Below are 115,343 nucleotides of genomic sequence, written 5' to 3'. Positions count from 1 at the left end.
TGGATCAGTTTAAAAGTGAAGGAAGCTTTGAGGGCTGGGTAAGGCGGATCATTGTAAATGATTGCCTGATGTACATCCGAAAAAACAGGAATATGTCTCTTGAATCGGATATTGAATCGGTCTCTGATCATCCGGATTTGAGTGTGATGGAAGATTCACTCAGTCAGGAAGACCTTTTAAAATTGATTGGAGAACTGCCTGTTGGATACAGGACAGTATTTAACCTCTATGCGATAGAGGGATATAGTCATGCTGAGATTGCGAAGCAGCTGAACATCAGCGAAAATACTTCAAAATCTCAGCTGAGCAGGGCCAGGAAATGGTTGCAAACCAAGCTGGCAGACATTGAAAAAGAACTTGAAAATAAGATTACCAATGGATCAACAAAACATTGATCGGTTATTTAGGGAAAAACTAGACCAACTGGAGGTGAAACCATCTTCCAACGCATGGTCTCAGGTTGAAAAACAAATTCGACCCAATAGAACACCTGTAATATACTGGGTGGCCGCATCCGTTTCCCTGCTGCTTGTTTCATGGATAGTTTGGCCAGAAGCTACTCCTGAGCAGCAATTAACACCTATCGCCTCAGAGGTAGACGCACCAAGCCCGGTGAATATGTCGGATTTTGTAATGCCGGTGATCAAAGAGGCTGAAGAAAAGCAGCAGATCAAAAAACCATTGAGAAAACCTCAAGCCCGGCCACAGTTCGCTGTAAATAATCAAGAGGTTCCTAAAGTAGAAGAGCAGGAGCAACTACCTATAATGGAGGTAGAAAACAAAACGATGGTTGCGATGGAAGAGATCGAGGAGCCTCAAATCATTGAGGAGGTGACCGAAGAGCCAGCAAAAGCAGAATTTAGAGCGGTAAAAATTACATATATCGCGTCATCCGAAGCAACGTCGAAAGAGAACGTTCAAAAAACGGATACGACTGGAATGCTGAAAAAATTCATCGCATTTACTGAAAAAATTGACCCGGGAGATATGTTGGCGGACATCAAAACCGCCAAAGACAATCTGCTTAATGGTGGATTAAAGAAAAAGGACAGAAGCTCATTATAAAAACGAAGGACAATGAAAAGACTAAAGATAAATACTCTGATGAAATCATTTTTAATGCTATTGCTGATGGCGTTGTTTATTCCAACTATGGCATTCGATTCCGATGGATTAAAAGACCCAAAGCAGGATACAGTGATTATCGAACTAAATAACAATAGCAAAATCGTAATTGTGACTAAAAGCAGAGAAGATTTAGCTACGTTGGAAAACTATGACATCAATCAGATGATCAAAGATCTAAATGCTCAACTTTCCGACAGTGTAGAGTATCTGGAAATAAGTGAAGGAAAAGCCTATGTCAATGATGACGATGAAGTAGAAATGAAAGACTGGAAGATCAATGATGATGAGGTAAGGATAAAGCTTGGAGGTGTAGAAGTAGATGTTGATCCTGATGAAATGGATGATTGGGATGAAGATGACTGGGACACCAGCAAAAAAGTAACCTACGAAGCTGAACGGGTTGACAGAACATCGCACCATTTCAATATAGATATTGGACTTAACAACTGGCTGGAAGATGGTTCATTTCCTGATGCGAACAATGCACCATATTCAGTTAAACCATTCGGCTCCTGGTATGTGGCCTTGAATAGCGTCAACAGAACCTGGGTGACCGGGCCGGTTTTTCTTGAGTGGGGGCTGGGTATAAGCTGGTATAACTGGAAACTAGAAGATGCAGATTATATCATTCAGGAGGGATCAGAAAGGATAGAATTTAACCCTACTCCACCAGAGATCAGCGGCCAAAAAAGTAAACTCACAGCATCTTACATCAATGCCACTGTGGTTCCTATGTTTGATTTTTCGCGCGGTAGAAGAAAAATCACCAGCTATGAATCCGGAGGGCTGAGAATAAAGAAATATTCGAGAAAAGGATTTCGTTTTGGCGTAGGTGGATATGCAGGCTACAGAATTGGCAGTCATACCAAGTTTAAGTTCAAGGAGGATGGCAGCAAGGAGAAAGATAAGGAACGTGATAATTTCTTCCTGGAAAATTTCCGCTACGGACTGAGAGCACAAGTAGGCTGGAAAGGTGTTGAGCTTTTTGCAACCTATGACCTGAATGAAGTGTTCTCTGCAGGCAGAGGTCCACTCAACGATGAAGGTAATAATGCAGCATTGAACGCCATTACTTTTGGAATTACATTGTAAGGAACATTAAGAATCAACTGAGAGCACCGCGAATTGTGGTGCTTTTTTTATGCACTTTCATGCATTTTCCTTCGATCATCCTTTGTTAACTGCATATCTCTCACAATTTTATCTTCAGATGGTCTCAGAAAGGAATATTGCACCAATACTCCCAGATACGCAATGACAAAAATGAAAGATGGCTGTAACCACATAGCAAGAGCTGCAAGACACCCAGCAAACGCCAGCAAAAGGTATTTGTAGAGATTAATTCTTTTAAACTCTTTCAACTTTTCTTCCAAAACCACATCATCTGATGTTTTTCGTTGAACCCTCTCCCCTTTCCATACATACCAACAAGCAAATCCAATGGGCCACAACAACTGCAAGGTTAAAATGAAAAAAGTGCTGCTATAAGAAATATCGATCTGTGCACTCCCGGAATCCCATTCGAGAAAAAGTAAAGCAAATGGCACAAGCGTCAAGGCAATCATACCATGATAAATCTGGTAGATCTGATGATGATAATCCTTCCAATTGAAGTTCTGATTCTTCATTATGCAAATGAATGAAATAATTGAATGATAACCATTCTAAAATTTTAAACGTATATTACTTTGATATCATTTTAATATCATTAATGAAATCAATATTTACACTCACCTGTCTATTCATCATTCTTTCTGTCACTGGTCAGCAATTCACAGAGAAAGAGGTGCAAATGGATAAACTAAAAGGGACGCTTAGCATTCCTGACTCCAAAACAAATACTGCAATTCTCCTTATCGCTGGCTCAGGGCCGACCGACCGAAATGGAAACAATGCACTCGGCTTTACGAACAATTCATTGAAAATGGTCGCTTATGAGCTTTCAAATGCTGGTTATGCCGTTTTAAGAACAGACAAAAGAGGTATTGCCGCCAGTAAAGAAGCAGTTGAAGATCAAACCAACTTGCGTTTTGAGCATTTTGTAGAGGATGCGAAGAGCTGGCTCAATTTTTTAACCAAGGAAGGTTATAAAAAACTCATTATTGCTGGTCATAGCCAGGGATCGTTGGTAGGTATGATGGCTGCTCAAGACAATGAGAACGTCGTTGGCTTTATTTCTCTCGCTGGACTAGCTGAAGATGCCGGAGAAGCAATCATTCGTCAGTTAGGCGCTCAATCTCCTGTTTTAGCTGAAGACGCCCGTATTAATATCGACTCAATGAAAGCAGGATACACCGTTAATAAATTCAATCCATACCTAATATCACTATTCGGACCTGCAATCCAGCCATTCTTAAAATCTTACATTTCCTACTCTCCAGCAGAGGAAATCAAAAAGCTTAACATCCCTGTACTGATCATTAATGGTACAACGGATATTCAAATTGAGGTAAGTCAAGCCGACAGCCTTAAGATAGCATACCCTAAAGCAGATTTATTAATCATAGAGGGAATGAACCATGTGTTAAAGAATGCACCGGCAGATCCGGCAGTTAATATGGCTACCTACAATAATCCTGAGCTTCCGCTTAGTGATGGCCTGATGACAGGTATGATCACATTCATTAAAAAACTTTAATTATTACCACTATGCAATCACAAGAAAAAACCACAACACCCACCTCCGGCTACTTAGGCCTGTTTATCAATTTCGCAATTCTGGCGAGCTTTATTGCTTTAATTAGCACCACACATAACCCGATCTGGCTTTTACTATTGATACCATGGCTCCTAATGATCCCTGGCTTTTTCTATGTCAACCCAAATGGATCTCGTGTGCTTGTTCTTTTTGGGAAATATATTGGTACAGTACGTACAAACGGATTTTACTGGGTTAATCCTTTTTACGCTAAGAAGAGAATCAGCCTCCGAGCGAGAAATTTTGACAGTGAGCGCATCAAAGTGAATGACAGCATTGGTAACCCAATCATGATTTCAGTAATCCTGGTATGGCGAGTTAAAGACACGTTTGCTGCGGCTTTTGAAGTAGATGATTATGAAAACTTCGTACGGGTACAAACAGATGCTGCTGTAAGAAAACTCGCTGGTACGTACCCATACGATAATTTTGACGATGAGCAGGCTGAAGTCACTTTGCGATCAGGGATCAAGGAAGTGAACGAAGATTTAGAAAAAGAACTCGATGAGCGATTGGCTATTGCCGGTATCGAGATCCTGGAAGCACGAATCGGCTATTTGGCGTACGCCCAGGAAATCGCCAGTGCAATGCTAAGAAGACAGCAAGCAACAGCCATAGTTGCAGCTCGGCATAAAATCGTGGAAGGAGCTGTCAGTATGGTAGAAATGGCGCTGGATCAACTCAATGAAAAAGAAGTCATTGATCTTGATGAAGAAAAAAAAGCTGCGATGGTCAGCAATCTAATGGTGGTACTATGTGCAGACAAGGATGTAGCTCCGGTCGTTAACTCAGGAACGCTAAATCACTAAAAAATGAACAACTACAAGTTCGTAAAACAAAAAGCTTTTGAAAAAGTGGAACGCTTTGAAAGACGACTACAAGAAGCCGTAAGTCAAGGGTGGAAAATTAACAGTTTTACCTCTGATCACGGTTCACTGATTGTGATGCTGGAAAGAGACAAATAAAGTTTTACAAGATGAAAGGAAAGATTTTATTCAAAGAAGAGCAGAGTTTTGTTGGCACCTGGCTATTCTATCTTGTAATCGGAGTGTCCGCTCTTGCCACTCTTGGTGCTGCTATTCCTATTTGGCTGGATAAAGAATCGAATGAAGGTATCATTGGCGTAGTTATCGCTGCGGTGGTTTGCTTCGGGGTAGTCATGCTTTTCATTTATTCAAAACTCTATGTCACTATCGATGAAGGAGCCATTTATTATAGATACCCTCCCTTTGTAAATAGTGAGAAAAGGCTAACCCAAACTGACATAAAAGAGGCATATGTTCGAAAATACGAACCTATTTGGGAATATGGAGGTTGGGGCTATCGCATACGGCCAGGAAAGGGACGAGCTATGAATGTGGTAGGAAATCAAGGATTACAATTGATTTTATCCAATGGAAAGCAGTTGTTAATAGGCACACAAAAACCAGAAGCAATGAAACAGGCGGTGAAGCGATTGAAAGAAAACTGGGGAATAGATGGCTAAGAAGAAACCATTTGCATTAAGACTTAACGAAGACACCATGAAAGCCCTTGAAAAATGGGCTGCTGATGAATTTCGCTCTACTAACGGACAGATTGAATGGATTATCCATAAAGCATTAATGGAAAACGGTAGGCTGAAGAAAAAACAGTAACTCAGAGGGTATGTTAATTATAACATAATACATAATGTTAAGACCATGATGATTAAAAAGTGTTGAGCGGTTCATTTCATTACAGATGTTCAAAAGTTTATATTTGAAAGACCGGCTTTACAAATTATGATTCATTACAAGCACCTCACTGTTTTTTTTTGTTTTATTTTTTCGGGGCTATCCGCTCAGAAGACTACAATAGACAGTTTAAAGGCTGAAATTGAAGCTGCTGAATACGATACGACCAAGATTAGTTTATTGATTGATCTTGCGTATGAAATACAAGGTAGTTCAAGTTTAGAGGCTGCCCGGAAAGCATACCAGCTAAGCAAATCAATTTCCTACCCAAAGTATATTGCCCGATCAGAAGCTGTCTATGGACTCTTTTTGGCAGATTACGACCTGGATTCCGGAATCACCCTGATTAACAGAGGGGCAAACAGGTATCTTGAAAACGATTTCACTAAGCATGCAACCAACGCTTTGTATATCAAGGGAATCGTAAATGAAGTATATGGTACAACTGACTCTGCGACAAGTGCCTATGAGCAATCCATTGCATTGGCAGAAGAATATGAACACTTTTTAGAGTTAGGCAATTCAGCATATTCGCTAGCAAATATTTACAACATTAGGGGACAAAATGTAAAAGCCCTGAAATGGGCCCATAAAGCAAAAAACGCATACGAAAGTGGTAGTCATAAAAAGAAAATAGGTCAATTACTCAATCTAATCGGGATTATATATGATCAAAGCGGGATGTACTCTGAGGCCCTTGATAGTTACCTTAAGGCAAGGGAAATAGCTATCCAAACAGACGATATTGATAATGAAATCCTGATTAGCAATAACATGGGTGTGATCTATGATGAGATGAACAACACCCAAAAATCCATGGAATACTACGGGGATGCTTTGGAAAAAGCAAGAATCAACAACATGGATGAAAATGAGGCTACTCTGCTTAATAATCTTTCTTACATACACCTTAAAAATGGCGATACTGCTCGCGCAATCAATTTCCTTAAGCGGTCGCTTGAAATTGACTTGTCAGAAATCTATCCATGTTTCGAAAGCTATCCATTAGAGGGATTAGGCGCTGTATATATCGCACTTGATAAATTAGATACGGCAGAAATCGTGCTGAATCAAGCCCTCTCCACAGGAGAAATGTGCGAAGATGCTGCCATACTTACCTCAGTTTATAAAGACCTTGGTATGCTACACTCCGCAAAAGGGAACGCCCCAAAAGCGGAAGAGGCCTTTTCGAAATCTCTAAGTATCAGCAAAGCTTCAAACATGAAAAACGAAACTAAGGGAATACTCTTCGAGCTCTACAAATTTCATAAGAAGTATAATAATACTTCACAAGCGATGAATTACCTGGAGGCTTATCAATCACTTGTCGATTCTCTCTATGAAGCTAAAAACGTAGAAAAAGCTATGCAGCTTGCTTCGGAATACGAATTCAGAAAACAAGTAGCTAAAATGGAGCAAGAGCGAATGGAGTCTGAGAAAAAATTTGCTAATGAAATACAAGCTAAAACTTACCAGAACAGACTCATCACGTTGGCATTGGTATTATTTTTTCTTTTAGCTGCCACGCTAGGAAGATCCTATTACATCATTCAAAAAAGGAACAAAAAGCTGAGATGGCTCAATGATGAAAAAAACAAACTCATGGGAATTGTGGCTCATGATCTCAGGAATCCTCTAAATATGATCGTTGGATTGATGCCGCTTTTCCAGGATGTGGTTGCTAAAAGTAAAGACAAGAATCTCGAAAAATATGTGGAGCTATTGGAGACGTCTTCTGAGCGAATGCGAGATATGATTGATCGTGTATTGGATATCAGTGCGATTGAGAATATGAAAGTGAATTTGAAGCTGGAAAAGACGAATCTCACGGATCTTACCTATTCATCCATTCATAATTTTGATGTGATTGCCTCTCAAAAGCAGATTGCAATCATTGATAACATTGATAAATCTGATGAACGATTTGCGAATGTAGACCCTAACTATCTGGTGCAGGTGATTGATAACTTACTCTCAAACGCAATCAAATTCTCTGACCGTGGAAAACAGATTGAAGTTTCCCTGCTTTCTGAAAATAATCATCACGAAATTGTGGTGAAAGATCAGGGACCAGGTATTTCTGAAGAGGAACAAAAAAATCTTTTCAAAGCGTATACTACACTTAGTTCCAAACCGACTGAACAAGAAAGATCAACCGGTTTGGGGCTATCCATTGCCTATAAATTTGTAATAGCGATGGGTGGTGAAATCAAGTGCCAAAGCAAACTGGGGGAGGGCACCACATTTAACCTTAAATTCGAGAAGGCTTAACCAATCTCAACCCTTACAGTATCCGTTAAAGGCTTGCCAACACAGGTAAGTACATACCCTTCATCCAACTCCTCCTGAGAAAGTCCTTCCGCTTCATCAATGCTGATCTTACCTTCCACACATTTCCCTCTACAAGCAGTACAAAGTCCACTCTGACACGAATATGGCATATCCAGATCATTGTCAAGCGCAGTATCAAGCACTGAAGCATTTTTTTTCACCGTAATAGAATACTCTTCTCCATCCAATAAAATGGTTACTTCACTCTCAGAGGATCCTTCCTTATCTATAATTTCTGTCGGAGAAGTTTTACCAGCTTCAAAACTCTCCATTCGGATTTTGTTTTGATCAACATTCGTTTTTCTTAGGCCATCCGCTACCACATCCATCATAGGTTGCGGTCCACATATATAGAATTCTGTGTCTTTATCAACATCAGCTCCCTTACAGATTTCTCCAATCATATCTGGAGTGGGCCTTCCATTATAATCCGCCTCCCCTTCTTCCAGAATATGAATGATCTTAAATCTATCCGGGTATTTATTTTCCAACTCAGCAATCAATTCTTTAAATATGACAAACTCCTTTCTTCTGTTTCCATATATCAAAGTGGTTTTGCTGTTAGGTTCTTTTAAAAGAATCGAGCGTATGATCGACATTAAAGGTGTAATTCCACTTCCTCCACCAAAAAATACGGCATGACGCTGATTGGTTTCGCTGTAATCCGTAGTGAACATTCCCATTGGCTCCATGATTTGTATTTGATCACCCACTTTGGCGTGATCATTTAAATCATTCGACATGGCCCCACCTTCTACGCGTTTTACCGTTACAGCAGGGAATTCGTCTTCAAATGGAGTCGTACATAGCGAATAAGCCCTTCGGATTTTTTTCCCATTTACCTCCTTGATCAAGGTAATGAACTGCCCGGGCTCATAATTAAAAGACTCTGGCTTTTCAAAAACTAGGTTCACAGCATCCTGCGCCACATTTACTACCTCCCTGATTGTTAAGGTCTGGTATCTATCGTCTTTCTTGTTCTTTTTCTTCTTGAATAATGAAAATGCCATTTCGTCAATTTTTAAGGCCGCAAAGATAATTCGCCTGTAGAGGTCAGGCAAGTAAACATGATGCGGTACTTTTGTGTTCGTTTTTTTAGCAGTTAGTTACATGAAATGAGCATTATTTATGAAACTCATATTTGGATATGATTTTGAATTATGCGAATTCCGTGTGCCGATAAGAGCAAACCAACTTAACACATGAATTTTAATCCACTAGAGGGTATATCTCCCATCGATGGCCGATATAGAAACAAAGTTTCTCAACTTGCTGATTTCTTTTCCGAGAAAGCGCTCATTCAATATCGGGTAAAAGTTGAAATACTTTACTTCATCGCATTATGTGAAAGTGGAATTCCTCAACTAAAAAACTACGACACTAAAAAAAATGATCAGCTCATTAACGTGTTTGAATCATTTTCACTGGAAGATGCCGAAGCAATTAAAGAGATTGAAAAGACAACCAATCATGATGTGAAGGCGGTTGAATATTTCATCAAAGAAAAGCTTGACCAACTAGGCCTCTCTGACTTTAAAGAATTCATTCACTTCGGGTTAACCTCACAGGATATCAACAACACATCCATCCCTCTTTCATTGAAAGATGCGTTGGAGCAGGTTTTTATTCCAAAACTGGAAGCCTTAGTGGCAGAACTGGAAGCAAAATCAAACCAGTGGAGCGATATCCCTATGCTGGCTAAAACACACGGTCAGCCCGCATCTCCCACCCGGCTAGGAAAAGAAATTAACGTATTTGCGGTCCGGCTAAAAGAGCAGATACAATTATTCAAGCAAGTTCCTTATGCTGCTAAATTTGGTGGTGCCACGGGAAATTTCAATGCACATAATGTCGCATACCCGGACTATAACTGGCATGCATTTGGCGATAAGTTTGTGAGTGAGAAACTGGGACTAAAGCGTAGCTACCCTACCACGCAAATTGAACACTATGATCACCTCGCAGCGCTTTTTGACGGCCTGAAGCGTATTAATACCATTCTCATTGACTTTAGTCGAGACGTGTGGCAATACATTTCCATGAATTACTTCTCTCAAACAATCGCAAAGAATGAAGTTGGTTCATCAGCCATGCCACATAAAGTGAATCCGATCGATTTTGAAAATGCAGAAGGCAATTTTGGTATCGCAAATGCACTATATGAACACCTTAGTGCGAAACTCCCTATTTCAAGACTTCAACGTGATCTGACTGATTCTACTGTATTAAGAAATATCGGAGTTCCAATTGCACATAGTCTCATTGGATTACTTTCTTTGGAAAAGGGACTCTCTAAAATCAATGCAAACGAGCCTGCAATCCGTGCAGATCTGGAGGACAACTGGGCTGTGGTGGCTGAGGCAATACAAACGATTCTAAGGAGGGAAGGATATCCAAAACCTTACGAAGCATTGAAAGCGCTTACCAGAACGAATGAAGCAATAACAGAGCGTTCAATTCAATCCTTTATCGACACGCTGGATGTGTCTGATGAAATTAAAAAAGAGTTGAAGGCTATTACTCCATTTAATTACGTAGGAAAGTAATCAAGCCACTCCTGCGAGAAGGTAAAGCACTGCCATTCGCACAGCAACACCATTTTCTACTTGCTGGAGAATAATGGAATGTTCTGAGTCAGCCACATCACTGGTGATTTCCACACCTCGATTGATTGGACCCGGGTGCATGATGGTTATTTCTTTTTTGAGTGAGTCAAGGAGCTGCTTATTCACACCAAAAAACCGTGAATACTCTCTCAGTGATGGGAAGTATTTCATTTGCTGCCGCTCCAGCTGGATTCGAAGGATATTTGCAATATCACACCACTCCAATGCCTTTCGGATGTTTGTCTCTACTTTTACACCAAGCTCACCAATGTGTTTTGGTAGTAGCGTTGCAGGTCCACAAACCATTACTTCAGCTCCTAATGCTTGAAGAGCAAAAATATTGGAGAGCGCTACCCTGGAGTGGAGTATATCTCCAATGATTACCACTTTCTTTCCTTCTACTCCACCGCACTTTTCATGAATGGAAAACGTATCCAAAAGCGCCTGAGTGGGATGTTCATGGGTACCATCTCCTGCATTAATGATATTTGCATCAATGTGTTTGGCAAGAAAATGAGGAGCTCCTGGGCTGGAGTGCCTCATCACAACCATATCCACCTTCATAGCGAGGATATTATTCACTGTATCTAGAAGCGTCTCACCTTTTTTTACAGAGCTTCCTGAGGCAGAAAAATTGATCACATCAGCAGAAAGTCGTTTTTCAGCCAGTTCAAAAGAAAGCTTCGTACGGGTGGAGTTCTCGAAGAAAACATTGGCCACTGTCACATCTCTTAGCGATGGCACTTTCTTGATAGGTCGGTTAATAACTTCTTTGAAATTAGTAGCTGTCTGAAAAATGAGTTCTATATCCTCTCTATCGAGGTTTTTAATACCTAAGAGATGTTTGGTTTTTAGTTGACTCATTCTTCTTTCGTAATTAACCAAATGTGATCTTCTTTTTGTTTCTCATCCAGCTCAACCAGCACCTTTTGTGACTGAATGGTATTCACCTTTCTACCCACATAGTTAGCTTCTACTGGAATGTCTCTGCTGTACAGCCTATCAATCAACACGAGCAATTCCACTTTGGCAGGCCTACCAAACGTGTTCATTGCATCCAATGCGGCACGAACGGTTCTTCCTGTAAAAAGGACATCATCCACTAGGATGACATTTTTGTTTTCTATTAAGAAAGGTATTTTGGTTTGACTGGCTGTGATAGGCTCATCTCGTCTTCTAAAATCATCTCGATGAAATGTGGTATCAAGATAGCCAAGGTGAACATCCTTATTGATCAGCTTTGTAAGCTCCGTTTTTATTCGCTCAGCCACATAGATTCCACGTGGCTGCATGCCAATAATAACTGACTGGGAAAAATCTTCATGAACCTCAATGAGTTGCTGACACAACCGGCTGATTGTGACCTTCAGTAGTGGGCTATCGAAAAGCAGGCGCTTTTGCATGAGTAATTATTCGTGCAAAAGTAATGGTAATCATTCAATTGAACTCTCTATTGAGGTCGTATTGAATTTTGTTTATGTAAAAAACTCTTCGATGCGTTTTACCTGCAACACCATTCGGATTCTTAATCTTTTGTTCGCCAAATGCGAAGAGTGTCTCATCGTACCAGTTTTTCAGTCCTTCTACACTTGGGTCTCTATTTTTTACCTCGTCAGACTCAAATGCCAGTTTTACAGGATTAAATGTCCTGCCTTCCACAATATCGTTCCCTTCTACCACCTTCGAACGTATTTCATTTTCTTCAAGATACATTAAGATTACTCGATCACCAGAAGCACTCACAACAACATTTTCTTCAAGCGAATAGGTTTGAATATCTTCAATTTTGAAAGTTTGATCCCAAATAATATTACAGTTTGGATCGAAGGCCAAGACAACTGCATGGGTGTATTTATAACCTAAAAAGTACGGGTTATTTCTAAATCCTGGAGAGTTCCCAAAAGTGCCATAAGGGCTATAGCTGTTGGAGCTTGACGAATAATTGTACCTCGGATAATAAGCTTCGGCAATCATGATGTACTCACCTTCCCTTTCCAGAATTTTGTGTACCAGCAGTCGGTAATTGAATTTCTTCACTTTCCCTTTCGCGCGTTTTCTCTCAATTCTATTCTTTATTCTCTTTTCCCTCTTAGGATTGAGATGCCCGAAAAAGTTATTTAAGTCGGCAAAAGGAAAATACTTATTAAACTGTTGCTGTCCATTGATGAATTTGCTTAGATAAAAACCCTGGCTGTATTGCAAGGATTTCTTCGAATGTGTCCCTGCCAGATATTGCAAACCTCCCGCAAAAGTGGTGCTGGCAGCATCCAGTAAACTCCGGCGATCTCCCGGATTAACAAGGTTATCCTGAATAATATCCCCCTTATCTGTAAAGGTTTTCACTCTCACCGTATACTTTTTATTCCTCATTTTTTCAGATAAAATAACGGTGAATAATCGAGACTCATTATCTACCACCAAATCCAGGATGTCATTCTTGTTATCATAAAACCCAGGAACAACACGTGGTATTCGGTCATTGATATTGTATGTAATAACAACCGGTCTGAAGTTGGCATATCCGGCAAGTAAGATCGTCTCCCCAACAGACTCAAAATGAGTTATTTCAATAGGAAATACGGTGGTAATTTCATACATGATATAGTCCACAGATTCTGCACTAAGCTGATAAACTAATAAATCCTCGCTCCGATATCTACTTTTATTGAAGAGTAAATAGAATTTTCCATCAAAATATTCATAGCCCAGAAGTGAACCATCTGAAGGAATAACTAATATTTGAGACCAAACCACTTGAAGAGCGGTATCCACCATGTGAAGCTTCCACTGATAGCCACCGCCTTTGGCTGTCTCTGTGGTTTCTTCCACGACCAAAATACCATCCAGTTCTCCGGGCACAACATAAAACTCTGAAGCTTCACGCTCCATTTCAAACTCGATTCTGTTGGGCTGAAGAATCACAGCGCTTGTATCTCTGTCCTTTTTCCGCTGACCAAAAGAAAGAATTGGTAAGACTATCAGTATAATGAGAAATCTCTTCATAGATGTATAAAACAATTACGTTATTATCTCCCCTATCGTTCGCTCATCTCTATGATGATATCGAATTCTTCTTTTTTTACGGCTTGAACTGAAAGTCTTGAGTACTTTACCAGCTGCATTTCACTCAGCCTTTCATCCGCCTTAACCTCTGCCAATGTCACCGGACGTTTAAGCTTTTCCTTTGGCACCACGTCCATCACATACCAGCGATGATCATCAGTGGTCGGATCCTGATAATATTCTTTAACCACCTCTGCGATCCCAACTATGGCTTTTTCATTCACACTGTGATAAAACAGACACAAGTCTCCAACCTTCATTTGCTTGATGTTGTTTCGAGCTTTGAAATTCCTGACACCATCCCAGTGATCACGTCCAAGCTTCACCAGGTCATCCCATGAAAAGGTGTTGGGTTCAGATTTAATCAACCAGTAGTTCATCGATTCAGTTTTAAATTAAATCTAAACAAAAGCGCGGGTGGTTGTTATTTATTAACACCAATAGTTTTTAAACCATCAGCATTTAAGTCATTTTTACCTCTGATGAAAGTATTAATCATCCATTCTGGCACCATTGGGGAGACGCTCTTAACGACCCCCATCATTCGAATTCTGAAGACAGAATTAGATGCTCAAATTCACCTGCTCGTGCCCCAGGAACGTATGCCGATCCTGAATGAAAATCCCTACTGCGACAAAACCTTTGATTTGGATGCGGGTATATTATTCCAAAGAAATCGGACTAAAAGCGAAGAATATGATTGGATCGTAGATCTTAAAAATGATCTAAAATCCTCCCTTATTAGCCGCGCCAATAGTCAAAACCGATTGGCCTTTAAGAATAAAAGATTCAAAAGATGGCTATACACCAAAACTAGAATCAACCTATTGCCGAAAAAACATCTTGTTGACCAATACATAGATTTACTTCAGCCACTAAGCATCAAGGGAGATAACCTGGGACTGGATTTTTACATTCCTGAAAAGTATGAGGTGGAAAATAGCTGGCTACCTGAGACACATCAAAATGGATTCGCAGCGGTAGCTATAAATGCTAAATATGCAACGAGAAAACTTCCGGTTAATCGGCTAATCGAGCTTTGTGACCGGATCAACAAACCAATCGTGCTTATTGGCGGTGAAAAGGAAAAAGGTGCAGCCATGGAAATTGAAACTTTTTTTGAACAAGGTACGCCTGAGGAAGAGGAAGCGATAGAAGGGCTGAATAAGAAGGCAATCATTTTCAATGCATGTGGAAAGTTTAATTTCAACCAGCAGGCTTCACTAATTAAAAATGCTAGCTGGGTATTCACATACGATAATGATCATATGCATATTGCCGCAGCATTTAAGAGGCAGATTTTTTCTATCTGGGGTAGCACTACTCCTCACTTTGGTATGTATCCATACCGCACTCAGTTTTCCGTTTTTGAAAATAATAAGCTAAACTGCAGGCCATGCGCATTGGGTGGGTATTCAAACTGTCCAAAAGGACATTTTAAATGCATGAATGATGTAACTTTTGACTTCTATTTACCCGACTGATGAAAACCCTCTACCTGATCCGTCACGCCAAATCCTCCTGGTCATTTGATCTAAGTGATCATGACCGTCCTCTTGGAAAACGAGGAAGGAAAGATGTTATAAAAATGGGAAATCACTTTGCTTCCCAGCAACCAGCACCTGAAGTATATATTTCCAGCACTGCCAGCAGGGCATTTTACACCGCATTGCACATTTGCGATCAGTTGGGGGTGGATGAGGGCAACATCCGTCTGGATAAAAACCTGTACCATGCAGGATCCGGTGAAATCTTAGAAATTGTGAAAAACTCACCTAGCTGCGAGCGTCTAGCCATTTTTGGTCACAACCCCGGATTTACAAGTGCCGCGAATGCATTTGCCAACCTGACATTTGATAACGTCCCAACCTGTGGAATAATTGGCATCAACTTCAACGTCAGGTACTGGAAAGATGTAAAATTTGGTGATGGTATACTCGCCTTCTTCTATTTCCCGAAAGAGATTTAAAGAATATACCTACTCAAGTCTTTATCCTTAACCAACCCTTCCAGCTTTTCCTGCACAAGTGCCTTATCAATAACAATTTGTGCATTCGGACCGATTGTATCCGGAATATCAAATAAAATCTCATTGAGAAGTTTACTCATTACCGTATGAAGTCTTCTCGCACCAATGTTTTCCACTTCCTCATTAATCTGAAAAGCCATTTCTGCAATTTCTTCTAGGGCTTCATCCTGAAAGGTGAGCTTTACTTCTTCAGCTGCCACTAATGCCTCATATTGCTTAGTAAGCGCATTCTTTGGTTCTGTTAAAATTCTCAGAAAATCTGCTTTGGTCAAATTATCCAGCTCTACACGAATTGGGAAACGTCCCTGAAGCTCAGGAATTAGGTCGGAAGGTTTGCTAAAATGAAATGCTCCTGCTGCCACAAATAATATGTGATCCGTATTGATGATCCCATATTTTGTGTTTACTGCACTTCCTTCCACAATTGGAAGTAAATCTCTTTGTACACCTTCCCTACTCACATCCGGACCGCCTTTTCCGGCTTCTCCTCCTTTTGCGATTTTGTCTACCTCATCTATAAAAATGATTCCGGTATTCTCTGCTTTATAAATTGCTTCCTCCTTTACCTCATCCATGTCAATCATTTTAGAGGCCTCTTCCTCAAGTAAAATCTTACGAGCTTCGGCAATCGTCACTTTTCGTTTCTTCTTCTTCTTTGGCATCATGTTGCCAATCATCTCCTGGATATTGATCATAGATGCTTCATCCATACCTCCTCCAATCATTCCCACATTTCCAGAAGGATTAGCTGTCACATCAATCTCAATCTTCCTGTTGTCGAGCTCTCCTTTACGAATCTTTTCTCTAAAGCGAGCCCTTGTTTGCTCGTTTAATTCCACTTCGTTTTCAGGTTCGTCACTCCCTACTTTAGTAGAGAAAGCGTTCGGATTTCCCTTAAGTGGTGGAATTAAAGCATCCAGGATAAGTCCTTCTACCACCTCTGCTGCTTTCTCCTTCACTTCTTCCTTTTTCGACACTTTCACCATGTTCACGGCCTGCTCCACCAGGTCTCTAACCATGCTTTCCACGTCACGTCCTACATAGCCCACCTCTGTAAACTTGGAAGCTTCCACCTTTGTAAATGGTGCATCCGCAATTTTTGCAAGCCTACGAGCTATCTCTGTCTTACCGACACCCGTTGATCCAATTAGCAAGATATTATTAGGTACAATTTCTCCCTGAATTTCCTCTTTCACATTCATTCTCCTCCATCGGTTACGCAAGGCTATCGCCACATTGCGCTTAGCATCTTTTTGTCCGATAATGTACTTATCTAACTCCTCAACTATTTGTTTAGGGGTCAAGTCGTTTTTTATTTCACTCATAAAATTTTCTTAAAATCATTTAAATCAGTGCGAAGGCTGATAAAGCTACTGCCTCCAGCTGCATGAAAAGTTGCTCGTGAAAATCGAAACTCTATTCGTTTCACTTTAACCATTAGTCCATAGGACAATCCTGCTCCGCCACCAATATCATCCAACCTTAATTCCTGCTTACGCTTATGGCTATACCCTATCAGAAGCTGGATATTCTTACTTAACAAGACCTCAGCACCGAGGTTCATTCTTTTCCATACTTTATCGATGGTTTTAGTGCTCCTACCCGCAAACTCTTCTTCCTGCGTTGCATTTTCATTCACCAAATTTGTCGTAGTTATCGAAAATCGCAATGGCATATATTCCGGCTTGAAAGAAGTACCAAGCTTTACATCAAAAGGAATAGAAGGTGAAGAAAAAGATGTGTATTCTGACACCCTTCCTCCAATGTTTTCCAACACCATGGCAATCGTCCAATTTTTAGAAGGACGGAAGATGCCTCCCAAATCCATGAGGATAGCAGTAGATCCGTACCTCTCAATAGATGAATGTGTAAGCTTGAGGTTAGCACCAAGTGTAAATGGACCAAGCTGGTGTGCTTTGCCAATCTGTATGGTGTAATCCTGCGCCTGAAATGTACCTATCTGATTTCCGGTTTCATCTGTCATCTCAAAAGAGCCAAAGTTGACATAATTAATGCCGGCTGCAAATGTTCCTGCATTCAATATATCGAATGTATATGCTCCTGAATAGACGAATACATCAGTAAAATATGGATTGAAATGAAAAAAAAGATTCTTACTTCCCACAGAATCCAGTGTAGCCGGGTTTTCAAAAAATTGAGAAATATCTCCATCGGCAAGAGAAATAGCTGTGCCTCCAAGTGCAGCAGCACGTGGATTTGAAGTCAGGTTCAGGGATTGATACCCTGCCTGACCACCTATCTGTGACCAGCTTAAAAGCGGCACTAAGCATGCTATTGCTATTATAAATCTCAACCTTTCTTTTCTTCGGGCAGGATAAACTCGATTGGATTACTTGCTATTTGCTTGGTTAACGCAATATCAAGCACCTCAGGTACATATTCAACAAAATGAATTTGTAGTCCCTTCAGATACTTTTCATTAATCTCTTCGAGATCCTTTTGGTTACGCTTACACATAATGATCTCCTTGATGCCTGCCCTTCTTGCCGCTAAAATTTTTTCTTTGATACCACCCACAGGCAGAACTTTACCCCTTAAGGTAATTTCGCCTGTCATTGCTAGCTGCTTTTTCACCTTACGTTGAGTAAAAACAGATGCCAGCGAGGTTAGCATCGTTATTCCGGCAGACGGACCATCTTTTGGAATGGCTCCTGCCGGCACGTGTACATGGAGATCGTAATTGTCAAAAATACGATGATCAATGCCTATAGACTCTGAATGAGAACGCAAATAAGAAAGAGCAGCAACCGCTGATTCCTTCATCACATCACCCAGCTGACCAGAAAGCGTGAGTTTCCCTTTCCCTCTGCTTAAAGAAGACTCAATGAATAAGATATCTCCCCCGGATGGTGTCCAGGCAAGCCCTGTCACAACACCAGGAATCGAGTTGTCCTCATAATTGTCCTTATCAAATATTTCAGGTCCTAAAATTTCTCTGACTCTCTCAGCATTAATTTTGGATTCATATTCTTCCTCCATCGCAACTGATTTAGCTATAGAACGAATAACCGCTGCAATTTTACGTTCCAGGCTTCTCACCCCAGACTCTCGAGTATAATCATTGATCAGCTTGGTGATTCCTGACTTATCAAAAACCACATCTTTCGCCTTCAAGCCATGTTCCTTACGCTGTTTTGGAATCAAATGCTTCTTGGCGATTTCCAATTTCTCCTCTTGCGTATAACCACTGATATCAATGATCTCCATCCGATCTCTCAGCGCTGGCTGGATCGTGTCCAAAGAGTTTGCCGTCGCGATAAATAAGACCTTTGAAAGGTCGTAATCCACTTCCAGATAATTATCCTTGAAAGTAGAATTCTGTTCGGGATCCAATACCTCAAGCAAGGCAGAAGATGGATCACCTCTGAAATCTGAACTTACTTTATCAATTTCATCCAGAATAAATACCGGATTCGAAGATTTAGCTCGATTCAGATTTTGAATAATCTTGCCGGGCATAGCCCCGATATATGTTTTTCTGTGTCCTCTCACCTCTGCTTCATCATGCACACCTCCCAGTGACATTCTTACGTATTTTCTATTCAATGCATCGGCAACAGATTTACCAAGAGATGTTTTACCAACGCCCGGAGGTCCATACAAGCACAAAATAGGTCCTTTTAAATCCTGCTTTAGCTTGCGCACCGCTAGATATTCAATGATTCGATCTTTCACTTTTTCAAGCCCAAAATGATCTCTATCAAGCACTTTACGCGCATGCTTCAGATCAAAATTATCTTCGGTTACTTCATTCCAGGGAAGGTCAACAAGCAACTCTACGTAGCTCATTGCTACCGGAAACTCTGCCGCTGCTGGGTTCATTCGTGAGATTTTATCCAACTCTCTTTCAAAATGCTCCTTCACCTCATCCGGCCAGCTCTTTTTCTCTCCTCTCTTTCGAAGTGCGTTTACCTCCTGATCCGGCCCGTCCTGCCCCAGCTCATCCTGCAGGATTCGTATCTGCTGACGCAAGAAGTAATCTCTTTGCTGCTGATCAATGTCTGTATGTACTTTCTCCTGAATTTCCTGCTTAAGCTCAAGCATCTGAAGATCTTTGAGCATAAACTGAAGAAGCTTTTCCGCTCTGGCTTTTGGATCATCAATTTCAAGGAGTGCCTGCTTATCACTTACTTCAGCGTTTACATTAGACGACAAAAAGTGTGTGAGAAAATTGAAGCTATCAATGTTATCAACAGCAACACGAGCCTCTTTCGGTATTTCCGGACTAAGACCCATAATCTTGGTCGCCGTGTCCTTCATTGACTGAATGAGTGCTTTTTGCTCTTTCTTAGAAAGCTCATTCTTCTTGTCAGTAACCGTCTGGTATTTTACAATATGGTGAGGCTCTTCCTGAACCTGTTCGGTGATTTGGAAGCGGTTTTGACCCTGAATGATGATTGTGGTATTTCCGTCAGGAAGAACAATCATTTTAAGAATCTTAGCGATGGTTCCAACCTCGTATAAGTCCTTGAAGTTAGGCTCTTCCGTCTTCCCGTTTTTCTGAGCCACTACACCAATGATACGGTCTCCCCTATAAGCTTTTTTAACCAATCGGATAGATTTTGTCCTTCCTACTGTAATCGGCAGGACAACCCCGGGAAATAAGACTGTGTTTCTAATAGGAAGAATAGGTAAATCTTTCGGAAGATCTGATTCCTCCATTTGATTATCCTCAGGAGAAATAATCTGGATCAGCTCTTCTGAGTCCTCATTTACAAATTCAGGTATAAAAATTGATTTAAATCTTGAGTCGTTCATAAAAATGCCAATGTGTCAGATATTTCGTACACATCCCTTCGTTTTTGTGAAAGGTACATAAATGTCAATCGCTATGCCAAAGTGTTCGCACATGGCAAATAGTGCTAACTTTAAATTAATTTTAGTTTTTACTGACGAATCGACAGCATGCACCGTAATTTTCATCGCCATATTGGACTTTTCTTAGTTCTTATCAGCCTATGTGCATCGGCTCAGAGAGGAAGAAAAGAGGTACAAATCATCACTGATTCCATTCCTAAAGATGTGGTATTCAATGCGTATGAATTCAAAGGAATCAATAAGTATCCTGAATATTACAACAAACAAAAGCTGGAGCGCATCATCAAGCTCGACCAGGAAGAAAAGTGGGAGGAGCTTTATGATGCTTTGAAAGATTATGTTGGGCGCTTCGGCATTCGAAATTTTTATAAAGACACCAAATTGATCTGGCGTCTCGCTAAAATGACGGAGCTTTTCGGGGACAAAGAAGAGGCAATGACCCTCTATCGGATGGTGCTGCGGCATCATTATCAGGGTATCAATATCAAAGAAATTGAGCTTTATTATGATTCACTGAACAGACAAGCCGCTGAGCAATTTGTGCCCATTGACTACTATTATGAGTTGGTGGAACACCGAAAGTTGATTGACACATTACAACCGCCAAGAGGGGTGTTATTAAACATGGGGATGCTTGTAAACAGTGCCAGTGCAGATTATGGCCCCTCTCTCAACATTCACAATGACATTCTGGTGTTTACATCCAAGCGAAAGAAGGTAGATGAAACCATTCGGTTTAGAGAAGATGAAGACCTGTACTTTAGTCATAAAGATCCGTATGGAACCTGGTCGAAAGCCAAACCAATAAAAAAATTGAATTCTCACTACAATGAGGGTTCACCATGTCTCAGTGGGGATGGAAAAACACTGGTATTTTCCCGCTGCGATTCACCTGAGTCCTATGGTGATTGTGACTTATTCATTGCAACGCTCCAGCAGGACAGCACCTGGACAAGACCTGAAAACCTGGGAGTTAGTGTCAACAGCTTGGCATGGGATTCACATCCTGCCTTATCGCATTCGGGAGACACCTTGTTTTTTGCCTCTGATAGGCTGGGTGGCTTTGGTCTGGCCGATATTTACTACACCATCAAAGATGATAAGGGTCGTTGGTCAGCTGCAATGAATATGGGGCCTGTAATCAATACCCGTCAAAATGACGTTAGCCCATTCTATCACCCAGTCTATGATGTGCTTTATTTCAGCTCAAATGGTCAACTCTACAATTTCGGTGAGTTCGATATATATAAATCCTATTACGTAGATGGACATTGGACAGAACCTCAAAATATTGGTCCTTTGGTTAATGGCCGGGGGAGTGAGTTTTATTTCACCATCGACTCTGAATCGGAGTTACTGTTTTATGCGCGATCGTCTACGAGAGATTTGAATAAGCAGGATATATATTCCTTTCCACTTCCAATGGAAGCTCAACCTGAGGCTACCACGACTGTGACAGGAACACTCACCGACTCACTTACTGGAGTTCCATTTCAGGGGATTGTCTCCATCATAGACCTGGATAAAGGAAATGAGGTAGCACCAAAGTTTTTAAAGCCAGACGGTTCTTTTGAATTTGAGCTAATTAATCAGCGGAATTATTTGCTGGTGCTTCAGGGTGATGATTTCTTCAGGATTGAAGAAGTTTTCTATCTGGATGGGCCGATGGAGTTGAACACGGTAACGCAACCACTTGCGTCCAGGATGAAATTTGAATCCATCGAATTTGATGTGGGCAGAGCTGAACTGAAAACTGAAATGTATGCAGATCTCAACAAGGTGGTAAATTTTCTTTATGATAACCCCGAGTTCAAACTTCGGATATCGGGACACACGGATTCTGTAGGTGACCCTGAAAAAAACCTGCAGCTATCTAAAGAGCGTGCACAAAACATCCGTGATTACATCGTAATCTTCGCAGGTATTATTAAAGAGCGTGTAGAGGCAGAGGGATACGGAGATACCAGACCAATTGTGGAAAACGAGGTAACAGAGGCCGATCGTAAGCTAAACCGAAGAGTGGAATTTGAAATCTATAGAGAAGCTCCGCCAACAGAAGAGTCAGCGGAAACTACCAATGATTTTTAGAACAAGCTGATCGTATCGTTGATGATGACAAAGGCCATCAGTGACAGTAAGATCACCATTCCAACTTTCTGAGCGTTCTCAAGAAATCTATCAGATGGCTTTCTTCCTGTGACTATCTCCCAGGTAAGGAACATAACATGACCACCATCCAGTGCTGGAATTGGTAAGAAATTCATAAATGCCAGAACCATTGAAAGAAGACCTACGATCCTCCAGAAGTTGTTCCAGTCCCAGGTACCACCAAAGAATGTAGCTATTCGAATCGGGCCAGATAGAGATTTTCTAACGTCTACATCTCCTGCAATCATTTTCTGAAAGCCTTTGATATTTAACCATACAACAGCAAAAGCATTGTAGGTTCCTTCACTTATAGCTTCACCAAAAGTGAAATCCCTGGTTACATAGTCAATTTCTCGATATTGATAGAAACCTATAGTTCCATCATCTCCTACAGGTATATCTAAATTGATTAATTCATCGTTCCTCGATATTTCAAAAGTGGCTGTTTGTCCCTTTAGTTGATCAAGGGTAGAACTTAGCTCGTCAAAATATTTAATCTCTTTGCCATTTATGGCAGTGATTTTATCGCCAGCCTCTAACCCAGCTTTGTCAGCATTGCTCCCCGGCATGATTGACTCTACCGAAAATAGCCATCTCGGTGCAATTACAAATTCCCTATTCTTTTTATCGGCAAACTTGTCAATGAAGTCATTAGGCATTTCAACTCTAATCTCTTTTCCATCTCTTAGCACTGTATAATAGTTGTCAGTGCCAAGAAGCAAATCAGGACTCATTAAGTCAGAAAACCTCTCATAATCCTGCCCATTTATGGCTAAAATCTTATCACCAGTTTGAAATCCAAGCTGCTCACCCAGGTCATAAGCCACAATGCCATGCTTATTTAGTTCTTCTTTTGGAAGGTATGCTTCACCATTCGCTAAGGCTAAACCAATGAAAATGATGATTCCGGTAATTACGTTGACAATAATCCCTCCCATCATCACAATTAGTCTTTGCCATGCGGGCTTGGCTCGGAACTCGTAAGGTTCAGGTTCCGCACTGAGTGTTTTTGTGTCCAAGGATTCATCGATCATCCCTGTGATCTTTACAAATCCACCTAAAGGAATTGCTCCTATTGAGTACTCCGTCTCTCCGATCTGCTTTCCCCATATTTTCGGAGGAAATCCAATAGAAAATTTCTCCACACGCATACCGAATGACTTGGCAGCCACCATATGCCCCCACTCATGCACTCCTACTAAAATTGACAGCCCTAAAAGCAGCTGCCCTACCATTATTAACGTCTCCATCTATTTTATTAATTCGAGCGCTTTGGCTCTTGTTTCTTTGTCTGTTTGTATAAAGTCATCTAATTCAGGATTGCGAATATAGCTCACCTTTTTTAGGCAGTTTTCAATAACATCCGAAATCTCGAGGAAGCCTAGTTTATCTTCCAGGAATCCCTGAACAGCAATTTCGTTTGCAGCGTTCAATATACATGGCTGATTGCCCCCCTCTTTTGCCACTTCAAAAGCTAACTTAAGATTACGAAAAGTTTCGACATCCGGTTTTTCAAAGGTCAGCTCAGGGTAGTCTAAAAAGTCAAATCTTGGGTAGTCTGCCTTTAGTCTGCCGGGGTACGTCATCGCAAATTGAATTGGCACTCGCATATCCGGTAGCCCCATTTGAGCTTTCATCGATCCATCTTCAAATTGAACAATAGAGTGAATAATGGACTGAGGATGCACTATGACTTCAACCTGATCCAAGGACACGCCAAACAACCACTTCGCCTCAATCACTTCCAGGCCTTTATTCATCATGGTCGCTGAGTCAATCGTGATCTTCGCCCCCATGTCCCAATTAGGATGCTTCAGTGCCTGCTCTTTGGTAACCGATGCTAGAAGCTCACGGTTTTTACCCCGAAACGGGCCTCCGGACGCTGTGAGAATAAGTTTTTCTATGGGATTATGAAATTCACCTACAATGCATTGAAATATCGCGGAATGCTCAGAATCCACTGGCAAAATATTCACCCCTTTTTCCTGAGCCAGCTTCGTGATCATTTCTCCGGCCACAACTAATGTTTCCTTATTTGCCAAAGCGATTGGCTTCCCGGCATTAATTGCCCGAATGGTCGGAAGTAAACCGGAATAGCCAACAAGAGCCGTTAAGACCATATCGATGGAATCCATCTCAACCACAGAGGCAAGTGCGTTTTCTCCGGCAAAAACTTTGATATCATGCGGATCCAGTGCATCAAAAACCTGTTGATAAAGATCCTCATTGCCAATAACAACTGTATTAGGTTTATATCTTAGTGCCTGTTCAATCAGTAAGTTGGCGCTATTTTGTGCCGTCAAAACCTCTACTTCGAAGCTTTCTGGATGCCTTTCAATTACATCCAAAGCCTGTGTTCCAATCGACCCTGTAGAGCCAAGAATGGCTATATTTCGTTTCTTCATGTGTTTCGCTTCTCCCTGCCCTTGCAAAAGAACAGTCGGCAAAGGTAAGAGTTTGCAATTTTTAACAATCGCATGGAATAAATATCGATCAGGATCGGTTTATTTTCAGGAAAAATAACGCTAAAGTGATGAATACGATAAAAACGATTGCAATAGGTTTGATAGCAGGTACATGTGGAGCATTGGTGGTGAATCACTTCAATGAGCAAGCATATTCTCAACGAGAACAGGTTCCTCAGGTAAGGTTAGAGGAATCCAAGCCCCAGGTTCAACAAGTTTCCTATGGCTCCCTTATTCCTAATGAAAACTTCATTGAAGCATCAGAGAAAAGCACTGGAAGTGTCGTATTCATACAAACCCTGAGTGAAATTGAGTACCGTGCAGGAGGTTGGATGGACTGGTTTTTTGAGCCTCGATCCTCACAGCGTGTTGGAAGCGGTTCTGGCGTGGTTTTCTCTCAGGATGGATACATCGTCACTAACAATCATGTGATCATGGACGCTGACGAAATCACTGTAATTGCAGGGAAGCGTAGCTATGAAGCAGAACTAGTAGGTCGGGATCCAAGTACGGATTTGGCGGTGATTAAAATCAATTCCAATGATCTGCCGGTAATCGAAAAAGGTGACTCAGAACATGTGAAAGTCGGAGAATGGGTATTAGCTGTCGGTAACCCATTTAACCTCACTTCTACTGTCACAGCAGGCATTGTTAGTGCCAAAGGAAGAAACATCAACATCCTACGAGATAAGTTTCCAATTGAAAGTTTTATCCAAACGGATGCAGCAATTAATCCGGGTAATAGTGGTGGCGCGCTTGTCAATGCACAGGGTAAACTCATCGGAATTAACACTGCAATTCTTTCAAGAACGGGATCTTACACCGGCTATGGATTTGCCATTCCTGTCAACATAGTTAAGAAAGTTTTCAATGACCTGGTGAAGTATGGAGAAGTTCAAAAGGCCTTCACTGGCGCAGAATTTATAGATATAGATAGTGAATTAGCTTCCCGAATCGGCATTGAAGATTTGGATGGAGTAATCATTGCCGATGTAAAGGATGAAAGTGCCGCAGATAAGGCTGGTCTAAAAAAGAGAGATGTCATTCGGAAAATTAATGGCAAGCGTATCACCAATAAAGCAAGCCTGGAAGAGCTGGTTGCAAAAAGTTATCCGGGTGATAAGCTTAACGTGCTTGCTGAAAGAGATAGCGAGATGATCAATAAAGAATTGGTATTGACGAACCGTGAGGGCACTACAAGTATCATCAAACGAAATATTTACTACTCCGAAGACCTGGACGCGAACTTTGAAAGTGTCCCGAAAGTAGAAAGGGACTTACTTGGCATAAGTAGCGGGGTAAAGGTGGTGGATTACAAATCCAATGGGTTCTTTGCCAATCTGGGCATACCAAAAGGATTTATCATTACCCAGATCAACAACCGATCGATAGATACTCCCGAAGAGCTCACTAAAATATTGGCGAACATCAGAGGAAGATTCGATGTGATAGGAATTGATGAAAGAGGAAGGAAAGTGTACTATCCTTTCAGGCGTTAAGCCGTGCGCATCTTCAATTTCTTCTTCAATTCATCCACTGAGTAACGGAACTTTGAATCTGTATCCATCATATCGTTAACAGATTGAAGGGCATGAATCACTGTGCTGTGATCGCGACCCCCAAAGTGATATCCGATGGATTTTAAAGAATGATTGGTGTAATCTTTCGAAAAATACATGGCCACCTGTCGGGCGATAACAATTTCTTTCTTACGGGTCTTCGCTTTCAGATCATCCTGACCTACATGGAAGTATTCAGAAACTGTTTTTTGAATGTAATCGATTCCAACTTCAGAGTCAATCTCTTTAACGATGTTCTTGAGTACTTTCTTAGCTAACTCAAGATCCACATCTACGCGCATGAGCGATGCATGAGCAATCAATGAGACTACCACGCCTTCCAGTTCTCGGATATTTGTATCAACAGTATAGGCAATGTACTCGATTACTTCCTCAGGAATATGAATGCCATCTTCCTGAATTTTACGCTGAATGATCGCCATCCTTGTCTCAAAGGCGGGCTGTTGGAGATCCGCTGTTAAGCCCCACTTAAACCTCGAAACCAATCGTTCTTGTAATCCCTTCAAGTCTTTCGGAGCACAATCACTCGTCATTACGATCTGCTTGCCAGCCTGATGTAAATGATTGAAAATATGGAAAAATATCTCCTGAGTTTTCTCCTTATCTCTCAAGAACTGAACATCATCAAGAATAAGAATATCAACACCTCTGTAATAAGAGATGAAACTCTGTACATTATTATTCTTCAGTGAATCGATGAATTGATTAGTAAACTTCTCAGAAGCTACATATATAATCTTCTTGGAAGGATCTTCATTTTTAATATGGTTGCCTATCGCTTGTACAAGGTGTGTCTTTCCAAGACCTACACCTCCATAGATCATCAAAGGATTGAATGAAGTAATGCCAGGCTTTTTTGCCACCGCATATCCTGCAGAACGGCCAAGCCTGTTGCAGTCGCCCTCAATGAAATTAGAAAATGTATATGTTGGGTTTAAATTGTTTTCACTCTTAAGATCATCGATAAATGCAGTATTCAACCCCTTACTATTACTTCCATTACGATCAGCTAGGTTGTTGATTTTCAGGGAAGTGGGGTTGGATTTCTTGTTTTCTTCGTTTTCTACGACAACAGAATATTCCAATCTTGCATCATCCCCCATCTCTTTTGCAATCGCCTCTTTCAATATATGAACGTAATGCTCTTCTAACCACTCGTAGAAAAACTGACTCGGGACTTGAATAGTTAGAACGTTACCCTCTGTCTTTAAGGGGTTTATGGGCTCAAACCATGTACTGTAACTTTGGTTAGGAATACGTTCTTTTATGTACTCAAGGCAGTTTTTCCATATCAAATCGTGCATTTTCGATTAGCGTTAATAGTGGTTTATACTTTGGCTTAGGTGACCTTTTTTTTCCGAAAGGGCATCAAATATGTTTGATTTTTTCTTCATAAAAAAATGAATTTCATCCTTGACTTTTTGAAATGGTTTCATATGTTCTTGTAGGAGCATTTTCAATTGAAAATTCTTTGAAAAATACAATTTTTCTTAACATCCTATTTCTGGTCTAATTTCGTGAAATAATCATCAGAAAGACGAAATAGTTTGAAAGAATTAAACCTTGATATATTTCCCGAAATCAGCAAAGATCAATGGAAGAAATTAGCTGAAAATCAACTGAAAGGAGTTAACCCTGACGACAAACTGAAGTGGGAAAACAGCGCCGAAATTAGTCTTGAGGGATATTACGATCAGAGTGATTTACTGGAACTTGAGTATGTAAGCAACTATTTTTCACAAGTTAAATCACATCGGTGGAAGCTATACGAAGAGGTTATAGTTAAAGATGAGAAAGAATCCAACAGACAGATCCTTAACGCACTGATGGGTGGGTGTGATGGTGTGATTCTTTCGATTGAAAATCCAGACTTGCTCGATGGTGCACTAAAAGAGGTTGATAGTAGCATTTGTGATATTTCGATCCGAAGTAATGTATACATTAATCCAGAAGGGCTTTCAGGAATGATGATTATGCCAGAAGGTAATTGTCAGCTCGTTGAAGAGACTGAAAGCCCAATCAGTCAGCTATTAGAAGTTTTAAAAGGAGAAGATCAAAACTTTATTTACAGAAATGTCTTCCCTGATTTTTTCCTGGAAATCTCGACCGTCAGAGCTTTAAAGTTTCTCTTAGATGAAGCAGGTCGCGGAAACAACCAAATACACACCCATATACCGAAACATCAATCAGATGAGCATCAATGGTTTTTAAATACCACCTCAGGTTTAGCAAGCATCCTGGGTGGCTGCCATTCGATTGATTTCACCACAGCCATTGGTGATCAAAGAATAAGCAGGAACACCGGCAACCTTATTCGTGAAGAAAGTGGCATTGAAGAATACACCGACCAGTGTGGAGGTTCCTATTACATAGAGGTATTGACTGACAAAATCATAAAAGGCGTAAAAGAAAAGCTGAAATAATGGGAAAAGACAAGTTTATTCAGGAAGGATTTTCAGCGGGTGCACCCCCATTTTTGAGAGGTCCTTATGCGACCATGTACACATCACGGCAATGGACGATACGGCAATATGCCGGATTCAGCACGGCTGAGGAATCTAACGCCTTTTACAGAAGGAATCTTGCGGCAGGGCAAAAAGGACTCTCCGTGGCATTTGACCTGGCCACACATCGAGGATATGACAGTGACAATCCACGGGTAAAAGGTGATGTAGGGAAAGCCGGGGTTGCGATTGACTCAGTAGAGGATATGAAAATCCTCTTCGATCAAATCCCGCTTGATAAGATGTCAGTATCTATGACCATGAATGGAGCCGTGATCCCGGTAATGGCATTTTATATCGTTGCTGCAGAAGAACAAGGGGTTGCACCTGAATTGTTGACAGGTACCATTCAGAATGACATCCTGAAGGAATTTATGGTGCGAAACACCTACATATACCCTCCGGCACAATCGATGCGGATTATCGCCGATATTTTTAAATATACTTCTCAACGAATGCCGAAGTTTAACTCCATCAGCATCAGTGGGTACCACATGCATGAGGCTGGTGCTACGGCCGACCTGGAAATGGCCTTTACACTTGCAGATGGACTTGAGTATGTGCGTACAGGCATTGCAGCAGGAATAGATATTGATTCTTTTGCTCCACGACTATCTTTTTTCTGGGGGATTGGTATGAACTTCTTTACTGAAATCGCAAAGATGAGAGCCGCCAGGGTGCTTTGGGCTAAGCTGATCAAGGAATTTAATCCAAAAAATGAGAAGTCCATGGCACTGAGAACACATAGCCAAACGTCCGGTTATAGCCTCACAGCGCAAGACCCTTATAACAATGTGTCCCGTACCACTATCGAAGCGCTAGCGGCGGCATTAGGTCATACACAATCGCTACACACCAATGCATTGGACGAAGCTATCGCTTTGCCGACTGATTTTTCGGCTAAAATTGCTCGTAATACGCAGATTTATTTACAGGAAGAAACGAACATTACTAAGGTGGTGGATCCGATGGGTGGATCTAAGCATGTAGAAAAGCTTACAAATGATCTGATCGAAAAAAGCTGGGCAATTATCCAGGAAGTAGAGGAAATGGGTGGAATGTCTAAAGCAATCGAGGCGGGCTACCCGAAAATGAAAATTGAAGAGGCTGCTGCACAAAAGCAAGCCAGAATTGATTCGGGCGAAGAAGCTATCATTGGCGTGAATAAATTCATTACAGACGAGAAAACTGAGATTGAATTGTTGGTAGTGGACAACAATGAAGTTCGCAAGAAGCAAATTGAGCGGATAAACCAAATCAAATCCGCAAGGGATGAAGAAAAAGCTCAGGCATGTTTGAAAAAGCTTGAAGAAGGGGCTAAAAATGATGGAAACCTGTTAGAATTAGCGATTGATGCTGCTCGTGAGCGTGCAACGCTAGGTGAAATATCCCTGGCTATGGAAAAAGTTTTTGGTAGATTTCAGGCCACAAATCGAACAATTTCAGGCGTGTATTCATCAGCTATAAAAAATAACGAAGACTTCAAAAAGGCGCTTGAGCTATCTGATAAGTTTGAAGAATTTGATGGCAGACGTCCCAGAATCATGATTGCAAAAATGGGACAGGATGGCCATGATCGTGGAGCAAAAGTGATTGCCACCTCTTTTGCGGACCTTGGTTTTGATGTCGATATAGGGCCATTGTTCCAAACACCGGAAGAGGTTGCCAAACAAGCCATTGAAAACGACGTACACCTAGTCGGTGCATCTTCACTTGCGGGAGGACATAAAACGTTAATACCTGAATTAATAGAGGAGCTGAGGAAGCAAGGGCGAGAAGATATCCTGGTGGTTGCGGGGGGAATTATTCCCGAAAATGATCACCAGGAACTACTTGATAAGGGCGTTGCGGACATATTTGGGCCTGGAACGATCATTTCAAAAGCAGCAATAAAAATTCTTAACAAGTTGATGTCCTGATAGTTCTTGCTTTTTCGATAACTTTATTCACCTAAAAATCCTACAAAAAATGAAATACCTCCAATCCGCCGTGGTAGTGATGTTGATGCTGTGCGTCACCATCACGAATGCCCAGTATCAGAAATACATTGAGAAAGCCGATGAGGAGTACGAAGACGGGGACTACTCTTCAGCCAGGAAGCAGATCGAGAAGCTTAAAAAAACTGCAACCAAAAAACTTTCCTATAGCAATCCATACAATGCTATTGGCCTGGTTAAAGAAGCTAAAATCAATGTAGGACTGGGAGAGCTCGTAAGTGTGATGAAACCCCTAGAAGAGGCCATTGCCATGAGCGAACAAGTAAATGGGGCTGAAAGTGCAGAGCATGCATTTATTCTCATGGAGGCTTCTGAAGTACTTATTTCGTACGGAAATTTTCTCCTGGCAGGGGAGTTTATTGATAAAGCAACTGAAGCATTTGAAGCTTCCGGATCATTGATCGAGGATATTAAAGCATCACTTGATGTTAAGCGCGCTCAGGTGCTTTCCGGAAAAGGATTTTACAGTCAGGCGATAAAGCTGGTAAACAACCAAACGGATTATTACCTGACCAGAGCAATGTCATCCGAAGGAGACAAAGATCAAATTGAAGAGCGGAAGGAAGAATTTGCCAAGATGATGATTGTAAAAGCCAATTCATTTCGTATGATGGGAGATTACCAATCAGCAGATTCTGCTTTCATTACCAACCTCAATTGGGTGGAAGAAAACCTGAAAAAAACTCACCTGTTATGGGCAAGAAATGCATTTCTAAATGCAAAGTTGCTTGAGGAAAATGGGCTTGCAGTAGATGCGCAGGCCAAGCTCTATGAGGACGCGTATGTTCAGGCAATCAGAAAGTATCAATACTCTCACAACTCTGTGATGACCATGCAGGCAAGCCTCATGCGTGCGCTGTATCTGGGGGATAAAGGAGCGAAACTTAAAATCGTTTCAGCTGACTTTAAGAAATCACTAAGGGAGTTTGACAAAACAAGTATTTTCAATCTTGCGGAAGATAAAATGGATCTCACTTTCGATCTGGCAGACCAGGACATCAAGAAGATGGAAAACAAAATCAATGAAATGCTGGCCAGCCCAACTATTCCTGAATTCCACTCTGAGCGAATAGAATTGCTGGAGTTAGCTAAGAAGGTCGCACTTTACGCAGGACGTCATCAAAACACTGAATCTTACGATACAGAAATTCTCCGTATTAAGGAATTTTTGCTCGGGCCTGATGCACCTGAATATCACCTCACAAAAACAAAACTGGCCAATTACTATGTAGACTTTACAGACAAGTTTACTGAGGCAAAAGAAATTTACGACCAGAGCTTTCATTCAATCGTTGAGCCTGAAATAACAAAGGGTCACGTAGACTATCTAGACATCATGAACCACCTGGCTAAGTTTTATGAGGAAACGGATAACTACGAAAAAGCATCTGAAATTTTGGATGATGCCCTGCTTGCCGCCCGAGTAAAGTATGACAATCAGGATATTGAATATGGAAAGGAGTTGGAAAAGATTGCCGGGCTTCAGATAAACATTGGTGAATACGATAAAGCCACAATCAACCTGGAGGAAGCTATAAGAATCCTGGAAAACACAAAAACTGACGAAGCAAAAACGTATTTATCTTCGGCATTTATTACCAAGGCGAAGCTTCTTTCTATAAAAGGAGAATACGACGCAGCTGAAGATCATATATACGATTCAGAAGACCTAAGAGAAGAAGGTGCATTGACTACAGACGTTACCGGTCTAAGTTATCAGGACGATCTGGGAGCCCTTTACACGAATATTGGCCGGTACACAGATGCCACAGAGTTACTTACTGAGTCCTTAAAGGAAAAAACCAATCAATTTGGTGGTACCAGCCGACACCTCAATCAGACGCTGGTTGCAAATGCCCGGCTAAATCTTATTAAAGGGGATTATACTGAAGCTGAACAGCAAGCCAGAAAAGCCAATACCATTGCAATCTCCATTTTCGGTGAAAGCTCATCAAAGGTGGTACCCTCCATGCTTCAGCTAGCAGATGTTTACACCACCATAGGTGACTATGATAAAGCGGAAACACTGCTTAAAAACGCCATTCGAATTCAAAAAGACAAATTTGGTCCTGAACACGTAGATGTGGGAAAATCAACTTCAAAACTGGCACTTGTCTACTTTTATCAGGATAAGCCTCTTACTCAAATTCAATCGCTATTCCAGGAAGCAGAAAAAATCATTGGTAAGAAATTGGGATCCAATAATCCAACCTATGCTGAGATCTTAAAAAATATGGCAATTGCCAATATCGCAGCAGGGAATTACTCCCTTGCTTTTACATACCTGAATCAGGCAGAAAGCATCTGGAAAAATAAGCTTGGAAAGCGAAACAATATTAATGCGGCTACCGCACTAGTTCTTAAAGGAGATATCTTCTACAAACAGAAAAACTACTCTCAAGCAGAGGATTACTATGAGGATGCTCAAAGACAATACAAGCGAGTATTCAACGAAACACACCCGGAGTATGTGAAAGTACAATCCAAACTGAGCAAGACATACTTTATGCAAGCCAGATTCAAAGACGCTCAGGACGAGATGGAAGGTGTGTTGGCTAATTATAAAAACTTTATTCAGGAGTACTTTCCTGCACTCAGTGAGCGCGAAAAAGCTAAGTTTTGGAATACCATCAAGGGCGATTACGAGTACTACAATACTTTGATTGTAAGTAGAAACAGAAGTGCTAAATACATTGGAGAGCTATACAATAATGCTCTTCTTACCAAAGCTCTTCTTCTTAACTCATCCATCAAAATCCGTCAGCGAATCATGAATAGCAACGATGAAGAGCTGAAACAGATGTATTCTACCTGGGTGGAAGACAAAGAGCTACTGACCGCAGCACTCTCAATGAGCCAGGATGACCTGATCGAAAATGAAATCAATGTTGAAGCCCTCTCTCAGAAAGTTGAGTTGCTGGAAAAAAACATCAGTTTAAAGTCAGAACTTTTTGCACAAAGTGCGGATAGCCGAACAGTAACTTGGGAAAATGTTAAAAGTGCATTAAAAGAAAATGAGGTAGCTATCGAAATGGTGCGTTTCAGAGTCTTCAATCATGTCTTTACTGACTCAGTGATGTATGCACTGCTTTATGTAGATGGAAGCAAAAGATCAGAACCTAAAATGATCTTGCTTGATGATGGCGAAGAACTTGAAAACAGATATCTAAAATTCTACAGAAATAGTATCAAGTATAAAATCGAGGATAAATATTCTTATGAGCAGTTTTGGGCACCTATCGCAGAGGAAATTGGTGCTGTAGCTACCTTGTACCTATCACCAGATGGCGTTTATAATCAAATCAACCTGGAAGCTATACCAACACCAGATGGACGCTATGTGCTGGATAACTCTAACATATTGTTAATTAGTAACACCAAAGACTTATTCCTGAATAAGATTCAAACGAAGACCGTTGCTGAAAAGCAATATGCCATGATGTTTGGAAATCCTCAGTTCTATTTACAAACACAGCCTGGACAGCCGCTTCCAACGTCTGGCTTAACCCGTGCTACTGCGGAAGTTGTGACCCCCCTTCCGGGCACTAAAGCAGAAATTGAAGAACTGGATGATCTCCTCGATAGAAAAGGATGGAGCACAGATAAGTTTACGGAGATTCAAGCAAATGAGTCTTCAATCAAACAGGTATCAAACCCGAGAGTGTTCCATGTTGCCACTCACGGTTTCTTTAAAGAAACGGCAGCTGCCGAGGTAGCTGATCAGGAATACAATGAGAATGCTGCTTATGAAAATCCGCTTCTTAAAACGGGCTTACTGCTTGCAGGAGCGGGAGATATCCTGAATCAGACTCAATACAATTACAATGTGGATAATGGTATTCTTACGGCATATGAAGCCATGAACCTTAACCTTGATCAAACAGACCTGGTCGTGCTTTCAGCATGCGAAACAGGATTGGGTGAGCTGCAAGCCGGTGAGGGTGTTTATGGGTTGCAGCGTGCATTCCTGGTGGCAGGAGCACGAACCATCATCATGTCACTCTTTAAAGTAAGCGATGAAGCTACACAACAGCTAATGATCAAGTTTTATCGCAAATGGATTGAAACAGGAAATAAGAGACAAGCGTTTATCGATGCGAAAAAAGAAATCCGAAACGAGTATCGAGACCCCATCTACTGGGGGCCTTTCGTAATGATCGGGTTGGATTAAGAAATTAGAAAACGATTCATTAAAAGGGCACCTAGGGTGTCCTTTTTTGTTGTAGCTAGAAAGCTCCTGAATATCATTGAGGTAAATCAATTCTGTAGATCCGAGCAGTACCAGGGTTCAGGATGACATTCTAATTAAGAGCAGCTAGCAAAAAATGCTAAGTCATGCTGAATTTATTCAGCATCTACAAATTTCAATTCCCAACTTTTTGTCACGGATGTACTTCCGCTCCAGGGAGCGATGAAATATGCTCTCAGGAGCAAGGAGCACTCCATCTAGCGTTTAAGACTCTGTGCCTGACACAGTATGACGTGACATATTGGTACTGACTCCACGACATAAAGCAGCTTTAGATCACTGATTTACGATGTACAAATAAACAAAAAACCCTGATCCATCCGGATCAGGGTTTCTGAAAATTTGTTCTACGAGAGAAAATTGATTATTTCTCGCCTTCTTCTTTGTAGATTTTAATTCCGTTTCTTTCTATAATATCCTTTTTCAGGATTTTGAAATCTTCCACTTCAGGATTCATCTGGATCGCTTCTTCAATAGCTGTCAAAGCATCTACAATCAAGCCGTTTTCTTCATAGAAAGAAGCATAGATTACTTTGTTTAGTGGACTATCATCAGCCACTTCTGACTTAAGTGTTGAAAGACCTTCCTCATATTTGGCAGCTTCAGAACCTGACAGCTTCTTAATTCCAATGTCACTAGAAGTCACGTCCATGTTCTCCTTAGCCGCAACTTTGATGATATACAGCCCCTCTTCGTTTTTCATTTTCTCCTGCGCAAAATCCAGTTCAATTGAATTTCCTGTTACTTCTTCTTTCATGATTTCTTCATCAAAGATGTTTTTCACAGTCACAACGAAGGTATTTTCCTCCATTCCCTCAGGAGTATCCCAGTTAAGGATTGCATTGTTGCCCAGTACTTTTGCCTCTTGAGAAGGAATCAATACCTGAATTTGCTCATCTCCTGCAAGCGCTCTTGATACTGCTCCCGTAGCGTTAAGTCTGGCGCGATAGTTTGGCTTTTCCTTTTCATTCATCTTATTAGCTAAGAATGTCGCGTATCTGCTGGAAACACTCGCAGATTTGGTGTTGACCATTTTAGCTAAGTCAGAAACTTTTTTCGTACCAGGTGTTCTCACCTCTAGCGTCTTACCTGATTTGTGCATCAAACCAATGTAAGCACCCTGAGAAGCAATCAGCTCATCACCGTCGCTAAGTGTAGCTCCGGTCTTCAGAGAAACTGCAGTTGTGGCACCTTCTTTTTTTACTTTGTTTTGACCCTTGTTGGCCAAAACTCTAAATGTATATCCTTGTCCATTGGCAATACCAACAGCAAAAACAAGCATTGTAGTGATAGCGATAGAAACAAACTTTCTCATAATAGTTCCAATAAAATTTGGCGTTTTCTAAAAATTTATAATCGTGATACTTTAAATAATTCTTTTCTTCCTTCCTTAGAGAGTGAGTTTTTCACCACTCCGTAGAATACTTCCAGGCCATCGCCCGATAAGGCAACAGCAAACAATAAATATGTAAGATCCAATTTGAAACTAAATATATCCATGAAGTAAATCATGATATAAATAATCCCTACAAATTCTACCAATTGTATCAGTTTAGTAATTCCATCATACCATTTTGGTAGTTTTTTGTATATCCAGGAGAATGCCATTATGTTTAAAAACAGAATAATAAAAGCAACTGCTATTTTCTGCCATTCCTTCAAATAAAAGATGTAATCTTCATTCAAAATCATGGAAACAATGTTGGCATGGATCACGCCCCCATACATATCAGGAAAAGCACGTCCGATGTATTTATCATTGAGCGGAGTAAAAAATTTATCTTCAAAATTTTCTCTGTCACCGAGATATTCCCCTAAGAAACAAAATATTACGATCTTCCCTTCAATGATATCAGGGATATAGTTTGCCCCAAATACATCTCCAACATCCAGTGCATAGTATTTATTCCCGAATTTGGTTGCCCCATAATCAATTACATTTCCTCTGTAGTTAATCACCTCCACTTCATTTCCTCGATCAAGAAATTTTTGAGCTTTCTCAGTATCATAATATGATGCCAACTTAACTCCAAGCGCAATGTGATTCTTTCCGGAAACATCTTCTAATTGAGGAAAAAACTCACGGCACATCTTCAAATCTTCCTGAACATCTGCATCAGTAATTAGATTGGCAAAAGCCGAATCAGAGTTCCATGTAAACATTGGATGTGAAGTCCTTATGGAATCATCAATTTCTAGAGTTTCAGGATCTGGAAGTAGTTGGGTAACCATCACTAAATTTTCAACCCGTCCGAGTGCCTCCATCAACATCATATCCCCAAGTGTGTCCTCTTTAGGCAAATCAAAAAAGGAATCCACACCGATTACTGCCGGATTATGTTGATTGATTGAGTCAATCATCATCGCAATTCCAGCCCGGGATTCCAACCCCATATTCACAAGAATGACTCTTTCATCTGCAATGGGATCATCAAGCAATTGCGAAAAATAGATATCCGTAAATTCCATATCCGCAAAAGCGTCTCCAATTGGATCAAATATGTCAAAGACCTTAAATGCTGATACCAATGTAAAAGTGGCCATCAGCGCTATAATAAAAAACGTTCCCAGGATTACATCCCGCCAGAATCTTCTAAACATTGTCTATTCGTTGGTGAGTTAGTCAGTTAAGATTATATATGCAATTAAAGCATTTTACACTAACGATCACAATTGCCATATTAGAAGAGTTCAATTTATTCTTCAAATTACGCAATAAAAACTGACTTAATCGTCTTATGGATTCAACTTTTCGGCGAACACCTAATATTCATCTACAAGACTTAATAGATGGCCTATCGCGGGGAAACAGGGTTTTTCTGAGCAAGGCGATTACGTTGGTGGAAAGTAAGCGATCAGATGACCGAAAGTTGAGTGCTGAGCTAATTGATAAGATTACCAGCAATAACAATCAGAGCCTTAGGATAGGTATCACCGGAGTACCCGGAGTTGGAAAAAGTACTTTTATCGAGGCATTTGGAAAAATGCTGACAGAGAAAGGGAAAAAAGTGGCCGTTTTGTCTATTGATCCAAGTAGCAATCGCACCCGCGGTAGTATCCTGGGAGATAAAACACGAATGGATGAATTATCTCGTGACCCCAATGCATACATCCGGCCTTCTGCCTCAGGGTCCAGTTTGGGAGGAGTAGCATCCAGCACCCGTGAGGCAATCCTGATTTGTGAAGCAGCCGGATTTGATGTGATAATAGTTGAAACCGTAGGTGTAGGGCAAAGCGAAACGGTTGTGAAAGACATGGTAGATTATTTCTTGCTCCTCATGCTGGCCGGTGGTGGTGATGAACTTCAGGGTATTAAGCGTGGCATCATGGAAATGGCTGATCACATCCTAATCAACAAGGCGGATAATAAAAATAAGGAAGCAGCAAAAAGAGCCAAAAAAGAATATGCGAATGCAGTCCATCTGTTTCCTCCAAATGAAGCTGAATGGACTATTCCTGTAGGCTTATGCTCTGCTATGGAAAAAACAGGTATTGAAGATGCTTGGAATGAAATTGCGAAATATGAGAACCATACCAGATTAAGTGGATGGTTAGAAGAAAACAGAAAGCGACAGCTGATCAAATGGTTTCATGAACGCATTCATGCCAGACTTGAAGCAGATTTTTATGCTCAGCCGAACATCAAAGAAGAAATCAAAAAAAGGGAGGAGCTGATCTCCTCCCAAAAATTATCCGTGCGAAAAGCCGTAGATGAGCTTTTTAGTTAAACTGATATTTCAGTCCAATCATAAAATTTCGTCCCACACTACTAAATCCAGCCACAGCCTGATAATCTTCATCAATGAGATTATTTACAGACCCTGTGATGGTAAGATCTTCAACAGTATACGAAGCACTCAAATTGAATAAGTCAAACGCTTCCGCATTTACCTGAACCGTTTCAAAGGTGCTATTATCAAAATATTGCAACCTTCTTTCTCCGGTATATAGATAATTCAATGAAAGATTCAACTTTTGAAGAGGAGAATAATCGATCGAGAATCCATACTTATGGGCAGGGATTCTATAAGCTATATCATCACTCAACCTTCTTGTATAAGTATAATCTCCGGCTAAAGAGATTTTTTCAGATAGCATCACTGAGGAGGTGAACTCCAAACCATCAGTTTCAATCTCACCATCTACATTTTCATATTGAGAAGTATAGATGATCAGGTTGTTATCTTCTCTATAGAAGTAAACTCCACCTAACTCAAAGGCATTCCCATAAATGGTAAAACCACCCTCTGAAGATTTTGACTCTTCTGGTTCCAGCTCCGGGTTAGGACCAAACTGACCAAATAACTGAGTGAGTGAAGGGGTGATAAAAGCAGTGGCATAGGAGCTAAATACTTTTACGTCAAAGGAACCACCTTCGATCAAATATGAAGGATTGACATTGAAAACAAAGTTCTGACCATAATCACTGTGGATATTCAATCGTCCGCCAACCTGAAGATTGAAGTTTCTATTGTCATAAATCAAAGTAGAGTAAGGATCAATCATATTGAAATCGAACTTTTCAAAATCGGGTTGCTCTGAATACTGAAACCGCTGGAAGTTTAATCCTCCGATCAACTTCATTTGATCTGAAAGTTTTTGATTAATGACCACATCTGCCTGATGGTTTTTAGCATCATAATCTGAAATACCAAAGTCTGATTCAAAAAAACGATCCAGTTTGTTGATAAAAAATTTACCCTGAATATTTCCACCTTCCCAGCGAAAGGTTGGTCTGATCCCTCCTCTTAACTGGCTATATTCAGAGAGGTTTGTCTCAGAGTCTGTGAATGCTCCTGCGTCAAAATCTGTCTCAAAATCGTCATAAGAAATCGTGACCCCAAGCGAAAACCGATCATTGAATTCAATATCATACTTACCCATTAAATTAAAACCTTCAAATCCATCATCATCAAAGTTTCCATTTCCAGACTCATCTTTCGCAGCAGAAAATCCGTCAGACTTTTTATATCCGGCATTAAGCAAATAGAAAATCTTTTCATTTGCTCCAGAGACACTCGCATTTCCATTGAAGGTATTAAAGCTGCCATATTCAGCTTTGCCATATCCACCAATCTTCTGATTTTCAGGTTTTCTCAATTGAATATTGATCACGCCTGCTGCAGCTCCTGTGCCATACAGGGTACTTAGGCCCCCTTTGAGCACTTCAATAGACTCGACCTGATCCATATCCAATAACCTCAAGTCATACGTTTGGTCAATACCTGAAGCGTCATTGAAAGGTACTCCGTCAATTAAAATCAAGGTGCGCTTACTTGAAGCCCCACGAATGAAATAGCCAATATTCGTTCCCTGAGGACCGAAATTACCATCCATTTGAACCCCCGGAACCTGGTTCAGCACATCTGCGACTGATCGTGCTCCACTGGACTCGATATCTTTTCGTGTGATCTTAAAAATAGATTTACCTGACTTTTCAACAGGAATTTCACTTTTCGTTCCTGTGACGACAACATCGTCAAGTTGGACGGTTTTGAGGGTGTCCTGTGCCTTGACAGTCCAGCCCATGCATAATAATGCAGTAATTAGTAATGTACTTCTCATAGAAATTTTAGTCACTATGAGCCTCGTAAGAAAGAATGGAGTTAACCCCTTCCTCTGCTTTCACCCGAAGCTTAGAATTTTCATGTGATATGGCAGGTCTCCTGGCTTGTCCAGTTTTGGCTTCCTTCCCATAGTGACGTTACAATCACCACAGTGGACTTTGATTGGGCCAAACCCTTTGACGGACTTACAGTTGCGGGGACAGCTCTCGAATTTCCCGATGTATCGGGATCACGAGATTCCCATTTTAATCCAACACTGTTGTCAACAGTACCGGAACCAATATCACTACAATATTAACCAACTTCATTCTGATGGGCTACTTTTGAGTTTATGAAATCAAGCGGACTCGTTTTCATCCTATTTTTTGTGGCGTGCGGTTCTATCAAAGAAGAATCTGTTTATAAAAATACCAAGCAGACAAAATATGCTAAAGGCTTTCATTTTGAGCTGAAGGAAGGGGAAAAACGTTTGGTGGTAGACGAGCCTTGGCCAAAAGCACAGCAACCAATTTTCTACAACCTTAAAAACCCGATCGATCGCCTGGCAGTCACATCAACGTCTCACCTCCCATACATTGAAATGCTGGGAGCTGCAGATAGAGTGGTTGGTTTTCCAAACCTCAAATACATTAGTTCTGAAACGTTTATAAAACGTGGAGAAGAAGGTCTCCTCACCGATCTGGGGCCCGATGGGAAAATCAACATGGAATTACTACTTGGAGTAAACCCGGATGCAGTAATTGCTTTTGATATGGGTGGAGAATCGCAGGTATTAGACAAAATTGAAGAGGCTGGTATTCCTGTTTACTACAACTCTGATTTTCTCGAGCAGTCACCACTTGGTCGGGCCGAGTGGATCAAGTTTTTTGGCGCATTACTTGACAAAGAAAAAATAGCAGATTCCATTTTTACGGCTATTGAGGAGGAATATTTGAGACTGAATGAACTGGCAAGCTCAGCTGAAAACAAACCCACTATTCTGAGTGGTGTCGTTTATGGAGATACCTGGTTCCTGCCCGGTGGAAACAACTGGGCGGCCACTTTTTATGGTAATGCCGGTGGTCAATATGTTTGGAATACTGATACCACCTCCGGCTGGCTGGAATTAAGTTTTGAGGCGGTATACGAAAAGGCACATGATGCTGATATGTGGATTGGAACCTCCTCACTAAACAGCAGACAGGAGATGCTGAGTCAGGAAAACCGATATGCTTCCTTTAGAGCATTTGAAAATGATCAGGTGTATAATTATAGCAAAAAAATCGGGCCAAATGGCGGGTATGATTTCTTTGAGTCCGGTTACTCCAGACCTGACCTTGTGCTTGGCGATTTGATCAAAATTTTACATCCTGAACTACTGCCTGAATACGAAACAGTGTATTTCGAAAAGCTGCAATGATAGAATCACAAATTGATGAATCGAGGAAAAAATGGAGGGTGATCTTCTTACTCCTCCTGTTTTTACTTGCGTTAGGTTTTATTCTAAGTATCTCTATCGGATCAGTGAAGATTCCATTTTCTAATACTTTAGGATACTTTTTTGGTACCTCAGAAAATCATATCTGGAACAACATCATTATAAACTTCCGAATTCCAAAAGCTATAACTTCCATATTAGCGGGTAGCGCCTTAGCTATTAGCGGGTTACAAATGCAAACCCTGTTTCGCAATCCTTTGGCCGGGCCATTTATTTTGGGTATCAGCTCAGGTGCCGGATTGGGTGTGGCTCTTGTCATTTTTCTGGGGGTTTGGCTTGGAGGGTTTCTTGAAATGGCGGGAGTTGGAAGAAGTTGGTTGCTGGTGGGCGCCTCCGGACTTGGTTCATTTACCGTTTTGTCGGTGGTCTTAATTGCCTCCTTTCGAATCAGGTCAGGCATATCTTTGCTGATCATTGGACTCATGTTTGGCTCTGCTGTGAGTGCCATTGTGAGTATACTGCAGTACTTCAGTCAGGCTGAGAACATACAGGCTTATGTTATCTGGACCTTTGGGAGCCTGGGGAGTCTTTCATGGAGTGAGCTCTATGTGATGCTCCCGGTGATTTTGATCGCGCTCCTAATCTCTTTTCTTCTTTCAAAACCTTTGAATGCGCTGCTTCTGGGTGAAAACTATGCCGAATCACTTGGGCTAAATCTAAAGCAGGCACGCATGCTGATCATAATTAACACGAGTTTATTAGCAGGCACAGTTACTGCATTTTGTGGCCCTATCGCTTTCATCGGACTGGCCGTGCCACACATTGCCAGAATGCTGTTTAACACCGGGAATCACCTCCTCCTGACACCATTGGTTATTCTACTGGGTGGGATCCTGTTACTGTTTTTCGACGTTATTGCACAGCTACCTGGTATGGATGAAACGCTACCTATCAATGCCATTACCTCCCTTTTTGGGGCGCCTTTCGTGATCTGGTTGATTTTGAGAAAATCTAATTTAAACTATCGTTTCTGATGATGTTGTTGGACATATCAAATCTGAGCATTGGCTACCCACCAGATAAAAAGTTGATGGAAGGGATCAACTTGGTTTTAGATCACGGTCAATTGATTGGTTTAGTCGGGCAAAATGGCGTTGGTAAATCAACACTTATACGGACTCTGTGCGGCTTACAGCCAAAATTATCAGGAACTGTAAACCTCTCAGAAACTAACATTAAAGATCTTTCACCAAAAGAAATAGCCAGAAAAATAAGTGTTGTGCTTACCGGAAGGCCTGAATCTTTGAACCTGTCTGTGCTAGAGTTAGTCGCGCTGGGAAGGCACCCCTATTCCGGCTGGCTCGGAAACCTTAAGAAAGCCGACAGGGAAAAAATAGAAGAATCTATATCCCTAATGGAGATCAATTACCTGGCAAAAAAACGCCTGTTTGAGCTCAGCGATGGTCAGATGCAAAAGGTGATGATCGCACGGGCGTTGGCGCAGGAAACCGACCTGATAATTCTGGACGAACCTACCTCTCACCTGGATTTAAAGAACAAGATTGATGTTCTCCATCTACTTAAGAAAATCGCTAAATCCGGAAAGGGCGTTCTTATTTCCACCCATGAAATTCAATTATCCGCACAGGTTTGTGATCATTTCTGGTGCATGGATTTTGGTAAAGAAATTCTTACAGGAGAGCCTAAAAAGTTGATTGCTTCTGGAGATTTACAGGAATATTTACACATTCCTAAAGAAACATTGGTATAAAAAGTAAGGGGCCCTGGCGGGCCCCTTTGTATGGGTGAGAATAATCGTAACCTAACCTAACCGAATAGAAACGTGCCTTTGCACGCTAAACCCACCCATTTCACCTAATCACCAATATGTGGTACGTATATAACCAAAAAATGATTGAGAAGGTTTAAATATTTTTTTGTCAACCCTTTGACAAACGCCCGACTATCTGGTTAACTTCATTAATCGAGGATGAAATATCACCGTATTATTGATCTTACAAACTCACTCAATGCAGAAAATCATCATCATTGGAAATGGAATTGCCGGTATCACTGCCGCTCGGCATATCCGTAAAAATTCTAACGATCAGATCACGGTAATATCCGGTGAGACAGATCATTTCTTCTCTCGTACCGCCCTCATGTACATCTACATGGGTCACATGACTTACGAAAACACCAAGCCCTATGAGGATTGGTTTTGGGAGAAAAACCGCATTGACTTAAAAAGAGCATGGGTCACCTCGATTGATTTTAATCAAAAGCAAGTAAAGTTTGATGGAGGCGAGTTTATGGAGTATGACAAACTCATACTTGCAACAGGAAGTCAATCAAACAAATTTGGATGGCCAGGCCAGGATCTGAATGGTGTGCAGGGGCTTTATACCTATCAGGATTTGGAACTGATGGAAGAAAACACCAAGGATATAGATCGTGCAGTGATAATAGGCGGTGGCCTGATTGGAGTGGAAATGGCTGAAATGCTTCATTCCAGGCATATTCCTGTGACATATCTTATTCGTGAAAAACATTTCTGGGATAATATGCTCCCACAGGAAGAAGCAACATTGATCGACCGACATTTATATAAGCATGAGATTGACCTTCGTCAAGAAACCGAACTGGAAGAGATTTTGGATGATGGGAATGGAAAGGTAAAAGCAGTTAAAACGAAATCTGGAGAGGTAATCGAATGCCAGTTTGTCGGACTAACAGTTGGTGTTCACCCAAATATTGAGTTGGTAAAAGATTCAAAAATTGAAACGGATAGAGGCATTTTGGTCGATGCTTACCTACAGACTAATATTCAGGATGTTTATGCGATTGGAGATTGTGCACAATTAAAAAACCCTCCTCCCCACCGTAGAGCGATTGAAGCAGTCTGGTACGCCGGACGGATGATGGGAGAAACTGTAGCTCGGACAATAACAACAAATAAAACTGAATATAAACCAGGGGTATGGTTTAATTCAGCAAAATTCTTTGATATCGAATATCAGAACTATGGAATCGTTCTACCTCAATGCTCCGATGATTCCGCTTCATTTTACTGGGAATGTGATGATCATGAGAAATGCATCAAAATCATTTACAAAAAGGAAACGCTTGTGGTACAAGGTGTCAATCTTTTTGGCATCAGAAACCGACATGAGGTATGGGATAGATGGTTGAATGAAAAGCGGACGCTCGATTACATCATCAATCACCTACCTAAGGCCAACTTTGATCCGGAGTTTTATAAACATTGGGAGGGCGAGATTCAGGAGAAGTTCAATGAGGAATTTCCAGATAAGAAGATTGGTGTGAGAAGGAAAGGATTTTTAGAAAGGATTTTTAGCTAAAAAAGCCTTTCAGGTTTTAAAAACCTAAAAGGTCTAAATATCAAAATATGAAAGCAATCAGATATACCGGACTCTTATTATTCCTCTTTTCACTGGGGTTATTTCTAGGCAGCTTCTACATGTCCAGCTTCACTTTGAGTGAAGAGAGCTTCGAGATGATTGTCAAAGAAACTCATCAGGAGAAGTTAAAACCGGAACTGGAGCCGATGTTTGAAAAATCTTATAACCTCAGCGTTCCATTTGTGAAAGACATCAAAAGAGCTGTGGAAACGGTCAATGCAGAAGCAAGAGCCAATCAGGAGTGGGACAAGGTTATTTATGAAGATTATGCCGGATCATTGGCCAGAGCATCAGTATCAGGATTTGTTCCGAATAATAAACTTCTGATGTTTGTTCTAATTTATGTAAAGGGCGCGATTGGGGCCCTTATATTCATCATTCCACAGGTTAAATTGAATGGGCCTCCTGGCATCAAAAACAATCACATTTTCCGCAATGCTCTGAACAATCGTGGATGGATGGGGATACTAACAGGAGCATTGTTAATCGGCTTCTACATTTTGCTCTATTTCTTCCCAGCTTACATTACCAATTGGATCATCATCGTAGATCCACTTCAAAAGTGGATTAATCCGTCTGCCTCCTCAAGTCAATGGTTTTTGTATGGCTTCCTTTACACATTTGCTGTGCTTGTCATGGGCGTACGAATGATCATCAAATACCGCCACAGCAAGTACCAAATCTTCCGTACCTGTTCGGTCATGTTCTTCCAGCTAGCCTTTGCCTTCCTGATACCAGAAATTTTAGTCAGACTCAACCAGCCCTATTTCGATTTCAAAAACATGTGGCCGCTGGATTATGACTTCTTTGATGCGTGGCACATCAATACACTGACTTCAGCAGGCGGACTAGGCATCTTCATGTTGACTTGGGGCATTACATTATTCATAGTAGGTGTGCCTGTCTTTGTTTACTTCTTTGGAAAAAGATGGTACTGCAGCTGGGTATGTGGATGTGGTGGCTTAGCCGAAACCGCTGGAGACCCGTTCCGACAACTTTCTGATAAATCCACCGAAGCATGGCAGATCGAACGCTACCTGGTTCATGGTGTGCTCGTATTCGCCATTATCATGACAGGTCTTGTTCTTTACAACTACTTCGGAGGAGACTTCTATTTCTCATTCAATAAATGGATCGTTCTGGGAGCTGTTGCACTCGTTGGAACTGCATTATATGTGCTTCACAGAAAATATTACCCAGCCATGTCAGGCAAAAAAGTTCGAAATGTGGTCATTGGAATCGCTGGTTTTTTTGCAATCGGCATTATTCTGAGTGAGGTTTCTGTTTTTGCCAAATACATGCCTGTAGATGGCGATAACTTCGGGTTTTCAAGCGGAAATATTCGGACGGTTTACGGTTTTATGATCGGCTCCATCTTTTCTGGTGTAGTGGGTACTGGATTCTATCCACTAATGGGTAATCGGGTGTGGTGCCGGTTTGGATGTCCGCTTGCTGCATACCTGGGGCTAGTTCAGCGATTCAAATCAAAGTTTAGAATCACAACGAATGGTGGACAATGCATCTCATGTGGCAACTGTTCTACGTATTGTGAAATGGGTATTGATGTTCGATGGTATGCACAAAGAGGTCAAAATATTATTCGTTCCAGCTGTGTGGGATGTGGGGTTTGTTCTGCAGTATGCCCAAGAGGTGTGCTTAACCTGGAAAACCGCGATGAAGACGGACGTTTTAATCAACCAATCCTTCTTGGAAATGAAAGTATATCCATAAACAAATAAGCATATGAAAAGATCTTTCACACTCCTGATTTTAACCGCACTGATATCAAATCTGGCCCTGGCTGGTGGTGGATGGGTTAAGCAAAAAGGAACCGGATATTACAAAGTGTCACATTGGTGGGTCAGTGCTGCCAAAGTATACACGTTTGATGGAAATACTCAGACCTCTCCACAGGAGGGGATTTTCAACACATCTATTTATGCAGAGTATGGCCTCAATGACAAGCTAACAGTAATAATGAATCTTCCATTTAGCAAATCTGCTAACGACCAGGAATCCATTTCCGGAATTGGAGATACAGATATTGCATTCAAGTTTCGTATAAACAAACCGGGCAGCCAATTTGCGCTGGCCTATACATTTTTGCTGGGACTACCACTAGGTGATAATTCCGGAGGATCTGACGGTTCTCTGCAAACCGGGGATGGTGAGTTCAATCAGCTCATGCGATTTGATCTAAGTAGATCATTCCCTATCGGAAAGGTAAATGCCTACGCTAACATCTACGCAGGGTATAATAACAGAACAAAAGGATTTTCAGATGAAGCAAGATTTGGCTTTGAAGCTGGGGCAGGGTTTTTAGATAATAAGATCTGGACGATCGTTCGAATAGATGGTGTGGAATCCTTCAAAAATGGTGATCCCTCAGATGCTACCAGTGACGGAGCTACCGTATTTGCAAACAACACGGAATATATTTCCACAACTTATGAAATAGCCGGGTACATCACTGACAAAATTGGTGTCTCAGCAGCTTACGGATCAGTTTTAAGCGCTTCCCTGATTTTCGCCAGTCCTTCCTATTCATTAGGGGTATTTTTTGATATGAAGTAGTAATTTCCATCATGATTGAATAATCTTACTTTCCCGCTGGATTCATTCAGTGATTTTATCTTCTTAAACATTCATAGTGATGAAATACCTACGCCCTATTGTCCTCCTGATATTGCTGAATCACTGCACTCAGCCGGAGAAATACCCTCCGCTTATTGAAGAAACGTCACATTTAAGGGACAGCACCATGGCTCCTTTTTATCATGGAGTTGCTTCGGGTGATCCATTGTACGATCAGGTGATCATTTGGACGAGGGTAACACCGACAGATTCAATTCCCGATATCGATGTGGCTTGGGAAATGGCGAAAGATGAAAACTTTAAGGAGATCATAGGAACAGGAACAGTTTCCACCGATCCAGCTAAAGACTATACGGTAAAAGTTGATGTTGATGGGCTTGAATCGGGAACGTATTATTACTATCGTTTTCATGCCCTTGGCAAAAGCTCCATGATTGGAAGAACAAAAATCGCCTCTTCCAATCCCGATGAAGTTAGGTTTGGGGTGGTAAGCTGCAGCAATTACGAATGGGGGTACTTTAATTCATATGGAGCAATCGCCCGGGAAGAATTAGATGCAATCATCCATCTGGGTGATTACATCTATGAATATGCCCCGGGAGGATATGGTGATACCACACTCAATAGAAAGCATATCCCGGCTAAAGAAATTATAAGTTTGAAGGAGTATCGGTTGCGATACTCACAATATCGGTTGGATAAAGACTTGATTGCAGCCCATGCCAATCATCCGTTTATCAACATTTGGGATGATCATGAAATAGCCAACAACTCGTATAAAGATGGAGCACAAAATCATCAGGAAGGTGAAGGTAGCTACGCAAACCGTAAGGCAATAGCACGGCAGGTTTACTATGAATGGATTCCCATTCGTGAGGAAGACAAACACTATCGAAAGTTTGAATATGGAAATTTAGCAGATCTGATTATGCTGGATGAACGACTGGCCGGTAGAACCTATATCGCAGATAGTTTGAGTGATCCTTCGCTGGCAGACTCTTCCCGAACGATGCTCGGTGCAGAACAAAGAAACTGGCTGATTGCACAGCTACGTGGGTCTGATGGGCAATGGAAAGTTATCGGCAATCAGGTAATCTTTTCATACCTGAACTGGGGTCTGGAGACTTTCAGTATCAACCTTGACTCATGGGATGGGTATCCAATCGAGCAACAACTGATTGCAGACGTAATGAAGGAGCTGGATGATGTGATTATTGTAACTGGAGATACGCACACGGCATGGGCTTTTGAGGCTACCAATAAGCCATTTACTGAATATGATCAAGCTACTGGTAATGGAGCATTTGCGGTAGAGTTTGGCACTACGTCTATCAATTCCGCTAACTCAAACGAAAGCTTTTCCGATAGCCTGGTGCTTTTGCACGAGCAAAGAATTGTCAATTCAGCCATCAACCCACATCTGAAATGGAACAATATGCGCGATCATGGATACATGATTTTATCCCTGACAGATGAAAAAGCTACTGTAAGCTTCAAATTCATGGAAACCATCAAGGAGCCTAATCTGGAGATCAAAGAAGTGAAGTCAATCTGGGTGAGTAGCGGAGAGGTTAAGTTGAGGGAGGATTAGGTCACAACTCCCGCCACATCAGGTAGTGCATGATTCCGCACTCTTCAAACTGATCACCTTTGGTTTGGAAACCAAACTTTGTATAAAGAGGTACGGCAGGTAATTGTGCATGTAGATACAAATAGGTCCCTGATTTTGCCTTTGCAGAAATATCTTCCATTACAGTTTTTACGATGGCCGTTCCTAGACCCTTTCCACGCCATATTTTTTTTGCTGCGAATCGTTCCAGCTTAATTCCTTTATCTGTGTATCTCCAGCGAGCAGCCCCAACGGGATTTTCATTTTCATCGAGTGCCACAAAGTGATGCGATTCATCTTCATACTCATCAAACTCTTCATCAGCGGCTACGTGTTGTTCCACGACAAACACTTCTTCACGGATCGCGAACAATTTTTCTTTCAGCTCCTCACTTTTTGCCGGAATCACTCTGAACGTCATACTTATTGTAGGCTTTTATGATTGCTTTTACCAGTTTATGTCTCACCACATCCCTGTCGTCTAAGGTGACAAACCCGATCCCGTTCACATCTTTTAGCACCTTCATCGTTTCAATCAAACCTGAAATTTGCTTCTTCGGAAGATCTATCTGTGACTGATCGCCAGTTATTATCACTTTCGATTGAGGCCCCATTCGAGTCAAAAACATCTTGATCTGCATGGGTGTGGTATTCTGTGCTTCATCCAGCAAGACATATGCATCGTTGAGTGTACGCCCACGCATGTAGGCCAGCGGGGCGATTTCAACTACCCCATTCTCCTGGTAGTAACGAAGCTTTTCAGCAGGGATCATATCTCGCAATGCATCATAAATGGGCCGTAGATACGGGTCTATCTTTTCTTTCAGATCTCCGGGAAGAAACCCGAGATTTTCACCCGCCTCCACTGCCGGACGGGTTATGATGATTTTTTTTACCTCTTTGTTTTTTAACGCCCTAACAGCCAGTGCCACAGAAATATACGTTTTACCTGTACCTGCCGGCCCGATGGCAAAAACCAGGTCATTTTGCTCCACTTCAGCCACCAGCTTTTTCTGATTGACTGTCTTTGGTGCGATTCTAAACCCACTTGTCCCGTGCACCAAAACTGCAGAGTTTTTATCCGCCTCTATCGTATTTTCCTCATTGTCCACAAAATCTTTAACGTTTTCTGTGGTCACTTTGCCATATTCGTGATAATGAGCAAGCAGTGAATTCAGTATTTCGTTGATCTTTAAAATCTGTGGAGCAGACCCCTTGATGCGGATTTCATTCCCACGGCTCACAATCTTGCTATCAGGAAAAGCCGTTGCAATGGTTTTAATGTTTTGGTTTTCAACCCCCAGAAAGTCTACCAGGGAAACGTTTTCAAGTGTAATTATTTTTTCCAGCAATCGATATTCTGTTAATTATACAAAGGTAAATGACTATTGGAACACCATACTTTCATCACCTATCAAATAGCGTGTTTTTTGTAACAAACACACCCGTTTTTAAACCTCACTGTGTGAGTAAAATATATAGCTTTGTGACAACAAATGTAAGCTGAATTCCCTCAAATGGCGTTAATCACCTTCATGTCTGATTTCGGGACGGTAGACCACTACGTGGCTGCAGTGAAGGCCGCTATTGTGTCTGAATCGCCCAACCAACCTGTCACTGACATTACCCATGATATCCGTCCGTTTGACATCTCACATGCTGCCAATGTTCTCCGTAATGTATACAAGGATTTTCCGGAGAAAACGGTTCATATTGTGGCTGTAGACGCAATGAGGGGAAAATCAAAAGCATTGGCCGTGGAAATAGACGGGCATCTGTTTGTAGGGTTTGATTCCGGGATTTTCAGTCTTATTTCAGAAAAGAAACCTGACGCCATCGCTTTCCTGGAAAACGGGCAATCTACCTTCCCCGCGAAGGACGTTCTGGCTAAAGTTGCACTGAGGCTGGCAAACGGAAAGTCATTGAAAGATGTGGGAGAAATTGCGGATAGCATGACCGAGCTATATGCCCGACAGCTTAAGGTGACGAAACGAGAAATTGCTGGCCATATCGTTACGGTTGATCACTATGGCAACCTGATCACCAATATCAACAAATCAGCATTTGATAAAATACTGGAGATAAACGGGGCTGGAGTGAGATATGCTATTCGATTTGGGAGGGAACAATTTCAAGGCTTGCATAGCTATTTCAGCGATGTGGAGTCCGGCGATTGCTATGTGATGTTTAACTCATCAGGTCAACTTCAAATTGGAATAAATAAAGGCAATGCCTCTGAACTGTTGGGGTTGTCTGTTGATTCACCTGTACTCATTGAATTTGCAAACGCTTAATTATGCTGATACGAATTGTACGAATGGATTTCGATCCGGAGAAAGTGAATGACTTTTTGGATTTGTTTGAGACAGTCAAAGAGAAGATTTCTACGTTTCCCGGGTGTAATCACCTGGAACTTTGTAAGGATGCCAAACTAGATCATGTCTATTACACATTCAGCAAATGGGAAAGTGAGGATGACCTGGAAAAATACAGGCACTCTGAACTGTTTGAAGATACCTGGGCTAAAACAAAGGTTTTGTTCGGTGGAAAGCCGTTAGCTTATTCGCTTGACCCTCAATAAAAATCCCCTGCTCGACCAAAAGCAGGGGAACCAAAACCTAAATGAACAGAGCCAGTTAGTTGACTCGCGACCAGTTTAGATGTTCTTTAGTCTCTTTTTATTGAGCTGAGTCCGTTACTATCTGAAGAAACTCGTGCATTTCCACGGTATCGTACCTTGCTGGCGCCAGAAGCATCCGCCTCCAGTTCATTTTTCACATACACTTTAGCCGAAGATGCCCCTGAAGCGGTTATGTCCGCATCATCCACGATGAAATTAAACGCATCCAGTTCAGACGCTCCTACCAGGTCAGCTTTCAGATCTTCTCCATCCCCAATTAGGGTAAGCTCAGAAGCTCCGGTCAGATCCACTTGAAAGTAGTCAACATTCACATCAGCCCAAACGTCCGATGCTCCTTCAATATCAAATGTCATCTCTGAAGCAGAAAAGCCTCTTACTTCACCTACACACGCACCAGTGGCCCGAAGGTATTCGAGCTCAGGCATTCGGATGAATATTTTGATCTTATCCTTTCGTTTCCTGTTTTTCCACCAATCGGTATTTCTACCAAACCTGATTTCCAGTTCGTCACCACTTTGGCTAAGGTAGACCTCATCAAGATCGTCATCGTCACCTTCTAGTCTTACTGCATAGTCGTCCCCCTGGGTAATTTCAAAATCAAATAGTGAGATCAGTTCTACTTCGTCGAAATCAGTAAACTGATATTCTTGTGAATCAGAACCATACGCCCCTCGGTTATAAGATTTTCTACTTGTCTCAGAGCAGGTGAGACATTCCAATCCACTTTCATTAAACACCCACTCATTATCTCCCAGATCGCCGGCATCATAGCCATGAATCCAAAGGGTGTTTCTTAGGATATCCCGTAGATCATAGTCCATTTTAAACACCTTGCCATACGGAATGTAGAAGGTTGCGGAAACATCCTGAAATCTAAATGGTGCATCACCAAACGTGATTTCCGAATCAAAGTAAATCACGTTCCCTTCCTGAGTGACATTGTAATCAACAGCCTCGCCATTTTCTCGGGCATTCTCTCGTGAATATCCCCGGGCATCAAATTCCGTCTCCAGTAGATAAGCTGTTGTATCTTCATGCCCTCTGATTTTCAGATCTACGGTGTTGTATGTATCCCAATCAAGATCATTGAGTTTAAGCTCTGCCACACCATCATTAACAGCGAAAGTTTGTTCTTCTTTGAAAGTACTCTCCACGCTATAGTTTCTGATGATCGTTGGAACAGATATAGCCAAGCCAACCAAACCAAGCAGCCACAAGCCAAACATGCCCCAAGCCACAAACGCATTGGTCACTTTCTTCTTCAAGATGACCACCAGACCAACCAGCAACAGGGCAAGTGAAGGTACCATCGAAGTGATGTAGCATGAAACGATTGCTATCGTACTCACCGAACTAAAGAGCTCACGCGCCGGGAAATCTCCAAAGTGCACCCAGGATTCCATGGCTCCTCCAACACCTAAAAGCACTGCCAATGAAATAGTAAAGCAGACCATCAATACAAAGCCAAGAAATACCAGAAATACTCCAACCGCAATGCGAAGTGCCTCCACACTAAACTTCAGCAACGGTCCTAAAATTTCACCAAGCGCCTTGAAAATCATCGCAATCAATCGGAAAGGGAAAAGTAAAATTTTTACAAACACGTTCTCCTCCCCTTCTTTCACATTCAGACTTTTCTTCACATTCTCCTCAATGTTGGAAATGGTGACAGGTTCACCCTGCATCTGCATTTTTTCTGTGATGGATTTCGCCTCCGGGGTTATGATCCACATGATCAGATATACCAAGAGGCCTGCACCTCCAAGGAAAATCGAGACAACAAATATTACCCGAATCACAACTGGATCAGTACCAAAATATGATGCGATACCCCCAGCAACTCCACCGAGCACACGATCATCTGTACTTCTGAACAGCTTTTTAATCGCTTTATCATCTTCCAGTTTATCACTACCAGGCACGGCTATCCATAGGATGATGTAAGCCAGGAATGTAAATCCGCTAAGTCCCCAGAAAAAGATATTGAAAAGGAAGGCAAGCATAAGCAGACGAACCCAAATGGGATCAATGCCGAAATAATTGGCGATACCTGCAGCTACTCCACCAATCACCTTACGCTTATTGTCCCGATAAAGTCGCTTGGCCCTTTCATAAGCACTTTTAGGCTCCTCTTCCTGCTTTTCTTCTTTACCTTGCTCCTGCTTCTCTTCTGCCTTTTCAGCTTTTTCATCTGGATCTGGAGCAATTGATTCCTCAAAATCTTTCGTGGTTCCCATAGTGGCAATCAGGTCATTCACATCTTCTTTTGTGATGATTTGCTTGCCTTCGTCCAGTTTGGAAAGAAAAATTTCAGCGATTCTTCCCTCTATATCGTCAATGATTTCTTTGCTGTCTTCAAAAGAAGAAAAGTACTTATTGACTGAGTCGAGGTAGTTTTTCAGTTTATCATATCCATCTTCTTCGATGTGGAATATGATACCGCCAATGTTGATACTTATATTCTTTTTCATGATTTCTTCTTCGTGTTTTTGTTCGCGATGATTTTTTTGGTGGAGTTGACCAGTTCGTTCCAGGTTACATCCAGACCTTCAAGGAATTGCTCACCCTCTTTCGTCAGTGTGTAGTATTTCCGAGGAGGGCCAGATTTAGACTCTACCCATTTATAGTCTGCCAGTCCAGCTTTTCGCAAGCGGGTTAGCAGTGGATAGAGCGTCCCCTCTACCACCATGATCTTGGCGGAAGTCAATTCTTCCAGCAGATCGGAAGCATAAACCTCTCCCCTAGAGATGATGTGCAAAATGCAAAACTCCAGGATCCCTTTTCTCATCTGAACTTGTGTGTTTTCAATATTCATTTTTTACGCTTATTTCAAGTCAAACTTTTCATTATGCATGGATAGGTTTCAGTGCTATATACGTAAAGGTACTTTGTATGGCCAAGTACTAGACGAAAAATTCTACCAAAGGTTATATATTCTTTATATATCAATATTTATTATTCGATTTGTTATGTAAATGCAATTCATGCCTCTTTGTCGTTTATAAGCTAATATTCAACGAATGACGTTCACATCAATCGCTTAGCTATGGCTAAATTGCTGTTGATTCGAATCTTATGAGGTATCTGCTAGTCAGCATTTTGTGTTTAATAAGAAGTGTCGGTTTGGCCCAGACTGATGGCAGTACCCGAGATAATACCCCAAAGTACAGCAACGAATTTATGAATATTGGTGTGAGTGCCCGCTCTTTCGCCATGGGGTTTACCGGAATTTCTTTCATTGATGATGTTACCGCAGGTTATTGGAATCCTGCGGGGCTAAACAAAATGGAAAACTCTCATGAGCTGGCACTAATGCATTCATCTTACTTCGGGGGATTGGCAAATTACGACTATGCTGGCTTTGCTACGTCCGTTGACGATGAAAGCAAAATTGCTATTTCAATTATCCGCTTTGCCGTTGATGATATTCCAGATACCCGATTTCTGGTTGATGTAAATGGTTCGATCAATTATGACAATATTGAATTTTTTTCGTCAGCAGATTATGGATTCCTTGTCTCATATGCTCGGAAGTTGCCCTTTTTCGGAGGAATTGACGCAGGTGGTAATTTGAAAGTGATTCACAGAACTGTCGGCAACTTTTCCAAAGCATGGGGTTTTGGTTTTGATATAGGAGCGCAAAAACAAATTAAGCAGTGGAAACTGGGTTTTGTGGCCAGAGACATGTTAGGCACATTCAATGCCTGGTCTCACAATGCTGCTGAAGTCGAAGAAATTTATGCGCTTACAGGAAATGACGTGCCGGTAAATTCCGTTGAGATCACTTTGCCACGATTGATCATCGGCGGTTCAAGGGATTTTGTAATCACTGAAAAATTTGGTGTTATGGCATCTGTAGATTTAGATATGACCTTCGATGGAAAAAGGAATACACTTATCAAAACCAATCTTCTTTCTATTGATCCCAAGGCAGGTGTGGAATTTGATTATAAGAAATTGGCCTTTCTTCGATTTGGTATCAATCAATTTCAGCAGATCAAAGATTTTGATGGATCTACTTCATGGACCTTTCAGCCTAATTTAGGTGTAGGAGTAAATATCAAAGAGCTGACCATCGATTATGCATTGACAGATATTGGTGATTTGGCCCCTGGCCTTTTTTCACATGTTTTTTCAGTAAAAGTGGATTTCAATGTGGAGAAATAAACTCATAGCGATATTTATTCTCTGTGGATTCACCTCCCTCGGTCAGGTAGGAAATGAATGGATTGATTTCACTCAATCCTACTACAAACTAAAAATCGCTGAGGATGGATTTTACCGAGTCACTCAGGAGGAGCTTCAGGCCATCGGTTTTCCAATTGCAACTGTCCCATCTAATAGAATACAACTTTTTAGAAGAGGCGAAGAAGTAGCACTGAATGTAAATACAAATGGAGATGGAACCATAAACTATCTGGAATTCTATGGACAGAAGAATGATGGAACAAGCGATAGTCCACTTTATGAGGACGGTGATCAACCTCATATGCTTTATAACCTCTTCTCGGATACCGCGAGCTATTTTCTTACTTATAAGTTAGGCAGTGAAAATGGCAAACGGATGGCCTTTTCGTCAGACAAAAATACCACTGGGCTTTCTCCTGAACCTTATCACATCGAAGATACCATTCAGCTTTTTACTACGAATTACGCTCCAGGGGTCAGGTTCGGATCAGGCTCAGCATTCAGTCTTAGCAAGTACGACGATGGAGAAGGATGGACAGGGAATTTTCAATCTAAGAACGCATTCAAAGATTTTGATTTTAATCTGGTTAATTATGAATCGTCAGGAATAAACCCTGTGCTGGAAACAGTCATCATTGGTGGTAATAGTTTGAGTCATAATGTGGAAATCAGTATCGGGCCAAACACCAGCTCCCTGGGTGTTATGGATAATGTTGAATTCGATGGGTGGGGAAAAGAGTTTTACTCAGGTTCGGTAGCAAGTTCAAGCATTGGAGGCGGAGGTGAGTTTGTGGTACGAGCTACTGCGGTAGGCTATCCTGACATCTCAGAGCGAATCTCCATCGCCTACATGCGCCTGAAATACCCTCAAACGATTCAGGTAGGCTCAAACGAAAACAAGGTATTTACACTATCCAGTCCTGCAGGAGCAAAAGCCTGGATGCAAATTGCGACGACTAACGCATCAGGTACACGTGTATTTGATATTTCTGATCCTTATAACTCCATCCGAATTGCGACTACAAACTTTTCTGATCGAGTAGAGGCTGTAATTCCAGATGCTTCCGACGGACAGCAGGTATTAGCTGTCACCACCCCACTTTCAGTGCCAGTCATTGAGGCTGTCAATCTACCAAGCTACGATTTGTCTAATAAGGATTACTTAATTGTAACGCATCCTGATTTAAGAACCAATGGAGATCCGGTAGCCGACTATGAGAATTATCGGGAATCAATAGCCGGCGGTTCATTTAATGTTCAGATTGGTAATATTGATGATTTGTATAACCTGTACAGCTATGGTGATCCTTCGCCATTAGCCATTCGAAATTTCATCATTGACGCAAACAATCAAAACCCAATTGAAAATGTATTCATCATCGGGAAGGGGTTCACGCTGAATTATAACTATTACCGAGGCGCACAAACGGATGTAAACGTACCAACCTATGGGCTACCCGGCAGTGACCTCATGTTCACATTAGGAATCGATTCGAATCCTGATTTGCCAGGAATCCCAATCGGACGTATAAATGCCTTCACTACAGCAGACGTTACAGCCTATCTGAATAAAATAATGGAAATGGAAGCACTCCCTTTCGATGATCTATTCCGTAAGGACTTTCTCCAGCTGAGCGGAGGTATAAACCAACAAGAAATATCAAACTTCATCGGCATTGTACAGGAGTTTACAGATGTTCTTGAAAAAGACTTCATTGGTGGGCGAGCCTTTAATACAGGTAAGGAAACCAGTGAAGCAGTAGAGTATGTAGACGTAACAGATCGTGTAAACCAGGGGGTTGGGTACATCACGTTCTTTGGCCATTCCAGCGGTACTGTTACTGACATAGAAATTGGTCGTGTGAGTGATCCATCATTTGGGTTTTCCAATAAGGGCAAATACCCCATTTTCCTGGTTAATGGATGTAAGGCGGGGGAAATTTTTGGTACTAATTTCACTTTCGGAGAAGACTGGCTAAATACACCAGAATTAGGAGCAGTTGGATTTATTGCACATTCAGATGTTGCAATTGCTACCACACTTGAACGATGGAGCGATCTTTTTTACGAGCTTGGTTTTAGTGATGAAGTCTATATTGGTGAGTCGGTTGGAAACGTGATGTCAGAGGTATCTAAAAGATATCTGAGCCAGTATGGTGTGAGTGATATTAACCTCACGCAAATCCACCAAATGACTTTGCAGGGAGATCCAGCCTATCGAGTTTTTGGTGCCGACTACCCGGATTATCAAATTGATAATAATTCACTAAGCGCTTCAGCAATAGGAGCTCAAGAAATTTTATCAACTCAGGACTCTTTTAAAATTGACATGATAGTCAAAAACTTTGGACGTACAGTTCAGGACTCCCTGGTTGTGCAGGTAAATAGAACCTATGCCGACGGAGGTCAGGAGATTTATATTAAGGAATTCGAAAGACCACTGAGACAAGATACCTTATCATTTTATATTCCACTGGAGCCCATCCGAAACAATGATGGGCTGAACCTTTTCACTGTTCTGCTTGACCCTAAAGACTCTGTGCAAGAATTGAATGAAACCAATAATTCAGCTACTCTGGAGGTATCTATCTTCAGTGGGAATACGGTCAATCTCTACCCTATTGATAATGGAACCCAATCAAACTCGCAAGTTGAGTTCGTTTGGCAATCGAGCAACTTACTGGAAGATGAGCGGTCTTATAATTTGGAACTTGATACGCAACCAGATTTCAACGGACCTAACAATCGGCAATTCACAGTCTCTGGTGAGGTGCTTCTTTCTCAATCATTTGATTTCTCTGCTTTTTCCCTTCCTGATTCATCGACCATCTACTGGAGAACCCGGTTTTCAAACCCAGGTCCTGAGGAAACCAACGAGTGGGTGGTGTCTTCCTTTACGTTGATAAATAACATTGAGGAGGGCTGGGGGCAATATGATCCTGAACAGGTAGAGAAATCTGTGGTTACCGGCATTCAGTACAATCAATTGACAAACCGGTGGGAGTTTATTGAGACTACCACCCCTATAGACATTTTCACCTTTGGAGTGGATAATGCCACTTACACCTATGATGACATGGAGGCAATCATTGGTGGTTTAGACTTTTTTGTAACCTCTAATACCATTGACCCAACGTGCGAAACCAATACCTTCAACGCTATCGCTTTCGATAAAGAAAGTGGAGATCCTTATCGACCGATTGAAACAACTGAGATTGATGTTTTCAACCGTGAAGTGTGTGGACGCCTCCCTCAACGAATTTATCAATTTAGGGAGCAGGATATGTTAGGTGTAGAAAGAAGGCTTCAGGTCTTAGTGGATAACATGCGAGTTGGGGATCCAATCGTGTTGTTCAACATTGGAAATGTCGATTATTCCAATTGGGACATGGAAGTAAAGAACACGTTAAATTCTGTTGGCGTAGATTCTGATGCTTACGGTCTCGTTGACGGTCAGCCTGTAATCTTTTTTGGTAAAAAAGGTGATCCGCCTGGTTCAGCAATAGCAGTTACTAACAATGGCTCTGCCACTCCGGTTCGTGAGCAGAGTATTGACTTACAGGATGATGTAGAAGGAAAATTTGTAAGTGGCAAAATTAGAAGCAGACGAATCGGGCCTGCCAGAAACTGGGAGGAGTTTTCTTATAACGTCACGGAAGAAGTGAATGATAACATTACCATAGATGTATATGGTGTAGATCAGAATGGGAATTTAACCACGCTGGAATCCAGAGCGCGTGCGGAATCAATTGACATTGCCGCTACGGATCCTGTCTTGTATCCTCAGCTTGAGCTTTTATTTACTTTTAACGATGAGACCGATCAAACTCCATCGCAGTTGAATTTCTGGGAGGTTAATTATGAATATCCACCGGAAGGAATTCTCTTGCCAAACGGGAAAGAGCAGACCTCTGTATTGGAAGGAGCTGAAATCACACGAGATTTCTTCTTTTATAATCCGTCAAACATCAACTTCAATGACTCTCTCACCGTGATGGCTACACTGGTCAATCAACAAACAGGAAATATTGATGAATCAAATTTTAATATAGGCCCGCCAAATGTAGGAGATACCACTTCTTTCTCAGTTGCATTTCCTTCATTCAATATGGACGGTATGAATAGTATGGTTGTGGAAGTGATGCCAAATGAAAATGAGGCTTACTCATCTAACAACAGACTGACTTTAACCAACCTGATCGAGGTGCAGGCAGATGAAACCAACCCGATATTAGATGTCACTTTTGATGGGTATCACATTCTGGATGGTGATATCGTCTCACCGAATCCTAATATTGTAGTGAAAATGAGGGATGACAACCCGTTTGTGAATAAGTCTGACACGACCGGAATCAATATTTCCTTAAAACTTCCTGGGGAAAGTAGCCAGTTTCAACGGGTGAATTTTTCTGATCCCAGACTCACCTATACATTGGCTAATGAGACACAGGATTTTCAAATGGAATACCAGCCGGGCCCGCTGGACGATGGGATGCATGCGATTCGCATTCAGGCAGAAGATGAGTCAGGAAATGCCGCTGGTACAGAACCATATGAGATCAATTTTGAGGTTATCAATGAATCAACAGTTACGCATTTTTATCCGTATCCAAACCCGTTTTCAACGAGCTGTCGTTTTGTATTTACACTGACGGGTAGTGAAATTCCGGATCAGATTAGAATTCAAATCATGACCGTTTCAGGCAGAGTGGTCAGAGAAATCACTCAAGATGAAATTGGTCCCATTAGAATTGGAAATAACATTACCAGCTATGCATGGGATGGCAGGGATGAGTTTGGTGATCAATTAGCTAATGGAGTGTACTTCTACAAAGTATTTATTAACTCAAACGGAAATGCCCTGGAGCGCAGATCCACAAGTGCCGACCGGGCTTTTAAGCATGGATTCGGTAAACTGTATATCTTGCGTTAGCGCATGATTAATCGTTTAAGAAATACCAGATCGTTTTACATTTCCTACCTGTGTCTTTTTGGTCTTTCGGTCATTTTTTATTCCTACCAAAGTCACGGAGACTTTGTTATTTGGCTCAATAGTCTTCACAACCCTATTTGGGACTTTTTCTTTAAATACTGGACCTACACAGGAAGTGTCTACTTTTTTATAGCCGTTATATTGTTACTGGTCTTTCTTAAGAGACGGTATGGATTAATTCTATCCATGGTAGGAATTGGGGTTAGCCTTGTCTCGTCACTCTTCAAATTTGTTGTCTTCCCGGACACACCTAGACCATCTTTATTTTTTGAAGGACAGGAGATTTTATCGAAAGTAGAAGGTGTATATATGCTCGATTTAAATTCGTTTCCATCGGGGCATGCAATGGCAGCATTTGCATTAGCTACATTCATCGCACTCATACTCCAAAATAATAGCTACTCTTTGCTTTTGCTTACGTTGGCATGCCTAACAGCCCTTTCACGTGTTTACCTGGCTCAGCATTTCCTAATCGATATCATGGCCGGATCTCTCATAGGGATCATCATTGCTACCGCGTATTATATAGGATTTGAAAAATACCTTAACAATGAAGTTATCTCCAAAATAAATACACCTGATGAGGATCTGGACAAAATGAATCTAGATGAGGAGTAATCTATTTCAATCCAGCTCCTTCAATAATCTCTTCAACTACCTCAGGGTTTAGCAGTGTTGAAGTATCTCCCATATTGGAAATATCTTTACTAGCCACCTTTCTCAAGATTCGACGCATAATTTTACCAGATCTGGTTTTCGGTAAGCCTGGCACGATTTGAACCTCATCGGGGGTTGCAATGGGACCAATGATCTTTCGAACGGTTTCCTTGATTTCTTTCTTAAGGTTTTCCTCAGTTCTTCCTTTCATGTCGCAGATCACATATGCATAGATACCCTGACCTTTTACATCATGAGGAAAACCAACAACCGCTGACTCCACTACTTTAGGGTGTTCATTAATAGCGTTTTCCACTTCAGCAGTGCCCATTCTGTGCCCGGAAACATTGATCACATCATCCACTCTACCAAGGATTCTCAGATACCCATCATGATCTCTTTTCGCTCCATCTCCGGTAAAGTACATCCCTTTATATGTTGAGAAATAGGTTTGCCTGCATCGTTCATGATCACCATAAGTAGTTCGAAGCATGGAGGGCCATGGGAATTTGATGCATAAATTTCCTTCCACATTATTTCCATGCAATTCATTGCCTTCCGCATCTACAATAACAGGTTGAATCCCTGGAAGAGGAAGTGAGGCATGTGCAGGCTTATTGGGTGTAATTCCTGCCAACGCTGAAATCATGATCCCTCCTGTTTCTGTTTGCCACCAGGTATCTACCAGCGGACATTTACCTTTTCCAATGTGGTCATGGTACCAATGCCAGGCCTCCTCGTTAATGGGTTCCCCTACCGAACCAATTACCTTGAGCGATTCCAGAGAGTACGGCTCCAATGGTTCAAGGCCAAAAGCCTGTAATGCTCGAATAGCTGTAGGTGCAGTATAAAATTGATTGACCTTGTATTTGTCTACAATCTCCCAAAACCTTCCTGCATTTGGGTAGGTTGGTACCCCTTCAAACATCAGAGTAGTTGCTCCTGCGAGAAGTGGTCCATAAACAATATATGAATGGCCCGTGATCCAACCTACATCTGCCGTACACCAGTAAACATCACCTTGCGAGTACTGGAAGACATTGAGAAACGAATAATAAGAGTAGACCATGTACCCTCCACAGGTATGAACTACACCCTTTGGCTTACCAGTAGATCCAGAAGTGTATAGGATGAACAACATGTCTTCTGAGTCCATCTCCACAGCCTTAAACTCTTTATACTGACCTTCAATAGCATCGTGCCACCAAATGTCCCTCCCCTCTTTCATGTCTACTTTATCACCCGTTCGGTTTAGCACAATGACCTTCTCAATGGACGAGGTTTTTTCTAAAGCTTCGTCAACTACCGCTTTAACTGGGATTTGCTTAGCACCACGATAATTTCCATCTGAAGTCAAAACCACCTTTGCTTCACAGTCATTGATGCGATCGGCAAGAGATGTTGATGAAAAACCAGCAAAAACGACAGAATGAACAGCTCCCACCCGTGCACAAGCCAGCATTGCAATAGCAGCTTCGGGCACCATCGGCATGTAAATAATAACCCTGTCCCCTTTTTTTACTCCATTTGAAACCAGCGCATTTGAAAACTGGCATGTCATTTCATAAAGCTCCCTGTAGCTGATCACTTTATGTTCATCACCAGGTTCATTGGGTTCCCAAATGATTGCCGGGTCGTCCCCTTTGGTAAACAAGTGACGATCCAGAATATTTTCAGTGATATTTAGTTTGCCGTCAAGAAACCACTTTAGATCCGGGCCTTCAAAATCCCATTCCAGTGTTTTTGTCCACGGTTTCTTCCAATAAAAAGAATCAGCGATTCTTGACCAGAATTCCTCAGGTTGCAGAACGCTTTTTTGGTACTCATGAATATATCCAGAAAGTGTCTGTATCTTATTTCCCATCGTATCTTCAGTTTAAGCCTAAAAGGTAAAAAAGCTATTGTGTTTATTAAAACATAATCCAAGGAAGTAATAGCTGACGAGAAAAATGAAGCAGGTTATTTTCTATTATAACTTTTTAAGCTCGTATTCCAGATTTTCCTCCAGCTTATGCCTGTCGACGATAATAGGTGGTGCTACACGATGCTCGCAATCAGAAATGGAACATCTTTCACATGTAGTGTGCACGGTGCGTCTTCTCAGTTTGGGATCCTTGATAAAATTAAATGCTCCTCTCAGTGATTCATTCATTGAAAGTCCGATGGTCACACTGCTCCCATTTTGGTTATCAAAGCGACTGGGCTGTGCAATTGAAATACAGAAATAAGCATTGTCCGTTTGCCAATACTCAGAAATCTGAGCGTCAATGTAATATGGTTGCTTTTGTGTTTGGAGATTTTTTATACTGCTAATCGAAACCCATCTATGACATAAGTGCTCAGATAGTTGATTTTGATAGGGCTGATGCAATCCGGAAAGATGTAGCTCCTTGGTGATTTGATAATCAATCAGTCCTTCCCTCCCATCCAATCGAATGAAGAAAAGATTGTCAATGCCAAAATACTTTGGCAAAATGTTGGTCATCCGCTGGAGTAACGTCTCTGGTGTTACCTTATACTTGGAAATCAAGGACTGAATTAACTCCGGCTTCCATTTTGTGCTTACAGCAACTTTTTCTATCTCTTTTACAAAATCATCAGCCTCCATTAAAACAGCCGCACCGAAATAAGAAGCTTTGAAGTTGCTCAGGAGCTTCTCAAAGGAGGCTTCCTTATTGAGGTTGGTTTCGTAGGGACGTTCTGAAAGATTCAAATAGTGGAATCCAATCTCTTTGGCTAAAATGAATCGCTTTTGTTCATCGTTTAGATTCTCATTAAGGTAGAGCGTTTTTCTCTCAGAAGAATAATACGAACGGAACATCTTTAATTTATCATTCTTGACAAGGGTTTGGGCATCCAATTCTACAGAAAACTTCTTTTGAAGAATAGCTGTAAGCGATTCAATACTAGGCACTGCCGTCAACTTGGTCTCCTTATGAAATTCCTGAGCTGCAGATTCTAAGTCTTCAAAATAGTTTTCATGCATGTCCTGATAGCTCCGAAGCGCTACACGATAAAAATGTTCCTTTTCTATCTGATAGCTACGCACCATTTTAAGAATGGTGCTTATAAATGCACTAATCCGATCCGGAGCGTTACTGAATACATCAATGATTTTCTCAACATTGAAACCAAATTCTTCAGTCGGGAAGTATTTAAAAAAACCGGAGTTGAGAAGCTCAATGACTGGCAATAATTTTTTATCCGCCTTTGTGCTGATCAGGTCATCGTAATCCATACCAAACGCTGTGGCTAGAGCTCGAATCTTGTCGGGCTTGGGATATTTTTTTCCTTTTTCAATATCATTCAGATAGGAAACAGACAGCCCCGTTTGTTCAGAGAGCGCCTGATAGGATATCCCTTTTTTTAGTCTTAGATGCTTGATTTTGAAGCCCAAAATGAGCTTCACAATGTCATTATCTGAAATCATACCTGTGTTTGAAACGTCAAAGGTAATCAGCGAAGAGTAAAAAATATTATTAGCGGAATTTCCGCTATTAGATATATTTCATATATTTACGAAAAATTCATCTTATGTCATCTACACACATCACACCTGATTACCTGGCTGCATATTCAGATATTTATACTGACCGGGTTCTGAATACACTGGAAGCTCTCAGCCACCTGAATGCTGATCAAAAGGAACTCATGTCCGAGCGGAATGAGCGCAGAAAAAAGCGCATTGAAAATGGAACGCTTATTCAGTTTCCGGACGAGAAATCACAAATTGGTAACACTGGCTTATCTGTGGCGGATGCCAGAGCAGGTCGATTCAATGGCTCTGAAATACCGCATGATCTTCAACGACAATGGATACAGGGAACAGGACCGGCAGCAAAACCAAACGCCACACTTGAAAGTAGTATCAGGAATGTTGCCTATGCCCTGCTCTCGGGAGCAGATGGATGGATGTTTGATGGGGAAGATGCCTTGGGTCAAATCAAATCAATGTCTCTGGACAACCAACGAAACCTAAAGCTGGCAATTCATCAAGACCCTGTCTTCTTAAAAGCTGCCGAACAAGTAGCACAAGAGATGAACAACTGGTCAAAAGATTTTTTGGGTAAAACAATTGTCGATAATGTGCAGAAGCAATTGACTCTTACCACCATTATTTTCAGAGCCAGAGGACTTCATCTGGACGACCGTCACATTACCATGGAAAACGGCGACTCCTTTTCAGCTTCTATCACAGACCTCACATTGTATGTAGTAAATAATTATGAAGAGCTACAGCGGCAAGGCAGATCCATCGTGGTGTACTTGCCAAAGATTCAAACAGCAAAAGAGGCTGCCTTTTGGAACAAAATAATCACAGAGCTTGAAAATCATCTTGGTTTAGAGGTTGGAAGTATCAAGGCATATGTTCTGGTGGAGCAATTAGAAGCAACCTTCCAGCTAATGGAAATTAGGGCTGCATTAAGTCCGCATTTCGTCGGGTTTAATACCGGGCGCTGGGACTACATCAACAGTATGGCTGATGCCATGGCTGGTATTCCTGATTTTATCAACCCTAATATCGAAGCAATCAGCATGACCTACCCCTACATGGCTGCATACGAAGACCGGGTAAGGAAGGCTGTGAACACCCCTGATCAAAATGGAAATTTTGCACTCTGGCAGGGAGGCATGGAACCAAACATTCCTGTAGGCAGTGAAAAAGGAATTGAGTCAGGGATGGAAAAAGCACTTGCTGGTGCCAAAAGAGAACAAAGTGCCGGCGCATCCGGCAAATGGGTAGCTCACTGGAAGATGGTGCATATCATTCGGCCCGTTTGGGAAAAGGTTGGTGAGGATAATCAGCTAGGCAAGTCATTTGGGGAGCTTACATACACAGAAGAAGATCAGAAAAAACTAATCCAATTAGTGGATGCACCTCGTACGATCCGAGGAGCCAGAAATCTACTGAGTGTTGCACTGCAATACGGAAATGCCTTCTTACAGGGCTTTCAGGCAGCAGCACTCAAGCCGGCTGATTTCTTTATAGATGATGACATCCTGTACCTAATGGAGGATATGGCCACCGGAGAAATTCGTGTCAGCGTGCTATGGGAGTGGCTGCATAAGGAGGCCAAGCTTACAGAATCCGACCAATCTCCATGGTTATCAGCTGGTGATTCTTTTACTAAGAAAATATTCAATCAATTGCTAGATGAAGAGTATGAAAAACTCCTTCATGCCAATCATAAAGATGTTCATGAGGAGTCGAAAAAAACAACATTACCCATCTCTAAACTGATCGTTGAGAGGTTTGTCACTGACCCGGTGAAGGCCCCCTGGTTTATCGATTTGCTAAACCTGAACCTCAATAACGAAAACCTAAGTGTAGCTCGCGAACGAGTCGATACTTATTACAATGAATTTAAGGTGTCAGGTCAGCGCATTACTGCCAATCAGGACACGCTAGTAACTATTTAATTCTACAACTATGAAAAATGAAGCATCAACAATGAATGCGGCGGTATTGGAAGCAGAAGCTTTCTTCAACTCGCCCAGGTTTGAGGGGGTGAAAAGGCTGTATACTGCCAGGCAGGTAGCAGAGCAGCAAGGTACGATTTACAATGACTATTCGGTAGCCAAGGCAGCCGCCCATAATTTTTATGAACGATTGCGCGAACTATTCAACCAGAATAAGCCCATTACCACCTTTGGACCTTACTCGCCAAGCCAGGCAGTGATGATGAAACGCAGTGGAATTGAGGGCATCTATCTTGGTGGGTGGGCTACTTCAGCTAAAGGATCAGCCGACGAGGATCCAGGTGCTGATCTTGCAAGCTATCCCCTAAGTCAGGTTCCGAATGAGGCTGCTTCCATAGTACGTGCGTTGCTGGCTGCAGATAAGAATCAAACGTTCAGCAGATATAAATTAAATGAAGCAGAAAGGGAGGAAATCCCCATGATTGACTATTCCCCCTACATCATTGCAGATGCTGATACCGGGCATGGAGGTGATGCTCAGGTGAGAAATCTTATTCGAAGATTTGTGGAAGCCGGCGTTCCAGGCTATCACATCGAGGATCAAAAGCCCGGAACGAAAAAGTGCGGTCACCAGGGTGGTAAAGTGCTGGTTCCATGCGATGAGCAGATCAAGCGATTGAATGCTGCCCGATTTCAACTGGATGTAATGCGTGTTGAGGGGATCATCGTGGCACGGACTGACGCAGAAGCCGCTACTTTATTGGAGTCTATTAGCGATGAGCGCGACCAGCCTTTTGTTCTTGGGGCAACCAATCCAGACATTCCGTCCTACAAATCAGTGATCCTGGCATTACATGCAGCCTTAAGACAAAAGGGAGTGCCTGTGCATGGTCATGAACTGTATGCTGCCAGTCTTGTGAAAGAGGAGACAATACATTGGCTTGATCAGGTTGGAGTATTGGATTTCATTGACGAAAAATTGACCCAACTGCGTACGGATCATGCCTTTTTACTTGAGTCCCAGTTTGATGAAATACTGGCCAAAACTGTGGAAACATGGGAAAAAGAAGCAGCTGTGATGACTATGTCCGAGGCGGCACAGGAGGCAATCGAGCTTGGTTTAAAAGAAGGGTTAGAAGGTTCCATTCAGGAAGATTGGAAGGAATCCTTGAAAGGGATGTCATTTCAGGAGATCAAAGCCTTTTGTTCATCTCTCGGCATTTCATTCAACTGGGATTGTGAGGTAATGCGATCTCCTGAGGGCTACTATCAGGTACGAGGGGGCATCCCTTTTGCTATTGCAAAATCATTAGCAGTAGCACCTTTTGCTGATATTTTATGGATGGAAACCAAAACTGCTGACTTGGAGGATGCCAGACAATTCGCAGAAGCTATCCATGAGGTGTATCCTAATATGATGCTGGCATACAATCTTTCTCCTTCTTTCAATTGGGATTCCACCGGAATGACCGAGGAAGAAATGAAGGTCTTCCCTGAGGAACTGGGCAAAATGGGATTTGTATTCAATTTCATTACCTACGGAGGGCATCAAATAGATGGGCTGGCTGCCGATGAATTTTCAAACTCACTATTGTCTGAAGGCATGGTGGCTCTTGCCAAAGTGCAGCGAAAATTCAGGTTGCTCGACTCTCCATATAAAACCCCACAATCTCATGTGGGCGGTCCACGCATGGATGGAGCGCTAGCAGCCTCCTCTGGCAGAACAGCCACTACAAAGGCCATGGGCAAAGGATCAACGCAATTCCAGCATCTTGTAAATACTGAATTACCGGTTAAGGTTGTGAATGAATGGGTGCAAAGCTGGGCTAAAATCAATGAAGTACAGGGGGAATTTAAGGTAAAACTAAGACCTCAAAATCCAGGATCCAATGTACTGGAATTGCTTGTTTTGAAAGATGAAAAGGTGATCAGCAATGTCATTTTTAGCTCTTTGATGGATCGAAACAAACAAACCATTTTGTCTATTCGGGATCAAAATACGCTGGAGCCAAAGTATAGAAAGAAGCGCCTAATGACGCTGCTGCACATCTTCCTTTTGAACCGATTTAAATCCAATGTAGTGCACTACCTCACACCGACGGAGGATAACGTGAAACAATGTGAGGGAATGGCTCGCAGAGGAATCTATAAAAATGTCCATGAAGAGATCGGTCAACTAATCGTGGCGGAAGTGGATACCAAATCTGTCACTCAATATGTTGATGAGCCGGAACAGATCGATAAACTACTTGAAATCAAGCTTGAAAAGGTTGTCGATATTCCATAAAGCAAAAGCACCCGGAATATCCGGGTGCTTTTTTATTCTTTTCTTAAAAAAGTGCTGTCAGCTTCATAGCAGCACCTTTATCTCCTTCAATCTTCAGCTTTCCGGTCATAAATGCCATCATTACATTTAGCTCACCACTTAAAATCTTGTTGAAATTGTCAGCGGACATTTTGATGGCAAAGGGTGCCTCTCTTTCCTCATTGACCACCACTGTTGGTGAAACCGTATCATCCAGGTGGACCACCCCCTCGTCAAATTTAAAATTTGCCTTACCCTGAAACTGGCCACTGTGCTTATCAGCTAGCTTTTTAATTTTCCCGGTTATTTCTTCTAAAGTCATCTCTTATATTGGTTTAGGTTGAAAAGTCACTTCAAATAGTTTTGGCCACCACTTTCCGGTTACGAAAATACGGCCCGTTTCCGCATCATATGCAATACCGTTAAGGACATCCGCGCTTTGTGCTTCCTCTTCAGTGAGGAGTCCCGTAAAATCAATTTTTTGTAGCACTTCTCCTGTTGCCGGATCAATCACCACAATGTAATCTTGCTGATATACGTTGGCATAGATAAGTCCGTCGATTACCTCAAGTTCATTCAGCGCTTCAATTTTTCCTGTATTGTCAAAAACCTCTAATTCTCGCTGGATGGTAAAACTAGTTGGCTCCATAAAATAAAGCTTCTCAGTCTCATCAGTCATCACCAGTTCATCACCTAGAGTGGCCAAACCCCAACCCTCCATTTGGTAGGTAAAGGTTCGGACTTGATTCAATTCGCTATCGTAAACAAAACCTTTTCCAGAAGTCCAGGTGAGTTGATAAAATTCATCATTCAACACTGCCAGCCCCTCGCCAAAAAGGTCTGATGCAAGATTTACAGCTTTTTTGGTTGCTCCGGTTGTGATGTCCTTCTGTTTTAATGTTGATTTTCCGCGCTGACCTGTACTCTCATATAAAAAACCATCCTTTATGAGTAAACCTTGTGTGTAATCATCGGTATCATGCGGGTAGGTATTCTCAACCCTGTAGGTTAATTCTTCAGGAGCACTTTCCGGAAGTACAATTATTTTTCGGTAATGCGTTTCAGAACTCCCGCCACTGTAGGCTTTTATCAACAACCTCCACGTTCCAACCTTCCGGTCAGGTATTGTGATATTAAAAGAAGACGTTTTAAAAGTAGACAATAAGTCCCCTACAGTTACTACCACAGAATCAAGTGGAAATTCCTCATTTGTAGACAAGGATATACCGATTTCCGTTCCCCTTGTGAAGCTTTGATTTTGAGTTGGCTGTTCTACTGAAGTGTTTTTTCTTACTCTCGGAGAGGTCGTTTTTTCAGTTTCCCGCTTGCCTTCTTTGCATGCAACAAATACCAGCAAGACCAGAAACACATAGCTTAGTCTGATCATGCCATAAAATTAGCAAGATACTCCTATATGATCATGGAGTAGTGTCTGTACTTCTCTTCTCTGAGCGCATCAACATTGGAACGGTAAGCCCCTGATACAGCACAGAACAGACTACCACAATATATGTCATGGTCACAATGACATCCTTTCCATTAAAATCAGTGAGGGATAATGATAACGCAATGGGTAGACCGCCTCGCAGCGCGCCCCACGTGAGAACGGATATGGTATTTGGTGCAAAATGATTTTTGACCGACATCATTTTAATAGGAATGAACACACTAGTCCATCTTCCAAAGAGCACGATACAAATCGCAAAGAATCCGGCCGCTATAAAGTCCATACGGAGATCCAGTACGAGCATTTCCAATCCGATTAGTACAAAAAGCATCGCACTAAAGGTCTCTTCGAGTAATTTCCAAAATTTAAATACGTAATCACCCGCCGCACTGGCCACATGTGTGCTTTTTCCTTCATTACCCACAACCAATCCCATAACCACAGCGGCCTGTTTAGCAGAAACGTGAATAAAGTCAGCCAGCTGAGATCCAACCAGCACCAATGCAAGCGTAATGAGTACCTCCACCTCTACAGCATCATTGTCTACATATTTCAGCAGTCGATACCCAATATATCCCAGTAGCAATCCAATGAAAATACCACCACCGATATCTGCTATAACTATGTAAGTGGTTTCAATAAAGGTCAGTGTATGATCCTCCCCTGCATGTGCAATATCCAACAAGGTCAAAGCCAGTACTACTGCAATACCATCATTAAACAGTGATTCCCCTTCAATTTTTATTTCCAGCTCCTTAGATAGGTTGAAGCGCTTAATTGTGCGTGTTACTGCAATTGGATCCGTAGGGGAAATAAGTGCTCCAAAAACCAAACAATACAGGTAATCAAGATGAATACTCATGGCATCAAGCATGAAATAAACCCCTGTACCAATTACGAAGGTAGAGATCAAAACGCCGACGATTGCTAAAACAAGAACCGAGCTTCTTTGACTACTTAGCTTTCTGAAGTCTATATTCAGCGCTCCCGAAAAAAGCATGAAACTGAGCACTATCTGATACAAAACCTCTTCAAACTCATATTCTTTTACATGCTCTGCCAGGTGTAGCTCCGGAAAGAATGTGCCCACACAATATACGATCGCAGACAGCACTAGAGCCATTATCATCAATCCAATAGAAGATGGCAGTTTCAGATAAAAGGTGTTTATAAAAATAAACGCTCCCGATAGGAAGATAAACAAGGCGATGATGTCGAGAATACTCACTTCCGTGTAATTTAAAGGTGATTTAACGCAATATTAATTTTAAAAACTAACAGTACGAACTATAATACGAGCGTATGAGTACAGAAATACGAATTGCATGGCGCATGAATACATCATGCTAAGTAACAATTACTTTAATAAATTGGTACTTCTTTTAGTACCTACTCCTTATCTGGAGTACTTTTTCTGGTGGGTTATACCTTATAAAAGGCTTATAAACAGGAACGAAGATAACTTTTTTTATATTTTTTAGCAAAAATCAAACATTAGTGAAGGAAGTCATCAATAAGAAGCTAAAAAGACTCAATGCAAACACGGAGGCTATTTATAGCTTGCTGGAAGGTATTCCCGAAGAAAAATTACAAGATATAAGCTATGGTTGGAGTATTGTACAGGTGCTGTCCCACTTAAATGATGCGGAGAGTGCTTCTTTGCTATACATGCAGAAGAAAAGTAAAGCAGGAGATAAAATGCAAAAATCCGGTCCGAGCAATGCCTTTAGGATGTGGGTAACTAATCAAGCTTTGAAAAGCTCACTTAAATGGAAGGCTCCTTCCTATATATCCAACCCTCCATCCTATCCTATAGAGGAAATAAAATCAAAGTGGTCTGAAACCAGAAACGAAATTCAACGGTTTGTAGATGAGTATCCGGATAGGTGGCTAAACAAATTGGTCTACAAACATCCGATGGGAGGACGGCAAAATCTGGAAAAAGCTGTGGACTCATTCATATACCATCAAATCCATCATATTCATCAAATCAATCGTATCAAAAAACAATTAGGACTTTAAAATGCTGAACATTCAAGGGCTAAAACATTCCTATGATGGTAAAGCAGTGATCAGCTATCCTGACTGGGAAGTGAAAGAAGGAAATCACGCAATTATCTTAGGAAACTCAGGCTGTGGTAAAACCACCCTACTCCACCTAATAGGCGGATTGATGCCTCCAACCGAGGGTATTTTAGAGGTGTCCAGAGAAAATCTAGCTCAAAAGTCCAATGCCAAACTGGATCGATTTAGAGGTGAAAACATAGGAATTGTTTTTCAGAAGCCTCATTTGGTTAGATCATTGACTGTGAAGGAGAACCTCACATTATCTCAATATTTGGCTCATAAGAAAACTGATGGGAAGAGAGCACAAGAAGTACTTGATCATCTGGGTGTAGGCGTACTGGCCAACCGAAAAGTTCATCAGATTAGTCAAGGACAGGCTCAGCGGGTTGCGATTGGGAGAGCTGTCATCAATAAACCAAAACTGTTGCTGGCCGATGAGCCCACTGCCAGTCTGGACGATGAAAATTGCCAGAAAGTAATTGATCTGCTTAAATCGCAGGCGAAGCAAACGGGCGCAACCTTGATTGTTGCAACACATGATCATCGGGTAAAAAGTGAATTTCAAAACCAGCTTGCTCTATGAATCTGTTTTCACTAAGCATTAAAAACGTCTTCGCTAAGCCACTAAGCTCACTATTGAGTGTGTTGCTTTTTGGGTTTGGTGTGGCAATCATCGTCTCTATTCTGCTCACCAGCACCTTTCTTAAAAATGAAATTAACAAAAATGCCCAGGGTATTGATCTGGTAGTAGGAGCCAAGGGAAGTCCTTTGCAAATTATACTTGCCAGTATTTTTCACATTGATTTTCCCACAGGTAATATTTCTCTAAGTGATGCAAACAACCTCACTCGAAACAGACTGGTAGCATCTGCAATTCCTCTTTCACTTGGTGATAGCTATCAGGGCTATCGAATTGTTGGTGCCACTGAGGCTTACCCACAGCTTTATGAAGCCAGCCTTGCAACAGGTGATTGGTTTGGTCCTAAAATGACAGCAACTGTTGGGGCTGCAATTGCCAAAAATCTTGGGATCAAGGTAGGAGACAAGCTTGAAAGCGCACATGGCCTGTCTGAGGGAGCAGGCGGTCATGAAGAGCATCCTTTTAGGGTAGTAGGGATTATGGAGCCATCGGGATCGGTACTCGATCAATTGATTCTAGTATCAGTTCAAAGTGTTTGGGAGGTACATGGCAGCCATGAAGAACATGATCATGAGGAAGGGGGAGATCATCATGAATTAGTATCCCTCGATCAGCTGGGATTGGAAATCACTAAAGAGCAGCTGGAAAATGAAGACATTACATCTCTGCTGATTAAGTACCGCTCGCCTATGGCCGCCGTACAATTACCTCGTATTGTAAACGGAACCAGCAACCTGCAGGCTGCTTCTCCCCCATACGAGACAGCTCGATTATTCAACATTATAGGTGTTGGAGTGGATGTTGTGAACATGCTTGGGCTGGTGATTATCGTCCTCAGCGCAACCAGTGTTTTTATTGCTTTGATCAATTCACTGAAGGAGCGTAAATATGAATTAGCTATCATGCGATCTATGGGTGCCAGTCAGCTAAAAATATTTTTACTAATTCTAACCGAAGGAATTGTTTTAACCATCATTGGGAGTGCATTTGGATTTGCCCTTGCACATTTGGGTTTTGCTATTTTGGTAGATTCGATGGAACAAATTCAGAGCAGCGGTATGTTTTTTGTATTAGATGAGTACAAAGTGATGCTAGGCAGTCTGACCGTTGGTATTTTTGCCTCACTCATTCCGGCATTTCTTGCGTATAAGTCAGATATTTCGGAAACGCTTTCAAAAGCATAATTATGAAGCAACTAATTTTTTCTATAGCCATTTTACTTTCATTCGGGGTAGCAGCTCAGTTTGCTGATTCCAGCAAAAACTGGGAAACCCTGGCCGATGTAAAGTATGAAAAATCTCAGGATGAATACGGTGAAATCTACGTACCGAAGTTTGGTGATGATGTACAAAAAATGAATGGAAAGACGGTATCACTGAAAGGCTTCATCATTCCTTTTGAAGGCATGTTTGAACCCAAACATATTATTATCTCTTCACTTCCGATTGCTGCATGTTTTTTCTGCGGAGGTAGTGGCCCGGAGACTGTAGCAGAGGCTTATTTGAAAGAAGAAATAAAATATACCGCCAAGCCAGTTACAGTAACGGGGCGATTAGAGCTGAATGACACAGATTATGATCAGCTCATGTACATTCTAAAAGACGCAGAAGTTAAAGTTGACTAATTACATGTAACCTCAACAAGGAGGAATTCTATTTTATATGAAAACAATGAAAAATTTAATCATTCTAATAACTCTATTGTTATTCGCAGCTTGTGGAACCGGTAAAAAAGAAAATCAGGCTAACGGAGAAATTTCGGTTGATAGCCTTAAAAGTGAAGTGCTAAGCATCCATGATGAAGTGATGCCAAAAATGGGTGAACTCAGACGTGCACGAAAGGATTTGCTATTCCTCGCAGATTCGCTAATGGTAACCGATGCGGAACGGGCTGCTATGCTCACAACTGTAGCTAATGAAATAGACGCTGCGAACGAAAGCATGATGCAATGGATGCGGGATTATGAGCCTGATTTTGAGGGTACAGATGAGGAAATCAGGCAATACCTGGAAGATCAAAAAGTAACCATCAAGAAAGTGAAGGATGATATGCTTGGGTCCCTGAAAAAAGGGAAGGAAGTTTTGGAGAATTAATAGTCCTCCTCACATTCATTCAGCCATTTATCCACATCCTTCACCCCTACCAGACCAGCTTCATTGCCCCATGCGTTACCGATGAACGTTAGCACCTCAGCGATCTCCAGGTTAGTAATTGGATTGCCCGGCATCATTTGATTATAGGTGATACCATTCACAACAATCTCTTTGCTTTGGCCATGCTTGACGATGCAGGCAGCACGTGGTAAGTTCTCCAGCAGATAATCCGAACCAGCCAAAGGTGGATATAAAGAAGCCAGCCCTTTACCATCCTGTTGATGACAGTTTGCACAGTAGGTTGTGTATACTTTGGCGCCCTGCACCTGATACTGCTTTAGTCGTATCTCCTCCCGAGATGTCATTCCTGATTTTTCCTCTTCTTTCTTTTCCTTTCCACCACCGCATGCAAAAAGTATTATTGCTAAAAGACCAACCAGATATTTACTTTTCATTCGAATATTCTTTTAAGAGTTTATTAATGTCATTCATTAATACATCCACCTGCTCTGGAACAGTTCCATCATAAACACCGCGCACACGTCTTTCCTTATCTACAAGCAAAAATGCTCCTGAGTGGATATACCCACCCGGTGCGTCTGCATCCTCATCTGCAATTGACATATAGCTGCCCTCTGCCAGATCATAGATGTCATCCTGGTCACCAGTTACAAACTTCCACTTATCTGCACTTACTCCTAATCGCTCCGCATAGTCTTTTAGCAACGCAACCGTATCATATTCAGGATCGATCGTGTGTGACAATATTCCTACCCCCGGATTATCTTCAAACTTGTCATACACACGAAGCATCTGAGCCTTCATTTTGGGACATATGGTCGGGCAGGAAGTGAAGAAAAAATCCGCCACATACACTTTGTCCCCAAATGTCTCATTCGTCACTATGCTACTATCCTGATCTACCAGCCTAAAATCCTGAACGGTATGATAGATCGTATCATTTTCTTCATAAATGGTATTACCCATATATGGCAGTTTATCAGAACTTGCCTGTTGCTGGCAAGCCATTAGAACAATAAAAGGAACAAGCAATTTTTTCATCAGTTTTTACGAAATCGTTTATAGAGTTTGATTGCTATCATTAACACAACTGCGAAGCTAATAAGTCCCATCGTACCATAAATCCAACTGATCTCGTTTTTCAATACGATCAGGAACACAACTACAAATAAAATAAGGGTAGCTGCTTCGTTAAAAACACGCAACTGCGTTGACGTATATTTTGCATTTTGCTTTTGTAGTTGCCTGAATATTCCATGACAACCCAGATGATAAAGGATTAGTAGTGCCACAAATCCAAGCTTTACATGCATGAATGGCATCTTTAACCAGCTGGGCTGAACGACCAAAAGAGATGTACCCAAAATTACTGTGATTACGGCTGATGGCCAGGTAATAATGTACCACAGCTTCTTGCTCATTAAGGCCAGCTGATCAGAAAGAATGGTGCGATCCGGCTCTTCCTTTTCCAGTGCTTCTGTATGATAAATGAATAATCGAACAATATAGAACAGACCTGCAAACCAGGTGATAACAAATATGATATGAAGAGCTTTGAGATATAAATAGTCCATCAAGGGGAGCTTTTTATTTATAATTGTTGTTAATCGTGGTTGTTTGCAAATTTGCCTTAAATCCCACACATTCATGAGCGCCGAAAGAAATCTATGGTATTTTGAAGACACTGACCTGTTTGAGGTGTTGTGCCCTTCTAAAACTCCAAGCATGGAAAACAATCATGCACCCGGAGTGTACGATAAAGATGATTTTATCTATTTCAAAGATCAGTCTTCAGAAAATATTTACATGGTTTCTAATGGCCGTGTGAAAATAGGTACCTATGGACCGGACGGTAAAGAGATCGTAAAAGCCATACTTACGAAAGGTGAGATTTTTGGTGAGATGGCCCTGGCTGGGGAGGAAACACGACAAGACTTTGCTCAGGCGATGGATAATGATACGCGCGTCTGTGCCATGACCATCGAAGATCTACAAAACCTGATGGTAGACAATAAAGACCTGAGCTTTAAAATCCTGAAAATTGTGGGCTTTAGGTTGCGGAAAATGGAGCGCAAAATCGAATCTTTGGTCTTCAAAGATGCCAGAACCCGTATTGTAGAGTTCTTAAAAGAAATGGCTGAAGAAAAAGGGCAAAAAGTAGGTTTTGAGACGATGATCAAAAATCACCTCACTCATAAAGATATTGCCAGCCTTACTGGCACTTCCCGACAAACAGTAACCACAATCATGAATGAATTACGGGATAAGAATCTCATCACATTTGACAGGCGAAGAATCCTGATAAGGGATTTGGAGAAGTTATCTTGAAAAACAAAAGAGAAGAATGTAACCTTCTCTTTCTTTTTTAGTATAAAACTTACAAATACGAAATTAAATATTTAATTTTACTTACATTTACGAAGTAAATAACATCTATCATGAAAGGAACGAACCTCGGAGAGTTTGAAGAGCTAGTACTGCTGACTGTAGGAATCTTGTATGATAATGCCTACAGCGTGGCAATACAGCAAGAACTCAACCGGCAAACAGACAGAAAAGTGAGCATTAGCTCTGTGCACGCCGCTGTTTATCGCCTGGAAGAAAAGGGACTATTGGATTCCAGGATGGGTGAAATGTCAAGTGAAAGAGGAGGCAAGCGTAAACGAATTTTTACAATATCGCAGGCTGGCAAAGAGGCACTGGAGAAAGCCAATGAGCTTCGCAACAGAATGAGAAATCAAATTCCTGAAATAGCATTTGAGCATTTGAGATGAGTACACATCACCCACCTAAACTTCCTCTCAAGATCTTTCGGTCTTTCTGCTCAGAAGAAAGACTTGAGGAGCTAGAAGGAGACTTGTATGAAATCTACAATGCATTTATCGAGGAGAGAGGTTCTCGATTTGCTACTCTATTCTATTGGTGGATAGTTATTCGCAGTTTTCGATCATTCGCACTAAAAAGGACTAAAATGAAAGACAAAAGGACATTATTATCAATTGCCACGCTAGTGCATAACCTAAAAGTAGCGTGGAGAAATATTGTAAGAAGAAAAACTACTACTGCTATCAATATTATTGGATTAGCGATAGGTATCAGTGGTTTTATAGCCATCTTCAGCCTGGTATCTTATGAGCTCAGTTTCAATAAGCACCTGCCTGATCGCGATAGAGTTTATCGGGTGTATACAGAGTTTGGAGGGGCATTTTCAGGAACCAACTCAGGCACAGCAATTCCGGTTGCTTCTTTCTTAAAAGATAACGTAAGCGGTATTGAGGAAATCACCCACTTTCACAATCAAAGTTTCGATATATCTGTAGAGGACGAAGCGGGTCACTCTCAATCCTATCCCAGATCACGTATTATCCTCGCTGACCAAGCGTACTTTAAGGTGGTAGATCAGTATGAGTGGCTGGCAGGCTCACCACAAACCGCATTGCAAAAACCCGGACACGTGGTGCTTGAAAAGAAGCAAGCAGAAAAATATTTCGGAAGCATCGCTCCACTTGACATGGTTGGTCGAAAGCTTACCTATCAGGACTCTCTAGATGTCATGGTTTCGGGTATAGTTGATCAATCATCCTACCGGACTGATTTTAACTTCACAGATTTCATATCATTTAAATCAACAGAGTCAACCTGGCTTAAAGACTTTTTTACAACAGATGACTGGTCGAGTGTTAACAGTGGGTGGCAAACGTTTATCAAAGTACAGGAAAACACTACTGAAGAACAGCTAAATGACATTCTTGTTGCTTTAAATCAGGAAGCTGAAAAAAATCAAATGAATAGCGTATGGGAAACAATCTATAAGATTCAGCCTTTAGATGATTTACACTACGGTACCAATCTGGGGATTTTTGACAATTCCGGGCCTACCACACACCTTCTAACACTTAAGGTTCTACTTGGTGTAGCCATTGCATTATTGATCATTGCCATTTTCAATTTTGTTAATCTGGAAACCGCTCAGGCTATCAATAAATCCAAGGAGGTGGGCTTGCGCAAATCACTTGGCGTATCAAAACCTTCACTGATTACTCGATTTTTGACTGAAAGTATTCTGATTACATCCTTAGCAGCCCTGGTTTCTTTGCCATTATCCTTTTATGGTGTACAACTTTTTGCTGAGTTTGTACCAAAGGAATTCGGCATTGAGTGGACTAACCCCATCTTTTGGGTGTCATGGTTGCTTTTGATTTTTGTTGTTGGGTTTTTAGCAGGAATTTACCCAGCATTTATTGCTTCCTCATTTTCTCCAGCACAGGCTTTAAAGTCCATATTAAAATTATCTCCAAAATCAGGGGGTAAGCGGCTAAGGAAAGTTCTCATTATTTCACAGTTCATTGTGGCACAGTTGCTTATTATATGCACCATTGCCATGGTATGGCAGGTCTCCTATTTATTGGAAAAAGAGATGGGCTTTAAAGACGAGGGGGTAATTTATTTCCGAACGCCCTACCATGAAAAAATTGAAAAGCAGCAAGTATTCCTCAATGAGCTGAATGAAATTCCTCAGATACAAACGCTTAGCTATCATCAGGAGATACCTGCCAGGCAAGGATGGTCAAAAAGTACCATAAAATACTATGATTCAGATTCTACTGAAGTCATCCATTCTGTCCACCAAAAAAAGGGAGATATTAATTATCTGGAACTTTATCAGCTCAAGTTGATTGCGGGTAGGAATATCAATGAGAAAGCTGATCGAATCGAGACGTTAATCAATGAGACTTATGCTAAAGAGCTCGGTTTTGAAGCTCCAGGCAAAGCGCTAGGTATTAGAATAGCAAACGGCGATAAAATATATGAAGTAGTAGGCGTGCTAAAGGATTTTCATTTTCAATCGCTACACAGTGAAATAGAACCTTTGATGTATACTTATGAACCGAAGAATTCCAGGATAATAGGGATGGCGGTAGCAACCGATCAGCTAAAAACTGTTATCAGTCGGGTAACGGATAAATGGGACAACATTTACCCCAATGATCCACTTGAGATGCAATTTATGGATGAGACAATCGAGAGCTTTTATCAAACCGAGAAGCGAACATCCAAGGTAGCAATGGTAGCCACAGTGGTTGCTATTCTTATCTCATGCCTTGGACTGTTTGGACTTATCTCTTACAACATCATACAGAAATCAAAAGAAGTCGGTATCAGAAAAGTACTTGGTGCTTCATTGTTGAATATTGGCACGATTCTGTCTAAAGAATTCTTCTTTCTAATCCTTATTGCTTTTGTGGTGGCTCTCCCAGTGTCCAACATTTTAATCGGTTATTGGATGGAGGATTTCTCTTATAGCACAAAAATTTCCTGGTGGATTTATGGTTTAGGTGGTTTTATGTCAATCATGATCGCTTTGCTGACGATTGGAGCCAAAGTATGGAAAGCCTCTGACGCCAACCCGGTTGAATCATTGAGGTATGAATAACCGAAATGACCTGAAAAATGAAAACAAAATTGTGATTGTCCGCTAGTTGACCGTCCATTAAGGATGATTCGCCGTTCTTTACTTCAAAAAGTAAAAAATCAAATATGCGAATCATCCTTTCTATTTTGCTTACCTCACTTTTTGGCATTTCATTTAGCCAGAGTAATCTTCAGAACTACACACCTTCCATTCTTTTTAGTGAAGGGGATTGGGAGTATAAAACATTTCAAAATCTTTATACACAGACCAAGCAATTTGATGATGCTGGAGGGAAAATGGAAACAGGTCAGAGGGAAACCTTTTTTACCTCCATAAACCAATTTTTATACGGCCTCAATGATCAGATAAATATTGGATTGGATGTTTGGGTGAAGGCATCCAATAGTTCTACGGACAATTTTAGTGCATCCTCAGGACTTACCGGTATCGGTCCAAAGATCAAGATTGCCCCTTTTAAAGATATCCCACGTCTTTCTATCCAAAGTGCTTTTTTGTTTAACACCGCGAATGACCCTGAAGGAGTTAATGGAACTCGATATTTTCTGGAATGGGATGCTAATCTATGGCTCAATCAGATTTATTTCGATTTGCCATTGAATGAAAAATCACAATTTTTCTTTCAGCAGGCCTTTTGGTACCGCATGACAAAGGATGGTTCTTCAGTTGATAACAACTTTTTGGAAACGCAGACCAGCGTTTTTTATAGTTACTTCCCTACAACTAGATGGACCATTTATGGAATGACTGAATACTTTCCTACACATTACGATTTCGGAAGCGGTCGCTCAGAGGCATTTTTCGCCTACTTTCTACAGTCAGGAGTTGGATTGAAATATCAATTGATTCCAAACCTTATTGAACTGGAAGCGCTCTACACCAACTTCTGGAACGGAAGTGAATTCAAAGGAGCAGGAGAAACGATAAATTTGGGTATCCGAGTGATACATCAAAAGTGAAAAAACTTGTTTTAGCGATACTACTCCTCTCTTCTTTTTTTGCTGAAGCCCAAAAAATCACAACGATCAATTTTGAGGGACTCAAAAAGACAAAGCAAACCTACTTATCCCAATTTCTACCTTTTCAAATTGGGGATAAGTTGGACTCAGTCAAGCTGAAAGAGACTAAGCAGCGTCTCGTTAATTTGGAGATGTTCGCAGATGTCGCTTATCAAGTGAAACAAGAAGGTGGAGATGTAGCCATCACCTTTCAAATGTTGGAGTTATATACACTCCTGCCCATATTTAATTTTGGCGGGATCGAAGAAAATTTCTGGTTTCAGGTTGGTGCTTCTGAAGTTAACCTGGGGGGAAGGGGAAATAAGCTTACGATGTATTACCAATTTTATGACAGAAGCTCATTTGCAACCCATTTGACACTCGATCGCATCAAACAAAGTCAATGGGGATTGAACTTCAATTTTATAAAATGGTCAACATTGGAGCCATTATTCTTTAGTAACAATGTAGTCGAATATGAATATGATAATTACACCTTAGGTATCGACGCGATCCGCCACTTCAATTTCAGGGATCGGATCGAATTCGGAAGTGCATTTTTTATCGAGGACTATCAGAAATATACTCCTGGAGCTTTTGAAGGAGCTCCAGAGAACGTCAATAAGCATAAGATACTGGGAAAGATCAGGCTAATCCAAAACAGAGTGAACCACCACTTTTTCTATCTGGATGGCTGGCACAATCAGCTGAATCTTCAAACGGTCCAATCGCTTAATAATGATCCCGCTTTTTACATCATCTTCAATGACTTGAAGTATTTTAAAAGAATAGGAGCTTATGGAAATATAGCGTCCAGGTTACGGCTGGGGCTAAGCTCTAATGAAGAAAGTCCCTTTGCACCTTTTGTACTCGACAGCTACGTAAACATCCGGGGAGTTGGGAATCGGGTAGATCGTGGGACGGGAGCTATTATTCTAAATGCAGAATACAGGCATGCATTTATTAATCAAAGAAAGATAGCAATACAAGGTGTGATCTTTTCTGATTCTGGTTCGTGGAGAAATCCGACAGGGGATTTTGCTGATTTTGTTGACAGTGAAAATTTTCAACTATTTGCCGGCGGAGGTTTACGTCTTATTCACAAGAAAATCTACAACGCAATTTTTAGAATTGACTATGGCATAAACCTGCAAGATCAGAATATGAATGGATTTGTTCTTGGAATCGGGCAATACTTCTAGTAGGCATCTTCTTCATCATCCACCTCTGCATCTGCTCCCAGTTTCGTCCAGTCAATGTTAGTTTCTTTCAGGTCTTCCAGTGTATCCACATCGCTGAGCATAGGAAGTTTATAAACAGATAGTTCCAGCTCTTCTGCCTCCTCAAGGAGTTCTTCCAGCACTTTGTTGTTACTATACTCTTTGTCCTGAAATAGCTGAGGAAAGAATTCACTCATCCCCAAAAGGTAATATCCTCCGTCCTTGGCAGGTCCAACCACCACATCGTTTTCTTCCAGCATTTCAAAGGCCAATTTGATGTGTTTTGAAGACAAATCATAGCAATCGCTCCCAATGATGATGACCTTATTGTAAGAATCAAATGCCTCATCAAAAGCGTGTAACATTTTTTCACCAAGTGTAAAGCCTTTCTGCGAGGTGAGTTTAAAATCACCATTGTCCCAAATGTCTTCGATCTCCACATATTCTGAATAATACACTGCCTTATCGACCTCTAGTTTTTTGGTGATTTTATGCGTGTGATGAATCAATTCCTGGTATACATCCAATGCCTTATCAATTCCAATATCTTCAGCCAGGCGTGTTTTTACCATGCCCGGAATCAAGTTCTTAACGAAGATCATTAATAAACTATCACTCATATACTTCTCTCTTTCTTAGTAAACTTTTGTTCCCTTAAACAACCACTTGCCCCACAATCTGTTATAAGCATGTACACTATCAGTAGGCAAATTGTTTGGATCAACCACCTCATACCCCTCGTTCTTCCAGCCAAAAATACCACCATACAGATTCTTAACATTGGTATACCCAGCCTTTTGAAGCTTCTCTCCTACTCGCTCGCTTCTATAGCCAACCGAGCAGTAAACAATAACTTCCTGATTTTTTGGAACGTCGCTGACCTGCTTTACTTCAAAATTATCATAGTCTACAAATCTTGCACCCTGAATGTGGCTCACCTGATACTCTTCCTTAGATCTGGTATCTAACATGACAACTTCTGAAAGTCTGGGTTTTAAGGAATCCGCTTTGATTAAAGGAACTGTGTTCTTGTACAGACTTTGCATCTTTTCATCAAACGTCTTTTGTCCACATGAAGTGAAGGTGGAAATGATGATTAGTAAAAATGGTGGAAGATATTTTTTCACGCTTTGATTTTCATTCACTTACAAAAATAACACCCCCCTATCCTCCTTCAAAGGGGGATTTCCCTTCGTTGCTATTAGTGGAATGTCCCCTCGAGGGGACTATAGGGGTGTTTCCACATTCGATAATCATGATTGATAAAACAACCACATACTCGACAACAACGAGATACAGTGGAAGTTCAAAACCCTTTTGATCGTATCCTACATATGTTAAAAATATCATGAAGGACCAGACAATTGGATACCAATAGCCCGATAAAATTCCGAATACAATTAGTGGCATGATATACCACGGATGAACCGTGGTGGCAAAAAGCAAATAGATGGTCAAAACAAAAAGAAAGCTTTTACTCAGGCTCCATTCTTTTTTCCAAGCTACTATCGACACCATGCAAATCGAAAAGAACGACAAGAGAGATAAAAGTGGACCGATCAAAGCAATGTTGTTGTACCCATAAATCCAGTAGCCTATCTGGCGGGCCAGAAAATAAATACTTGCATTAAACTCAAACGTCTGAAAGTAGAGTTCCAGACTCTGCTGCATGCCCAAAAGGAAAGTAACATCCAACATAGGGATGATTGTAAGCAGCGCTACCAATCCTGCCAATGGTGCTACCCACCACTTTTTGTTCCTTAAACCAGATAAAAAAAGCACTGGAAGATAAATGAGCGGTAGGAGCTTTGTCCCAATGGCTAGCCCAAATCCACCCGCAGCTAACACGTGCTTGCTTTTTTGATGTCCGTAGATTCCGAACAAAACAAAAAATACAACTAGTCCTTCAAAGTGCAGATTCCCAACACCTTCCAGAATCATCAGTGGATTCAACCAAAACCAGTTTGCAAGAAAGACGGGTTTCCCATGTGTTTTTAAAATCGATTTCATCAAAAAATATGATCCCACATCTGCAGCACATAAGACCAATCGAATCACATTGCCTGAAACCAGCCAATCACCATTGCCGATCACTGCACTGAGCCAGAAAATAGTCTGATTGATAGGTGGATATATCGTGAAGTAATTGGGTGAGTTTAGCAACCCATAAAGCTCACTTGAAATTCCATCAATATTTTTCTCCAGATAGTATCCTGGCAGTTCAGCAAAAGGATGAATGCCATTTTTAATCAACGTACCATCCCATATAAATCGATACAGGTCATCAGAAAGTGACGGCTGGGTGAAAAATAACAAAGCTCTGACAATCAATCCAGTGGTGAAGAGTGCTTTCGTCTCCTCTGCCTTTTGCAGCAACAAAATGTACCCCATGAATGCACTTGCATATGCGAGCATTAATGGCAGAGATTGATATCGTTCAATCCAATTGCCGATAGAAAAAATGGCCAATATGTAAACGACCAGGAAAGTATAGTAGCCCGTTTGGTTGTATTTAGGCATTATTCATCGGTTTCACCGACAAGATAAATACGTATGCAAAACCAATGGCAAGCATTGCGTGGAAAAGCATGAGACCATAATCTTCCAGTTTGAAACCGGAGAAAATCCCATAGATAAAATAAATGGATAACAAACCCTCCATAAGTGTCACAGGTGTCAGCACATTATTCAGATAAATATTCCCTTTCCATGAGTCGCCCTTGGATTGTACGTTAAACTTAGGCGTCCGTACAAAAGGTGTTTTAATACCCAGGTATCCTTCGACTACAGCGATGGAATTGTGCAATGCCATTCCCATGGAGAAAGCCAGGAATACAGGAAAATTCTTCATGAAATATTTCAAGGTGTATTCCGGATGAGTGGCTTTGGCTGCCACCCAATAGAAAAATCCCATGGCCAAAAATCCGATGATGAATATACTCCCCAGGTCAAAGACAAGTGCTAAGTCTGGATTGTATTCTTTGATATACAACATGGGGATGCTCAATACCGCAGCAATTAAAAGTAATAAGAATACAGAACTATTTAGCAGGTGAAGCACCGCTCTTATTTTGTGATTCCATCCAATATTTGAAGTAAGGACCTTACCCAAGGTTTTACGAGCAGTTTCTGCTGCCCCTTTATTCCAACGATACTGCTGAGACTTTACCGCAGGAATGACCACTGGTAGTTCAGCAGGAGATTCAATCTCTTCCCGATATACAAACTTCCATCCTTTGAGCTGCGCCCGGTAACTCAAATCAAGATCTTCAGTGATCGTATCATATTGCCACCCTCCTGCATCCTCAATGCAAGCTTTTCGCCACACACCAGCTGTGCCATTAAAGTTGATGAAACTGCCTGCATGCTCTCTACCTTTTTGCTCCACAGTAAAATGTGCATCCAGCCAAAAAGCCTGAATTTTGGTAAGCCAGCCATAATCTGTATTCAGGTGGCTCCACTTGGTTTGCACCATACCTATTTTGTCATTCTTGAATTTCGGTAGTGTACAAATCAAGAATTCCGGATTAGGTACAAAGTCCGCATCAAAGATGGCAATGAATTCTCCCTTAGCTTTCTCGAGACCATAGGCAAGAGCCCCAGCTTTATAGCCGATGCGATCAGGTCTCCTGATTTGGTGAATATCCCAGCCATCTGCTTGATATTCTTTTACACGATTCCCTATGATCTGAACCGTTTCATCTGTGGAATCATCCAAAATTTGAATTTCAAGTTTTTCTTTTGGGTACTCGATGTTCGTCACTGCATCGATCAGGCGTTCTACGACATACCGCTCATTAAACACCGGAAGCTGAACGGTTACATGCGGGTATTCAGCAAGTTCGTCTGAGTACTCTTCGCTCTCTTTTCTTGATTTTAGATAATGCCAGGTAAGATTAAACTGACCTAAACTGAAAAGGCAAATGATCAACAATGTGATCCCATAAAGCACGATAACTAACCACTCCACCTTTATAAATATTTAAAAATTGTATAGATGATTTTATACCCGGCTCCCAGGGTCCCCTTAATTGTACCACTCACCTTGGAAACCCCAATTCTTTGCCTGTAATTCACCGGAATATCTATTGTCCGCAAATTTAACTTTGCTGCCTTTAATTGCATCTCTACGGTCCAGCCATATGTACGATCTTTCATATCTATTGTCAGCAAGGTTTCATATCTGATAGCTCTGAATGGTCCAAGATCCGTGTATTTCTTCCCGTAAAAAAGTTTAATCAGTGCAGTTGCCAGCCAGTTGCCAAAAACCTGCTGAGGAGTCATGCTTCCTTTTTCTTTTTGACCGAGTGCGCGAGAGCCAATCACTAAATCAACCTGATCCTTTATGATTGGTTTAACCAAATCGACTAATTGTTCCGGGTAATCTGAATGATCGCCATCCAGGAACACCACTATATCCGGTTTAGTAGGAGAAGAAGCAACATGTGCCATACCTTTCAGACAGGCATTCCCATAACCACGATTTGGCTCTTTAAGTGTAGTTGCACCTCTAGATTGTGCCTGCTCGAACGTGTCATCGGTGGAGCCATTATCCACGACAATGATCTCAGACACCCAGTCTTTGGGTATCTCATCGATGACCATGCCTACCGCATTTTGCTCATTAAATGCCGGGATAATGACCCGAATGTCTGGCTTGCTCAAAAGCGTGCTTCTTTAAGTGAGGCGCAAAGGTAGGTTTATGACCCGACTAATAATGACTTAATAATGACAGTCACTTAAAATTCTGTTTTTAGTTTTATGAATTTATGAATCACTACGAAGTACTTGGGGTAAAGTCTGCAGCAACTCAGGCTGAAATAAAAAAAGCATATCGGAAGCTTGTTAAACAATACCATCCGGATATCAATGCCGATATATCTGCAGCTGATAAAATGGTCATCATAAATGATGCGTATGAAGTACTATCAAGCCCTACCTCAAGAAATCTTTACGATATGTTTTTACAGGGCGTTGCTGTAAAAACGGATATTGTTGAGGCTACACCCTACCAGCGATATAAACAAGAATACAGAGCGAAGAGGGTTAAGCGGGAAAGAGATAGAATTATCTATTTGGTAAAGCTGAAGACCCGATTCTACCGGTACGAACGATTGGCTAATAAGGTCTTTTTTGTTATCGCAATCATCTTAACAGTAGATTACTACTATCAACCAAATCAGCAAATTGAACATGTAACAGAACTAAAGTACAAAAAGTACTCTACCAGTGTAGTTACTGAAAATGGCACCCGGCTTTCTACTTCCAGCTTATTTTATAGTGTAATGATGAATGAAAATAGTGCTGATGTTTTAATTAAGTATTCAGGCTTGTTTGGATTTCCAGTTAGGATTCAGTCTGCCAATGGATCAGAAGACTTTATTGTGACTGGGTCGATTTACACGTTTCGGAACGTATTTTCTGTCATTATTCTCATTTTCTCTGCGATTGTAGTTAAGAATAAAGAATACACAGATTTCAGATTGTCATGTGGATTGGTGCCCGGCTTCTTTGTTTTGTTCATGCTGCTATTTATTCTTACCGAGATTTAATACCCATTTCTTCATCAAAGTAGATAGAGATTCCTGCAGTGCTAGAGGGCAGATTTAGAATAACATTTTTGCATTTTCAATAAAACAATCAGATCTTTATTATGCAACGGAATGTACTTCTGGAATACATATCCCTTCGTCCGGTTTACTACGGCCCTCATTCTAGGTATTGTTTGTTTTGATTTCAATAACTACCTATGGAAATATGATCTTACAATTCTCATTGTAATGATCTGTTGTTATGGGGTTTCGGTTTTTAAATCTCAACAAACTAGCTTTCATAAGCTAAGGCACATCAACGGAGCTTTAGCCTTGTCTATTCTATTTTTTATAGGAGGCATCCTTGCAAAGACCAAGTATCACCATAATCCCTCAAACCACTACACTAACCTTAACAATCAAATCGAAGGGTATTCGGGTACCATCATCAGTCCCGTGAATGAGCGGACAAATCACCTTAGATATGACTTTGAGTTGACCAGGGTCTTCACAAAAGCAGATTCTTCTTTAGATACATCAGGAAAAATTCACCTATACATTCGAAAGGATAGCCTGGTTACTCCTCTTAAGTATGGAGACAGGATTTTGGTCTATGGAGCGTTTTATACCGTCCCCGGTCCCGACAATCCGAATGAATTCAACTATAAAAAATACCTGGAAAGACAGAACATCTTTAGCCATACTTTTATACGTCACAGTGATCTCAAGGTCATAGCAAATAATCCACCCAATCGATTATTAAACGTGGCGTATACGTTACGAGAAAAGGCTTCAACGACTATTGATAAATATATCCCTGCACCACGTGAAAATGGTATTGCAAAAGCCCTACTCCTTGGCATAAAAGATCATCTAGACAATGAAGTCAAAAAGGCCTATTCATCTGCTGGAGCCATGCATGTTTTGGCGGTTTCAGGTCTCCATGTAGGTATTATTTATCTAATTATCCTTATCTTATTTGGTAAACTAAGAGAATCAGGCAAGTGGGGCAAGTATGCCTTTGGGGCACTAAGCGTTAGTATTATTTGGCTGTATGCAACATTAACCGGGCTGAGTCCGTCAGTGTTGAGAGCTGCCACCATGTTCTCATTAGTGGCGTTTAGTCAGGCATCTACACGAGAGGGGAATATTTATAACACACTGGCTTTTGCTGCATTCATCCTCCTTCTTTTCGATCCGTATCTGATCTACTCAGTCGGATTTCAGTTATCCTTTGCTGCAGTGGTTGGGATCGTTTATCTACAACCTAAACTCTATCGCCTCCTGGATTTCAGGCCTTGGCTTCTTGATAAAGCATGGGCAATCACATGTGTATCAATAGCTGCACAACTAGCCACCTTCCCACTTTCAGCATACTACTTCCACCAGTTTCCAACCTATTTCCTCGTATCAAATTTAGTTGTCATTCCAGCTTCTTTTTTAATGCTGGTTGGCGGTATCGGCATGCTGCTCATCGATCCAATCATTCCCCAGGCTGGAGAGATCATTGGACTGTGTCTGAGTCAATTTATGTGGGTTATTAATGAAATCATTAGCTACGTCCACATTCTTCCAAGTAGCCTGATCGAGTGGATTTATATGGACCAATTTGGTCTGATTATGACTTATCTAATTGTGATCACTCTTATTGTGGGGTTGCATTATTGCTACTTCAAAACGTTGGTGGTATCTAGTTTACTCGGCCTCATATTAATGTTATGGGGATTACTCTCTCATCAAATCCAATCCCAAAGGGATGAGCTTGTGTTCTATGAAATATCAGATAAGATTGCAATCGATCATATCAAAGGGCATCAGGGAATGCTTTACATCGATGATTTTGAAGAAAGTGAATTAGATCTTCTATCATTTCAAATTAACCCCCATCGACTGGCCTCACATCTAAGACCCATTAAAGAATCAATTTTAACTTTTGAAGAGGCTGGTTTCGCTAAAAAAGAGGCAATCCGATTTGGTCAAATAGCTGGAAAGCGTTTTCTGATTTTCGACTCTACCACCTTTCATCTTAATTTCAAAGGAGTGGTAAAGACAGATTATCTTATTATCAATAATGGAGCGGTGAAAAGTCTGGAGTGGCTAAACAAACATTTTGACTTTGACCAATTGATCTTAAGCAACAAGAATTCCAGCTATTATATGAACAAAATGAAAGCCAAAGCGGATGAAACGAGCCTGGATATCCACTGTATGAACACAGATGGTGCTCTAAGAGTGGCGTTGACCGAAGGCACAAAAAAAGAGCGGACAATGTTGCCCGCTCTGTTCACCACCAATCCCGACTAGCATCGGGAAAAAACTTACTACCGCCTAGTAGTATCACAAATGTAAATACATCGTGCTATTCAGCCAAAACTAAATTTCAAAATATTAAAATTAAATTTCCCATTTAACGATTGTGCCAGCAAAGGTTAAGCCTCCCCCAAAACCGATCATCAATAGGGTATCTCCTTTCTTTATGCCCCCATTTCGCTTGGATTTAGCTATCGCCAGAGGAATGGAAGCAGATGAAGTATTGCCAAATTCAGTCACGCTCTCCGGCACTTTCTCCATCGGGTAACCCAAATCTTTGGCTATCGCCTCAATGATACGGAGGTTGGCACTATGCGGCACGATGTAATCAATATCGTCAAGCGTCATGCCTGCTTTATCTACGAGCTCCCTAATTTTCTTTGGAATATTACCTACAGCCCATTTAAACACCGATCGTCCATTTTGAACGATCTTCCCATGTGGATTAATGCCCACTCCATTGATACTGTTTTTCTTATGACTTAGGTAAAGATCGTGACCAAGATCACCGTTTGTTCCTGAATTAAAAGCGATGAAATGTTCACTATCTCCCGGCTCTACTAACGCTGCTCCAGCTGCATCCCCAAACAAAATACACGACGTTCGATCCTTGAAGTCCGTAATCTTTGAGAGGGTTTCAGCCCCAATCACCAGCACTTTCTTATAAATACCTGAGTTTACAAAACCATGGGCCATTTGCAATCCATAAATAAATCCTGCGCATGCTGCATAAATGTCGTTGCATCCACAGCTTTCTATTCCCAGCTTGTACTGAACCCGAGAGGCCGCATTCGGCATGGGCTGGTCTGGTGACGTGGTACATACTACAATAAAGTCTACATCCGAAATATCTTTCCCGCTGGATTCAACCAGATCTTTTACAGCTTTTACAGCCAGATCACTGGTATACTCTCCATCTTTGGCGAAGCGTCGGGTTCGAATGCCAGTTCGGGAAATGATCCACTCATCATTCGTGTCGATGAAGTCTTCGAAATATTGATTATTTACAATTTTTTCAGGTACATACGTACCAAATGCGGTAATTTGTGACATAAGAAATATTGTGGAAGTTTATTTTGAAATAGATAAATCTTTTGGGTCTTGTGTCTATTTCAAAAGCAAGTTGAAACAGGATGTGATAATTTCCAAAGAACTATTTATTTTCTTTCATCATTTTCTCCACTTCCTGTAACTCATCTCTTAGCCTGGCTGCTTCCATGAAGTCAAGATCCTTGGCAGCCTTTTCCATTTTCTTTCGGGTTTCATTAGCCAGTTTTTTCAGCTGATCCTTATCCATGTAAGCAACAACCGGGTCTGCGGCAAGTGTTTGTTCTTCCTCGATATAATACTTTTTGGTGCCTTTTTTCTTGTCGGCCACCCCGGTCTGACGCAGTATTTCTTCCCGATTCTTTTTCAGTGAAACAGGTGTAATTCCATGCTTCTGGTTGTATTCCATTTGGATACTACGCCTACGGTTGGTCTCATCAATCGCCAGCTTCATTGACCCGGTCACCTTATCGGCATACATGATCACTTTTCCCCTATCATTCCGCGCGGCTCGCCCGATGGTCTGCACCAACGATCGCTCGTTTCTCAGATATCCTTCTTTGTCTGCATCCAGTATTGCCACTAATGACACTTCAGGCAAGTCAAGGCCTTCACGGAGAAGATTAACGCCAACAAGTACATCGAAGACACCAAGCCTTAGCTCACGAAGAATTTCTACACGATCGAGTGTATCAACCTCCGAATGAATATAGCGTGTTTTCACACCGGCATTTAATAAATATTTGGTGAGCTCCTCAGCCATGCGCTTGGTCAATGTTGTCACCAACACCCGATCCTCCATCTCGATTCGCTGCTGTATTTCTTCCATCAGGTCATCGATTTGATTGTGACTTGGTCTCACATCTATCACAGGGTCTAGCAAGCCGGTTGGTCGAATAAGTTGCTCCACGATCACACCATCAGACTTTCTCAACTCGTAATCTCCTGGAGTTGCACTCACAAATACCACCTGGTTGAGCATGTCTTCGAATTCATTGAAAGTGAGTGGACGGTTGTCCATTGCTGATGGAAGCCTAAATCCATAGTCTACCAGATTCACTTTCCTTGCTCTGTCCCCACCCCACATTCCGCGCACCTGTGGCACAGTCACGTGACTTTCGTCTATGATCATCAGAAAATCATCAGGGAAATAGTCCAACAAGCAAAAGGGTCTACTTCCCGGATTTCGTCGATCAAAATATCTGGAATAGTTTTCTACCCCTGAGCAATAGCCAATTTCACGGATCATCTCCAGGTCAAACTCCGTCCGTTCTTTTAATCTTTTTGCTTCAAGGAATCTACGCTCATCTTCAAAATACTGAACCTGTTCCACCATGTCATCCTGAATTTCTTTAATGGCTACCTGCAATTGGTCTTTTCCGGTTACGAAAAGATTAGCTGGAAAAATGGTCACAATACGTTCGTCTGATTGCTTCTCACCAGTAATAGGATCAATACGCTGAATCGATTCGATCTCATCCCCCCAGAAAATGAAACGATAGGCGAAATCAGCATAGGCAACAAATACATCTACCGTATCACCCTTTACACGAAACGTTCCTCGTTTAAACTCCGCTTCGGTGCGGCTGTACAAGATGTCCACCAGATCGAAAAGGAATTTGTTCCTGGGTATTTGATCTCCTTCCTGAAGACGGATCACATTTTTACCAAACTCCTCCGGGTTCCCAATACCATAGATACAGGAAACAGATGCCACAACGATCACATCCCTCCTGCCGGATAAAAGAGCAGAAGTAGCACTCAATCTCAGCTTTTCTATTTCATCATTGATTGAAAGATCTTTTTCAATGTACACGTTGCTGGTGGGTATGTAGGCTTCTGGCTGGTAGTAGTCATAGTAAGAGATAAAATACTCAACCGCATTTTCAGGAAAGAAGCGTTTAAACTCTCCATACAGCTGCGCTGCAAGTGTCTTATTGTGGCTTAAAACAAGTGTTGGTCGTTGAACCTGCTCTATCACATTCGCCATGGTAAACGTCTTACCAGAGCCCGTTACACCAAGCAGTGTTTGAGCCGCCTCTTCACTTTGTAGGCCCTCTACAATTTGTCGGATCGCCTCCGGCTGATCGCCCGTCGGGCTATATTCTGAGCTGAGTTTAAAATCCATGAATTAGCTTGTCCAGATACCCCAAGATTTTTCTGCCTGCAGCTCCAACATCTCAAGCCCATTTTTAGTTTTTGCCTTCTGCTTTTTCCCCATTTTTATAAAAGCTGTTTCTTCAGGATTGTAGACTAAATCATACAAATAACTTCCATTTACAATTCTTTGGTAGGGAATATCCGGTAGGGTTTCAATATTTGGATACATGCCTAATGGAGTGGTATTGATGATTAGTTTGAATCGCTCGATAACCTCCGGATTCGTTTTTAGCTGATCATAGGTATAATCACCTCCTTTTGAGCTTCTACTTACCTGATTATAAGGGATTTTGAGATCCGTCAAACCTGCCTGTACCGCCTTTGAAGCTCCGCCAGAACCGAGGATCAAAGCCTCTCCTTTGAAATTTCCAATCCAGTTTTTCAGAGATTCACGAAATGCCATGAAATCCGTATTAAAACCAATGAGCTTCCCTCCTTTTTTCTGAATCACATTTGCTGCGCCAACTTTGATTGAGCTAGCATCTTGCTTATCCAGATACTTCAAAACCTGCTCTTTGTGTGGCACTGTGACATTCACTCCATGCAAGTCACCATGCTTCAACCAAAGTGCCGGGAATTCATTCAAAAACTCCATCTCGAACAGTTCGTACGAATGGTCCTTGAGTCCCAACTTTTTGAACTTTTTCTGAAAAAAATCCTGAGAATAGCTGTGCTCAACCGGGTATCCTATCAATCCATACTTTTTCATAAATGACTAAAGTTAGGGTGAAAAAATGAAGCAGTAGAAAAACAAGAAACTATTCTGCTGTTCTGCCCATACGTTCCAAAAGCAATACAATTCCACTACCTACGAGGAACAAAGTAATTGCCAGAACTAGCTGACTCGGTGTGCTGGTAGATTGTGCATATTCTGCGGGACTTAGATTAACAAATGAAATATCCGTCTCGATCTTCCAAGGCCAGATTTTATTAAGTGAGCCTAGCATAAAGCCTGCAAGGGAAGCCATTGTAAATGATTTATGGTTTTGAAGCATCCAGTGAATCAACTTGGAAAATGAAAGCAACCCGACCACACACCCAAGTCCAAACACTAATATGACTTTAATGTCAAACGATTTCACCGCATTCAGTACATACTCATACTTAGCAAGTAAAATCAAAATAAAAGACCCTGAAATACCTGGTAAAATCATGGCGCATATGGCTATGGCCCCTGAGATAAAAACAAACCAGAGCTGCTCACTTGTCTCTGCTGGTGTTAAAGATGTGATTAAATAGGCAGCAAGCGCTCCAAAGATCACAAAACCGAAACTCCACAGGTTCATCTTCTTTGGCATCACATAAAAAGCAGAGATCAGGATGAGTCCAAAAAAGAATGACCACAATGGGATCGGATGATCACTCAATAGATAGGTGATCAAACTCGATAGAGAAAAAACACTAAGGAAAATTCCAGCAAAAACGTGCGCCAGGAATGGTCCATTGATGTGAAGCCAGAGATCTTTGAATTGTAATCTTAATAAGAGTCTTGAGGCCTGTGCATCCGCTGATTTTATAGAATTGATCAACTCCTCATAAATTCCGGTTATTAAGGCAATCGTGCCACCTGAAACCCCGGGAATTAAATCCGCACAACCCATGGCGGCTCCTTTCAGGAAAAGTCTAAAGTTGATCATGCTGCGTTTATGCCTACAAAAAGTGGCTGAATGTATCTCCCCTGAGACCAAGTCTAATAGTCTCTAAAGGGATTACCTCATTTGGTGCAATGTTCCCAAGATTCACATTTGGTCCGCTAAGCTTAATGAACCAAACCTGCTGTGCTTTTTGAGGTGCTTCCCATAAAATTTTTTCTGATGGGATTTGCGTTAAAATCTCTTCTACCAGACCTTGACGCACTTCGCCGGAATCTCTGAAAAGCCCAACATTTCCACTTTCACGAGCCTCTCCGATTACTTTCCAGGCACCCGCTTCCAGTTCCGTCCTCATTTGCTCAATCCATTTGTATGGAGGAATGATTTTGGCAGCATCTTTAGAGCCTACCTCGCTAAGAACAGTTACCTGCTTTGCCAGCGTACTAATGTATTCACACTTTTTATCGTGATCCATTTCTACCGATCCATCGGAAACCTCAGCATGCTCTAAACCAAACTCATCAAGTACCCTTTGGTAATCCTCGAATTGATCTCGCACTACAAATGCCTCAAACAAAGTACCACCAAAATAGCATGGGATGCCAGCCGATTTATAAAGAGCTATTTTCTCTTTAAGCTTTGGATAAACAAATGAAGTAGCCCAGCCGAACTTTATAATATCGATGTACTCTCCACTAGATTCAATCAGATCTTCGACTTCACGCAAGCTGAGACCCTTGTCCATGACCATAGTATAGCCTTCAGTTCTTGGTTTCTTAGTTCGCTCCGGTAGGTTATTTAGATGATAATTCATTTAGGATATCTGGTGCTTAATTCAAAACAGCCCCAAAAATCACAAATTATCTTTAGATGGTCAAAGATTATTTGTTATCCTGACGAAACTGATCAATAATTCTGTACAATGCCTTTTGAGTAGGAAGGTTCGGAAAGAAGTCAAAAAGTACCTCATGGCCCTCAAAATCAAGCATTAGAGCAGTTTCTAGCCTATTTATTGCGTTCTTATAGCTTCCTGAACCAATTAGATACACAACTCCACGATAATACATTTCAGCATTGTCCGGACACTCATTGAGTCCATCTTCCAGTATTTCAATGGCTTGCTTAAAATCTCCTTGTTCATAATATACCATCGACCAGTCCAACCATACCTGTGGATCGTCTGCGTTCATCTCGCATGCTTCTCGATAAGCATCAAGTGCTGAAACAAGGTTCCCTGTCTTGTACTCTGCGTCAGCAACAGCCTTCCAATAGTGAGCGTTTTCCGAATCGATTTTCAAAGCCTTATTCAAAAAATGAATGGCTTCATACCATTTATCCTGAAGGGCAAGACAAACTCCAACCCCATACCAGGCCTCATGATACATCTGATCCAGCTTAGTAGCTTTCTGGTAATACTTGATAGCTAAATCAAGTTGCTGAAGTTTTTCATAAGCTGCTCCAATATGACAGTATGTTTCAGGAGAAGCACCCTCCTGATCGTATGTTTTAAGATAAGCTGCTAACGCTCGATCATATTTGCCCAAATTCATGAGCGCATTGCCCATATTAAACCAGGCACTGCTAAAATCCTCGTCTATGGCAGTTGCATATTCATAAGCGTCAACTGCCTCTTCAAATTTTCCAAGTTTATTGTAAACGATACCCAGATTGTACCAGGCATACTCAGAGTATGGATCCTGATCGATAAACTTTTGATAGTAAGAAAGGCTGCTTTCCAATTCGCCTGAGACATCCAGGCAGTAAGCCAGTTCATACAAGGCATTTTCATTAAGCATATTAATCTCAATCGCCTTTTTGTACTGCTGGGCCGCTTCCTTGTATTTACCCAGTCCCTGATATGCCATCCCAATACTGAAATACACCTCATCCTTATCCTCCACATTTAAGATGGCTCGTTCATAAGCTTCTATAGCCTCCTCAAATTCGGAAAGCAGGCAATGAATAGCTCCTTTCTGAAGAAGAAGCTCGGGATCATTAGGCTGAATATTTAATGTCTCATCCAAAAGCTCTACAGCCTCGTCTGACTTTTCCAATTTCACCAGCACATCAGATTTCTCAATGGTGATATCTACGGAGTAAGGAAACTGATCCAGCGCTATATTGGCCGCCTTAAGTGCCTGATTGAGTTTGTCATGCACACTGTAGTAACAAATGATTTGAATGAGCGACTCTTCATCAAAGAAATGATTTTCCCTGTTTTTAAGGAATGCTTCAAACTTTCTTATCAACTCTCTCTCTTCCTTACGTTTATGTTCTTCGGCCATCGCAAAAGATTAAATTCGGTGGTAAATGATTGAAGGAATTTAAACGAAAATGTATTTAAAACCTGTGAGTTAAGGGCTAAAAAGTTTTCCACACCCTCATAAAAGCTGGCTATTTTTTAGCTGACTTGATTTGATTAATCGCTGTATTTCCTTTGACTTCAGGCCTTTAGACAGGTATGGAAGATGAGTCTCTCGATGCAAATCCGATCCAAGAAAATCAACCATTCCCTCGTTAAAAAGCTGCTTGCTTATCTTCAAAGGTTTATCTCCATAATACCCACCCATAGAACCCAAAGTCACCTGAAACAGAATGCCCATTCCTTTTAGTTCCTTAAGCCACTCAATATTTCCTTCCAGAAATTGATATCGCTCCGGATGAGCTAGTACCGGTTTGTATCCTTTACTCTGCAAATCAAACATTGCTGACTCAAAAATAGCTGGCTTGTTGATGAAAGAAGACTCTACAAGCACGTATTTATCACCAAAAAAGAGAATCTCATCATCTTCTTTGATCTTGGCGTGAAAAGCCTCATCAACATAATATTCGGCCGCAGCTTCCAATTCAATTGAAATTTCTGCTGATATTATTTCTTTCTGAAGCCTGCTCAAACCAGACATGATATCTTCGGCCGTATTGGGATAACGAGGGTGGATGTGTGGCGTGGTTATAATTTTCTTAAAACCAATATTTATCAGGCTTCTAATCATACTCAGGCTCTGTTCTATGGATTGCGAGCCATCATCGATACCAGGTATCAAATGTGAATGAATGTCTACATCTAGTGATAGATTGCTTTTCTTACCGAAAAGGCCCATTAGAATAGGTTTTTAATACTGCTAGCTACCTTTTTTCTTTTAGAGCTTTCATCTGCATAGTACCCATAACCATAACCATAACCATACCCATAACCCGGCGTAGAATCAATGGCGTTTAGAATAGTGGTCATATTTGGAAATTGACCTGTAGCTTTCAGATCATTCAGTACTTTGATAAACGCTCGCTTCGAGTAATCAGCTCTAACAATGTAGACCTGAATGTCACACGCTTTCATCACTAGCCTTCCATCAGTAACGAGTCCAACCGGAGGAGTATCCAGAATGACAACATCGAAGGTCTTGCTAAGCTCTTCAAGCATCTTGGTAAAGTCATTTTGAAGCAAAAGTTCAGAAGGATTTGGCGGTGTTGGTCCTGCTGAAATAAATGACAAGCCTTCAATATTGGATTCTTGAATACTATCCTTAATACTACTCTTCCCTGAAAGTATTGTACTAACTCCGTTTTGTGTAGTTGTTACCCCAAAAGCAAGATGAACTTTTGGCTTTCTCATATCAATATCAACCACACAAACCTTTTGGCCTGTCATGGCCATTATAGCTCCCATATTGGCGGCAACAAATGTTTTTCCTTCACCTGAGATTGTTGAGGTCACGCTGATAGTTTTCGAACCTGGTTTTGGGAGAATAAAGTCCATATTGGTTCGAATGGTACGCAGAGCCTCACTTAGTGAGCTCTTTGAGTCTTTGGTTACAACCAAAGAAGTATGATCAAGCGATTCTTTCTTGTATTGTGGTATGGCTCCTAAAACAGGAACTTTAACCAATCTTTCCAACTCTCGGACGCCAGACACCTTGTTATGAGCCAGGTACCTAATCAATAGGTACACCACGCTGATGATCATCCCAATCATAAAGCCTGCTCCAATGATCAATGCCTTTTGGGGCTTTATTGGGGCTTGTGGAAGAGAGGCGGGAGATAATATTACATTTTTTGTGACTGTTCCGGCTCTTGTAATCTCTAGCTCCATTTTAGAGGTTTGTAAAGACAGCATAAATTCTTCCTGAAGTTCATAAAACCTTCTATTCTTTCCATACTCCGTCCCCATAGATGGCATTTGTGATAGGTTGTTCTCAAGAATATTTCTCCTTCTATCGATCTGAGCCATGCGATCTTCAAGAGTTTGATCATAGGATTCCAATAAGTCTCCGAGCAAGTCCTTGGATTTCTCCAGCTTTACGTCGATCTGTTCGATTATGTAAGAGGTCTCATTGTAAGATGCAAGCTTTAACTCCCGTTCTTGCTGCAAGTCAGAATATTCAGTTATTGCATCTGCTAGTGATCGTGGTAATTGCTCCAATAAAAGAGGGTTAACCGCGATCGCTCCTTTTACATTAACCTGTTTTTGAATCACAGACAGATCGTTGATGCTTCTTCTGAGGGTGAATCTTTGTGAATCTAAAAGGGCGAGTTGCACGATGGTGCGACTCAGGTCCTCATCCAGATTCGTTGTTCGGTTTTCTATGGTAAACTCCTCAAAATAATCCTCATATTCCGAGAGTTTGGTCTCCGTGCTCTTTATCTGCTCATTCAAAAAATTAATTTTCTGCTCAATAGCTGCATTTTTTACTTCTTTGGTGTAATCCAGATAAAGTGAATCAATTAAATCTACTAAATCACGTGCCTTATATTTATTGTGATCAGAATATGAAATCTTAATGGTTTTGGCATTGAAATTTTCCGGTATAATCTCAATACTTTGCTGTAGAGTATTGACAAGTGCATCCCTGCTTGAGATGACAAAAAAGTATTTATTTTTATCTTCAGGTTTAAAATTTTCTGTTCTCTGAATAAGCAGGTTAAAGTCTTTTGTTTTTATCTCCTCATTAAAATTGAATATCTTTTTTACCTCCTCACCTTGATGCAGATACGACAAACTAAATGAGTCTTCTGCACCAAACTCAATATCAAAAGGACGATTATAAAAGCTTGAATTATGAATCTTATATGAAACAATGAAAGGCGAGTTTCGGTACCGCTCATCTGTAAGGTATCTTCCGTACACATGATAGGAAACGTCCATCTTAGCGGCATCTGCAACTCTTGAGAGGAACAACTTGGACTTGATTAATTCAATTTCACCGGAGATTTCATTACGCTCTTGGGTATTTACAACCTCTACTAAACCTAAAACATTTGCCTCACTTTCAAAATCCAGTTTTATGATCGACTCGGAATTGTATACTGGCTTAGTATATCTGACATACACATAAGCCAGGGAGGTAGTTAAAAGAACAAAACCAATCAACCAGAATTTGCTACTTTTTAGCACATACCAAAATCGTTCGACATCAAAGGATTCAAAAAAATCCTTTTCTGTGTCCGATGGGTTTTGCGGTAGTGAATTGTTTTCCATTACAGATTCTGAACGACAACTATTAGAGTTAAGACACTGGAAACAAGGCTAAGGGCTGGAGAAACATCTCTCAATGTTTGCAACCATGGTCTTCGCCACGGCTCTATGTATATGACGTCTCCGGGAGCTACATTCATATTTGATTCTCTCATACCACTGATTGTGGCCAGATTTATGCGATATACATCTCGCCCTCTGATAAGCTTGATATTTTGAGATTTAGCACCCATCTCTAAGCCCTCAGCTGATGCTAGCACCTCTATAATACTTGTATTTTCATTAGGAATTGGCACTACTCTGCCACCGGGTGCTCCAAGCACAAACACCCTTCTGTTTGTAATTCTCAATTTGACAAACGACCCTTTATAGACACTATCGAAACGCTCCGCAATTGCACGTTCCGCCTCAAACAGTGTCATTCCCTCCAGATTCATATCCCCAATCATCGGGAATGTTACAGTACCATCTGCCTGAATAATGTATTGAAACCGATCTCTGAATTGAGCTTGCTGCTGACCCGGATTTGTCATTAGCTCCTGATTCGGATCAATAAGTCGCTCCCCATCATTCGTGAAAACATCCAACAAAAGTGCATCATTGGGTTTCAATGCATAGTTACCTTCGATTTCCTCGGTGACAGTCGAAAGATCTTCCTCAGTAAAGTCATCATCGAGCCTGAACATGATGTCCTGCTTGTAAGCTTTGCAGCTAGTTAAAACAGCTATTAAAACAATTAATACTAAACGGTTCACAGATAAGTGTTTATATATCGTAAAAATAGAAGAAATAATCTATGATGGCCTGATGATTCGACGTATTGTACGATCATACATGTCAATCACAATGTTTTCATCGAAGGTCTCCTCTACCAACTTACGTGAGTTGGTTGCCAATTGGGTTTTTTCTTCAAAATCGAGTGCCAAAAAGAGCTTAATTTTATCAACTATGCTCTTTGCATTTCTTACTTCAAATAAAAATCCGTTATAACCATCTTTTACCACCTCCCTACACCCCGGAACATTGGACGCCAGAAGCGGTCTACCCATTGCCGCACCTTCAAGTAATGTTCGTGGTGTACCTTCTCTATAAGAGGGTAGAACAATTGCATCAGAATCGGCAATCAACTTTTCAACTTCATCAGAGTGAGGCAGATAATCAATGATACCTTCAGACACCCATTCATCGAGCTCATCTTTTGAAACAGATCTTGAGTGATTTTCATCAAACTTCCCAACCAATGTAAATCTCACATTATTATCATCTTTGAAACAGGCTGCTGCTTCAGTATACTCCCGAACGCCTTTTTCGATGATGACACGAGAAATCATCAAGAATTGGACATTATCTTTTTTAGGTAGAGTAGTCGGCTTAAAATGAGTCAGATCAATCCCTGAACCCGGCAATACTCCAGTCCGATCATCTGACAGATGAACGTGAGTTATGAACAGCTTCTTATCATCTTCATTCTGAAAGAAGATATGACTAGCAGATTTGAATGCGATTTTATACAATCGTAAAGCTATTGCTCCAATTAACCCTTTAACCAAAAAAACCGTACCCAATCCACTCACGTTGCAGATGACTGGCACGGACGTGAATTTGCCAACGAGTGACGTATATATGTTAGCTTTGATAGTGTAGGACAAAGCCACATCCGGTTTTTCTTTTTTGAAGATTGAATGAATTTTCATCAGGTAGCCTAAATCCTTAACCGGATTTGCACCTGTGCCCTGAAGAGGCGTATCAATCCATTTTACTCCCCACTCCTGTATGCTTTCAGCATACTCATCTTCGGGAGCCAATACAATCACTTCATCCCCTCTCAAAAGAAAGTGATGAACGAGTCCTTTCCGAAAATTGTAGATATTCCAACAAGTATTGGCAACAAAAGCGACCTTCACAGTGTAAACTCTTTGGCTAGCAAACTTTTGTAAGCTAGGGTTATTTAGCAAACTTTGCGTAAAATATGATAGAAACTGCAAAAAAGAATGAGCGAGGCGTACTCGTAGCAGTCGGCGAAAAGTCTGAAGCCGACGAGCGTATGCAGGAGATGATGGATGAGCTTGAGTTTCTCTCCCAAACACTGCAAATAGACATTTTAGGAAAGTTCACTCAGAAACTGGAACATCCTGATCCCCGGACATTCGTAGGCAAGGGAAAACTGGAAGAGATCAAGACCATGTGTAAAATGGACAAGATCGACGTGGTGGTTTTTGATGACGACCTCTCTCCTTCCCAGCTCCGTAACCTTGAAAAAGAACTAAAGGTTAAGATTTATGATCGCAGTTTACTCATACTTGATATTTTCTTAAAGCGAGCCAAAACCGCTCAGGCAAAGACTCAAGTTGAACTTGCAAGATTTCAGTACTTGCTTCCAAGATTAACACGAATGTGGACTCACCTGGAACGTCAAAGAGGTGGAACAGGCACACGGGGTGGAGCCGGGGAAAAAGAGATTGAAACGGATAGAAGGATCATTCGGGATCAAATCAACGTACTGAAGAAGAAACTCGAAAAAATTGAGAAGCAATCTACCACGCAAAGAAAATCCAGAAGCGGCATTGCCCGGGTGGCTTTAGTCGGTTATACAAACGCTGGGAAGTCCACTTTGATGAAGCTACTGAGTAAGGAAAAGGTTTATGCAAAGGATGAGCTTTTCGCGACGGTCGATTCAACAGTACGTAAAGTGGTTTTAAATAACATTCCTTTCCTGCTTTCAGACACGGTTGGTTTTATAAGAAAGCTACCTCATTCTTTGATCGAATCCTTTAAATCCACGCTAGCTGAGGTGATGGAAGCTGATATTTTACTCCACGTGATTGATGCCTCAAACCCGTCTCACGAGGATCATATTAGAGTGGTAGATGAAACCCTGGCTGAAATTGGAGCAGGAGATATTACCACAATTAAAGTCTTTAATAAAATTGATAAGGTAGAGGAAGCTGTTGCTAAAAATGGAAATGGCTTGTCTATACAAATCAGTGCAAAATCAAAAGAAGGCATTCCTGAACTGAGGGATTTGATCTTTTCCGAAGTTAAGAAAGTGCATATGAGAATCTATCCCAATTATATGCAGCAGGAGGTTTACTAACCCTCCATTATGACAAAATGACCTTAATATACCCTCTGAACAAGTTAAACCTTAGATTGGAAAGAATTTTGAACGGGTTTCTGATCAAAAGGAGGTATTATGGGAAAGCTTGCTTTAGGATTAACATTAATCACATTAGTTATTACCATCTTCTTTTTAACACTGATGAACGCTATTGGAATAATTGAAGGGAAAGATTTGCGTAAATTGAAAAAGGTGATAATACCATCTAATGAAAAAAGGCTGAGAAAAAGGGGTGGGAACATAACCCCTTTCTAGCCAACCACTCCTATAACCTTAGTTTTATATTTTTGCTTTTTATTTAATCGGCCTCTTTAGTTCAAGGGAAAGAATAGGCGTTTCCTAAACGCTTGATCCAGGGCGGTTCGCCGCTGCGATCGAGTCCTAGAGAGTATTATTACTTATCTATTTAATTTTATACGTGTATTTATGGCCCTGTAGTTCAATGGATACCCGCCTGCCTTAGTATGGCAATATTGGCCTCTTAGTTCAATGGATAGAATAGGAGTTTCCTAAACTCTAGATCTAGGTTCGATTCCTAGAGAGGCCACTGGGGCGGGCAGGGAATAAAAGTTTACTAAACCTTTATTCCGCCGGGTCGCCGGTTCGAGTTCTGGAGAGGTTATTTTTCTATTTGAACCCCGATAATTTTCTCAATTCAATACCCATATTCTCATTTTGAGAAAATATGAACATGCTTCATCGTTGATTTTAGCCGTTTTAACCATGAAATCGGCAGTTTCGTCCTCTTGGCACAGCCTTGGCACATCCATATGGCGAAAATAAATGTTGAATTAAAAATTACTCGTAATGAATAAGCTAAGAATAACAAAACTTTTAGGAATTCTATTATTGACAGGTCTTTTCGCATGTAGCGATGGAGATTCAGAAGTAGATTCAAAAGGTAACGCTAGAGTATCTGCAACGGATGCCGCGGTAGATGCACAAAATGTAAATAGTGTTAACCTCTCAGTAAGTGAAGTTAAAGCCACTGCAAATGGAGAGTCCAGAACAGTTGCCAAATTCAGTTCGCCTAAGCAGTTTAACCTGATGGCATACCAAAATGGTGAAACCTATTTCTTAGGAGAAGGTGAACTAGAAGCAGGATCATATTCTGATTTGAGATTTATCCTATCGGGAGAATCTGATTCTTACGTAGAAATGAAAGATGGATCTAGAAGAGATTTAATCATTGATAATGCTACTACTACTGGTTATCAAATTAGTGGTGCATTTGAAGTAGCTGCTAATAGTACTACTAACCTTGTAGCTGACATTGACTTGAGAAAAGCAATTGTAACTGAGGCTCAAAGTTCTTCAGAGACTGCTTTCAAACTAAGATCGAATGGTCGAGTAGTAGTAGAGAACGCTACTGGTGAAATCAAAGGTAAAGTAGAAGGTGAAGCTAACTCTGGCGAACAGCTTGTAGTATATGCTTATCAAAAAGGAACCTTCTCTTCGTCTGAAGAAAGTGAACCTGCAGAAGGTAGAACCAGATATGAAGGTTCTGTAAACTCTGCCGTTGTAGCTGAAGATGGATCATACACGCTAGCGTTTATGGAAGAAGGTGACTATGAAGTTTATGTAGCATCATATTCCAACACGGACGATGATGAAGATCTTGAGTTCCAGGGAAGAGTTACAACAGACATTATGATCAATGGATCGCTTTTCAATACAATTAGTGTAGAATCTAATTCTACTATAACAGCGAACATTCTATTGAAATAATAATAAAAAAAAGGGGCATTGTGCCCCTTTTTTTTATTATCCTAAACTATTCCACTTTTGTCCAAAAAAACATCTTTGAAAAGAAGTCGATTCCCTTATATTCTGGGCACGTCACTTTTGGTGCTTACCATTGGTGCTTCGTTCCTGGGTTTTTTTGCTTACAAAAATCTCAATCAGATTATTGGTGCTTTAGAGAAGGAAGTTGAGCCCAATGTGAGCCTTCTTTTGCTTAATAACATAGACCTGGAGCTACAGGAAGTTGAGCATGCTATGGAACGCTATGTGTATACGAATGAAGATATTCATATGCAAAGCTTCCAAAAAGGCATTGCCAATGCAATTCGAATCGTGGATACCCTAAAGGAGCAAAACAACGATCCTAAAATACTTGCTTCCATGGATAAGCTAAAGGACTTAATACTAACCAAAGGAACCGTTTTATCTCAAGTAGCCGATCTGGACTATGAATCCATGGAAGAAACTTTTGCTAACCTGAAACTCCAATTAAACGACATTCAGACAAAAGAAATTCTTGAAGATACCCTACTAAGGAAAAAGCGAGGCTTTCTCCAAAGCCTTTTCGGACAGAGAAAGGAAATAATAACTTCTGACACAATAGATGTCTATAGCTCAGCGGAGTACAAAAACATCATCAACAGTCAATTAGACTCGATTGCGAATCAATCCCAACGAAGGACTTACAATCAAAAACTAAAGGAATTCACACTGCAAAAGGATCATCAGGAAATACAGGCCCAGATATCCACTTTGCTAAACGATATGGAAAATTGGGAATTGGATCGAATAAGGAGTCATGCGGCCAATGCACGTGAAATAGCCAGCTATACAAATAAGTATGTCACTCGCTTTAGTGTTGTTGTTCCTGTTCTTCTATTGATCACCTTTTCAGTGCTGGTCATTTATATCCTCCGAACAAAAAAACATCAGGACGCGCTAAACGCTTCTCGAAACAACGCGCTTAAATTGGCGAGGGAAAAGGAGCAGTTTCTAGCTAATATGAGCCATGAAATACGCACTCCAATGAACGCTATTGGAGGATTTGCCAAACTGCTTCTTAAAAGTGATCTAACAAAAGAACAAGAAGAACAGCTTCAAATCATTAATAAATCCACCGAGCACCTTACTCACATCCTCAATGATGTGCTTGATTTCTCAAAGCTTCAAAGTGGAAGAATCAAGCTGGAAAAAAAAGCATTTAGTCCAGCCGATTTAGTAAACGATACCATTAAACTTTTAGAAGATAAGGCTGAAGAAAAGGGCTTGAGGCTGGAATATGAAACAGAAAACCTCCCTGATGTTGTGATCGGGGATCCTTATCGTCTAAGGCAGATTCTTCTGAACCTCATTTACAACGGTATCAAGTTTACCGATAAAGGAGGGGTATATGTGACCGCTAAAAAAGAAAAAGAATCAAAAAAAGGGGTACAGCTTTCTTTCGAAATTATGGACACTGGCATAGGTATTCCACAAAATCGAAAAAAACACATCTTTAACGAATTTGAGCAGGTAAACCGTGAGGATAAACGCAAAGGCACTGGACTTGGACTTTCAATTACTAAAAAGCTTGTAACCATACATCGTGGTAAAATCAAAGTTGATAGTACCGTAGGCAGAGGAAGTACGTTCACCGTTTCACTTCCCTACATGCTGGCTGATAGCGAAATGGAAAGCACTGTTGTACAAAAGAGCGACACGCAACTGCAAAACATGCACATTCTTATTGCCGACGATGAGGAGTTTAACAGAAAACTTCTGGAAGCCATCCTAAAAGAGCACAACATCACCTATGACATTGCTGAAGATGGTAAACAAGCCTATGATCTTCTGAGAAAAGTCCAATATGATGTTGTTTTGATGGATTTTCGCATGCCTGAAATGGATGGTCCTGTGGTGGCTGAAAAAGTCAGGAAGGAAAACAAAAAGAATGCGGAAACACCGATCATTGGTCTGACAGCCACCGTCTCAGATAGTGACATGAAGCAAGCCCTCAGTGCGGGCATTAATCGCGTGCTAAGAAAACCGTTTGACACTGACGAACTCCTTGCTCTAATGAAGGAAAACCAACCATCCGATACTAAATTTGAAAAAATGGCATCAGAAAATACAGTTTTCAGTCTGGACGGACTCTCAAATATGGGAGATGAGGTCTTCGTAAAAGATATGATAGAAACCTTCATCTCCAGCACCAAAGAAAACTTACGGGTCCTTGACAAAAGTGTAGACGAGGAAGATTGGGAAAATGCTGCAGAGGTACTACACAAGATCATTGCACCTGCAAGGCACCTTAAAGCAGAGCAGGTTGTAAACCTCCTGAAAAAGCATGAGCTGCGAGCCAGAGATGGTCATCCAATTCCTCAGGAAGAATTTGAAAGCATTAAAACATCTACCAAAGAGCTTGTTGAAGCGCTTCAGTTACATTTACAGAAAACCAAAAAATAAATGAGCAATCAGCCTTTCAAAATTTTTGTTGTTGAAGATGATGATTGGTACAGGAAGCTGCTTGTTCATACACTCGAGCTAAATCCTGACCATTCAGTGAAGCCTTTTGCAGATGGTGAATCCATGCTTAATGCACTTAAGGAAAAGCCGCAGCTGGTTACACTCGATTTTCGACTGCCAGACCACACCGGATCAGAGCTTTTCGATAAAATCAAAGCTTATAACCCGGACATTGAAGTGATCATCATTTCTGAGCAACAAGATATTGAGACCGCAATCGATCTACTGAAAAAAGGTGCCTATGACTACCTCACAAAAACGGATGACATCAGGGATCGATTAATCCATGTTCTAAATAAGCTGGACAAGAATAAAAAACTCGAAGCGCGTGTAGAATCGCTACAGGAAGAGGTTGAAAAAAAATATGAATTTTCAACCAACATGATTGGTCAGAGTGCTGGAATAAAGCGTGTTTTCAAGCTCATTGAAAAGGCCATTAAGACCAATATTACCGTCATGATTACCGGTGAAACGGGTACTGGAAAAGAAGTGGTGGCGAAATCCATCCACTATAATGGAAAGCAAAAAACAAAACCTTTCGTGCCAGTAAATATGAGTGCTATTCCGAAAGACCTGGTAGAAAGTGAGCTTTTCGGTCACGAAAAAGGTTCATTCACAGGAGCAACCGGAAAGCACATCGGAAAATTTGAGCAGGCACAGGGAGGCACGCTCTTCCTTGATGAGATCGGTGAAATGGACATTTCACTCCAGGCAAAACTTTTACGTGCACTTCAGGAAAAAGAAATTACTCGCGTGGGCGGGTCCTCACCAATCAAAGTGGACTGTCGGGTGATTGTGGCAACACACAGAAATCTTCAACAAGAAGTGAAAAATGGAAACTTCAGAGAAGACCTCTATTATCGCCTCTTCGGACTGCCAATAGAACTTCCTCCGCTCAGAGAGCGTGACAAAGACGTCATTATTTTGGCTAAACACTTCGCCGAAGGTTTTGCACACGAAAATGATCAGGAACTCAAATCTTTCAGTAAAGAGGCCCTTCAAAAGTTGATGAATTATCCTTTCCCGGGAAACATCAGAGAATTGAAGTCTATCGTAGAGTTAGCTATGGTGATGGCCGATGGAAACGAGATCCTTCCGGATGACATCACTTTCGCACAAAAAGATGTACTCACTGATATTTTGACAGAAGAAATGAGCATGCGTGAATATCAAATGCGAATCATCCATTCTTACCTCAAGAAGTATAACGATGACATCAAGATGGTAGCAGATAAGCTGGATATTGGTCAATCCACCATTTACAGGCTCTTAAAAGAAGAAAAAGAATCCTCTCAGTAAGATACATTTTCTCAAATCGAGAAAAAACTCACACATCAATAATTCATAACTATCTGATTTATAGTTAATTACATTTAAGGCATATCAATTGAATACTTATAGTCAAACAAAATTGAGAAATGACTATGAGATTCATAAGACTTATACCAATTCTGATTCTTTGTGTTCTACTTACAACACCCGTTGTAGCGCAACAACTCAAAACTGGAACCTCATACAAAACGGCAGTGGGAGTAAGAGGACTTGGGACCTCAGGATTGACAATTAAACATTTTACGGGAGCTAATAAGGCACTGGAAGGTATTGTTGGTTTTTACCCCAATGCTTTTACAGCCACTTTATTAGTTGAGCGGTATGCTCCGGCATTTTCTGAGCCGGGATTAAACTGGTACTACGGGATTGGTGGTCATATTGCCACCCAATCAGATGTAGTTAATAACGAAGGACTGTACCGAAGAGAAACTTCGGAGTTAGGATTCGGAATAGACGGAATCTTCGGAATTGAATATAAGATTCAGGAAGTGCCCATTGCCATGAGTCTGGACTTTAAGCCATTTTTTGAAGTGGCAACTGATGGTGATGCCTTCATCGCACTTGATCCCGGACTAGGGATTAAGGTAACCTTTTAATCAAATCATTATGGAACTAGTAGCACTTGCATATATCCTCCTCGGAATCACCGTGTGTAGCATCGCTCACATTAGCACCTATGGTGATGAATATCAGGAAAAGGTGCCGGTCATATTCCGATTCGAACGACTTAAGAGGTGGATAAAATCAATTTTAAACCTAAAAATTTAAACCATAGATCGTTATGAAAACACAAAACAAAAACATACTTGCCGTGATGATTGGACTAATCATCACAGTGGGCCTTGCAGCGGTATTTATTACCATGCAAGAGGAGAAAGAAGAATTGACCGTACAGTCGATACAATTGGAAGAGGAGCTACAAAAGCGTGACTCTGCTTACAATGAAATAATCGACATCATGTTCGGTGTGGAAAGCAAAATTGAAAAGATAAAGAAACGAGAAAATTTACTATCTGATGTCAGTAGCAGCAATGATTTCACCACTGCTGACAAAAAGCAGATGGTGGAAGATATGAGCATGATTGATAGCCTAATCGTTCAAACCAATGAAACAGTAGCTCGATTAGTAGCTAAGCTTGACAATGCAAATATCAATCTAAGTTCATTCAAAAACCGCGTGAATCAGCTTTCTAGAGAACTTGAAGATAGGAAGCAATCGATTGCCACGCTAAGAGAAGAGCTGAAGGAGAAAGACGTAGAGATAGCTGAAATGACTGCAGATATCAAGTCATTGGAGTATAGAGTAGAGACACAGGAGCAAACATTGGATACACAAATGGCTAAAATCAACATGCAGCAAGAAAAGCTAAACAAGGCTTTCTTCGCAATTGGTACAGAAAAGTCACTAGTAAAGGATGGCCTTGTCTCTAAAGAAGGTGGTTTTCTATGGTTTGGTAAAACCAATGAGTTGGATCCGGATGCTTCCAAGGATAAATTCAGCGAGATAGACATCAGAACCACCAACAGGCTAATCGTCGATGCTGAAAAAGTAGACTTGATTACGGAACATCCTTCTGAATCTTATGAGATAGTAAAAGAAGGTGACGTAGTAAAGTATATAGACATCAAGAACCCGGACAAGTTCTGGGAAATTTCAAAATACCTGGTTGTAGCTGTCAAAAGCTAGGATCAGTTATGGGTTGTGGTGACTCTAGGGTCCGCATCCTGCGGGCCCTTATTTAAAAATTTTTCTCAAATCTTAATTATATAATACTGTGAAAACTCGAAGCATATTACTGAGCATATTTTTTCTTACAGTCGGCCTATTGATGGCACAACGTAGTGGTATAAAAGGTGGAGCAAACTTCTCCAACCTTTATGTTGATGATGTGAGTGATGAAAACATGAAAATCGGTCTGAATCTGGGTATATGGCATCAAGCAGCAAACGGTGCATTTCAGGCCGAGCTAAACTATTCCAACAAAGGCGCGGAAATCGTTTATGATGGAGCATTGGGTAGTGGAAAGTACAGATACAACCTTAATTATATTGAGATGCCGCTCCTTTTTGTTGGGCATGTAGGAGACTTCAATCTTCATGTTGGCCCATATGCCGCTTTGCTTGTTGGAGCGAATATCAAAGATGTAGACTCTGATGGAGATGTGAATGGTGTTGCACAACTAGACAGAGATGATTTCCATGCCTTCGACTATGGTCTCTCCGGTGGAGTAGCCATTGATTTTGATGCTAGTCAAATCGGTCTTAGATATAACTATGGATTGAGAGAAATAGGTAAATCAGGATCATTCGCAGGTGAGGCTGCTGATAATGCCAAAAACTCAGTATTGCAACTATACGTAGCACTGGACTTTTAAAAATCATTTTAATTCACATCATAGAGCCTACCCATATTTGGGTGGGCTTCTATTTTTTATATATGTTATACGATTAGGAAACTAATTTAATCTCACTTCGTATTAAGTCTTCATGAAACATACGCAGCTGGGAGAATTTGAAGAGCTAGTCCTACTCGTGGTGGGGTCACTTCATCAAAATGCTTATAGTATTTCCATCAAAAATGAATTGAAGGAAAAAACGAATCGAAAACCCAGCATAGGGGCATTGCATTCTGCACTAAACCGATTAGAAAAGAAAGGATTCATACAATCTCACGAAGGAGGTGCTACTGCAGAAAGAGGCGGAAGAAGAAAGCGATTTTATGAAATCACTGCCTATGGCAGAAAAGCACTTGATCAGTCTTACGAGCTAAGATCCTCTTTGTATCACACATTACCACAGGTCAATTATGTCGGGGACTGATCACATAAAAACCACCAATCCACCAAAGTGGGCAGATCGGTTTCTCTGCTGGTTTTGCCACGAGGATCATCTGGATATTTTACGTGGTGATGTGTATGAACTGTATGAAGAGCGACTAGAAAATATGAAGAAATGGAAGGCAGATTTTTTCTTCATCCTCGACATTTTGGGCTTGTGTCGCCCATTTGCTTTCAAAAAAAGAAGTCAAAACTCAACTCAAATTGCCATGTTTAAAAACTATCTCAAAATCACCTACAGGACATTCATCAAGCAAAAAGTGTACTCATTCCTCAATGTAAGTGGCCTGGCTATCGGCCTTGCATGTTGCATGCTGATATGCTTCTACATTTATGATGAGCTTAGCTATGACACCTTCCATTCAAAATCTCATCGTACTTATCGTGTATTAGAAAAATTTGAAAGTGAAGGAGTAGGTGAACACTCTGCCAGCCTACCATTCCCTACCGGTCCTGCACTGAAGCTTGATTTTGGTAGACAGGTAGAGCAGGCAGTCCGATTTTTTAATTTTCAATCTCCTTCTCTTGCACTGGCTAATAAAGCCGCAGATAAAGGCTTCAATGAACCAAACATATTTTTTGCAGACTCTGCCTTTTTTGAAGTTTTTGATTTTGAACTAATCACCGGAGATAAAGAAACAGCTCTGAACGAACCAAATTCTATCCTGATTACACGCTCGATGTTAAAAAAATACTTTGAGGATGAGGATCCAATGGGCAAAATTTTAGAGTTTCAGGGAAGTCAAAACCTCCAGGTAACAGGCGTACTTGAAGACACTCCCACAAATGCCCATTTTAAATTTGATTTCATCGTTTCCTTTTCAAGCCTCAAGAGTTCATTTGGAGGTGGTTACCCAACTACATGGTATTGGAACCCTTGCTGGACTTACATTGTACTAGAGGAAAACACGAACAAACAAGATCTCCTGACTCAGTTTCCGGATTTCGTCCAGAAATACTTTCCTGACTTTGTGAAAGATGATATCACACTTGAGCTTCAACCACTGGAAGATATTCACCTTCACAGCAAACTGGACTATGAAATCACTGCAAATAGCGATATCAAAAACGTATATATTTTCGGATTGGTAGCGATTATCGTACTGATCATCGCTTCTATTAATTTCATCAACCTCAGTACAGCCAGAGCTAATAAAAGAGCTAAGGAAGTGGGAGTCAGAAAATCACTAGGAAGTGCGAAATCCCAGCTAATTAACCAATTCATTTTTGAGTCCGTGTTACTGACGTTTGTCTCACTTTTTGTTGCAATCGCCATTGTGGCATTGGTACTACCTGGTTTTAACCAGTTGACAGAAAAGACCGTTTCGCTGGCTATTTTACTGGAGCCTATTTTCTTGTTTGGTTTAATAGCAGCCGGACTAATTATTGGCTTACTATCCGGGTTTTATCCCGCATTTGTCCTTTCTTCTTTCAAGACCGTATCTGTCCTTAAAAATAATCACTTGAAAACCAGTGGGCTAAACTTCAGAAGGTTACTCGTTACCTCACAGTTTGCCATCTCTATCATGCTAATTATCGGTACGCTGATTGTCCTAAGTCAACTGAACTTCCTGCAGAACAAGGATGCCGGTTTTGATGATGAAAATATTG

General features: G+C 41.1%; 96 protein-coding genes, 1 tRNA gene and 1 riboswitch (1 of these 98 running past the window's edge). Of the genes, 55 read left to right on the top strand and 42 right to left on the bottom strand.

Features of this window, described 5'->3' with window-relative positions; all coding sequences use genetic code 11:
- The 3 genes in view from ACXAH9_RS05760 to ACXAH9_RS05750 are tightly spaced (at most 12 nt apart) and all read left to right on the top strand, a layout consistent with a single transcriptional unit that may run on beyond the window.
- Positions 1 to 395: the 3' portion of an RNA polymerase sigma factor gene (locus ACXAH9_RS05760; protein WP_474893909.1), read on the top strand. 193 nt of this gene lie to the left of the window's left edge; only the last 395 of its 588 coding nucleotides appear in the window; its start codon lies off the left edge, out of view; the stop codon is at positions 393 to 395.
- A complete protein-coding gene (locus ACXAH9_RS05755; protein ID WP_474893908.1) occupies positions 376 to 1,065 on the top strand; it encodes a hypothetical protein in 690 nt (229 codons plus the stop codon). The genes ACXAH9_RS05760 and ACXAH9_RS05755 overlap by 20 nt, the downstream gene beginning before the upstream one ends.
- 12 nt (positions 1,066 to 1,077) lie before the next feature.
- Entirely contained in the window at positions 1,078 to 2,220 is a 1,143-nt protein-coding gene (locus ACXAH9_RS05750) for a hypothetical protein (protein ID WP_474893907.1), read from the top strand.
- 47 nt (positions 2,221 to 2,267) lie between these two features.
- On the opposite strand, the gene ACXAH9_RS05745 is transcribed toward ACXAH9_RS05750, so the two are convergent.
- Complete coding sequence (locus tag ACXAH9_RS05745) at positions 2,268 to 2,756, bottom strand: hypothetical protein (protein ID WP_474893906.1); 489 nt, start codon at positions 2,754 to 2,756, stop codon at positions 2,268 to 2,270.
- 83 nt (positions 2,757 to 2,839) lie between these two features.
- Between ACXAH9_RS05745 and ACXAH9_RS05740 the strand changes: the two genes are divergently transcribed.
- The 6 genes from ACXAH9_RS05740 (at position 2,840) to ACXAH9_RS05715 (ending at position 7,812) form a co-directional block, all read left to right on the top strand.
- On the top strand, positions 2,840 to 3,766 hold the full coding sequence (locus ACXAH9_RS05740; protein WP_474893905.1) for an alpha/beta hydrolase: 927 nt from the start codon (positions 2,840 to 2,842) through the stop codon (positions 3,764 to 3,766).
- Between the two features lie 11 nt (positions 3,767 to 3,777).
- The gene (locus ACXAH9_RS05735) at positions 3,778 to 4,635 is read left to right on the top strand and encodes an SPFH domain-containing protein (RefSeq protein WP_474893904.1); all 858 of its coding nucleotides are present in this window, start codon (positions 3,778 to 3,780) and stop codon (positions 4,633 to 4,635) included.
- A gap of 3 nt (positions 4,636 to 4,638) precedes the next feature.
- A complete protein-coding gene (locus ACXAH9_RS05730) occupies positions 4,639 to 4,791 on the top strand; it encodes a hypothetical protein (RefSeq protein WP_474893903.1) in 153 nt (50 codons plus the stop codon).
- Between the two features lie 11 nt (positions 4,792 to 4,802).
- Entirely contained in the window at positions 4,803 to 5,312 is a 510-nt protein-coding gene (locus tag ACXAH9_RS05725) for a hypothetical protein (protein WP_474893902.1), read from the top strand.
- The gene (locus ACXAH9_RS05720; protein WP_474893901.1) at positions 5,305 to 5,463 is read left to right on the top strand and encodes a type II toxin-antitoxin system antitoxin; all 159 of its coding nucleotides are present in this window, start codon (positions 5,305 to 5,307) and stop codon (positions 5,461 to 5,463) included. Before ACXAH9_RS05725 ends, ACXAH9_RS05720 begins: the two co-directional genes overlap by 8 nt.
- Positions 5,464 to 5,589: 126 nt before the next feature.
- Positions 5,590 to 7,812, top strand: a complete 2,223-nt coding sequence (locus tag ACXAH9_RS05715; RefSeq protein WP_474893900.1) for a tetratricopeptide repeat protein — start codon at positions 5,590 to 5,592, stop codon at positions 7,810 to 7,812.
- On the opposite strand, the gene ACXAH9_RS05710 is transcribed toward ACXAH9_RS05715, so the two are convergent.
- A complete protein-coding gene (locus ACXAH9_RS05710; protein ID WP_474893899.1) occupies positions 7,809 to 8,882 on the bottom strand; it encodes a 2Fe-2S iron-sulfur cluster-binding protein in 1,074 nt (357 codons plus the stop codon). The genes ACXAH9_RS05715 and ACXAH9_RS05710 overlap by 4 nt on opposite strands.
- A gap of 192 nt (positions 8,883 to 9,074) precedes the next feature.
- Between ACXAH9_RS05710 and purB the strand changes: the two genes are divergently transcribed.
- Positions 9,075 to 10,418: an adenylosuccinate lyase gene (gene purB / locus ACXAH9_RS05705; protein ID WP_474893898.1), complete on the top strand. Its 1,344-nt coding sequence runs from the start codon at positions 9,075 to 9,077 to the stop codon at positions 10,416 to 10,418.
- On the opposite strand, the gene ACXAH9_RS05700 is transcribed toward purB, so the two are convergent.
- Genes ACXAH9_RS05700 through ACXAH9_RS05685 form a run of 4 tightly spaced genes read right to left on the bottom strand, consistent with a single transcriptional unit; the run spans position 10,419 to position 13,921 of the window.
- Positions 10,419 to 11,342, bottom strand: a complete 924-nt coding sequence (locus tag ACXAH9_RS05700; RefSeq protein WP_474893897.1) for an aspartate carbamoyltransferase catalytic subunit — start codon at positions 11,340 to 11,342, stop codon at positions 10,419 to 10,421.
- Entirely contained in the window at positions 11,339 to 11,881 is a 543-nt protein-coding gene (gene pyrR / locus ACXAH9_RS05695; RefSeq protein ID WP_474893896.1) for a bifunctional pyr operon transcriptional regulator/uracil phosphoribosyltransferase PyrR, read from the bottom strand. Before pyrR ends, ACXAH9_RS05700 begins: the two co-directional genes overlap by 4 nt.
- Before the next feature lie 34 nt (positions 11,882 to 11,915).
- Positions 11,916 to 13,481 (bottom strand): hypothetical protein, encoded by a 1,566-nt coding sequence (locus tag ACXAH9_RS05690; protein WP_474893895.1) that lies wholly within the window; start codon positions 13,479 to 13,481, stop codon positions 11,916 to 11,918.
- A gap of 32 nt (positions 13,482 to 13,513) precedes the next feature.
- Positions 13,514 to 13,921 (bottom strand): EVE domain-containing protein, encoded by a 408-nt coding sequence (locus ACXAH9_RS05685; RefSeq protein WP_474893894.1) that lies wholly within the window; start codon positions 13,919 to 13,921, stop codon positions 13,514 to 13,516.
- 102 nt (positions 13,922 to 14,023) lie between these two features.
- Here ACXAH9_RS05685 and ACXAH9_RS05680 point away from each other — a divergent pair, with 102 nt between their 5' ends.
- Positions 14,024 to 15,025 carry a glycosyltransferase family 9 protein gene (locus tag ACXAH9_RS05680; RefSeq protein ID WP_474893893.1) on the top strand — a complete coding sequence of 334 codons (1,002 nt, stop codon included), beginning with the start codon at positions 14,024 to 14,026 and terminating at the stop codon, positions 15,023 to 15,025.
- Entirely contained in the window at positions 15,025 to 15,510 is a 486-nt protein-coding gene (locus ACXAH9_RS05675; protein ID WP_474893892.1) for a SixA phosphatase family protein, read from the top strand. The genes ACXAH9_RS05680 and ACXAH9_RS05675 overlap by 1 nt, the downstream gene beginning before the upstream one ends.
- Here the strand turns inward: ACXAH9_RS05675 and hslU are convergent.
- From hslU to lon, 3 genes are read right to left on the bottom strand one after another with little or no spacing between them, the layout of a single operon-like run.
- Positions 15,507 to 16,895, bottom strand: coding sequence for an ATP-dependent protease ATPase subunit HslU (gene hslU, locus ACXAH9_RS05670; RefSeq protein ID WP_474893891.1), 1,389 nt, complete (start codon positions 16,893 to 16,895; stop codon positions 15,507 to 15,509). The two genes, ACXAH9_RS05675 and hslU, sit on opposite strands and share 4 nt — an antisense overlap.
- Positions 16,892 to 17,884 (bottom strand): type IX secretion system protein PorQ, encoded by a 993-nt coding sequence (gene porQ / locus ACXAH9_RS05665; protein WP_474893890.1) that lies wholly within the window; start codon positions 17,882 to 17,884, stop codon positions 16,892 to 16,894. Before porQ ends, hslU begins: the two co-directional genes overlap by 4 nt.
- Positions 17,881 to 20,349: an endopeptidase La gene (lon, locus tag ACXAH9_RS05660; protein WP_474893889.1), complete on the bottom strand. Its 2,469-nt coding sequence runs from the start codon at positions 20,347 to 20,349 to the stop codon at positions 17,881 to 17,883. Before lon ends, porQ begins: the two co-directional genes overlap by 4 nt.
- A gap of 147 nt (positions 20,350 to 20,496) precedes the next feature.
- On the opposite strand from lon, the gene ACXAH9_RS05655 reads away from it, so the two are divergent.
- Positions 20,497 to 22,497 (top strand): OmpA family protein, encoded by a 2,001-nt coding sequence (locus tag ACXAH9_RS05655; RefSeq protein WP_474893888.1) that lies wholly within the window; start codon positions 20,497 to 20,499, stop codon positions 22,495 to 22,497.
- On the opposite strand, the gene rseP is transcribed toward ACXAH9_RS05655, so the two are convergent.
- Together rseP and ACXAH9_RS05645 are read right to left on the bottom strand one after the other, a co-directional pair.
- On the bottom strand, positions 22,494 to 23,807 hold the full coding sequence (rseP, locus tag ACXAH9_RS05650) for an RIP metalloprotease RseP (RefSeq protein WP_474893887.1): 1,314 nt from the start codon (positions 23,805 to 23,807) through the stop codon (positions 22,494 to 22,496). The two genes, ACXAH9_RS05655 and rseP, sit on opposite strands and share 4 nt — an antisense overlap.
- Entirely contained in the window at positions 23,808 to 24,962 is a 1,155-nt protein-coding gene (locus ACXAH9_RS05645) for a 1-deoxy-D-xylulose-5-phosphate reductoisomerase (RefSeq protein WP_474893886.1), read from the bottom strand.
- Positions 24,963 to 25,090: 128 nt separating this feature from the next.
- Here ACXAH9_RS05645 and ACXAH9_RS05640 point away from each other — a divergent pair, with 128 nt between their 5' ends.
- The gene (locus tag ACXAH9_RS05640; RefSeq protein WP_474893885.1) at positions 25,091 to 26,521 is read left to right on the top strand and encodes a S1C family serine protease; all 1,431 of its coding nucleotides are present in this window, start codon (positions 25,091 to 25,093) and stop codon (positions 26,519 to 26,521) included.
- On the opposite strand, the gene dnaA is transcribed toward ACXAH9_RS05640, so the two are convergent.
- Positions 26,518 to 27,906 carry a chromosomal replication initiator protein DnaA gene (gene dnaA, locus ACXAH9_RS05635; RefSeq protein ID WP_349563522.1) on the bottom strand — a complete coding sequence of 463 codons (1,389 nt, stop codon included), beginning with the start codon at positions 27,904 to 27,906 and terminating at the stop codon, positions 26,518 to 26,520. The genes ACXAH9_RS05640 and dnaA overlap by 4 nt on opposite strands.
- 243 nt (positions 27,907 to 28,149) lie before the next feature.
- On the opposite strand from dnaA, the gene ACXAH9_RS05630 reads away from it, so the two are divergent.
- From ACXAH9_RS05630 to ACXAH9_RS05620, 3 genes are read left to right on the top strand one after another with little or no spacing between them, the layout of a single operon-like run.
- A complete protein-coding gene (locus ACXAH9_RS05630; protein WP_474893884.1) occupies positions 28,150 to 29,025 on the top strand; it encodes a methylmalonyl-CoA mutase family protein in 876 nt (291 codons plus the stop codon).
- The gene (gene scpA, locus ACXAH9_RS05625) at positions 29,025 to 31,025 is read left to right on the top strand and encodes a methylmalonyl-CoA mutase (RefSeq protein ID WP_474893883.1); all 2,001 of its coding nucleotides are present in this window, start codon (positions 29,025 to 29,027) and stop codon (positions 31,023 to 31,025) included. Before ACXAH9_RS05630 ends, scpA begins: the two co-directional genes overlap by 1 nt.
- Positions 31,026 to 31,074: 49 nt before the next feature.
- A complete protein-coding gene (locus ACXAH9_RS05620; protein WP_474893882.1) occupies positions 31,075 to 35,274 on the top strand; it encodes a CHAT domain-containing protein in 4,200 nt (1,399 codons plus the stop codon).
- A gap of 442 nt (positions 35,275 to 35,716) precedes the next feature.
- Here ACXAH9_RS05620 and ACXAH9_RS05615 read toward each other — a convergent pair whose 3' ends face one another.
- Positions 35,717 to 36,667: a hypothetical protein gene (locus tag ACXAH9_RS05615; protein WP_474893881.1), complete on the bottom strand. Its 951-nt coding sequence runs from the start codon at positions 36,665 to 36,667 to the stop codon at positions 35,717 to 35,719.
- A 35-nt stretch (positions 36,668 to 36,702) separates the two neighbouring features.
- Positions 36,703 to 37,953 (bottom strand): CHASE2 domain-containing protein, encoded by a 1,251-nt coding sequence (locus tag ACXAH9_RS05610; RefSeq protein WP_474893880.1) that lies wholly within the window; start codon positions 37,951 to 37,953, stop codon positions 36,703 to 36,705.
- Positions 37,954 to 38,090: 137 nt separating this feature from the next.
- Between ACXAH9_RS05610 and meaB the strand changes: the two genes are divergently transcribed.
- Positions 38,091 to 39,080, top strand: coding sequence for a methylmalonyl Co-A mutase-associated GTPase MeaB (gene meaB, locus ACXAH9_RS05605; protein WP_474893879.1), 990 nt, complete (start codon positions 38,091 to 38,093; stop codon positions 39,078 to 39,080).
- On the opposite strand, the gene ACXAH9_RS05600 is transcribed toward meaB, so the two are convergent.
- Positions 39,073 to 40,917 carry a TonB-dependent receptor plug domain-containing protein gene (locus ACXAH9_RS05600; RefSeq protein WP_474893878.1) on the bottom strand — a complete coding sequence of 615 codons (1,845 nt, stop codon included), beginning with the start codon at positions 40,915 to 40,917 and terminating at the stop codon, positions 39,073 to 39,075. The two genes, meaB and ACXAH9_RS05600, sit on opposite strands and share 8 nt — an antisense overlap.
- A gap of 74 nt (positions 40,918 to 40,991) precedes the next feature.
- A riboswitch (cobalamin riboswitch) is annotated at positions 40,992 to 41,217 on the bottom strand.
- Positions 41,218 to 41,250: 33 nt separating this feature from the next.
- Here ACXAH9_RS05600 and ACXAH9_RS05595 point away from each other — a divergent pair.
- The 7 genes from ACXAH9_RS05595 to ACXAH9_RS05565 all read left to right on the top strand — a co-directional run bounded on the left by ACXAH9_RS05595 (position 41,251) and on the right by ACXAH9_RS05565 (position 49,944).
- Positions 41,251 to 42,318: an ABC transporter substrate-binding protein gene (locus tag ACXAH9_RS05595; RefSeq protein ID WP_474893877.1), complete on the top strand. Its 1,068-nt coding sequence runs from the start codon at positions 41,251 to 41,253 to the stop codon at positions 42,316 to 42,318.
- Positions 42,315 to 43,370 (top strand): iron chelate uptake ABC transporter family permease subunit, encoded by a 1,056-nt coding sequence (locus tag ACXAH9_RS05590; RefSeq protein WP_474893876.1) that lies wholly within the window; start codon positions 42,315 to 42,317, stop codon positions 43,368 to 43,370. The genes ACXAH9_RS05595 and ACXAH9_RS05590 overlap by 4 nt, the downstream gene beginning before the upstream one ends.
- Positions 43,370 to 44,107 carry an ABC transporter ATP-binding protein gene (locus tag ACXAH9_RS05585; protein WP_474893875.1) on the top strand — a complete coding sequence of 246 codons (738 nt, stop codon included), beginning with the start codon at positions 43,370 to 43,372 and terminating at the stop codon, positions 44,105 to 44,107. Before ACXAH9_RS05590 ends, ACXAH9_RS05585 begins: the two co-directional genes overlap by 1 nt.
- Before the next feature lie 259 nt (positions 44,108 to 44,366).
- A complete protein-coding gene (locus ACXAH9_RS05580) occupies positions 44,367 to 45,698 on the top strand; it encodes an NAD(P)/FAD-dependent oxidoreductase (RefSeq protein ID WP_474893874.1) in 1,332 nt (443 codons plus the stop codon).
- A 47-nt stretch (positions 45,699 to 45,745) separates the two neighbouring features.
- Positions 45,746 to 47,497: a 4Fe-4S binding protein gene (locus tag ACXAH9_RS05575; RefSeq protein WP_474893873.1), complete on the top strand. Its 1,752-nt coding sequence runs from the start codon at positions 45,746 to 45,748 to the stop codon at positions 47,495 to 47,497.
- A gap of 4 nt (positions 47,498 to 47,501) precedes the next feature.
- Positions 47,502 to 48,332 (top strand): hypothetical protein, encoded by an 831-nt coding sequence (locus ACXAH9_RS05570; RefSeq protein WP_474893872.1) that lies wholly within the window; start codon positions 47,502 to 47,504, stop codon positions 48,330 to 48,332.
- 79 nt (positions 48,333 to 48,411) lie between these two features.
- Complete coding sequence (locus ACXAH9_RS05565) at positions 48,412 to 49,944, top strand: alkaline phosphatase D family protein (RefSeq protein WP_474893871.1); 1,533 nt, start codon at positions 48,412 to 48,414, stop codon at positions 49,942 to 49,944.
- A gap of 1 nt (position 49,945) precedes the next feature.
- Here the strand turns inward: ACXAH9_RS05565 and ACXAH9_RS05560 are convergent, their stop codons facing one another.
- Both ACXAH9_RS05560 and ACXAH9_RS05555 read right to left on the bottom strand, forming a co-directional pair.
- A complete protein-coding gene (locus ACXAH9_RS05560) occupies positions 49,946 to 50,383 on the bottom strand; it encodes a GNAT family N-acetyltransferase (protein WP_474893870.1) in 438 nt (145 codons plus the stop codon).
- A complete protein-coding gene (locus ACXAH9_RS05555; protein ID WP_474893869.1) occupies positions 50,352 to 51,314 on the bottom strand; it encodes a PhoH family protein in 963 nt (320 codons plus the stop codon). The genes ACXAH9_RS05560 and ACXAH9_RS05555 overlap by 32 nt, the downstream gene beginning before the upstream one ends.
- Positions 51,315 to 51,479: 165 nt before the next feature.
- On the opposite strand from ACXAH9_RS05555, the gene ACXAH9_RS05550 reads away from it, so the two are divergent.
- Positions 51,480 to 52,256: an SAM hydrolase/SAM-dependent halogenase family protein gene (locus ACXAH9_RS05550; RefSeq protein ID WP_474893868.1), complete on the top strand. Its 777-nt coding sequence runs from the start codon at positions 51,480 to 51,482 to the stop codon at positions 52,254 to 52,256.
- 2 nt (positions 52,257 to 52,258) lie between these two features.
- Positions 52,259 to 52,543: a putative quinol monooxygenase gene (locus tag ACXAH9_RS05545; protein WP_474893867.1), complete on the top strand. Its 285-nt coding sequence runs from the start codon at positions 52,259 to 52,261 to the stop codon at positions 52,541 to 52,543.
- An 86-nt stretch (positions 52,544 to 52,629) separates the two neighbouring features.
- On the opposite strand, the gene ACXAH9_RS05540 is transcribed toward ACXAH9_RS05545, so the two are convergent.
- Positions 52,630 to 55,074 (bottom strand): PspC domain-containing protein, encoded by a 2,445-nt coding sequence (locus tag ACXAH9_RS05540; protein ID WP_474893866.1) that lies wholly within the window; start codon positions 55,072 to 55,074, stop codon positions 52,630 to 52,632.
- Positions 55,071 to 55,418: a PadR family transcriptional regulator gene (locus ACXAH9_RS05535; protein ID WP_349563546.1), complete on the bottom strand. Its 348-nt coding sequence runs from the start codon at positions 55,416 to 55,418 to the stop codon at positions 55,071 to 55,073. The genes ACXAH9_RS05540 and ACXAH9_RS05535 overlap by 4 nt, the downstream gene beginning before the upstream one ends.
- 260 nt (positions 55,419 to 55,678) lie before the next feature.
- On the opposite strand from ACXAH9_RS05535, the gene ACXAH9_RS05530 reads away from it, so the two are divergent.
- Genes ACXAH9_RS05530 through ACXAH9_RS05520 form a run of 3 tightly spaced genes read left to right on the top strand, consistent with a single transcriptional unit; the run spans position 55,679 to position 62,402 of the window.
- Positions 55,679 to 56,770 carry a putative type IX sorting system protein PorV2 gene (locus tag ACXAH9_RS05530; RefSeq protein WP_474893865.1) on the top strand — a complete coding sequence of 364 codons (1,092 nt, stop codon included), beginning with the start codon at positions 55,679 to 55,681 and terminating at the stop codon, positions 56,768 to 56,770.
- Entirely contained in the window at positions 56,757 to 61,724 is a 4,968-nt protein-coding gene (gene porU2 / locus ACXAH9_RS05525) for a putative type IX secretion system sortase PorU2 (RefSeq protein WP_474893864.1), read from the top strand. Before ACXAH9_RS05530 ends, porU2 begins: the two co-directional genes overlap by 14 nt.
- Positions 61,725 to 61,727: 3 nt before the next feature.
- Entirely contained in the window at positions 61,728 to 62,402 is a 675-nt protein-coding gene (locus ACXAH9_RS05520) for a phosphatase PAP2 family protein (protein ID WP_474893863.1), read from the top strand.
- A gap of 1 nt (position 62,403) precedes the next feature.
- On the opposite strand, the gene acs is transcribed toward ACXAH9_RS05520, so the two are convergent.
- The gene (gene acs, locus ACXAH9_RS05515) at positions 62,404 to 64,305 is read right to left on the bottom strand and encodes an acetate--CoA ligase (RefSeq protein ID WP_474893862.1); all 1,902 of its coding nucleotides are present in this window, start codon (positions 64,303 to 64,305) and stop codon (positions 62,404 to 62,406) included.
- 105 nt (positions 64,306 to 64,410) lie between these two features.
- Positions 64,411 to 65,871, bottom strand: a complete 1,461-nt coding sequence (locus tag ACXAH9_RS05510) for a helix-turn-helix domain-containing protein (protein WP_474893861.1) — start codon at positions 65,869 to 65,871, stop codon at positions 64,411 to 64,413.
- Between the two features lie 104 nt (positions 65,872 to 65,975).
- On the opposite strand from ACXAH9_RS05510, the gene ACXAH9_RS05505 reads away from it, so the two are divergent.
- Positions 65,976 to 67,862, top strand: coding sequence for a malate synthase (locus tag ACXAH9_RS05505; RefSeq protein ID WP_474893860.1), 1,887 nt, complete (start codon positions 65,976 to 65,978; stop codon positions 67,860 to 67,862).
- Between the two features lie 10 nt (positions 67,863 to 67,872).
- The gene (locus tag ACXAH9_RS05500; protein WP_474893859.1) at positions 67,873 to 70,149 is read left to right on the top strand and encodes an isocitrate lyase/phosphoenolpyruvate mutase family protein; all 2,277 of its coding nucleotides are present in this window, start codon (positions 67,873 to 67,875) and stop codon (positions 70,147 to 70,149) included.
- Positions 70,150 to 70,192: 43 nt separating this feature from the next.
- Here the strand turns inward: ACXAH9_RS05500 and ACXAH9_RS05495 are convergent, their stop codons facing one another.
- Genes ACXAH9_RS05495 through ACXAH9_RS05485 form a run of 3 tightly spaced genes read right to left on the bottom strand, consistent with a single transcriptional unit; the run spans position 70,193 to position 72,842 of the window.
- Entirely contained in the window at positions 70,193 to 70,489 is a 297-nt protein-coding gene (locus ACXAH9_RS05495) for an SCP2 sterol-binding domain-containing protein (protein WP_474893858.1), read from the bottom strand.
- A gap of 3 nt (positions 70,490 to 70,492) precedes the next feature.
- Entirely contained in the window at positions 70,493 to 71,554 is a 1,062-nt protein-coding gene (locus tag ACXAH9_RS05490) for a glutaminyl-peptide cyclotransferase (RefSeq protein WP_474893857.1), read from the bottom strand.
- Between the two features lie 31 nt (positions 71,555 to 71,585).
- Positions 71,586 to 72,842 carry a cation:proton antiporter gene (locus ACXAH9_RS05485; protein ID WP_474893856.1) on the bottom strand — a complete coding sequence of 419 codons (1,257 nt, stop codon included), beginning with the start codon at positions 72,840 to 72,842 and terminating at the stop codon, positions 71,586 to 71,588.
- 269 nt (positions 72,843 to 73,111) lie between these two features.
- Here ACXAH9_RS05485 and ACXAH9_RS05480 point away from each other — a divergent pair, with 269 nt between their 5' ends.
- Genes ACXAH9_RS05480 through ACXAH9_RS05460 form a run of 5 tightly spaced genes read left to right on the top strand, consistent with a single transcriptional unit; the run spans position 73,112 to position 76,414 of the window.
- Positions 73,112 to 73,636, top strand: coding sequence for a DinB family protein (locus ACXAH9_RS05480; RefSeq protein WP_474893855.1), 525 nt, complete (start codon positions 73,112 to 73,114; stop codon positions 73,634 to 73,636).
- Between the two features lies 1 nt (position 73,637).
- On the top strand, positions 73,638 to 74,264 hold the full coding sequence (locus ACXAH9_RS05475) for an ABC transporter ATP-binding protein (RefSeq protein ID WP_474893854.1): 627 nt from the start codon (positions 73,638 to 73,640) through the stop codon (positions 74,262 to 74,264).
- Positions 74,261 to 75,505 (top strand): ABC transporter permease, encoded by a 1,245-nt coding sequence (locus tag ACXAH9_RS05470; RefSeq protein WP_474893853.1) that lies wholly within the window; start codon positions 74,261 to 74,263, stop codon positions 75,503 to 75,505. Before ACXAH9_RS05475 ends, ACXAH9_RS05470 begins: the two co-directional genes overlap by 4 nt.
- A gap of 2 nt (positions 75,506 to 75,507) precedes the next feature.
- Positions 75,508 to 75,945 (top strand): hypothetical protein, encoded by a 438-nt coding sequence (locus ACXAH9_RS05465; RefSeq protein WP_474893852.1) that lies wholly within the window; start codon positions 75,508 to 75,510, stop codon positions 75,943 to 75,945.
- Positions 75,946 to 75,991: 46 nt separating this feature from the next.
- Positions 75,992 to 76,414, top strand: coding sequence for a hypothetical protein (locus ACXAH9_RS05460; protein ID WP_474893851.1), 423 nt, complete (start codon positions 75,992 to 75,994; stop codon positions 76,412 to 76,414).
- On the opposite strand, the gene ACXAH9_RS05455 is transcribed toward ACXAH9_RS05460, so the two are convergent.
- Genes ACXAH9_RS05455 through ACXAH9_RS05445 form a run of 3 tightly spaced genes read right to left on the bottom strand, consistent with a single transcriptional unit; the run spans position 76,411 to position 78,009 of the window.
- On the bottom strand, positions 76,411 to 76,869 hold the full coding sequence (locus ACXAH9_RS05455; RefSeq protein ID WP_474893850.1) for a c-type cytochrome: 459 nt from the start codon (positions 76,867 to 76,869) through the stop codon (positions 76,411 to 76,413). The two genes, ACXAH9_RS05460 and ACXAH9_RS05455, sit on opposite strands and share 4 nt — an antisense overlap.
- Positions 76,859 to 77,476 (bottom strand): SCO family protein, encoded by a 618-nt coding sequence (locus ACXAH9_RS05450; RefSeq protein ID WP_474893849.1) that lies wholly within the window; start codon positions 77,474 to 77,476, stop codon positions 76,859 to 76,861. The genes ACXAH9_RS05455 and ACXAH9_RS05450 overlap by 11 nt, the downstream gene beginning before the upstream one ends.
- Positions 77,476 to 78,009: a CopD family protein gene (locus tag ACXAH9_RS05445; RefSeq protein WP_474893848.1), complete on the bottom strand. Its 534-nt coding sequence runs from the start codon at positions 78,007 to 78,009 to the stop codon at positions 77,476 to 77,478. Before ACXAH9_RS05445 ends, ACXAH9_RS05450 begins: the two co-directional genes overlap by 1 nt.
- A gap of 73 nt (positions 78,010 to 78,082) precedes the next feature.
- On the opposite strand from ACXAH9_RS05445, the gene ACXAH9_RS05440 reads away from it, so the two are divergent.
- The 5 genes from ACXAH9_RS05440 (at position 78,083) to ACXAH9_RS05420 (ending at position 84,066) form a co-directional block, all read left to right on the top strand.
- On the top strand, positions 78,083 to 78,763 hold the full coding sequence (locus ACXAH9_RS05440) for a Crp/Fnr family transcriptional regulator (protein WP_474893847.1): 681 nt from the start codon (positions 78,083 to 78,085) through the stop codon (positions 78,761 to 78,763).
- Between the two features lie 110 nt (positions 78,764 to 78,873).
- The gene (locus ACXAH9_RS05435) at positions 78,874 to 79,209 is read left to right on the top strand and encodes a PadR family transcriptional regulator (protein WP_350206709.1); all 336 of its coding nucleotides are present in this window, start codon (positions 78,874 to 78,876) and stop codon (positions 79,207 to 79,209) included.
- A complete protein-coding gene (locus ACXAH9_RS05430; RefSeq protein ID WP_474893846.1) occupies positions 79,206 to 81,869 on the top strand; it encodes an ABC transporter permease in 2,664 nt (887 codons plus the stop codon). Before ACXAH9_RS05435 ends, ACXAH9_RS05430 begins: the two co-directional genes overlap by 4 nt.
- A 104-nt stretch (positions 81,870 to 81,973) precedes the next feature.
- Positions 81,974 to 82,825, top strand: coding sequence for a hypothetical protein (locus ACXAH9_RS05425; RefSeq protein WP_474893845.1), 852 nt, complete (start codon positions 81,974 to 81,976; stop codon positions 82,823 to 82,825).
- Positions 82,822 to 84,066 carry a POTRA domain-containing protein gene (locus ACXAH9_RS05420; protein ID WP_474893844.1) on the top strand — a complete coding sequence of 415 codons (1,245 nt, stop codon included), beginning with the start codon at positions 82,822 to 82,824 and terminating at the stop codon, positions 84,064 to 84,066. Before ACXAH9_RS05425 ends, ACXAH9_RS05420 begins: the two co-directional genes overlap by 4 nt.
- Here ACXAH9_RS05420 and ACXAH9_RS05415 read toward each other — a convergent pair.
- The 5 genes from ACXAH9_RS05415 to ACXAH9_RS05395 are packed head-to-tail and all read right to left on the bottom strand — an operon-like array spanning position 84,063 to position 88,749.
- Positions 84,063 to 84,704, bottom strand: a complete 642-nt coding sequence (locus tag ACXAH9_RS05415; RefSeq protein WP_474893843.1) for a TIGR04282 family arsenosugar biosynthesis glycosyltransferase — start codon at positions 84,702 to 84,704, stop codon at positions 84,063 to 84,065. The genes ACXAH9_RS05420 and ACXAH9_RS05415 overlap by 4 nt on opposite strands.
- Positions 84,705 to 84,719: 15 nt before the next feature.
- On the bottom strand, positions 84,720 to 85,211 hold the full coding sequence (locus ACXAH9_RS05410; RefSeq protein WP_474893842.1) for a rhodanese-like domain-containing protein: 492 nt from the start codon (positions 85,209 to 85,211) through the stop codon (positions 84,720 to 84,722).
- 37 nt (positions 85,212 to 85,248) lie between these two features.
- Positions 85,249 to 86,604, bottom strand: a complete 1,356-nt coding sequence (locus ACXAH9_RS05405) for an MptA/MptB family glycosyltransferase (protein ID WP_474893841.1) — start codon at positions 86,602 to 86,604, stop codon at positions 85,249 to 85,251.
- Positions 86,597 to 88,054 carry a cellulose synthase family protein gene (locus ACXAH9_RS05400; protein WP_474893840.1) on the bottom strand — a complete coding sequence of 486 codons (1,458 nt, stop codon included), beginning with the start codon at positions 88,052 to 88,054 and terminating at the stop codon, positions 86,597 to 86,599. Before ACXAH9_RS05400 ends, ACXAH9_RS05405 begins: the two co-directional genes overlap by 8 nt.
- Before the next feature lie 2 nt (positions 88,055 to 88,056).
- The gene (locus ACXAH9_RS05395; protein WP_474893839.1) at positions 88,057 to 88,749 is read right to left on the bottom strand and encodes a glycosyltransferase family 2 protein; all 693 of its coding nucleotides are present in this window, start codon (positions 88,747 to 88,749) and stop codon (positions 88,057 to 88,059) included.
- 104 nt (positions 88,750 to 88,853) lie between these two features.
- On the opposite strand from ACXAH9_RS05395, the gene ACXAH9_RS05390 reads away from it, so the two are divergent.
- Both ACXAH9_RS05390 and ACXAH9_RS05385 read left to right on the top strand, forming a co-directional pair.
- The gene (locus ACXAH9_RS05390; protein WP_474893838.1) at positions 88,854 to 89,636 is read left to right on the top strand and encodes a J domain-containing protein; all 783 of its coding nucleotides are present in this window, start codon (positions 88,854 to 88,856) and stop codon (positions 89,634 to 89,636) included.
- Positions 89,637 to 89,747: 111 nt separating this feature from the next.
- Positions 89,748 to 91,919 carry a ComEC/Rec2 family competence protein gene (locus ACXAH9_RS05385; protein WP_474893837.1) on the top strand — a complete coding sequence of 724 codons (2,172 nt, stop codon included), beginning with the start codon at positions 89,748 to 89,750 and terminating at the stop codon, positions 91,917 to 91,919.
- A 90-nt stretch (positions 91,920 to 92,009) separates the two neighbouring features.
- Here ACXAH9_RS05385 and ACXAH9_RS05380 read toward each other — a convergent pair whose 3' ends face one another.
- The 10 genes from ACXAH9_RS05380 to ACXAH9_RS05335 all read right to left on the bottom strand — a co-directional run bounded on the left by ACXAH9_RS05380 (position 92,010) and on the right by ACXAH9_RS05335 (position 104,101).
- Positions 92,010 to 92,978 (bottom strand): beta-ketoacyl-ACP synthase 3, encoded by a 969-nt coding sequence (locus tag ACXAH9_RS05380; RefSeq protein WP_474893836.1) that lies wholly within the window; start codon positions 92,976 to 92,978, stop codon positions 92,010 to 92,012.
- Positions 92,979 to 93,078: 100 nt separating this feature from the next.
- Positions 93,079 to 95,100, bottom strand: coding sequence for an excinuclease ABC subunit UvrB (gene uvrB, locus ACXAH9_RS05375; RefSeq protein WP_474893835.1), 2,022 nt, complete (start codon positions 95,098 to 95,100; stop codon positions 93,079 to 93,081).
- Positions 95,101 to 95,103: 3 nt separating this feature from the next.
- Entirely contained in the window at positions 95,104 to 95,841 is a 738-nt protein-coding gene (locus ACXAH9_RS05370; protein ID WP_474893834.1) for a shikimate dehydrogenase family protein, read from the bottom strand.
- 49 nt (positions 95,842 to 95,890) lie between these two features.
- Positions 95,891 to 96,769, bottom strand: coding sequence for a DUF368 domain-containing protein (locus tag ACXAH9_RS05365; RefSeq protein ID WP_474893833.1), 879 nt, complete (start codon positions 96,767 to 96,769; stop codon positions 95,891 to 95,893).
- A gap of 13 nt (positions 96,770 to 96,782) precedes the next feature.
- On the bottom strand, positions 96,783 to 97,538 hold the full coding sequence (locus tag ACXAH9_RS05360; RefSeq protein WP_349563581.1) for a phosphosulfolactate synthase: 756 nt from the start codon (positions 97,536 to 97,538) through the stop codon (positions 96,783 to 96,785).
- A gap of 67 nt (positions 97,539 to 97,605) precedes the next feature.
- Positions 97,606 to 99,009: a tetratricopeptide repeat protein gene (locus ACXAH9_RS05355; RefSeq protein ID WP_474893832.1), complete on the bottom strand. Its 1,404-nt coding sequence runs from the start codon at positions 99,007 to 99,009 to the stop codon at positions 97,606 to 97,608.
- A gap of 96 nt (positions 99,010 to 99,105) precedes the next feature.
- Positions 99,106 to 99,825, bottom strand: coding sequence for a tyrosine-protein phosphatase (locus tag ACXAH9_RS05350; protein WP_474893831.1), 720 nt, complete (start codon positions 99,823 to 99,825; stop codon positions 99,106 to 99,108).
- Entirely contained in the window at positions 99,825 to 102,200 is a 2,376-nt protein-coding gene (locus ACXAH9_RS05345) for a GumC family protein (protein WP_474893830.1), read from the bottom strand. Before ACXAH9_RS05345 ends, ACXAH9_RS05350 begins: the two co-directional genes overlap by 1 nt.
- On the bottom strand, positions 102,200 to 102,952 hold the full coding sequence (locus ACXAH9_RS05340) for a polysaccharide biosynthesis/export family protein (RefSeq protein ID WP_474893829.1): 753 nt from the start codon (positions 102,950 to 102,952) through the stop codon (positions 102,200 to 102,202). Before ACXAH9_RS05340 ends, ACXAH9_RS05345 begins: the two co-directional genes overlap by 1 nt.
- A 39-nt stretch (positions 102,953 to 102,991) precedes the next feature.
- On the bottom strand, positions 102,992 to 104,101 hold the full coding sequence (locus ACXAH9_RS05335; protein ID WP_474893828.1) for a glycosyltransferase family 4 protein: 1,110 nt from the start codon (positions 104,099 to 104,101) through the stop codon (positions 102,992 to 102,994).
- A 65-nt stretch (positions 104,102 to 104,166) separates the two neighbouring features.
- Here ACXAH9_RS05335 and hflX point away from each other — a divergent pair, with 65 nt between their 5' ends.
- The 11 genes from hflX to ACXAH9_RS05280 all read left to right on the top strand — a co-directional run.
- Positions 104,167 to 105,291 (top strand): GTPase HflX, encoded by a 1,125-nt coding sequence (gene hflX, locus ACXAH9_RS05330; protein WP_474893827.1) that lies wholly within the window; start codon positions 104,167 to 104,169, stop codon positions 105,289 to 105,291.
- A 499-nt stretch (positions 105,292 to 105,790) separates the two neighbouring features.
- Positions 105,791 to 105,862 (top strand) — tRNA-Arg (locus ACXAH9_RS05325).
- Between the two features lie 260 nt (positions 105,863 to 106,122).
- On the top strand, positions 106,123 to 107,043 hold the full coding sequence (locus ACXAH9_RS05320) for a DUF4382 domain-containing protein (RefSeq protein ID WP_474893826.1): 921 nt from the start codon (positions 106,123 to 106,125) through the stop codon (positions 107,041 to 107,043).
- Between the two features lie 57 nt (positions 107,044 to 107,100).
- Entirely contained in the window at positions 107,101 to 109,503 is a 2,403-nt protein-coding gene (locus ACXAH9_RS05315) for an ATP-binding protein (RefSeq protein ID WP_474893825.1), read from the top strand.
- The gene (locus ACXAH9_RS05310; RefSeq protein WP_474893824.1) at positions 109,504 to 110,862 is read left to right on the top strand and encodes a sigma-54-dependent transcriptional regulator; all 1,359 of its coding nucleotides are present in this window, start codon (positions 109,504 to 109,506) and stop codon (positions 110,860 to 110,862) included.
- A gap of 125 nt (positions 110,863 to 110,987) precedes the next feature.
- Complete coding sequence (locus tag ACXAH9_RS05305) at positions 110,988 to 111,491, top strand: hypothetical protein (protein WP_474893823.1); 504 nt, start codon at positions 110,988 to 110,990, stop codon at positions 111,489 to 111,491.
- Positions 111,492 to 111,501: 10 nt separating this feature from the next.
- Positions 111,502 to 111,663 carry a hypothetical protein gene (locus ACXAH9_RS05300; protein WP_474893822.1) on the top strand — a complete coding sequence of 54 codons (162 nt, stop codon included), beginning with the start codon at positions 111,502 to 111,504 and terminating at the stop codon, positions 111,661 to 111,663.
- A 13-nt stretch (positions 111,664 to 111,676) separates the two neighbouring features.
- Positions 111,677 to 112,582 (top strand): Cbp1 family collagen-binding glycoprotein adhesin, encoded by a 906-nt coding sequence (locus tag ACXAH9_RS05295; protein ID WP_474893821.1) that lies wholly within the window; start codon positions 111,677 to 111,679, stop codon positions 112,580 to 112,582.
- Between the two features lie 142 nt (positions 112,583 to 112,724).
- Positions 112,725 to 113,270, top strand: a complete 546-nt coding sequence (locus ACXAH9_RS05290; RefSeq protein ID WP_474893820.1) for a porin family protein — start codon at positions 112,725 to 112,727, stop codon at positions 113,268 to 113,270.
- Between the two features lie 112 nt (positions 113,271 to 113,382).
- On the top strand, positions 113,383 to 113,715 hold the full coding sequence (locus ACXAH9_RS05285) for a PadR family transcriptional regulator (RefSeq protein WP_474893819.1): 333 nt from the start codon (positions 113,383 to 113,385) through the stop codon (positions 113,713 to 113,715).
- Positions 113,702 to 115,343: ABC transporter permease (locus tag ACXAH9_RS05280; protein ID WP_474893818.1), on the top strand; the 1,642-nt coding region annotated here is incomplete at its 3' end. The genes ACXAH9_RS05285 and ACXAH9_RS05280, both read left to right, overlap by 14 nt.

The organism is Ekhidna sp. ABH4_415 (genome assembly GCF_056161305.1).
The sequence above is the reverse complement of the archived record's forward strand: the minus strand, read 5'-3'. Positions and strand labels throughout refer to the sequence as shown.

What these genes read in the sequence shown, in the direction of transcription:
- ACXAH9_RS05755 (WP_474893908.1), top strand. Translation starts at nt 376, where the DNA reads ATGGATCAACAAAACATTGATCGGTTATTTAGGGAAAAACTAGACCAA.
- ACXAH9_RS05750 (WP_474893907.1), top strand. Translation starts at nt 1,078, where the DNA reads ATGAAAAGACTAAAGATAAATACTCTGATGAAATCATTTTTAATGCTA.
- ACXAH9_RS05745 (WP_474893906.1), bottom strand. Translation starts at nt 2,756, where the DNA reads ATGAAGAATCAGAACTTCAATTGGAAGGATTATCATCATCAGATCTAC.
- ACXAH9_RS05740 (WP_474893905.1), top strand. Translation starts at nt 2,840, where the DNA reads ATGAAATCAATATTTACACTCACCTGTCTATTCATCATTCTTTCTGTC.
- ACXAH9_RS05735 (WP_474893904.1), top strand. Translation starts at nt 3,778, where the DNA reads ATGCAATCACAAGAAAAAACCACAACACCCACCTCCGGCTACTTAGGC.
- ACXAH9_RS05730 (WP_474893903.1), top strand. Translation starts at nt 4,639, where the DNA reads ATGAACAACTACAAGTTCGTAAAACAAAAAGCTTTTGAAAAAGTGGAA.
- ACXAH9_RS05725 (WP_474893902.1), top strand. Translation starts at nt 4,803, where the DNA reads ATGAAAGGAAAGATTTTATTCAAAGAAGAGCAGAGTTTTGTTGGCACC.
- ACXAH9_RS05720 (WP_474893901.1), top strand. Translation starts at nt 5,305, where the DNA reads ATGGCTAAGAAGAAACCATTTGCATTAAGACTTAACGAAGACACCATG.
- ACXAH9_RS05715 (WP_474893900.1), top strand. Translation starts at nt 5,590, where the DNA reads ATGATTCATTACAAGCACCTCACTGTTTTTTTTTGTTTTATTTTTTCG.
- ACXAH9_RS05710 (WP_474893899.1), bottom strand. Translation starts at nt 8,882, where the DNA reads ATGGCATTTTCATTATTCAAGAAGAAAAAGAACAAGAAAGACGATAGA.
- purB (WP_474893898.1), top strand. Translation starts at nt 9,075, where the DNA reads ATGAATTTTAATCCACTAGAGGGTATATCTCCCATCGATGGCCGATAT.
- ACXAH9_RS05700 (WP_474893897.1), bottom strand. Translation starts at nt 11,342, where the DNA reads ATGAGTCAACTAAAAACCAAACATCTCTTAGGTATTAAAAACCTCGAT.
- pyrR (WP_474893896.1), bottom strand. Translation starts at nt 11,881, where the DNA reads ATGCAAAAGCGCCTGCTTTTCGATAGCCCACTACTGAAGGTCACAATC.
- ACXAH9_RS05690 (WP_474893895.1), bottom strand. Translation starts at nt 13,481, where the DNA reads ATGAAGAGATTTCTCATTATACTGATAGTCTTACCAATTCTTTCTTTT.
- ACXAH9_RS05685 (WP_474893894.1), bottom strand. Translation starts at nt 13,921, where the DNA reads ATGAACTACTGGTTGATTAAATCTGAACCCAACACCTTTTCATGGGAT.
- ACXAH9_RS05680 (WP_474893893.1), top strand. Translation starts at nt 14,024, where the DNA reads ATGAAAGTATTAATCATCCATTCTGGCACCATTGGGGAGACGCTCTTA.
- ACXAH9_RS05675 (WP_474893892.1), top strand. Translation starts at nt 15,025, where the DNA reads ATGAAAACCCTCTACCTGATCCGTCACGCCAAATCCTCCTGGTCATTT.
- hslU (WP_474893891.1), bottom strand. Translation starts at nt 16,895, where the DNA reads ATGAGTGAAATAAAAAACGACTTGACCCCTAAACAAATAGTTGAGGAG.
- lon (WP_474893889.1), bottom strand. Translation starts at nt 20,349, where the DNA reads ATGAACGACTCAAGATTTAAATCAATTTTTATACCTGAATTTGTAAAT.
- ACXAH9_RS05655 (WP_474893888.1), top strand. Translation starts at nt 20,497, where the DNA reads ATGCACCGTAATTTTCATCGCCATATTGGACTTTTCTTAGTTCTTATC.
- rseP (WP_474893887.1), bottom strand. Translation starts at nt 23,807, where the DNA reads ATGGAGACGTTAATAATGGTAGGGCAGCTGCTTTTAGGGCTGTCAATT.
- ACXAH9_RS05645 (WP_474893886.1), bottom strand. Translation starts at nt 24,962, where the DNA reads ATGAAGAAACGAAATATAGCCATTCTTGGCTCTACAGGGTCGATTGGA.
- ACXAH9_RS05640 (WP_474893885.1), top strand. Translation starts at nt 25,091, where the DNA reads ATGAATACGATAAAAACGATTGCAATAGGTTTGATAGCAGGTACATGT.
- dnaA (WP_349563522.1), bottom strand. Translation starts at nt 27,906, where the DNA reads ATGCACGATTTGATATGGAAAAACTGCCTTGAGTACATAAAAGAACGT.
- scpA (WP_474893883.1), top strand. Translation starts at nt 29,025, where the DNA reads ATGGGAAAAGACAAGTTTATTCAGGAAGGATTTTCAGCGGGTGCACCC.
- ACXAH9_RS05620 (WP_474893882.1), top strand. Translation starts at nt 31,075, where the DNA reads ATGAAATACCTCCAATCCGCCGTGGTAGTGATGTTGATGCTGTGCGTC.
- ACXAH9_RS05615 (WP_474893881.1), bottom strand. Translation starts at nt 36,667, where the DNA reads ATGAGAAAGTTTGTTTCTATCGCTATCACTACAATGCTTGTTTTTGCT.
- ACXAH9_RS05610 (WP_474893880.1), bottom strand. Translation starts at nt 37,953, where the DNA reads ATGTTTAGAAGATTCTGGCGGGATGTAATCCTGGGAACGTTTTTTATT.
- meaB (WP_474893879.1), top strand. Translation starts at nt 38,091, where the DNA reads ATGGATTCAACTTTTCGGCGAACACCTAATATTCATCTACAAGACTTA.
- ACXAH9_RS05600 (WP_474893878.1), bottom strand. Translation starts at nt 40,917, where the DNA reads ATGAGAAGTACATTACTAATTACTGCATTATTATGCATGGGCTGGACT.
- ACXAH9_RS05595 (WP_474893877.1), top strand. Translation starts at nt 41,251, where the DNA reads ATGAAATCAAGCGGACTCGTTTTCATCCTATTTTTTGTGGCGTGCGGT.
- ACXAH9_RS05590 (WP_474893876.1), top strand. Translation starts at nt 42,315, where the DNA reads ATGATAGAATCACAAATTGATGAATCGAGGAAAAAATGGAGGGTGATC.
- ACXAH9_RS05585 (WP_474893875.1), top strand. Translation starts at nt 43,370, where the DNA reads ATGATGTTGTTGGACATATCAAATCTGAGCATTGGCTACCCACCAGAT.
- ACXAH9_RS05580 (WP_474893874.1), top strand. Translation starts at nt 44,367, where the DNA reads ATGCAGAAAATCATCATCATTGGAAATGGAATTGCCGGTATCACTGCC.
- ACXAH9_RS05575 (WP_474893873.1), top strand. Translation starts at nt 45,746, where the DNA reads ATGAAAGCAATCAGATATACCGGACTCTTATTATTCCTCTTTTCACTG.
- ACXAH9_RS05570 (WP_474893872.1), top strand. Translation starts at nt 47,502, where the DNA reads ATGAAAAGATCTTTCACACTCCTGATTTTAACCGCACTGATATCAAAT.
- ACXAH9_RS05565 (WP_474893871.1), top strand. Translation starts at nt 48,412, where the DNA reads ATGAAATACCTACGCCCTATTGTCCTCCTGATATTGCTGAATCACTGC.
- ACXAH9_RS05560 (WP_474893870.1), bottom strand. Translation starts at nt 50,383, where the DNA reads ATGACGTTCAGAGTGATTCCGGCAAAAAGTGAGGAGCTGAAAGAAAAA.
- ACXAH9_RS05550 (WP_474893868.1), top strand. Translation starts at nt 51,480, where the DNA reads ATGGCGTTAATCACCTTCATGTCTGATTTCGGGACGGTAGACCACTAC.
- ACXAH9_RS05545 (WP_474893867.1), top strand. Translation starts at nt 52,259, where the DNA reads ATGCTGATACGAATTGTACGAATGGATTTCGATCCGGAGAAAGTGAAT.
- ACXAH9_RS05540 (WP_474893866.1), bottom strand. Translation starts at nt 55,074, where the DNA reads ATGAAAAAGAATATAAGTATCAACATTGGCGGTATCATATTCCACATC.
- ACXAH9_RS05535 (WP_349563546.1), bottom strand. Translation starts at nt 55,418, where the DNA reads ATGAATATTGAAAACACACAAGTTCAGATGAGAAAAGGGATCCTGGAG.
- ACXAH9_RS05530 (WP_474893865.1), top strand. Translation starts at nt 55,679, where the DNA reads ATGAGGTATCTGCTAGTCAGCATTTTGTGTTTAATAAGAAGTGTCGGT.
- porU2 (WP_474893864.1), top strand. Translation starts at nt 56,757, where the DNA reads ATGTGGAGAAATAAACTCATAGCGATATTTATTCTCTGTGGATTCACC.
- ACXAH9_RS05520 (WP_474893863.1), top strand. Translation starts at nt 61,728, where the DNA reads ATGATTAATCGTTTAAGAAATACCAGATCGTTTTACATTTCCTACCTG.
- acs (WP_474893862.1), bottom strand. Translation starts at nt 64,305, where the DNA reads ATGGGAAATAAGATACAGACACTTTCTGGATATATTCATGAGTACCAA.
- ACXAH9_RS05510 (WP_474893861.1), bottom strand. Translation starts at nt 65,871, where the DNA reads ATGATTTCAGATAATGACATTGTGAAGCTCATTTTGGGCTTCAAAATC.
- ACXAH9_RS05505 (WP_474893860.1), top strand. Translation starts at nt 65,976, where the DNA reads ATGTCATCTACACACATCACACCTGATTACCTGGCTGCATATTCAGAT.
- ACXAH9_RS05500 (WP_474893859.1), top strand. Translation starts at nt 67,873, where the DNA reads ATGAAAAATGAAGCATCAACAATGAATGCGGCGGTATTGGAAGCAGAA.
- ACXAH9_RS05495 (WP_474893858.1), bottom strand. Translation starts at nt 70,489, where the DNA reads ATGACTTTAGAAGAAATAACCGGGAAAATTAAAAAGCTAGCTGATAAG.
- ACXAH9_RS05490 (WP_474893857.1), bottom strand. Translation starts at nt 71,554, where the DNA reads ATGATCAGACTAAGCTATGTGTTTCTGGTCTTGCTGGTATTTGTTGCA.
- ACXAH9_RS05475 (WP_474893854.1), top strand. Translation starts at nt 73,638, where the DNA reads ATGCTGAACATTCAAGGGCTAAAACATTCCTATGATGGTAAAGCAGTG.
- ACXAH9_RS05470 (WP_474893853.1), top strand. Translation starts at nt 74,261, where the DNA reads ATGAATCTGTTTTCACTAAGCATTAAAAACGTCTTCGCTAAGCCACTA.
- ACXAH9_RS05465 (WP_474893852.1), top strand. Translation starts at nt 75,508, where the DNA reads ATGAAGCAACTAATTTTTTCTATAGCCATTTTACTTTCATTCGGGGTA.
- ACXAH9_RS05460 (WP_474893851.1), top strand. Translation starts at nt 75,992, where the DNA reads ATGAAAAATTTAATCATTCTAATAACTCTATTGTTATTCGCAGCTTGT.
- ACXAH9_RS05455 (WP_474893850.1), bottom strand. Translation starts at nt 76,869, where the DNA reads ATGAAAAGTAAATATCTGGTTGGTCTTTTAGCAATAATACTTTTTGCA.
- ACXAH9_RS05450 (WP_474893849.1), bottom strand. Translation starts at nt 77,476, where the DNA reads ATGAAAAAATTGCTTGTTCCTTTTATTGTTCTAATGGCTTGCCAGCAA.
- ACXAH9_RS05445 (WP_474893848.1), bottom strand. Translation starts at nt 78,009, where the DNA reads ATGGACTATTTATATCTCAAAGCTCTTCATATCATATTTGTTATCACC.
- ACXAH9_RS05440 (WP_474893847.1), top strand. Translation starts at nt 78,083, where the DNA reads ATGAGCGCCGAAAGAAATCTATGGTATTTTGAAGACACTGACCTGTTT.
- ACXAH9_RS05435 (WP_350206709.1), top strand. Translation starts at nt 78,874, where the DNA reads ATGAAAGGAACGAACCTCGGAGAGTTTGAAGAGCTAGTACTGCTGACT.
- ACXAH9_RS05430 (WP_474893846.1), top strand. Translation starts at nt 79,206, where the DNA reads ATGAGTACACATCACCCACCTAAACTTCCTCTCAAGATCTTTCGGTCT.
- ACXAH9_RS05425 (WP_474893845.1), top strand. Translation starts at nt 81,974, where the DNA reads ATGCGAATCATCCTTTCTATTTTGCTTACCTCACTTTTTGGCATTTCA.
- ACXAH9_RS05415 (WP_474893843.1), bottom strand. Translation starts at nt 84,704, where the DNA reads ATGAGTGATAGTTTATTAATGATCTTCGTTAAGAACTTGATTCCGGGC.
- ACXAH9_RS05405 (WP_474893841.1), bottom strand. Translation starts at nt 86,604, where the DNA reads ATGCCTAAATACAACCAAACGGGCTACTATACTTTCCTGGTCGTTTAC.
- ACXAH9_RS05390 (WP_474893838.1), top strand. Translation starts at nt 88,854, where the DNA reads ATGAATCACTACGAAGTACTTGGGGTAAAGTCTGCAGCAACTCAGGCT.
- ACXAH9_RS05385 (WP_474893837.1), top strand. Translation starts at nt 89,748, where the DNA reads ATGTACTTCTGGAATACATATCCCTTCGTCCGGTTTACTACGGCCCTC.
- ACXAH9_RS05380 (WP_474893836.1), bottom strand. Translation starts at nt 92,978, where the DNA reads ATGTCACAAATTACCGCATTTGGTACGTATGTACCTGAAAAAATTGTA.
- uvrB (WP_474893835.1), bottom strand. Translation starts at nt 95,100, where the DNA reads ATGGATTTTAAACTCAGCTCAGAATATAGCCCGACGGGCGATCAGCCG.
- ACXAH9_RS05370 (WP_474893834.1), bottom strand. Translation starts at nt 95,841, where the DNA reads ATGAAAAAGTATGGATTGATAGGATACCCGGTTGAGCACAGCTATTCT.
- ACXAH9_RS05365 (WP_474893833.1), bottom strand. Translation starts at nt 96,769, where the DNA reads ATGATCAACTTTAGACTTTTCCTGAAAGGAGCCGCCATGGGTTGTGCG.
- ACXAH9_RS05360 (WP_349563581.1), bottom strand. Translation starts at nt 97,538, where the DNA reads ATGAATTATCATCTAAATAACCTACCGGAGCGAACTAAGAAACCAAGA.
- ACXAH9_RS05355 (WP_474893832.1), bottom strand. Translation starts at nt 99,009, where the DNA reads ATGGCCGAAGAACATAAACGTAAGGAAGAGAGAGAGTTGATAAGAAAG.
- ACXAH9_RS05350 (WP_474893831.1), bottom strand. Translation starts at nt 99,825, where the DNA reads ATGGGCCTTTTCGGTAAGAAAAGCAATCTATCACTAGATGTAGACATT.
- ACXAH9_RS05345 (WP_474893830.1), bottom strand. Translation starts at nt 102,200, where the DNA reads ATGGAAAACAATTCACTACCGCAAAACCCATCGGACACAGAAAAGGAT.
- hflX (WP_474893827.1), top strand. Translation starts at nt 104,167, where the DNA reads ATGATAGAAACTGCAAAAAAGAATGAGCGAGGCGTACTCGTAGCAGTC.
- ACXAH9_RS05320 (WP_474893826.1), top strand. Translation starts at nt 106,123, where the DNA reads ATGAATAAGCTAAGAATAACAAAACTTTTAGGAATTCTATTATTGACA.
- ACXAH9_RS05310 (WP_474893824.1), top strand. Translation starts at nt 109,504, where the DNA reads ATGAGCAATCAGCCTTTCAAAATTTTTGTTGTTGAAGATGATGATTGG.
- ACXAH9_RS05305 (WP_474893823.1), top strand. Translation starts at nt 110,988, where the DNA reads ATGAGATTCATAAGACTTATACCAATTCTGATTCTTTGTGTTCTACTT.
- ACXAH9_RS05300 (WP_474893822.1), top strand. Translation starts at nt 111,502, where the DNA reads ATGGAACTAGTAGCACTTGCATATATCCTCCTCGGAATCACCGTGTGT.
- ACXAH9_RS05295 (WP_474893821.1), top strand. Translation starts at nt 111,677, where the DNA reads ATGAAAACACAAAACAAAAACATACTTGCCGTGATGATTGGACTAATC.
- ACXAH9_RS05290 (WP_474893820.1), top strand. Translation starts at nt 112,725, where the DNA reads ATGGCACAACGTAGTGGTATAAAAGGTGGAGCAAACTTCTCCAACCTT.
- ACXAH9_RS05285 (WP_474893819.1), top strand. Translation starts at nt 113,383, where the DNA reads ATGAAACATACGCAGCTGGGAGAATTTGAAGAGCTAGTCCTACTCGTG.